The following is a 115343-nucleotide window of genomic DNA, read 5'->3' as shown; positions in this document are numbered from 1 at the left end:
TGTGTTAGCAATATTATTTAATGTTGTTTTAAATTTTTGGTTAATAAATGGTGGGTTAGGTGTTCCTGCTCTTGGAGTTGAAGGGGCAGCGTGGGCAACACTTTTATCGAGAATATTACACCTAAGTTTATTGATTGCTTTTCTCGTTAAAGTAAAACATATGCTTGCTCCAAAAGCAGGAGACTGGCAATTACTAAAAAATCGAAATGACTGGTCTCATCTGTTCAATCTAGTATGGCCTATGATGATTAGTTTTGGCATTTGGTCAGTTGGTACGTTTGTTTATCAGTTGATCTATGGTCAGCTCGGCACACAAGCTTTAGCTGTAATGAGCCTAATTTCACCGATTGAAGGCGTTTTCTTATCATTGTTTTTTGGCTTTGCATCGGCTTGTTCAATTATGGTTGGTCAAAGTTTAGGAGCTGAAAGTTATGAGAAAGCTTGGCAAATAGCAAAATCATTTTTATTGCTTAGTCCGATAGTTGCCATTGCATTAGGTGGTGTAATGATACTCTTAAAACCGATAATATTGAGTCCGTATCAAAGTATGCCTATTCAAACACTCGATCTCGCTGGACAGGTGTTTATGCTAATTGTATTTGGTGCTTGGTTGAAAGTCAGTAATATGACTTTAGCCATGGGAGTATTACGTGCAGGGGGAGACAACAAGTACTGTATGTATACGGATATATTTGGCATGTGGATAGTAAGTATCCCGCTAACCTATATTGCGGCGGTGATTTGGCAATTACCATTAATTTGGGTTGCTTTGGCTGCATACTCTGAAGAGCTTGTAAAGGTATTGTGCTTTGGTTATCGAGCTTACTCCAAAAAATGGATGAAAAATCTCGCCCAATAATATTATTTTTATTACGCACTAAAGCGTTCAAAAATTACGTAGGTCCAGCAAAAAACAAGTAAACCAAAGGCAATAAATACGCCAGCCGAGCCTAAATCTTTCGCTCTTCCAATTAATTCATCATGCTCTGTAGTTATTTTGTCGGCTAAAGCTTCAATTGCTGAATTGATAATTTCAGCAAACAAAACAAATGCTAAGGTCATTAATAGCACCATCAACTGCGTTGAACTGTTGGCAATAATAAATGATATTGGCGCCAAAATAATGCACATTAATAGCTCCTGCCGATAGGCCGCCTCATGCTCGTAAGCTGCTTTAAAACCTTTATATGAACAATATGCGGCTTTAAATATTCGATGTACGCCTGTGCCATTTGGCTTTTTTGAAAAATTAGAAGAATTATTCGGCATATTTAGTGGCTTAAATAGTGTGTTTTGAGCAATTTGCTGCCAAAGGTATCACATACCTTAACTATATTAAATTTTATCAAACTGTAATAGATGTTATAAATTCGTTAATCTACTTTTATGATTTCATCAAAAATCCTTACGGCTCTTGAATTGGTCCAATGAGTTGGGCAGAATGCGCGCCTTTGTCGGCAAGCTGCTTAAAAAAGCACTCGTGAAAAACCACAGAACTAACGCTTGATGTTAATAAGCAAAGGTGGCTGGGTTCCATTATTCGTATATTTAGACTGCTTGCCTTTTTCAACTCTCTTTACAGGTATTTATGAAGACTAACTCTCAATTTCATATTGAGAAGGAACTCTATGTCGATCACATCGACATCAAATTAACGGGTACGGCTAGTGCTAGACAAATTAAAGCTTTCTATCAAGATACTTTTAATGTTGCAGATGAAAAACAGGTTAATAAGCTGCTCGTTGATACATCAAGGTTAATTTTAGATTATGATTCGCTTGAAATATTACAAGTAATGAAGTCACTAAAAGAAAATTTGTCGCGTTTTAAGGTAGCGCGAGTAGTGCCTAGTATTGGGCACAAACAACTGCTTATTCAGCAAATTGCTGAAAACAAACAACTCGATGTTAGAAACTTCGCCGACAAGCAAACAGCAACTAACTGGCTATTTGACTAATAAATAGTGAAATAAGCTATTTTTTGAAAAAAGAAAATAATCAAAATCTCAATTGATTTTTTAAGTTGTTGAAAATTAACATTAATAAATGTTGGCACTGGTATTGTAATAGTAAATCTGAGAGTTAAATACTTAAGGATAAAATGATGAAAAAGATTTTGGCAGGCGCATTACTTTTAGCTTCAACACCAATTTTGGCACATGACGTAAATACAGATTCGTGTGATGTCGATTTAAATGCCGGTGTAAAAATTACGACCAATAGCATTGAGTTTTCAAAAAATGGTGAAAGTCTATATCAAATAGTTGGCAGAGACGGCTTAATTGTAGATGGTGAGGCTATTATGTTGTCATCCTCTCAAGCTGCATTAGTTCAGGATTATTCTAATAGCATTCGTGCTGTCGTACCGGAAGTGAAGTCTATTGCTATTGAAGGAATTGCACTGGCAACTGAAGGTGTTAATTTGGCATTTAATGAGTTACTAGGCGAAGGGAATGAAGTTGGCGCGGAATTAACGCATGAATTGGCCAATTTAAGTAACGAGATTGATAATAGATTATCGGTAGAAAATGGTATTGAAATTGGCGAAGACGGTGTAGTGGGTGAAGACTTTTTTGGCGAAGAATTCGAACAACGTATTGAAGAAAATATTGAGCGTGCCATTAAAAACTCAATGGGATCATTGCTTATTGCTGTAGGACAAGAAATGATGTTCTCTGGCGGCGATATGGAAGCATTTGAAACGCGAATGGAAGATTTTGGTCAGCGTATTGAACATCAAATGGAGACGCGAGGATTAGCGTTGGAGCAAAAGGCCGATGCAATTTGTGAATCAATTGTCGCTATTGATCAGTTAGAAACAGAGTTGCAAAATGAAATAGATGCATTGTCTGATATAAACATTATTGAAGTTAGCCATCATGGAAAAAACAAAGCTTAGTAGCTTTTTGCTTCAAGATTACTAATTTCTTTATAAAACTATGTCTAAAGCGCCGCGAGGCGCTTTTTTGTTGCACTAAATAAATATATCTGTATGTTGCTCATACAAAGCTCTCTGCTAATTTAATTATTGAAACTATGTCTCACGCTATTCGGCGGCTATACGAACATCGAAAAAGTATCAGTACTAAGCCATTTAATGCGCGAGGTAAAAAAGTTGTTCGTTGTGAAAACTGCCAAGTATCTATGCTTAACTGTATATGCCAATATAAAAGAAGCACCAGTTCACAAGCAGCATTTTTGATACTTATGCATGATGCTGAGGTCTTGAAACCAAGCAATACTGCACGTTTAATTGCTGACGTTGTACCTGATACATATGCTTATATATGGTCTAGAACAGAAGCGAATGCTAACTTACTAGCGTTGTTGTCTGACGATACTTTTGTGCCAGTTATCGTGTTTCCAAGTCAATATGCAGCAGAGCAACAATCTGTATATGAAAACGAATTGCCATTACCAATTCAACAAGGAAAAAAGCCTTTGTTTATATTGTTAGATGGAAGTTGGCGAGAAGCCAAAAAGATGTTTCGCAAAAGCCCTTACTTGGAAAAGTTTCCTGTCGTCAGTTTTAGTGAAACAGGAGAGAGTACGCGAGAAAATTACATTAGGGAGGCGGTGCTTGAAAATCAGTTGGCAACTGCTCAAGTAGCTTCACGTATGTTAGCACTACTAGGTGAACAAATTAGTGCTCAGCATTTATCTTTATGGTTTGATTTATTTAATTATCAATATCAAAAAAGTGTTTGTCAGCCGAATTTAGGGCGTGGTGATGCCTTGAAAAGGTATCTATCTTTTATTGAAAAGGTGTATTAATTTATGATCAAAACTAAAAGACTAACTATTCGGCCATTTAGGCTTGATGATTGGCGTTTTATTGTTGAGCTACTCAATCAGCCAGAGTTTATTGCCAACATTGGTGATAAAAAAGTGAGCAATAAAGTTGAAGCGCATGAATATTTAGAAACAGGTCCGTTACTTTGTCAAAAAGAGCATGGTTATAGCTTAATGGCCGTGCAATTGCATAACGGAGAGTTAGTCGGTATGTGTGGTTTACTTAAACGAGATTATTTGGATTCTCCTGATTTGGGATACGCTATTTCAGATAATCACTATCGGCAAGGGTATGCTTTTGAAGCATGCCAGGCTGTGCTTGAATACTATGGGAATCATCGACCAATATTAGCAATAACCTCACTAGCTAATCAGGCTTCACAGTCCTTGCTAGAAAAACTCGGCTTTATCAGGCAAGGCATCGTTAAATATAACGATACTGAAGAAAATATGCTGTTTGACTTTAATTGTTAGCTTTAGTTGTTAGTTTTAATTCGGCATTAATTGTGACTGTTTATTCTTGGCAAGTTGCTTTAAGAATTCCCATACCAATGCAACGCGTGGCAGGCGTTTACTTTCAGGATGTGTGATTAGATAAAAACTGCGCTTTATGTTTATTTCATTAGCACATAACTTGATTAAGCTAGGGTCTTGGTCCGCTAAAAAGCAAGGTAAAATGCCTATTCCTACGCCACTTTTAATCGCTGAATGTTGACTGACTACACTATTACTTCTATATACAGGCGTAATTTCAGTGGCGATTTCTTTCAAGTAGCTTAATTGTTCGGTAAACATTAGTTCATCTACATAACTCACCCAGCGTTGATTAGACAGGTTTGCGCTATTTACGGTAAGTGCCTGTTCATGTAAATATCGTTGATGACCATATAATTGTAAACGGTAGTCACATAGTTTCGTTCCTATGACAGAACTTGATTTAGGCATCTCTAGCGCAATGGCAATATCAGCTTCATTACGCGTTATTTTTACATCTCTGGTAAAATTAATTAAGTCGATAGCTAGGTTGGGATGTTGATTTTGCAACGAGTGAATATTGGGGGCGATGAAGAAGTTACCAAAGGCCTCCGTTAACCCTATTCGTACCAACCCTGAATTATCTGCGTTGTTATCTTTGATTTGAGATAGCGCTTGATTAGCATTAATTTCCATGTGCTGGGCATGGCAGAGCAAAGCTTTACCGTCGTCAGTTAATCGGTGGCCATCAGTTGTTCGTTCAAACAGTTGAGTACTTAAGCTTTCTTCAAGTTTATGTAGGCGCCGAGAAACCGTCGAAACATCTTTACTTAAGCGCTTGGATGCCTCGGTTAATTTTTCAGTACGAGCAACTTCCAAAAAAATCTTAATATCGTCCCAATTCATCAACTTATCACTTTAAAAATTAGCTGGTTTGTATATATGCAATGTATTTTGCACTTATGCATATTGTTGTTCAAGTGAAATAGGCATAACGTAGTCAGCAATTTTACTTCGTCCTGAAAACTTACAAAGGGGCTTTTATGTCTATTAAAGAAATTCCACTGATTATTAACGGTGAGAAAGTACAATCGAAATCAAATGACTGGTTAGATGTCTTAAACCCTGCAACACAAGAAGTAGTTGCTCGTGTGCCTATGGCAACGCCGGAAGAAGTACAGGCAGCAGTATCTGCAGCCCATGACGCATTTAAAACTTGGTCAAAGGTTTCATTAACTAATCGCATGCGCATTATGCTTAAGTTCCAAGAACTAGTACGTAATAACGTAGAAGAAATTGGTGCGTTAATTACTGAAGAACATGGTAAGACCTTACCAGACGCTGAAGGTGAAGTGGGTCGTGCATTAGAAGCAATTGAAAATGCATGTTCTATTACTCGTTTACAACTTGGTGAAATGGCGAATAACGCTGCAACAGGCGTAGATACTTATACATTAAACAAACCACTAGGTGTTGGTGTTGGTATTACTGCGTTTAACTTCCCTGTGATGTTAGCGGCATTTATGTTTCCTCCTGCAATTGCTTGTGGTAACACATTTGTTTTAAAACCATCAGAGCAAGACCCGTCGTCTACTATTCGTTTTGTTGAGTTAGCGATTGAAGCTGGTTTACCTGCTGGTGTTATTAATGTTGTTCATGGTGGTCCAGATACAGTTAATCAATTAATTGAAGCTGATGAAGTAAAAGCGGTTTCATTTATCGGCTCAACTCATGTTGGAACACATGTTTATAATCATGCAAGTAAACATGGTAAACGCTGTCAATCGATGATGGGCGCAAAGAACCATATGGTTATCATGCCTGACGCTAATAAAGATCGCGCGATTAACGATTTACTTGGTAGTGCCTTTGGTGCCGCAGGCCAGCGTTGTATGGCAAACCCAGTGACTATTTTAGTTGGTGAAGCACGTAACTGGTTGCCTGAAATTGCTGAGCGTGCCAAGTTAATGAAAGTTGGCCCAGGAACACAGCGTGATGCTGATCTTGGCCCTGTAGTATCGCCGCAAGCTAAAGAGCGCATAATCCGCATTCTTAATTCTGGCGTAGAACAAGGTGCTAAATTGCTAGTAGATGGTCGCGATTGTGTGGTTGAAGGTTATGAGAAAGGTAACTTTGTTGGTCCTACAATGTTCTCTAACGTAACGACTGATATGGATATTTATACGCAAGAAATTTTTGGCCCAGCGTTATGTGTACTGGAAGCTGATACATTAGAAGAAGCGATTGAAATTATTAATGCTAACCCTAATGGTAACGGTACTTCATTATTTACATCGAGTGGTTGGAATGCTCGTAAATTTGAAAATGATATTGATGTAGGTCAAGTAGGTATTAATGTACCGATCCCTGTACCTGTAGCTTACTTCAGCTTTACTGGTTCTCGTGCGTCAAAATTAGGTGATTTAGGGCCAAATGGTAAGCAAACCATTAGTTTCTGGACACAAACTAAGTCTGTTACAGCTCGTTGGTTTGAACCTGATCATCAAGATGGCTCAGAAGTGCACACGACAATCAGCCTTAAATAACGGTTAAATTGCTGTAAAACATAAAACACAAATAAAAAGCCAAATGTCATTACATTTGGCTTTTTTTATGGAGTAAACATTAAGACTATATCTTGTAAGCAGGTAGATCGATATGATTAAGCCTTAATCCATTAAGATGGATAATTCCTATAGCACTAGATTCCCCGTCACCACTAAATTCAAATTCGAAACAGCTTTTAATATAAATACCTTCTCTTTTTCCAAAGCTTGGTTTGGCACTTTGTCTGGCAATTGAAATAAATTGCAATCCTTGTTGTTTACAGTAACGAACGGCATGCACTCGTGCCATTTCCGCAACCTTTCTTAAATACCAAAAATACCAACCGATCAAGAAAATACCGAGTAGTAGGTAAATATCACCCATAAACTTTACTCTTTCAATTAAATAGTTGCCCAATAGCTTTTGCTAGAGCATCGCTGCGTGTATCACTGCGCATTAATGCAAATACATGAGGCCTTAGTAAAGGAATTGCAACTAGATCTTTAAAAATAGCACTGAATAGCGCTAAATCTTTCTGTTTGGCTAACCCCGAGAGTAGTTGTTCAAGACCTTGTGCTGATATAGCTTGCCAGCAACGACCAGCAATTGTGATATAGATATCGTCGGTTTGCGGTTCGTTTAACAATGATGCGATAAACTGCTGAACATGCGGATGCTCTGTGGTGCTAGAAAATGCTCGGATGACATGTACGGTAATTGCATGTTCATTTCTGTTTTTCTCGAGTTCGAGAAGGGCGTCGATAATAGACAGTGGTAACTCGTGATTTTCAAGTGCCTGACACAATGGGAAGAATACCTGCTCAGGAAATTGCTTTACATTCGCCGCAACAGCTTGAGCTATTTCTGGCTGCGATAATTCGCAAGCTAAATCGTTGATTCCCTGAATACCTATGTTTTTCCAGTCATCCCATGCCATTTGGCCGTTGATATAGGTTTGAAAATGCTCAAAGTGAATACTGGCACTTTGCTTGAGTTCTTTTCGCACTAAGCTATTAATTGCAGCAAGTTTATATTCTGCAGGTTGTACATGGTACGGGTTACTATTTAGCAGTTCTTGCTGTTTTTCAGAAGGATCGACAGTAAGATCTGAACCAAGTGCTTCAACAATAATCGCAATAAAATGATTCCTTGCGCCTTGGTTTAATAAACCTCTCTCATCAAGTGGTAGTTTAATAAACCACAAATATGGCGTTTTAGCTTTTACTTGCCAAAATGCAACTGCAAAAATAGCATGCCCCTGAATTGGGTATGGATAGGGCATTTGATTTTGCTCTAGGCGATTAAAGTCTTCTTTTGAAATTTTGGTTATTTTTCTACCTATATCGTAGATGCGATATTGGGAGCCAGAGCACAACAAAAGCTCTGAAATAGTATCTATGCGATCCATAACTTAATTACTAGTCGAATTTGTCGGGAATTTTACCGATAATATGCCGATAACACTATGAGAAATTCCGATGACTCGAGATATTCAACAACTACGTGCACTAAAAGCACTATTAAGTGCGATGTTAAGTTCATTATCAACAAAATTTTTTTGTGGCGATACGTTACGTAGTAGACAGTGTGGACTAATTGATGATCATGACTGAACAATTAAATGAATGCGAACTGGATGAAAAACCGGTATTAAATATTCTCTATCAAGATGATTATATGGTAGCGGTGGATAAGCCTGCTGGACTATTCGTTCATCGTAGTTTTTTAGACCGCCATGAAAAATATTTCGCTTTGCAGCTAGTGCGTGATCAAGTGGGTAAATATGTTTACCCAATTCATCGACTCGACAAACCAACAAGCGGTGTGCTGTTGTTTGCACTTGACGAGAAAACAGCAAAAGCACTTAACGAACTGTTTGATCAAAGGGCAATTGAAAAAACTTACTTCGCGTTGGTGCGAGGCTTTTTGAATGAATGTGGTGTAGTAGATTACCCACTCAAACCTAAGCTAGATAAAATAGGTGATAAATTTGCGAGTCAAGACAAGGAAGCTCAGCTGGCGATTACCGAATACCAGACCTTGCAACAAGGGGTAATTAATAAACCAGTTGGGCGTTATGATAGCGTTCGCTATTCGTTGGTAAGGCTTAAACCTAAAACAGGAAGGCGACATCAAATAAGGCGGCATCTAGCGCACCTTAGGTTTCCTATTATCGGTGATGTAAATTATGGTGATAACAAGCAAAACCCATTTTTTCACCAAGAGTTTGGCTTTAAACGCTTGATGTTGTTCGCACAGAGTTTGCAATTTGATCATCCAGTAACAAAAAAGCCGATAATGATATCGGCTTCATTTGACCAACAGTGGCAGCAGTTATTTGACCAGCTGGAATGGCAAGTAGAGCTAGCCTAGTAAGGTGCAGAAACCTGCGCTAGGTTCGCTTCAATATTGCTATATAAAATATCTAAGTGATGTTGAGGTTGACTATTGTCGCTTTCAATACTGTTAGACTGCTTATTGCCTCTAATTCTGACGTAGCTCACTTGTGGCAAATTAAAATATTGTGATTGTGTTGCGGCAAATTGTGCCATCATTATTTGATCTGCAGTAGTAGGGCGCTTTAGTAAGTTAACGAGCAATTCGGTATCGTTAGTTAACGATTTTTTCTCTATTGGATAATCTTGATAACTATACTCTTGAGTACTAGAGCATGCGCTGATCAAGGTGATTAATATTAAGCTAAATAAAGTTTTAAATGTCATCATGGTTAACTGCTTAGTTACTGCCTTTAACCCAATAGAGCAAGGGCTATACCAAACGTATTTTTGACGGAAAGATTTAGCTTTGTTTTGTTACTAAGTCCCTCTAGTTAAAACAATTAATTTGTTTATTTATTTTTCAATTGAGCATAAAAAAACGCCAAATTAAGCCACTTTTCTTAGTGTCAAAAATTTAGCGTTTATTGGTTTTTGTTTAAATATTACTCGTCAGTAACTGAACGAAGTAGTGCATTGATGCCCACTTTAGCACGTGTTTTAGCATCTACTTTTTTCACAATTATCGCAGCGTATAAGCTATAAGTCCCACATTTAGACGGTAAGTTTCCTGGCACCACAACCGAGCCTGCCGGAACGCGACCATAATGTACCTCACCCGTTTCACGATCAAAAATACGTGTACTTTGACCAATATAGACACCCATTGATATTACAGCACCTTCTTCAACAACAACGCCTTCAACAATTTCAGAACGAGCGCCGATAAAGCAGTTGTCTTCAATGATAGTTGGCCCTGCTTGCAGTGGCTCTAATACGCCACCAATGCCGACACCACCAGATAAATGGACATTTTTACCAATTTGAGCACATGAGCCAACTGTGGCCCAAGTATCAACCATAGTGCCTTCGTCAACAAAAGCGCCAATGTTTATATAGCTTGGCATAACAACAACATTTTTACCGACAAAGCTACCCGTTCTAACGGCTGCAGGCGGTACAACGCGAACACCATCAGCTTCAAACATTTCTTGTGTGTAATTGCTGTATTTTAATGGAACTTTATCGAAAAATTTACTTTCAGCACCGTCAATCACAGTGTTGTCCCAAATGCGAAAACTAAGTAATACGGCTTTTTTAAGCCATTGGTGTACTACCCATTCGCCAGCAACTTTTTCTGCAACACGTGCACTACCATTGTTGAGGGCGGCAAGTGCAGAAAGCACTGCATCTTTTACTTCTGGCGTGACAGTACTTGGTGTAATAGACATTCTATTTTCGAATGCTTGTTCAATTGTAGCTTGTAAGTTGCTCATGATAATTCCTGTGAGTTCAATTTAAGTGATATCACCACGAAGGCGTTCACTTAGTAGAGTTTTTTCTTGTTCGGTTAACTGCTGGCCATCAGCATTAGATACGGTAAATACATCTTCTGCTTTTTCACCAAACGTGGTGATTTTTGCGGTATGAATATGTAATTTCAGATCTTGGAAAACTTGCGCAAAGCTGGCGAGCAAACCTGGTCGATCGGCAGCCAAAATCTCTAACATAGTGGATTTTTTATCTTCGGTATCGATAAAGCTTACTTGAGTTTTGACTTTAAATGTCTTGAATCTTTTCGATACGGGTTGAACTTCAATCGTGTTTAATGTGTCTTGATTTAAGCGCTTGACTAATGATTGTGAAATTTCAACCATACGATACTCATCATCAATCGGTTTTGATTGATGATCAAGCACCACAAAAGTATTGAGTGTATACCCGGTTTTACTGGTAATGATTTTGGCATCGTGAATAGATAGGCGTTTATTACCTAATATCGCAACAGTATTGGCGAAAATATTGGCTTGATCTTGCGTGAATACAAATACTTCTGTGCCGCCACGGTATGGCTTAGGGCTAATTAATACCATAGGCTCACTTCTATCATGAGCCAAAATATGACGTGTATGCCAACATATTTGGTCAGGCGAGTAGCGCAAGAAGTAATCTGCTTTAAATTCTTGCCATAGTGTTTCTATCTCGTCTTTGTCGGTATTTCTTTCAAACAACAATTCTAATGCTTGATCTTGGTTTTCTCTTATTTTTGAACGCAAATCAACCGGCTTTTCTAAACCGCGTCTAAAGGCGCGTTTGGTTGCATTGTATAACTCTTCTAGCAGATTTGCTTTCCAGCTATTCCAAAGGCTCTCGTTCGTTGCTCGCATATCGGCAACGGTTAAACAGTATAGATAGTCTAAATGAGCTTCATCTCGGACGATGTCTCCAAATTCCTTGATGACATCGGGATCTGAAATGTCTCGTCGTTGAGCAGTTACTGACATGGTTAAATGCTCTTTTACTAGCCAAGAGATCATGCGACCATCGTGATCATTGATATTGTGCATTTTGGCAAAGTTAAGAGCGTCAATCGCGCCAAGTTCGGCATGGTCGCCGCCTCGGCCTTTTGCGATATCGTGGAAGATACCTGCGAAATATAGCACTTCTGGTTTACGAATGCGTTGAACTATTTTGCTACAAAGTGGAAACTCATGATTGTGTTCAGGTTGGCTAAAACGATATAAATTTTTAATTAAGCGAAAACTGTGTTCGTCTACTGAATATGCATGGAATAAATCAAATTGCATTTGCCCGACAATAGAGCGCCACTCAGGTAGATAAGCCGACAAAATACTGTGTCGGTGCATTAAGTTAAATGCCAACCCAAGGCCACGAGGGTGCTTAATAATTTTGACAAAAAGCTGACGGCTTTCCTCATAATCATTTAGGCGAGAAATTAAGCGGCGACGTGTATTACGTAATAAACGCAAAGTATCAGGGTGAAGACCTTTAATCGCTGGGTTTTCTGCAATGACTAAAAACATTTCCATGATTTTAACCGAGCGCATAAATATTCGATTACTATAAACTTTGATTAGACCATCTTCGATATAGAAATCATTATTTATTTCAATTATTTCAGGCGTTTTACCTTTATTTAAGATTTCTTTTTCAAAATGTTGAAGTAACATTTTATTAAGCTCTTCAACGCGGCCGATAATGCGGAAAAACCGTTTCATCATGCGTTCAACAGCTGGCTTTCCAGCATCACCAAACCCCAACATTTTTGCAACGTCTGCTTGGTAGTCGAATAGCAATCTATTTTCGCTGCGGCCAGCGACGTGGTGGAGGGCAAAACGCATACGCCATAAATAGTCTTGACACTCAATTAGCTCGTTATGCTCGTTTAATGTTAGATAGTTATGATTAATTAACTCTTCTAGCGAATTTGCCATAAAGTGTCGCTTTGCAACCCAAGCGATGGTTTGAATATCCCGTAAACCGCCAGGGTTAGCTTTTAAATTTGGCTCTAACGTGTATGAGGCACCATGATATTGTTGGTGGCGTGCTTCTTGTTCATCACGTTTGGCAATAAAGAATTTTTGCGAAGTCCAAAAAACGTCTTCTTGTAACAATGGCTGTAGTTGATCGGATAGAATTTTATTCCCACAAACCAACCTCATTTCCATCAGGTTAGTAGCAACGGTTACGTCATTAACTGCTTGTTTTAAGCATTCTTGAATATCACGTACGCTGTGACCAATATCGAGTTTTACATCCCATAGTTGTGTGATGAATGCGCCAATCTTTTCTTCTAACTCTGTTGTTGTTTGTTTTTGAGTAAGTAGCAAAATATCAACGTCTGATTGTGGATGCAGTTCACCACGGCCATAACCACCAACAGCAAGCAGACTCACTTGGTACTCATCAAGCTGATGTTGAGTCCAAAGTTTTGAAAGTAATAAATCGACATAATATGCGCGAGCCTGAATAATTAGTTCCATATCTATATTGTTAAATATAGATAATAACCATTGGTTAAACTCTTGACTGAGCGCGCAAATATCAGCGCTCGACAAATTGGGAGCGCTTACACAAAAAGGGGTTTGAAATTGACTGGGTATGGTATTGTTATTTTCCACAGCGTTTTTGGTCTTTTAGTTAATTGTTTAAATGACGAGGAATAGTATCATCGCCTCTAAGGGTCAATATTTCACAACCAGTTTTGGTTACTAGTATCGTGTGTTCCCACTGAGCCGATTTCTTACCGTCTACCGTGTAAACTGTCCAGTTATCTTCTTTATCTAAAATGGTGCCAGCTTTGCCCATATTAATCATAGGTTCAACGGTGAAACACATACCTTCTTGAATTTTGGTTTTTTCGTTGTTTTTGTAATGAACAATTTGTGGCTCTTCGTGGAATTCTTTACCGATACCGTGTCCACAATATTCTTTTACAATGCCAAAGCGACCAGACTTTTTGATGAACTTTTGAATTGCATTGCCAATTTCACCAAAGGCAACGCCAGGTTTTACTTTCTTCAATCCCGTATAAAGTGCTTCTTGAGTGATACGACATAAACGTCTGTCTTCAGCACTAACATCACCTATTAAAAACATCTTGCTGGTATCGCCATGGTAACCGTCTTTAATTACCGTGATATCAATATTGACAATGTCGCCATCTTTAAGCGGAGAGTCATTTGGTATGCCGTGACAAACAACGTGGTTGACTGAAGTACAAATTGATTTAGGGAAACCATGATAGTTCAAAGGTGCAGAAATTGCGTTTTGTACTTTGTCTGTATATTCAGCGCATAGCGTATTTAATTCGTCGGTTGTAACACCTGCTTTAACATGAGGTTCGATCATCTCTAAAACTTCAGCAGCAAGCTTACCTGCAATACGCATTTTCTCTATTTCTTGTTGATCTTTAATCGGTATGGTCATCTATTATTCAATTTGCCTAAAATAAAATTGTTAATATTCTACATGTTTTTATAATCGATCCCAATGATAGAGTCTTTAATTGTTTTGGTAAAAACTACTTATTTATCCATAATGTAGATAAGAGGTAATCGATTGTATTTAATTTGAGGTAGTAACATTGACGGATAAAGTACTCGATTCGATAGTAGAAATTACCAGCCAGCGTGACTCCAGTGCTCTAGGGATTAGTATATTGGCGACTATTGCGGAGTTTTCTCCGACCTGCTTTATTACGTTATATCAAGGAGTAGAATTTCCAACTCGTCAACTAAATCCTATCCATACCTTAACAGGGAAGGAAGATGAAAACGGCATTAAACAATACTTATGGGAAAAACCAATTCCACAAGCATATAAAAAATATGTTGATGATAACTTACTCGTTTTGACCAAGCTTTCTGTTTATCAAACGGAAGATGATATTCATCATGTTTTTATTCCAATTATCAATGAAAACAAAGTGGTGTACGCAATAGATGTTTCTTCCGAGCATCGTTTGTCTAAATATTTAGATACCTTAGTTGCAGTTGCCAAAGTGTGTGAGAATTTTTATACGGTTTTGGCAACCAGTGAACGCGACACTTTAACGGGGCTTTTGAACAGAAGAACCTATGAAAGTAAGTTAACCAGTTTGTTATCAAATCAATACACAAGGCAACGAGTCGGTATTCAACGCCCAGGCAATGTTAGACACCCGTTAGATCTAGATTACACGTGGCTTGCCGTGGTTGATATTGATCACTTTAAACAAGTAAACGATAAATTTGGTCACATTTATGGTGACGAGGTTTTACTCGTACTGTCGCAACTAATGCGGCAAGTATTTCGCGAAAATGACTTATTATTCCGATTTGGCGGTGAGGAGTTTGTCATTATTTTTGAACCAATAACAAAAGAACAAGCAGAAACCGCACTAAATAAGTTCATAAATGTGGTTCGTAATCATAAATTCCCTATGGTTGGGAAGGTAACGGTCAGCATTGGCTTTGCAAAGATTATGAGTACAGACCATCCAACGACAATTTTAGACAATGCAGACAAAGCTTTGTATTACGCAAAAGAGAACGGCCGTGATTGTCTTTATAGTTTTGAAAACTTGATAGAGCAAGGCTTAGTTAAGGCAGTAAATATTGAAGGGGATATTGAACTTTTTTAAAGGTGCGTGAAATGTTTAAAGGGGCATGCAAGCCCCTTTCATCAATTACGCTATTTCTTGCTTGATAGCATCAACTATTGCTGCGGGTTCTAACAAATATAAATTATGGTTTAGTAAAACTAATTCATCTTCATGGGCTAGCAAAAGTGCCGGAATTGCTTGAGTGCCAATAATTTCTTGAATCTCTTCTATATCAGCCATGCAAAACTCTGCATCTTTAGTTAATTTCTCTGATTGCAAAGACTTTGATGGCGCAGAAAGTTTCAATCGTTCAACTATTTCTGCAACATCACTTGCTATAAGCTCTGGGTTACCCTCAATAAAGTGGGCGTGCTGTAATGCTTTTAATATTTTCAACGATTTCTCTGGGCATTTGTTTTGAGACCAGCCCATCAAATTTGCTGCAAGTGTGCTGTCTTTTGCTTCATTTAGTTTTGCTAAGTATGGCTTGCCAAATTTTGCATTGGTAATTTCTGTAACGGTATCAATGGCTTTTTTAGTTACTTTATCTTCACCATCGTATAAACCACAGTGTAAAAAGTGAATGTTAATTTGCGGTAGCTTTTGAGCAACTTCATCAATCAAGTCAGTTGCTGCATAACACCACGGACAATGTGAATCGTAGATAAAATATAATTGTGTAGACATAAAATAACAAATTCCAAAAAAAGAGCGTTGATAGCGTAGGGTATTTTACGCTTGATTATGCGATAAACCTAGACAAAATTGTGGTTATTTATTCTTCATTGTGGTATAAAGTGCGCCGCTAAATATTGGTGATGAAATTCATCATCAAGTTTTTAGCGAAACTATTAGCCGTGTAATTGATTGTACAATTACACATTTATATATAATCACATACATCTTGCAAAGATATACCGGGGTGCTCCAAGTACAATTTTGTGCTGATATGAGTCGTGTGTATTGGATGTATGGACGCTTAACCCCAAGAGGAAAAATTATGCCAAACGTTTCTATGCGTGACATGCTTAAAGCGGGTGTTCACTTCGGACACAAAACTCGTTACTGGAATCCAAAAATGAAGCCATTCATCTTTGGTGCACGCGATAAAGTTCATATCATCAACTTGGAACAAACTGTTCCTATGTTCAACGACGCTTTAGCTTTCTTATCAGGTATTTCTGCTAAGAAAGGTAAAATCTTATTTGTTGGTACTAAGCGTGCAGCTAGCGAATCAGTTCGTGAAGCAGCAATCAAAGCTGACCAATTCTACGTTGATCACCGTTGGTTAGGTGGTATGTTGACTAACTGGAAAACAGTTCGTCAATCAATCAAACGTTTAAAAGACCTAGAAGCTCAAAGCACTGACGGTACATTCGACGCTCTTACTAAGAAAGAAGCGTTAATGCGTACTCGTGAAATGGACAAGCTTGAAAAAAGTTTAGGTGGTATTAAAAACATGGGTGGTTTACCTGATGCTTTATTTATCATCGATGCTGATCACGAGCACATTGCTATTAAAGAAGCTAACAACCTAGGTATCCCAGTAGTAGCTGTAGTTGATACAAACTCAAACCCAGACGGTGTTGATTACATCGTACCTGGTAACGACGATGCTATCCGCGCAATCACGTTATACACAGATTCAGCAGCTAACGCTGTTGTTGAAGGTCGTGAGCAGAACATCGCTGTTGCTGCTGAAAAAGACGGTTTCGTTGAAGCTGAATAATAGCTTTAACCCATAACCTTTAATCTATCTGCAATGTGAAGCTTCCATACTTTGCATTGCAGAATTTAAAATCTTTTTATATTGAGGAATTAACTCATGGCAATTACTGCTGCAATGGTTAAAGAATTACGCGAGCGTACTGGCGCTGGCATGATGGATTGTAAAAAAGCTTTACAAGAAGTTGATGGTGACATGGAACTTGCGATTGAAAATATGCGTAAGTCTGGCCAAGCAAAAGCTGCTAAAAAAGCAGGTAATATCGCTGCTGAAGGTCAAATCATCATTAAAGATGGCGCTTTAGTTGAAGTTAACTGTCAAACAGACTTCGTTGCTAAAGACGACAACTTCTTAGCTTTCGCGAACAAAGTAGCAGACGCTGCTGCAAGTTCAAAAGCGACAATCGAAGAGTTACAAGCACAGTTTGAAGAAGAGCGTGTTGCTTTAGTTGCTAAAATTGGTGAAAACATCAATGTACGTCGCGTAGCATACGTTGAAGGTACAGCATTAGCTTCATACAAGCACGGTGCTAAAATTGGTGTTGTAGTTGCTGGTGAAGGCGATGCTGAAACACTTAAGCACATGGCAATGCACGTAGCTGCTTCTAAGCCAGAATTTGTTAACCCTGAAGATGTTCCAGCTGAATTAGTTGAGAAAGAAAAAGCTATCCAAATCGATATCGCGATGAACGAAGGCAAGCCTGCTGAAATCGCTGAGAAAATGGTTACTGGTCGTATGAAGAAATTCACTGGTGAAATTTCTTTAACTGGTCAAGCTTTCATCATGGAACCTAAGAGCACTGTTGGTCAGGTTCTTAAAGAGAAAGGTGTTACTGTTTCTTCATTCGTTCGCTTAGAAGTAGGCGAAGGTATTGAGAAGAAAGAAGAAGATTTTGCAGCAGAAGTAGAAGCGCAAATCGCAGCTGCTAAAGGCTAATAAATTTATTCTTTGAATAAAACCTTATTGCAAAAAAACCGCTCAAATGAGCGGTTTTTTTATGTCTGAAATATATATTAATACAAAGAAAACAAAGAGCGTACATTTAAACCAGTCAGCTTACTTTGTACAAATTTAACAGCGTCTTGGTATTTGGTGGTATTCAATACTAAATAGAATGCACCTTTGACTATTAATATGTAAGGCGGTGAGCAGAGTAATTAGTCTAAATCAATCAATAAATAGCCAATAAAACTGCTTTTTTCATATTAAGCTTTCGATACCGATAAAAAACGATTAAAATAGCCGCGGTCAATTTCGACTGCGACAGTTTTATCTACAGGAATCTTGAGCTTATGAGCACCAACCCTAAACCAACATATCGTCGTATCCTTTTAAAACTCAGTGGCGAAGCCCTGATGGGTGATGAGGGTTTTGGCATTGATCCAAAAATTCTTGATCGCATGGCGCAAGAAATTAAAGAGCTGGTTGAAATGGGAATTCAAGTAGGCTTAGTTATTGGTGGTGGTAACTTGTTCCGTGGTGCTGGTCTTGCTGAAGCAGGTATGAACCGCGTTGTAGGCGACCAAATGGGTATGCTAGCTACAGTGATGAATGGCTTAGCGATGCGTGACGCATTACATAGAGCTTTTGTTAATGCTCGCCTTATGTCTGCTATTGACTTAGCTGGTGTCTGTGATACCTATAACTGGGCAGATGCAATTGGTATGTTGAAGTCTGGTCGAGTGGTTATTTTCAGTGCTGGTACTGGAAACCCATTCTTCACTACAGATTCTGCAGCGTGTTTACGTGGTATCGAAATTGAAGCTGATGCAGTACTTAAAGCTACGAAAGTTGATGGTATTTATTCAGATGACCCTGTTAAAAATCCAGAAGCAACACTTTATAGTCATTTAACTTATCAAGAAGTGTTGGAAAAAGAATTAAAAGTAATGGATTTAGCTGCCTTTACTTTAGCGCGTGATCATAATATGCCTATTCGTGTATTTAACATGAACAAACCCGGCGCATTGAAAAATGTAATAATGGGTGAGCCAGAAGGCACTACAATAGATCATGCCGAAAATTTAGATTAATTGTTCAGTATTAAGGAATATCCAAGTGATTGAAGATATTAAAAAAGACGCAGAAACTCGCATGAGTAAGAGTATCGAGTCGTTAAAAACTAACTTAAATAAAATCAGAACTGGTCGTGCGCATCCTTCTTTATTGGACAACATTTCAGTTGATTATTACGGTGCTGACACTCCGTTAAATCAAGTGGGTAATGTATCTGTACCTGACGCTCGTACGTTAGCGATTACAGTGTTTGATAAGTCTATGATTGGCGCTGTTGAAAAAGCAATTCTAGCTTCAGATCTAGGTTTAAATCCTTCTTCACAAGGTACATTAATTCGTATCCCTTTACCGCCGCTAACAGAAGAGCGTCGTAAAGAGCTTGTGAAAGTAGTAAAAGGTGAAAGTGAAAACGGAAAAATTGCTATTCGTAATATTCGACGTGATGCTAACTCTGATGTTAAAACATTGAATAAAGAGAAAGAAATTAGTGATGATGAAATGCATCAGTCTGAAGACGAAATTCAAGTGATTACGGATAAGTACATTAAGCAAGTCGATCAGATACTGGTTGAGAAAGAAGCGGAATTAATGGAAATATAATTTTCCATCGTAAGGATAGTACGCCGTGGCGATAAGCTACGGCGTTTTTATATAGCGAGATTTAAGTGTCAAATAGCTCAGAACCCAATACGTCGGACCTTAAAATACCGCAGCATATTGCGATCATTATGGATGGTAATGGCCGCTGGGCACAGCAAAAAGGTAAAAAACGTGTTTTTGGTCACAAGTCTGGAGTTGAGTCTGTTCGCTCTACGGTGACTAGTGCGCGAAAGTTAGGAGTTAAGGCGTTAACCTTATTCGCTTTTAGTAGCGAAAATTGGCTACGCCCAGAAGAAGAAGTTTCCGTTTTAATGGAATTATTTATGCTGGTGCTAAACCGAGAAGTGAAGCGCTTGCATAAAAATGATATAAGGTTTCAAGTAATAGGTGATGTTTCTCGTTTTTCTGACAAACTACAAGAAAAAATCAGAGCAGCTGAAACATTAACTAAAGAAAACCAAGGTATGGTGTTATCTATAGCTGCAAATTATGGTGGACGATGGGATATTGCCCATGCTGCTAAGCAGTTAGCTGAGAAAGCTTTGAAAAATGAAATATCGATAGAAGATATCGATGAAACTTCATTGGATAGCTTTACAAGCCTAGCAGATATGCCTGATTTAGATTTAATGATCCGTACAGGTGGCGATCATCGCATCAGTAATTTTTTACTGTGGCAATCTGCCTATGCGGAGTTTTACTTCACCGATGTACTTTGGCCAGACTTTGATGAAGGCCAACTTAACCAAGCAATTGAGGTGTTCACACAACGAGAACGTCGCTTTGGTAAAACTGGTGAACAAGTAAAACAAAAATAAAAAGGAATATCGTTTGTTAAAACAACGAATATTGACGGCTATTATATTGGCGCCATTAGCTATTGGCGCTATCTTTTATTTGCCGTTGCCATTTTTTGGTGCTTTCTTGTTGTCTGTTATGGCGATAGGCGCGTGGGAGTGGGGACCATTAATGGGGTTCGCGACTAAGGCTCGCCGTTGGTTTTTTGTCTTTGCTAGTACCAGCTTAATTGGCGCTATTTGGACATTTTTACCTCCAGACACGTTATGGATCGAGAAAGGCGAGTTGCAGCAAAACGCCATCTATATTTTGTGGTTGGCCGTCGGCTGGTGGCTAGTCTCAGCGTTTTTGACTTTTGTATATCCTCGCTGTAGCTCTTTTTGGTCAAGCCACCGTTCTATTCGTGGCATTTTTGGTTGGCTAACGTTAATTCCAACTTGGTTGGCATTTATGGTTATTCGTAGTAGCGAATACCAAACAGACCCACATCACGGCGCTCAACTTATCATGTTTTTATTTATGATGGTTTGGAGTGCTGATATCGGTGCTTATTTCGTTGGAAAATCTATTGGTAAACATAAGTTGATGCCAAATGTAAGCCCAGGTAAAACGTTAGAAGGCTTCTTTGGAGGCATTGCTGTAGCTTGTGTCTTGATTGCAACAGCAGGGAAGGTTATTGGCTGGAGCGCCGAGCAGTTTGCGATTGTCTTATTTGTTACTGTTATTATTACGACTATTTCTGTATTAGGTGACTTAAACGAAAGTATGTTTAAGCGCCAAGCAGGAATAAAAGATAGCGGTACGATACTACCTGGTCATGGTGGTGTATTAGATCGCATAGATAGCTTAACAGCAACAGCGCCAATTTATGCGCTTTGTTATGTACTAATCGGCTGGTAACAATGCAACAACACCAATTATGTGTTTTAGGATCTACCGGCTCAATAGGTGAAAGCACTTTAGATGTCGTAAAGCGCCACCCTGAACGTTTTTCTATCATATCAATGTCAGCTAATAGCAGTGTTGATAAAATGTTGGCTCAGTGTCTGGAATTTCTACCTAAACAAGTGGTGATGGCAAAAGAAGCTGCAGCAATTGAACTTAAAGATAAGCTCGCTCAACAGGGCATTCAGGGCATAGATGTGTCCTATGGTGAAAAAGCGTTATGTGAAATTGCTAGCAGCAAAAATGTTGATACCGTGATGGCTGCTATTGTTGGCTCGTCTGGATTAATGCCAACACTTTCAGCTGTTAAGTCAGGTAAGCGAGTACTGCTTGCCAATAAAGAGTCTTTAGTTACTTCAGGTCAAATATTTATAGACGCAGTAAAAGCGTCTGGCGCTAAGCTGTTACCAATTGATAGTGAGCATAATGCGATTTATCAATGTTTACCTGAACTTGAACAAAATAGGCCTGGCGAATGCCAACTTAAAGACAATGGGATTACCAAAATATTATTAACAGGCAGCGGTGGTCCTTTTAGAACCAAGCCTGTGGTAGAGTTACCAAATGTTACACCGGAACAAGCTTGTGCCCATCCAAACTGGGATATGGGCAGAAAGATATCGGTAGATTCAGCGACCATGATGAATAAAGGCTTAGAATTTATTGAAGCTAAATGGTTGTTCAATGTCGAGCCACAACAAATTCAAGTGGTTTTGCATCCGCAAAGCACTATTCATTCTATGGTGCAATATAAAGATGGTTCTGTGATTGCCCAAATGGGTAACCCTGATATGCGAACACCCATAGCTCATGCGCTTGCTTATCCAGAGCGAATCGATGCAGGTGTTGAACCTTTGGATTTCTTTAATACTAAAGCGTTTGAGTTTGAAGCGGTAGATTTTGAACGATACCCAAACCTTAAATTGGCAATAAAGGCTTGTTCTCTTGGTCAAGCAGCATGTACGGCACTAAATGCCGCAAATGAAGTCGCTGTAGAAGCATTTTTAGATAACCGTATTAAATTCACCGATATTTTTACCTTAAATGAAACTTCTGTTCAAAAATTTGTCTCAGAGAAAGTAACTAATATAAGTGATGTTATTAGCTTAGATGCACGAGCCAGAACTTATGCTAGTGAGCAATTAACTTCTTTGGAGATAAATAGTTAATGTTAGATGTTATCTGGAACTTAGCTTCGTTTATTATTGCCTTGGGTATTTTAGTTACCGTACACGAATATGGTCACTTTTGGGTAGCTAGAAAAAACGGTGTTAAAGTTGAGCGTTTTTCTGTCGGCTTTGGTAAAGCCATTTGGCGAAAAACCGATAAGCTAGGTACTGAATATGTCATAGCGCTTATTCCACTAGGTGGCTACGTTAAAATGCTTGATGAGCGTGTTGATGAAGTCTCAGAGCAAGACAAACATTTGGCCTTTAATGGCAAAACGGTATATCAACGCATAGCCATTATTGCTGCAGGACCATTGGCAAACTTCTTATTTGCAATTTTTGCCTTTTATTTAATGTTTTTAATTGGTGTACCAAGCATTAAGCCGGTTATTGGCGAGATTGAAGCTCAATCTATTGCGTATCAAGCAGGGCTTCCTGCTCAAGGCGAAATCGTTGAAGTGGCAGGCATTGAAGTAAAAGACTGGCAAGATATTAATATGGCGTTAGTTGGGGAGATTGGTCAGCCGTCAATTGAAATTAAAGTCCAACAGCCAGATAGCCAGTATGTAAAAAGCTATCAGCTCAACACACAAGATTGGAAGTTCACACCAGAAAACACATCGTCTATTGGTAGTTTAGGCATAGTGCCATTTTCACCCAAAGTACACACTGTTGTCGCTCAAGTTATGCCAAATGGTGCAGCAGCTAAAGCTGGTTTGCAGGCCAATGATAAATTACTTTCAATTAACCAGAAATTAGTGAATGATGACTGGCGCTTTTTTGCGAGCGAAATAAAGTCGCTTGCAAGCCAAGAGGTGGCGCTTTCTGTCGACAGAAATGGTGAAGTAATAGAATTAATTGTGATTCCTGATGTGCGTGAAGTTAATGGACAGAAAGAAGGTTACTTGGGCATTAGGCCGACATTTGACGGGTGGCCCGAAGGACATCAAATTAATTTGGCTTATGGCGTAATTGGTAGTTTTACAGAAAGTATTGAACGTACCTGGAATTTAGTGGTCTTAAGTTTCGAAATGATTGGTAAGTTAATTACTGGTGATGTATCTGTAAAGAATTTAAGTGGTCCAATTGCTATAGCACAAGGTGCAGGTAATAGCGCAGGCTATGGATTCGTATATTTTTTAGGCTTTTTGGCATTAATTAGCATTAATTTGGGAATAATTAACCTTTTACCGCTTCCAGTACTTGATGGCGGGCATTTACTTTATTACCTTATAGAGCTTTTTACAGGAAAGCCTGTACCAGAAAAAATTCAAGAGTTGGGATTTCGATTTGGAGCCATAGCATTGCTCATGTTAATGAGCATTGCCATATTTAACGATATTTCACGACTTTAATAACAAGAAGTAGACAAAGTTATATTTATGATGATTAGAAAAATTGCCTTCGCGGTGTTATTAGGCACCTTAGGCACGTCAGTGCAGGCTTCAAGTGATTTTCAAGTTGAAGATATCCAAATTAAAGGTTTGCAAAGAGTAGCTCTAGGAGCTGCATTAACGCATATACCTTTTAATGTAGGGGACTCGTTAAATGAATTTCGTATTTCACAGTCAATAAAGGCCTTATATAAATCAGGGCACTTTAATGATATTCGCGTTTTTCGTGATGGTGATCGCGTTATCTATCGTGTAAAAGAGCGAGAAACCATTAGTGAAATTACATTTGAAGGTAATGACGATTTAAAAGATGAACAGCTTACGCAAAGCCTTGATGATAGTAATATTAGGGTAGGTGAAACGCTAGACCGAACCGTAATTTCTGGCATAGAAATGGGGTTAGAGGATTTCTATCACAGCGTTGGTAAATATAACGCGAATGTTGAAGCTGAAGTTACCCATTTACCTCGTAACCGAGTAAATTTAAAATTTGTATTTGAAGAAGGTGATGCTGCAGCAATCGAGCAAATCAACCTTGTTGGTAATGAAATTTTTTCTGATGAAGAGGTTCTTGAAAGAATAGAACTTACTTATGACTCTCCTTGGTGGGACTTTATGGCGCAAGACCGCTATCAAAAGCAAACTCTACAAGGTGATATGGAAACTATTGAAAGCTTTTATTTAGATCGCGGTTATTTGCGCTTCAAAGTTGATTCAACACAAGTGTCTATGACACCAGATAAAGAAGCTGTTTATATTGCGTTAAATATTACTGAAGGTGAGCAATACACAGTAAGCGAAGTAGATTTTGTTGGTGATATGGCTGGATTTGAAAGCACTATTCGTGCAATTAATCCGCTAAAGGCTGACAAGCTTTATAATGGTGCTGAAGTGACTTATACCGAAGAAACGATAAGCCGTTTCCTTGGCCGTTTCGGTTATGCTTATCCAAAAGTAACTACTATTCCTGAAATTAACGATGAAGATAAAACAGTAAAGTTATCAATATCGGTTGATCCTGGTAAACGTATTTACGTAAACCGCGTAAACTTTAAAGGTAATCATGTAACAGCAGATCGCGTTCTTCGTCGTGAAATGAGACAAATGGAAGGTGCTTGGTTATCAAATAGCTTAGTGGAAGCGTCAAAGGCTCGGCTATCTCGTTTACCTTATCTAGAAACTGTAGAATTTGAGACTAATCAATTACCGGGTGAAGAAGATCTGGTTGATGTAGATTTCGAAGTTAAAGAACAGCCGTCAGGATCATTTACTGCGGGTGTTGGTTATGGTTCTCAAACAAAACTGAGTTTAAATGCTGGTGTTCAACAGAATAACTTCTTAGGAACCGGTAATCGACTAGCGTTCAATATCAATACTGTAAGTTATTCTCGAGCTGTTAGTGTGTCTTATACTGACCCTTACTTTACCGTGGATGGCGTTTCATTGGGTGGCTCGATCTATTACAACGAATTTGATGCTGGTAGCGCGAACCTTGTTGAGTACGAAAACAAGACTTATGGCTTAGGACTTAATTTAGGTTTTCCTATTAATGAGTATGTTCGAGTCAACTTCGGTTTAGGTTATAAGAATAACGGAATTACTCGTTTACAAACTTACGAGCAAATTCAAAAATTCTATGATTTATACTCAGATCCAGATGATCCAGATGCTAAGCTAGAATTTGAAACATTTGACTTATCAATGGGTATTTCTCGAGTCACACTTAACCGAGGTACATTCCCAACAGCGGGTTCTCAACAGTCTTTGTCGGCCAAGGTTACGTCGCCTAATTCCGATGTTAACTATTTTAAAATTAATTTAGATACTAAATGGTACTTCCCATTAACACGTGATCAAAAGTGGTCTGTATTAACTCGCTTCGAGGCTGGTTATGCAAACGGTTATGATTCAATCAATGGTAATGATCAAATATTACCGTTTTGGGAGAACTTTAGGGCGGGGGGGTCCGACACATTACGTGGATTTGAAACCAATATCGTTGGCCCTAGAGCGATCTTTAGACAGCCGACAACAATTGGTGGTACGCCAGATCCTGTAGGCGATAGTAGTGGTTGTTGTTTAGGTCCTGATCATGACTATATCGATATTTCTCAACGTTCTGTTGGTGGTAACGCTCTGGCAGTGGGTGGTGTAGAGTTAATATTCCCACTACCGTTCCTTGATGAAGGCTACTCAAATAGTATGCGTAGTAGTTTGTTCGTCGATGTTGGTAATGTTTGGGATACAGAATTTGATATTGATGATTATCGCGATTTAGCGCCAATCGAATTCGAAAAGTTAGATGACTATTCAGATGTCGGTCGTTACCGAAGTTCTGCTGGTCTTTCAATTCAGTGGTTATCACCAATGGGACCAATGATTTTTAGCTTCGCTAAAGCGTTGAAAAAAGAAGAAGGGGATGATACAAGTTTCTTCAGCTTCAATATTGGTAAAACATTCTAAGCATAATTACGTATAACAAGATTTAAATTTTAGGAGAATAAGTTGAAAAAATTTATCAAAACATTGGCAGTAACAACTGCAGCATCAAGCATGTTATTGGCAAGTTCTGCGATGGCGCAAAAAATTGGCGTGGTTAACTTTCAAGAAGTTATGGGTAAGATTCCTCAGTCTGCTGCAGTAATGCAAAAATTAGAAGCAGAATTCAAAGATGACAAAGCGTTCATTACAGAATTAGAAAAAGAAATTAAGTACCTTCAAGAGAAGAAAAAACGTGATTCTTCTTTAATGACAGAGAAAGAAAAAGAAGATTTAGACAAGCAAATCGCACTGAAATATCAAGAGTACCAAGTTAAAGGTAAAGAATTTCAACAAAAAATTCAGCAGCGTCAAAACGAAGAAACATCAAAAATTCTAGCGTTAGTACGCCAAGCAATTGACAATATTGCTGCGAAAGATAAGTACGACATGGTAATTGAACAAAAAGCCGTAGTATTTTCTAAACCAGAGTCTAGCATTACTGATAAAGTAGTAGAGCAAGTTAGCAAATTAAACTAAGAATACTGCAATGAGTTATACGTTAACTGATATTGCAAAGCATATTGGCGCGACTGTTAAGGGAGATGGCAACATCACCGTTAGCAGTCTTGCTACATTAGCGGCAGCAAAAAATACGCAAATCGCATTCCTTGCTAATAGCAAATATCAAAATCAACTTAAAGATACGCTGGCTGGTGCAGTTATTGTGTCACCAGATATGGTAGAGCATTGTCCTACTAACGCCCTTGTCATGGATAATCCTTATATGGGCTATGCGATGACAGCGCAATTACTCGATTCAACCCCTTTACCTGCTGTTAATATACACCCAAGTGCAATTGTTGATGAAACAGCACAACTTGGTAACAACGTAGCCATTGGTGCTAATGCTGTTATCGAAGCTGGCGCTATTCTCGCAGATGATGTCGTTATTGGTGCTGGCTGCTTCATCGGAAAAAACGCTCAAATAGGGGCTCATACTAAGTTATGGGCTAATATTAGTGTATATCACGAATGTATTATTGGTGAGCGCTGTCTAATACAAGCTAATACTGTTATTGGTTCTGATGGGTTCGGCTATGCACCACACGATGGTAGGTGGCATAAAATCCCTCAACTTGGTCGAGTTATTATAGGCGAACGTGTTGAAATTGGTGCGAGTACCACTATAGATAGAGGTGCACTTGAAGATACCATCATAGGCGATGGCTGTATTTTAGATAACCAAATACAAATTGCACACAATGTGGTTATTGGAGAAAACACCGCAATGGCGGCATGCAGTGTGATTGCTGGAAGTTCCCGTGTTGGGAAAAACTGTACAATTGCCGGTCTGGTCGGAGTTAACGGACACATCGAAATAGCGGATAATGTCGTGCTTACGGGTATGACTATGGTAACTAAAGCACTCGACAAGCCAGGGGTTTATTCTTCAGGCATACCAGCGCAACCAAACAAGGATTGGAATCGTATGAATGCGCGGTTGAGAAAGCTTGATGATACAACCAAAAAAGTCAGCCAAATCGAAAAAGCGCTAAACGAAGCGAAAAAGGAATATTAAGTTGGAAAGAGAAAAGAATGTAATTGATGTGGAAGAAATACAGACGTTGATTCCACACCGTTATCCAATGCTATTGGTTGACCGCGTATTGGATTATGAGCCAGGCAAGTGGCTTCATGCGATTAAAAATGTCACGTTTAATGAGCCTGTATTTACTGGTCACTTTCCCGGTAACGCAATATTTCCAGGTGTTATGATCCTAGAAGCTTTAGCGCAAGCTACTGGCGTTTTAGGTTTTAAAACGAACGAAGATAAGGCGGGTAAAGAACTTTACTTGTTTGCGTCGATTGATAATGCTCGATTTAAAAGACCTGTTACTCCAGGTGATACAATGCACTTACACGTTGATTTTATAAAAGAACGTCGCGGCATGTGGAAGTTTCATGGTGAAGCAAAAGTTGACGGTAAAGTGGTCTGCAGTGCAGATCTAATGTGTGCGAGACGAGAGTTATAAATTAGTGATTCACGAACAAGCGATAATTGAGCCAGGTGCTCAAATTGGTGATAATGTTTCCATAGGACCTTGGACATATGTTGGCAAGGATGTTGTTATTGGTGATAACTGCGATATCCGTTCAAATGTTGTAATTAAAGGCCCTACCAAGATTGGCAAAGGTAATGTAATTTTCCAATTCGCTAGTATTGGTGAAGATTGCCAAGACTTGAAGTATGCTGGCGAGCCAACTGAGTTGGTTATTGGCGACAATAATACATTTCGGGAATGTTGTACCATTCATAGAGGTACAATCCAGGACAATAGTTTAACTAAGATTGGCAGTAATAATTTATTTATGGCTTACACTCATGTCGCTCATGACTGTGTTGTAGGCGATCACTGTATTTTAGCTAACAACGCATCCATCGCAGGGCATGTACATGTTGGCGACTGGGCTATCCTAGGTGGCATGTCTGGTGTTCATCAGTTTTGTCATATTGGTGCACATAGCTTTATTGCGGCCAACTCGCTTGTACTTAAAGACGTGCCACCCTATGTAATGGCATCTGGTCATGGTGCGTCACCTTTTGGGTTGAACTCAGAGGGACTTAAACGCAGAGGCTTTACAAAGGAAGCTATCCTCGCTATTCGACGTACATACAAGGCAGTATATCGTAAAGGTTTGAGCGTAGAAGAAGCGCTTGAAAGTATCCATGAAATGGCTGAGCAATACGAAGAAGTTGCCGTTTTTGCGGAATTTATTAAATCTTCTAATCGCGGTATTATCCGCTAACAGCTAACCTGAGGTTAGTGACATTCATGTCAGAATTATCAAATCAATCTCCAGTGTTTGCCATTGTTGTCGGTGAGCACTCAGGAGACACCCTTGGAGAGGGCTTAATAAAAGCCCTACAATCAAAGTACCCTAATGCCAAATTTATTGGTATTGGTGGCCCTAAAATGAATGCTCTAGGCTTTGAAAGCCTGTTTGCCATGGATGAGCTAGCGGTTATGGGCTTATTTGAAGTGCTAGGTCGAATTCGCCGACTACTCCACATTCGTAAAACGTTAACCGAATACTTTATTAACAATAAGCCAGATGTATTTATTGGTATAGATGCGCCAGATTTTAATTTAACTTTGGAAGAAAAGTTAAAGGGTCAGGGCATTAAAACCGTACATTATGTGAGCCCATCTGTTTGGGCTTGGCGTGAAAAGCGCGTATTCAAAGTACAACGCGCGACTAATTTGGTTTTGGCTTTGTTGCCGTTTGAGAAGGCTTTTTATGATAGGTATCAAGTGCCTTGTCAGTTTGTTGGTCATTCACTTGCAGATGACATTCCATTGGTATCTGACAAGAAAGTCGCTAGAGAAATACTAGGACTAGACCCGAAAGGTAAAGTGTTGGCTTTGATGCCTGGTAGCCGGGGCAGTGAACTGAGTAAATTGGTGCCTGTATTTTTGCAAACGGCTAAAGCATTGCTAGCGGAAGATCCTGAACTGACTTTCGTGGTACCTATGATCAGTGATAAGCGTGCTCAACAATTTAATGAGCTGCGTCAAGCTGTAGCTCCCGAATTAGACTTAACGGTGATTGTTGGCAAAACACAAGATGTAATGGCGGCAAGTGACTGCTTATTGACGGCTTCTGGTACCGTGACACTTGAAGCGGCATTGATAAAAAGACCTATGGTCATCACATATCGGTTTAATTGGTTTACTTACCAATTAGGCAAATTTTTAGTAAAGTTAAAGTATTTCTCTTTACCGAATTTACTAGCAAACAAGGCGCTTGTTCCTGAACTTTTACAATACGAAGTGACCGTAGAAAATTTAGTACCGCTTATCAAGGAACGTTTATATAAGGATCAATCCTCGTTAGATAAAGCGTATACCGAGATTCATTTGTCGCTAAAACAAGATGCTAGTTTACAAGCTGCCAATGCCGTTTCGGAGTTGCTCAAAGATGACTAATACTACTAAAGCAACGACCGCTAAAAAGGCCAAGCTAAAAAAAGAACTACCACCGTTTGAATATCCAGTTGCCTATTGTATCGCAGGCGTCGACGAAGTGGGTCGAGGGCCGTTAGTCGGGGATGTCGTTACAGCTGCAGTGATTCTTGATATGGATAATCCTATCGAAGGGCTGATGGATTCCAAAAAGTTATCGGAAAAGAAACGTACATTACTATCAGAAGAAATAAAACAAAAAGCAGTAGCATGGGCTATTGGCCGAGCGAGCCCTGAAGAAATTGACACCATCAATATATTGCATGCCACAATGCTCGCAATGCAACGCGCTGTCGCTGGCTTAGATGTTACACCTGACTATGTGTTAATCGATGGCAATCGTTGTCCAGAAATGGGCATACCGTCTCAAGCGGTTGTCAAAGGAGACGCTCGTGTTGCAGAGATAAGTGCTGCCTCTATCTTGGCAAAAGTGGAACGAGACAATGATATGATTGAACTCGATGCCAAATATCCCGAGTTTGGCTTTGCAAACCATAAAGGCTACCCGACCAAAGCGCATTTTGAAAAAATTGCTGAACTTGGCGTACTAGATTGTTATCGTAAGAGCTTTAAGCCTGTAGCTGCAGTCTTAGCGAAGTAACTATAAAATTAATTATTATAAAGTGAACATTCATGTCTGAGCTCGAAGTTGTTGCCCATCCCCAATTTATTCATTTAAGAGTTCATAGTGACTTTTCAATGTGTGATGGGTTGAGCAAAATGAAACCTATCGTAGCCAGAGCTGAAGAGCTAAATATGCCTGCTATTGGTATGGCAGATCAGACTAACCTTTGCGGTCTGGTTAAGTTCTACCATGCCTGTCATGGCGCAGGTATTAAGCCCATTATTGGTTGTGATTTTTGGGTACAAAGTGAAGAATTGGAAGGTGAGCTTTTTCGACTGGTAGTTATTTGTTCTGACAATGCCGGTTATAAAAATATAACAGAGCTAATCTCAAAAGCTTACCTAAGAGGCCATGTTCAGGGCAAAGCTATTATTGATAAAGATTGGTTAGTTGAACATGCACAAGGGCTTATATTGCTCTCGGGCGGACGAGAAGGGGATATCGGTAAGGCGTTGCTGAAAGGCAATCATGAACAAGTAACGCAAATGGTCGCGTTTTATCAAAAGTATTTTCCTGAACGCTTTTATTTGGAGCTTATTCGAACAGGAAGGCAAGACGAAGAAAATTACTTACATCAAGCGGTAGCGCTTGCCGGCGAATATAGTTTGCCAGTGGTTGCAACTAATGAAGTGGTATTTCTTAATCAAGAAGATTTTGATGCTCACGAAATACGTGTAGCGATTCATGATGGTTTTACACTAGATGATAAACGCCGACCAAAACGTTACTCCAACCAACAATATATGCGAACAGAGCAAGAAATGCTTGAGCTATTCGCGGATATTCCAGAAGCATTAGCTAATTCTGTCGAAATTGCCAAACGTTGTAATGTTACGGTTACCTTAGGTGAGTATGTGCTACCTGACTTTCCAACCGAAGGCTTACCAATTGAAGATTATCTGGTCAAAGTATCCGAAGAAGGTTTGCAAGAGCGTTTAGAGTTTTTATTTGATAAAGACGCACCCGATTTTGAAGAAAAACGGAAACCTTATGATGAGCGTTTAAAAATAGAACTTGATGTAATCAATACCATGGGTTTCCCAGGTTATTTCTTGATCGTTATGGAGTTCATCCAGTGGAGTAAGGATAACAATATACCAGTAGGCCCAGGTCGAGGTTCAGGTGCGGGATCACTTGTCGCTTATGCCCAGAAAATTACCGACTTGGATCCGCTAGAGTATGATTTGCTATTCGAGCGTTTCTTAAACCCTGAACGTGTCTCTATGCCTGATTTCGATGTCGATTTCTGTATGGATAGACGCGATGAGGTTATCGATCATACAGCCGAGCTTTACGGGCGAGATGCGGTATCACAAATCATCACCTTTGGTACGATGGCCGCAAAAGCGGTAATTCGCGATGTAGGCCGTGTACTTGGTCACCCGTATGGCTTTGTCGATCGTATCTCCAAGTTAATTCCAGGTGATCCTGGTATGACACTCGCGAAAGCGTTTGATGTTGAGCCTAAATTGCCAGAGATTTATGCGCAAGACAGTGACGTTAAAGACCTCATCGATATGTGTCGTATATTGGAAGGAACCACGCGTAATGCCGGTAAACATGCCGGTGGCGTAGTTATATCGCCAACGACAATTACAGACTTTGCACCACTATATTGTGATGAAGAAGGTAAAAACCCTGTTACCCAATTTGATAAAAATGACGTTGAAGATGCAGGTCTTGTTAAATTTGATTTCTTAGGGTTGAGAACGCTTACCATTTTACAATGGGCCATAGAAATGGCCGATGAAAAGCTACTCAGAGCTGGTAAAGAACCGATAGATATAGCCGCTATTCCTTTAGAAGACAAAGACTCTTTTAAACTCTTACTGGCGTCGCAAACTACTGCTGTATTCCAGCTTGAATCGTCCGGCATGAAAGCGTTAATAGAAAAGTTAAAGCCTGATTGCTTCGAAGATATTATCGCTCTTGTTGCATTGTTTCGACCTGGCCCTCTTGATTCAGGCATGGTTGATAACTTCATTGAACGTAAACACGGTCGTGAAGCGGTTTCTTATCCGGATGAAAAGTGGCAACACGAATCGCTAAAAGAAATTCTTGAACCTACCTACGGTATTATTCTCTATCAAGAGCAAGTAATGCAAATTGCTCAGGTACTAGCTGGTTATACGCTAGGTGGTGCAGATATGCTTCGCCGCGCTATGGGTAAGAAAAAGCCTGAAGAAATGGCCAAGCAGCGTTCAACCTTTGAAAAAGGGGCAATTGAAAATGGCGTAGATGGCGAACTCGCCATGAAAATCTTTGATTTGGTAGAAAAATTTGCTGGTTATGGTTTTAACAAGTCACACTCGGCAGCATATGCGCTGGTTTCATATCAAACCTTATGGATGAAAGCGCATTACCCTGAACCATTTATGGCTGCCGTAATGTCAGCAGATATGGACAACACGGATAAAATAGTAACCCTAGTTGATGAATGTAAGAACATGGGGCTTACTCTTTTGCCACCAGATGTTAATTCTGGACAGTATAAATTTACTGTAAACGATGATTACGAAATTGTTTATGGTATTGGGGCGGTAAAAGGGGTTGGTGAAGGACCTATCGAAGCCATCATTGCGGCAAGAGAAGAAGGTGGCCCATTTGCTGATTTATTCGACTTTTGTGCACGAGTAGATATTAAGAAAACTAATAAACGTGTGCTTGAGCGATTAATTAAATCAGGAGCTATGGACGCATTAGGTCCTAAAACCGATGGTGGAGGACCACATCGAGCTGCCTTGTTTGAAACTTTGCCGGAAGCGATTAAAGCTTCAGAGCAACATCATAAAGCTCAAGCGTTGGGTCAAAATGATCTGTTTGGCTTAATTAACGAAGAACCAGAAGATACTCGTCAAACGTTTAAAGACGTACCAGAATGGCCTGAGCCTCAATGGCTTGACGGTGAAAAAGAAACATTAGGCTTGTATTTAACAGGCCACCCGATAAATCGTTATTTGAGTGAAATTAAAAACTACGCCAGCAGTCGCTTAGTAAGCGTGCAACCGACAGGAAAAGAGAAGTCAGCAACCTTAGTAGGCTTGGTAATTGGTGTGCGAGTACTGGTTAATAAACGAGGCAAACGTTGGGCTTTGGTCACCTTAGATGACAAGAGTGCACGTATTGATGTTAGACTCTTTCCTGATGATTACGAAACCTTTCAAGATCTACTTGTTAATGATGCTATATTAGTCTGTAGCGGACAGGTCAGCTTTGATGATTATTCAGGTGGATATACAATGACCGCCCGAGATATAATGACCATTGCTGATGCCAGAGAAAATAACGTTAAATCTCTGGATCTTAAAGTGGATAATGCGCTAATCAGCGCTAATTTTATCGAACAATTTACGCAAGTATTGTCACCATATAAAGACGGTACTTGCCCAGTTCGTGTGTTTTATCAGCGAGAAGAAGCTGAAGCAATGCTTGAACTAGGCGTGCAATGGCGGGTTACGCCTGCTGATATGTTATTGCACGAATTTAAGATTCTGTTGGGCGAGGATAATCTTGCCTTACAATTTAAATAACAAAAATTAGTGGAATACACTGATTTACGGACAGGTTAGGTAGACAAACAAATATGTCATTAAACTTTTTAGACTTCGAACAGCCAATTGCTGAGTTAGAAGCCAAAATTGAAGAATTACAGCTGGTTAACAATGGCCAGGAGCTTAACTTAGATTTGGAAGAGCAAATCGGGCAATTGCGTGAAAAAAATAAAGAATTAACGCAAAAAATTTATGCCGATTTGGATCCATGGCAAACAGCTCGCGTTGCTCGCCACCCTCAACGCCCATACACTCACGATTACCTTAGCCGGATCTTTACTGAGTTTGATGAGTTGGCAGGTGACAGAGCTTACGCTGATGATAAAGCTATTGTAGGCGGTACAGCTCGTTTAGATGGTAAGCCAGTGATGATCATTGGTCACCAAAAAGGTCGCTCAACGTCAGAAAAGGTTAAGCGTAATTTTGGTATGCCACGTCCAGAAGGTTACCGTAAAGCGTTACGCTTAATGGAAATGGCTGAGCGTTTCAAAATGCCAATTATTACATTTATTGATACTCCAGGTGCATACCCTGGTGTAGGTGCTGAAGAGCGTGGTCAAAGTGAGGCGATAGCACGTAACTTAAAAGTTATGTCACGTTTAACTGTACCAATTGTTTGTACAGTAATTGGTGAAGGTGGCTCAGGTGGTGCATTAGCTATTGGTGTTGGCGATCGCGTTAACATGCTTAAGTACTCAACTTATTCAGTAATTTCTCCTGAAGGTTGTGCATCAATTTTATGGAAAACTGCAGAAAAAGCGTCGACAGCTGCCGAAGCTATGGGTATTACGGCAAACCGTATTAAAGAGCTTGAGTTAATTGATAATATTATCGAAGAGCCTTTAGGTGGTGCGCATCGCGATATGGATGAAATGTCTGCCTTGCTTAAGCAAGCAATAAAATCTGATTTAGCGTCTTTAGAAGGCTTATCAAAAGAGGAATTAATTGAAAAACGTTACGATCGTTTAATGTCGTACGGTTACTGTTAATTTACTCAATAAGGGCGGCCTAAAGGCCGCTTTTTTATGAAACTTGCTCAGCAATATCTTACAAACCTTCTTAACTCACACATAACTACACCCCTTGTTGTGGCTTATAGCGGTGGCGTAGATTCACAAGTATTATTGCATCTGCTCTATCAATTGAAATCGCAGCTAACACCTTTTCCTCAAATAAAAGTTTGTCATGTAAATCACGGATTAAGTGAAAATGCCGAACAGTGGCAAGAATTCGCAAAGCAACAATGTTCTCAATTTGGATTTGAGATAGAAGTAGTAGCTGTTGAGCTCGATACTAATAATTCAGAGAGTATTGAAGCACTAGCTAGGGATGCGCGTTACAACGTGTTGACGTCTTTATTTAGTGAGCCTGCTATTATTCTTACTGGGCATCATTTAGACGATCAAACAGAAACTTTTTTACTGGCTTTAAAACGCGGCGCGGGCGTTAAAGGCTTGTCTGCTATGGCACAAGAAGCAAATTTAGGTAAGCACCAACTAATTCGCCCTTTATTATCAAATTCTCGCAAAGAAATTGAAAGCTATGCAACTAATCACCAGCTTGCATGGATTGAAGACGAGTCAAATAGTGATAGTCGTTATGATAGAAACTTTCTACGCATTGACGTTTTACCTTTATTAAATAAGCGCTGGCAGGGCTTTAACCAAACAGTCGTGCGTAGTGCTGCACATTGCCGAGAAAACCAGCAACTAGCTGATGAAATTGCTTCACTAGATTTTGAAAAAGTTGCTCAGTCATCACAAATACTTTGTTTAGAAGAGTTGTTATCGTTAAGCCGTGCACGTTTTAACAATGTCATTCGATATGCGATAGGGCAGTTGAATAAGTTGATGCCATCACAAGCACAATTAGATGAACTATTTAGCCAATTAGCCGCACAACATGACAAAACACCAGAAATTAAACTCGGGCAATTAGTCGCAAGACGCTATAACGGCAATATATTTTTAACGCCAGATTATAAAGACTTGAAAGATTATGAAGTTACGATAGATTGTCAGAGATTATCAATAAACGACTTTTCTGTGTTGTTGCCTGACAATCTCGGCTCCCTTATCTTTTCTGCTGAGTGTATGCAGCAAAACGAAAAGGACGTGACGGTAATTTCACTTGGTGCTGATGTGAGTAACTTAAGCTTGCGCTTTTCTCATAGTAACCCAATTGTTGAACCTGACTATCGCCAACACTCACGTCCGTTAAAGAAAGTATTACAAGAATTAAAACTACCACCTTGGCAAAGAAAAAGGATCCCGTTTTTGTATCAAAATGAATGTCTTGTAACAGCACTAGGGCAATTTGTCTGTAAAGGCTTTTTGGCAGGTGAACGGAGTAATCAAATTTATGTACGCTGGCTAGCACCGCAATAATCGCGTTAGAATAGCGAACAACACGACACACAATAATAATAACGAAAATTCACACAGTGGAGCATTCATGAATCTAGTTCTTAAACTTATCGCCGGTATTGTTGCTGGTATGGTGTTGGGCCTTTATGCGCCTGACTTTCTTATCCAGCTTTTATTTACAATACAGACTTTAGTGGGACAACTCATTAAGTTTACCATCCCATTAATTATTTTGTTCTATATTGCTAGCGGTATAGCCTCGTTGCCTCAAGGCTCGGGCTCTTTGTTAGGCAAAACTGTAGGGCTTGCATATGGTTCGACAATAGTGGCTGGTACGCTAGCGTTTATAGTTGCAAGTAATGTACTGCCAAGCTTAGTTGGTGGCAATGTACTTGAAGCGGCTGTTGAAGGAGAGAAACTAAAAGGTTTTATCGATATTTCAATTCCTCCAATGTTTGAAGTAATGACCGCTTTAGCATTAGCCTTTATTTTAGGTATCGGTATAAGTGCTATTAATGCAGAAGGCTTGCGCAAAGGCGTAAACGAAGCTCGTGACATTATTGAAGTGCTATTAAGTAAAGTGATTATTCCAGCGTTACCGTTTTATATCGCAGGTGTTTTTGCAGAAATGACGGTAGATGGCACAGTCTTCTCAACATTAAAAACCTTTGGCGTGGTCTTAGTATTGGCTATTATTATGCATTGGGTGTGGATCACCGTATTGTATGTTGGCAGTGCAGCCGCAATGGGTAAATCACCAGCCGCTTTACTTAAAAATATGTTACCTGCTTACTTTACTGCGTTAGGTACCATGTCGAGTGCCGCGACAATCCCTGTATCTTTACGTGCAACTAAAGAAAATAAAGTGAGCGATTCTATTGCTAACTTTACCGTACCTTTGTGTGCATCAATCCACCTGAGTGGTTCGACAATTACTATTGTTACTTGTGCTAGCGCGGTAATGTTACTAACCCCAGAATTAGCGCTACCAGGTTTAGGTGGCATGATTGGTTTTATCTTGATGTTAGGCGTTACAATGATTGCTGCACCTGGTGCCCCTGGTGGCGCAGTAATGTCTGCATTAGGTTTACTTGCCAGTATGTTAGGCTTTACCGATGCAGCATTAGCACTAATGATCGCTTTATACCTAGCTCAAGATAGTTTTGGTACAGCATGTAATGTGACTGGTGATGGCGCTATCGCATTATGGGTTGATAAGTTTGCTGATGAGCAAGAAGCTCCAGAAACTAAACAAGCGGCAGAAAGCTAGCGTGTTACTCTAATAGTTAAAAGGCGGTTTTCAACCGCCTTTTTTGATCAAACTGTTTCGATATAACTACAATTGATTACAAAGTAGTCAGGAGTTTAACATTACACTAACAGCATCTAATTAGGAGGCTGTTATGACAAATATAAACCCTACACAATCAGGTTACTCTTCACTTTACTATAGAAGTGAGCGACCTAGCATTCAGTCAGTACCAGAACTTCCAGACCATAAAGAGCTTTATGAAAACTTAACACCAGAACAGCAACGCTCATTTATAATTGGTGTCGAAGACGGTGTTAACGCAAAGCAAGAAGAGTTTAAGCAACAGTTAGACAAAGCTTGGCAGCTTGATCTGACGATGGCGAAAAATCAACACCAGAAAGCTATGTTTGAGGCATATGTTGGAGATGTAGATAATGGACATGAACAATTCACTTCGGATAAACACGAGACCGCCACATTAGCTTACCTTGATATTCAGCAAGAAGCTTTGTCATTTAAAAGTGATGTACTTAAGCTTAAATATAAAGGTAAAGCACCTTTGGATATTCAAGAGTTATTACTTCATGAACGCGAACAGTCAAAACAAATGCAAGCCTATCACGAAAAGTACTACCAAAAAGGTGACGTATTAAATATATCGGCCTAATTGCCTCGTCTGAAGTATTGCTGGTTTTAAGTTATACCTAGCGTAATTTAACTGAGTTTAAACCTGTCGACGACATTACTCATCTCGTCGCTACTTTGCTTTAACTCTACGCTTGCCAGTGACAGGCTTTCGGTCATTGCTAATGCTTCTCCTGTCATATCTGCAAGCTCAGATATTCTTAAGTTTACTTCACTTGCTGCTTGAGTTTGTTGCTCAGTCGCCCGGGCTATTTGTGAATTCATATTAGAGATTTCCATCACTAAATCATTAATTGTCGTTAGTGAAGCATTGGCACTCGCGGCAATTTCAACAGTTTTACGTGAGGTTTCTTGACTGTTGCTAACTGCATCAACTGCTTGTTTAGTGCCGTGTTGGAGCTTTTGAATCATAGCTTGAATCTCATCTGTACTTTGACCAGTTCTGCTTGCTAGTGTTCTAACTTCATCTGCAACTACAGCAAACCCGCGACCTTGTTCACCGGCTCGAGCAGCCTCAATAGCTGCATTTAAAGCCAAAAGGTTAGTTTGATCTGCAATACTGCGAATAACGTCTAATACTGCCCCAATATTTTGAGACTCATTAGCTAATTCAGTAATTGTGTCACTTACGGTATCTATATCTTGTGATAACCCTTCTATTTGCTCTATGGTTTCGTGAACGACTTTTTTACCTGATGTTGTGTGCTGTTGTGCGTCTATTGCTGCTTGCTCGGCCGCTTCGGCGTGATTGCTGACTTCTTTTATGTTTGTCGTCATTTGTTCCATGGCGGCTGCTACTTGCGTGGTATTGTCACTTTGGTTTTGGATAAAATGTTTGTTTGATTCGCTTGTCTCGGCCAACAGTTCTGCATTGTCTCGAGTTTGTTGGGCGCTAATTGATACTTCCGATAACGAGCTTCGCATTTTATCAACAAATAAGTTAAATGAGCGCCCTAAACGAGCTATGGCGTCTTTGCCATGAGCTGAGAGATGCTTAGTTAAATCACCTTCACCTTCGGCAATATCCGTCATAAGACCATAAGCTTGACGAGCAGGGTTGATGATACTTTTACTAATGATATTTATGGCAAATATTAGTATGGCGAGAATTACTGCGGAAATTAGCAACATAAAGTTGCGTTGACGAGCGAAAATCTCATCAACATTATCTACATATGCGCCTGTACCTATTATCCATTGCCATGGCGAGAATAATTCCACATATGAAACTTTATCTACTGGATCTTCAGCTCCTGGTTTTGGCCATTTATAAGCAACAAAGCCTTTGCTACTTTTCTTAACTACATTGACCATTTCAACAAATAATGGAACACCGTCAGGGTCTTTTACTTGGCCTATTGGCTTGCCGTTTAGAGCAGGTTTAAATGGGTGCATAATCATATTGGGTACACTATCGTTTATCCAAACATAATTTTTCCCGTCATAACGATAATTTTCTAGTATGGCAATGGCTCGATTTTTCGCTTCTTGGTCAGTTATCTGGCCTGATTGCGCTAAGCTGTAATAGTAGCTAACTATGCTTTTAGCTCCTTCGACAATTTTTTGAACTTTCTCTTGCTGCTGCTCATACAGAGCTTGCTTCTCATTCATTAGAGAAAAGGAGGTTAGCAATAACAACCCGATAAATACGATGGTAATTATGAACATCATTCTTGTTTTTATCGTGATAGCTCTTAGTGAAAACATGTCTATTACCTCACCTTTAATCAAAATAGAAATCGCTAGTGCACAATTAATTATAGTTGACCGAGATTATTTCAAAGGTAAATTAAAGAATTGATTGGCTATAAATTGCTGTGAACCACCAAAGCTTTTTCTACACGTTGAGGTTAAAAGCGGGCATAATGGCGCCAATTTTATCTTGAGTAGTGTTTGAAGCATGTCTGTTGAGCAAGTGTTAAGAGAGCGCAGCAATAATAGCTGTGAGCTGTGTGGTACATCTGAAGGGTTAACTATATATCCATTACCGCCAGAAAATGATGGAAGTGCGAATAAAGCCATTCTTATTTGTTCAACGTGTCACAATCAAATTGAAAAAGAAGTTGGTATGGATGTTAACCACTGGCGCTGCTTAAATGACAGCATGTGGAATCAAGAACCAGCAGTGCAAGTTATTTCATATGTGATGCTTGAACGTTTATCAAGTGAAAGCTGGGCACAAGATGCCTTAGATATGATTTATTTAGAAGACGACGTTAAATCATGGGCCGAACGAGTTATTGCAATGACACAAGATGCAGAACCAACATTAGACTTTAATGGCAATCAGTTACAAGCAGGTGATAATGTTTCTTTAGCGAAGGATCTTGTGGTGAAAGGGGCAAACTTTACCGCAAAACAGGGGACAATGGTTAGAGGAATATCGTTAACTGAAAATCCGCTTCATATTGAAGGCAAAGTCAACGGCACACGAATTGTTATCATTGCTGCGTACTGTAAAAAGTCAAATTAGAATCAGTTCAAGATTGCAGAATTAAATTCAAGCGCTAATCGAGTTCGATTAGCGCTTTTTTTGTGACTTTGTTTAGCACCGGAGGTAGGTGTGCTGAATGATTACTAGCGTTATAATTTACATGAATTCCACCAACATCGAACTTATTGTTTTCTGCGGCGTACTTAAAACTCTCTTTCGTTAGTGGTTTTTTAGCCTTATGCAATACTTGAGTGAAAAGCGCTGCATTTATGTAACCTTCTAACGACTCATGGCTTAGTGCTTTACCCGCCATGTCTCGCCTATATTGTTGAATAATGCTAATTTGAGATCGCTCAGGATTAGGCATTACTGTAGAAATATAGACATTCTCGAAGTTAGTTAAACTCGCCTTAAGCGCCTTTGCCCCGGCAAAAGAGACCATGGCTACAGGTGTCTGAATGCCTTGCTCTCGAAGCTGATTAATTAATGAAGAAATCGGTTTATACGTGCCGACACTTAGAATAACGTCAGGCTTTTCCTTTATAATGCTTTTAATTGCATTATGTACGTTAGAAGAATTTCTTTTATAACGAACTTGGACGATATCGGTTATCCAACGGCGTTGTAATGAATTGATGTAGCCTTTACTTGCTGCTATACCAAACGCATCTGCTTGTATAAACAATACAACCTTTTTAATAGCATGTTCTTTAACAAAGTGATTAACGATTAATTCAGCTTCTTGATAGTAACTCCCCCTAATATTGTAAATTTGAGGAACTAACGGCGTCCTAAGAAATTCTGCGCCGGTAAACGGAGAAAAGTACAGCATATTGTGGCGTTGCAACATTGGCATTATAGCTTCAGTTGTAGGCGTGCCGACATAGCTAAACAAACTAAAAACTTTATCTTGGTTTATAAATTGGCGAGTGTTGGTGATTGTTCTGCTTGGTTCGTAACCATCATCTAAACTTAATAATTGAATTGGCAATCGCATGCCGTGCTCAGATTTGTTATAGCGTTGAAAGTAAGCGTTTGCACCTTGCCTTATCTGTTTTCCCAATTCCTGAGTAGGTCCGGAGAAAGGAGCTGACATACCAATTTTAACGACATTGTCTTGTGCGCAGACACTAAAGACGATGAAATTTATCATTAAAATTTTAACGAAATGCCTAATCGCTACCACGTAACGCCCTTTAAATTTAACAGAGTTCGAAGTGTTTATAACCAGCTTTTGATTTTACAAAAGCGTTAAGAATTTATAATTAAATCCTAGTCCACTCAGACGAGAAATTACAATTTTTTTATTAAAAATTATAATTAATTTAGTGGTTTACGATTTTTTAACATTTGAATATGGAAAATTTATTGATTAGAGCTATGAAATTAACGTCAATTGTCATTAATCGACTAACTAGATTTGATAGACTAGCAGTATGATTTTACTAGGTAATTAAAATGAAAAGTACAGAAGTTAATTTTGATGGATTAGTTGGCCCAACTCATAACTATGCAGGTTTATCTGAAGGGAATGTTGCTTCGCTCAATAACGCGAATGATGTTTCAAATCCGAAACAAGCAGCTAAACAAGGTTTAGCCAAAATGAAAGCGCTACATGATATGGGTATGACACAAGGGGTTTTAGCTCCTCAGGAAAGACCTGATATGGCTGCGCTACGTCGACTTGGATTCTCAGGAACCGATGCCAATGTACTGGAAACTGCATTTAAACAAGCGCCAACGTTATTGTCTGCCTGTTGTTCGGCATCGAGTATGTGGACTGCAAATGCAGCAACAGTATCGCCTTCTGCAGATACTAGCGACCAAAAGGTTCATTTTACCCCAGCTAATTTGACTAATAAGTTTCACCGTTCACTAGAGCCTGAGACGACAGGCAATATTTTAAAAGCGACCTTTAATAACGAAGCACATTTCGTTCATCACCAGCATTTACCTGATAACGAGCACTTTGGTGACGAAGGTGCCGCAAATCATACGCGTTTATGTAACCGCTACGGTGAACAGGGGATTGAGATCTTTACTTATGGCCGTTATGCATTTAATCGAAATATGCCAATGCCAGCAAAATTTCCTGCCAGACAAACTATTGAAGCGAGCAGGGCAGTAGCACGTTTACATGGCCTCGAGAATTCGCAAACAATTTATGTGCAGCAAAACCCTGATGTTATTGATCAAGGTGTATTTCATAACGATGTAATTGCGGTAGGTAACCAGAACGTATTGTTCTTTCACGAACAAGCGTTTTTAAATACCGAGACCTTCCTTGCTGATGTGAGCGATAAAATGAGCTGTGATGTACATTTTGTCGAAGTGAAAACCTCGCAAGTTTCAGTAGAAGATTGCGTAAACACCTATTTGTTTAATACGCAAATTATCACACTCCCTAACGGAGAAATGGCAATTATTGCGCCGATGCATTGTTATGAAAACGCTTCAGTGAAAGCATATTTAGATGAGCTTGTGACCCTAAATACACCGATTAAACATGTGAAGTATTATGACGTAAATGAAAGCATGAAAAATGGTGGCGGGCCCGCTTGCTTACGTTTGCGTGTAGCAGTAAATGAAACAGAGTTGAATGCGGTAAATCAACATTGTTTGTTAGATGATAATAAATTTTCTGTGCTTAATAACTGGGTTGACAAACATTATCGTGAACAATTAACACTGAATGATTTACGTGATCCTAATTTAGTTAGCGAATCCCGCACCGCGTTAGATGAACTAACTCAAATATTAAACTTAGGCTCAGTTTACCGATTCCAACAAAACTAATTGTTTAAACGGCTTCAAATAAAAAGAGTGAGCTAAGCTCACTCTTTTTTCTTTGCATCTGTTGACTCAACAACCGTTGTTACCTGTTGAACTAATTTAATTCTGCCTTCTTTTAGCAACGCTTGGCGAAGTAAATATTCAATTTGAGCATTAACGCTGCGCAGTTCATCATCAGCCCAACGTTGTGTTGCTGCCAATATGTCAGGATTAATTCGTAGCGGAAAGCTTTTCTTAGCCGCCATATTTTCTCCTAATTACTTTTAGTAAAGACTGCCGGCGTTTATTACTGGCTGCGTACTGTGATCGCCACATAATACCACTAGTAAATTACTGACCATGGCTGCTTTGCGTTCTTCATCTAATTCAACAATTTCATGCTCTGATAGTTTAGCTAACGCTGTTTCTACCATGCCTACTGCGCCTTCAACAATTTTACTACGAGCGGCGATAATTGCCGAAGCTTGTTGGCGTTGGAGCATGGCACTAGCAATTTCGGGAGCATAAGCTAAGTGGCTGATCCTTGCTTCAAGTACGTTTACACCTGCCTTCTCTAATCGTTGTTGGATTTCTTGTTTCAAAGACTCAGACACTTCTTTAGGGTGGCTGCGCAGTGCAACTTTATCACCTTCATGAAGATCATATGGGTAGGTAGTTGCCATGTTTCTTAGTGCAGCTTCGCTTTGAATACTGACATAGCTTTCATAGTCATCAACTTCGAACATGGCTTCAGCGGTATCATTTACAGCCCAAACAACTACTGCAGCAATTTCAATGGGATTACCGTGGTTATCATTTACTTTTAATTGGCCGCTTTCGAAATTTCTAATACGTAGCGATATATTTTTTCTAAAAAAGAAAGGAATTGTCCAGCGTAAACCGTTTTCCTTTGCCGTACCAACATAGCTGCCAAAGAAGGTCATTACCTTAGCTTGATTTGGTTGGATCATGAAAAATCCTCCCCAACAAATAGCTACTAGCACAACTAAAGCGAGTTCTAAAAATGGCGTACCAGTATGATTTGCCAATAACCAAATAGAGAAAGGCTGTAAAAATAACAATATTAATATGGCTAAATAGCCATTTAACGAAAACCCTTTTTTCTCTTTCATAAACACCTCAATGTGATATCAATTTGATATCACTATAGCTTCTGGCTCTTCATAAGTAAAGTTATTCAAAATAAACAGAATAAGCTTTTTTAAAACGGTTAAGTGATTTGTTTCTTAAGTCGTTGTTTTAAAAGTGTGAATGTAAATGTGGAGGGTATGTTGCTTTTGGGAAAATCACTGAACGTGAATCTAGCTATAAATCACGGCTTTCGCTATTAATATTAAGTTCAACTTTTTCGTATCAAAAATTTTAAAATGAGTTAGGGTTGTTAAAGTAATTAAAAGGCTCGTTTATTAGTTTAATTAAAATAAAGTCAATTCACGAAAAGCTTAATAAGCCAAGTTATCTTGATGGAGCTACTTCAGTTAGTCGCAATCTATTTGTGCGCTATCTAAAAACTCTTTTGCAAATGATAAGTACACTTTCTGATTGATAAATACATCGTAAAGATCAGGATCTAAATGATCATTAGCCTTCATTCTGTCCATAATCGTTATAGTTTCCGTTAGTGTTTTTGGGGGCTTATAAGGCCTATCATTTGCTGTAAGCGCTTCAAAGACATCAGCTATTGCCATAATACGCGCAGGAATAGACATTTCATCACGCTTTAAACCTTTTGGATAACCTGTCCCATCCATTTTTTCGTGATGACCACAGGCGTATTCGGGGACATTTTTTAAGTGCTTTGGAAATGGAAGGGTTTCCAACATATTAACTGTTACGTCCATGTGACCATTAATTATTCGACGTTCTCGCTCGTTTAATGTGCCGCGTTTGGTAATTAAGTTATACACTTCATCTTCGTTAATAACCGATTGAGTAATGCCGTTTATCGTAACTTGGTAGTCCTTAGCAATTTGGTAAACCCGATTTATTTTGTCGTCGTCAAAGAATTCTCCACCTTTGTTGGCGTTAATTAGAAATTCCCTATCTGAAGCCAATTGTTTTAACTTCAGTGCTTTTTCTTTTACCGACAAAGACTTGTGGTGAGTAATATGTTGTGAAGCAACTTCTAAACGTGCAACAATTAATTCGATGCGATCAAAAACCGTTTCAAGTTTAGTTGCCTTATCCATTACATATTCAGGTGTGGCGACCTTTCCACAGTCATGTAGCCAAGCGGCAACACTTAATTCATGGAAGTCTGCATCAGACAATTCAAATTCGGTTAGTGGCCCGTCAGTGACTTCGTGACAAGCCCTGGCGAGTAACATCGTTATTTCTGGAACTCTACGGCAATGGCCTCCGGTGTAAGGAGATTTTTGATCGATAGCGTAGGCAATCAGTCGAGAAAATGAGCCAAACAGCTCTTCCATCTGATCAATTAGCTGCTTGTTGGTTAAGATAACCGCGGCAAGAGAACTTAGCGCCAATATAGTGCGCTCGACGTCTTTGTTAAAAGCAACTATGTTATTGTGTTCGTCTTTGGCATTTAAAAGCTGAACAACCCCTGTTATTTCACCTTCATGATTTTTCATTGGCAAGGTTAAAACTGAATGAGTTCGGTACCCAGTTTTAGCGTCCATCTCTTTTGCAGCGGTAACATCATATTCTTCTACATGGTAAGCATCTTCTATATTGATAACTTCGCCTGAGGTCGCAGCAATCGAAACTAATGCGCTTTTATTAGGTTGTTGGTAGATATAGAGCGGAATGCTTGGGATATTAATGTCTTTTTTTGTTGTACCGCCCCAGTGCAGGTTTAAGCTTTTATTGATTAATGTATCGAAAACTAGCTGCTGGTTTTCGTCGATGGAATAAATAGTGCCTCCATCAGCATTCGAAATGTCCATGGCACTGCATAATATTTTCTCCACCAACACGTTATGATCTTTTTCAGTGGAAAGCGCTATGCCAATTTCGATAAAACGTTCAATGTTATTCACGAAAGCCTCAATAGTTAATTAAAAAAGGCGCGATATAGATTTAAGTATAGATACTTTGTGTTTTTTTTCTTAATTGTTGGTTAGTTAGCTGATGTGTGAATTAGCATATTGGCAATAAGTGATTAAGCTTAAAAAGGTACGCAGTTGATGAAAGGCCTGAATAGTTGGTTAAGCAACGAAGTAAGTTAATCATAGTTATTTTCTCGATGTTAGCGCTGATATGCTTATTGGCGCTAAATCAGCAATGGTTTTTAAGAGCCGATTATTATCTATTTGATATGCAAATAAAGCGCATAGCTAAACAACAGGTCGCAGATAAAGATATCGTTGTTATTGCTATTGACGACTATAGCCTAACAGCAATGAATAAAATTGCGGGTCGCTGGGTTTGGCCACGTAGTGTGCATGCTGAATTAATCGAGGGATTAAATCAATATCAGCCCAACATCATCGCTTTCGATATTCTATTCTCGGAAAAAGACATCTATCGACCAGATGCCGATAATTACTTTAATGAAGTGATTGCAGAGTCCAAAAATACATATTTTTCTATGTTAGTACTTGAAACCGAAGGTGGCCAGGGGCAAGCATTTAGCCAATATCAGTCATTCTTACCATTAGTTAATCAGCAACTAAATTCCAATGCTAGGGCAATGCTATTATTACCTTTTGCTATTAATCCTGAATATTGGCGTCTTGGTACGATTAATTACCAAGCCGAGGTTGACGGTGTTGGTCGGTATTATTCGCTATTTCAAGAAGGCGAGGGTTGGCAATTGTATTCCTTAGCTTCTACATTATTGAAAGCCTTGGGGAAAGAGCTGCCTGATAAAAATAAATTCTTGCTTAACTGGCGTGGCGATAATCATCAACCTTATAAAACATATTCATATGTAGACGTGTATCAAGCAGTTATTAATAATGACCATGAATTTTTACAACAGTTTCAACAAAAAACAATCCTTGTAGGTACAACTTCTGCAGGCTTGTATGATGCGCGAACAACGCCGGTAAATCATAATTTTCCTGGCGTGTATGTGTTAGCTACCGCACTTGATAACTTGAAACACGATCAGCATCTTAGTCAGTTTGAATTCCCTGTTTTAACGGCTATTTCGATAGCTTTATTGTTAATCACGGCTAGTTGTTTTTATCTATTGTCTACCTACTCTTTTCAATTGTTAGCCGCAACGGGATGTTGGCTAGTAAGCTGTTTGGCGTTATATGGTATTAACGGATGGTTTATCAGCCAAAACATAGTGATATTTATTGCAGCGCCAATATTAATATGCACCGCTGGCGTTTTGTCATATTCATTTGCTTTTGGTTATCTCGAGTTTTTAAATCGACGAAAAGCATTAACCATGTTCGGCCGATTTTTGGACCCCAATGTAGTGTTAAATTTACTCGGTAAAGGGCATCTTTCAGCGGAACACTTGAATCAAAAAACACAAATAACAGTGTTGTTTTCTGATATTAGAGGTTTTACCCAATTGTCTGAACAACATGCAGCAAACGAAATGTTAACTTTATTAAATCAATACTTTGAAAAGCAAGTGTCGGTTATTTTTGATACCAAAGGTACATTGGACAAGTTTATAGGCGATTGCATTATGGCGTTTTGGGGAGCGCCTATTTCAACAGCATATCATGCAGAGCAAGCTATAGAGGCTGCACTTATCATGCAAGACAATTTAGCAAACTTTAAACAAACATTACCGGCGCATTTACGAGCATTTGATGTGGGCATTGGCATTCATTCAGGTGAAGCGATAGCGGGGTTAGTAGGTACCGCTCAGAGAGTTGACTATACTGTCATTGGTGATGTTGTAAATTTGGCGAGTAGAATTGAAGGGTTAACTAAAGATCACAGTCGAATTTTAGTCTCAGAACAAACCATGTTGTTAGCCAAGGAAAAGTATAGCTTTGAATATCAAGGTGAGTTTAGCGTAAAAGGACGTAAAGCTCAGGTAAAACTTTATCAGCCATTAAGGAGATAATATGAAATTAAGGATATTGCTTCTCGCTATATTTGCTTTGCCGATTTACGTTGAAGCATCAACCAATGAACAGTCTGCCAAGCTAGGTAAGGTCATTCACTCTTCTGCTTTACATGCACTCCCTAAAAACGATAGCCAAGTTATCACTAATTTAAAGCCAGAGCAGTCAGTTAATGTATTTGAACGGAAACGAGCATGGTATCAAGTCTTAAGCGATGCTAAGCAAAGTGGTTGGATCAAAATGTTAAATGTTCGTTTTTTAAGTGGCCCCAAAAGAACAGGTGAGTTAGGTGTAAAAAACTTATTTGATAGTGTAGTCACTAAAAAAGTAAAGCCAACAGCATCGACGGGTATCAGAGGGTTTGATGAGCAAGACTTAAAAAAAGCAAAGGCCAACATTAAACAACTTAAATTGTTGGCTAGCTATCAAACAACAACCAGCTCAGCTAATACGTTTGCTAAAAAAGCCAATTTAACCCCTGATAGTTCAATCGCCCTTATTAAAGATGATGGAGGCAGCGAATGAACTATCTAAAAGTAATACTGGCAATTTTATTGCTGACTAGTTGCCAAACAACAGGTCTTAAAATAGGTAATGTTGATGTTGGTAAGCTGGTTAATCAAGGCGTTAAAGTTTGGGATGCAAGCATGATAGATGAAACGCAGGAATCCCAGCTTGGTGAAAATATATCGGCAGTACTGCTAGGTGTTCGACCTTTGCATCAAAATGTCGAAGTCAATCAATACGTAAATCACGTAGGGCGTTGGTTAGCGCAAAATTCTACACGGCCTGAATTGCCTTGGCATTTTGGGGTAATAGACAGTGATGCAATTAATGCTTTCGCCGCGCCAGGCGGCTATGTATTTATAACGTCAGGCATGCTTATGCAGTTGAATAGTGAGGCCGAACTTGCCGCAGTGTTAGCACATGAAATTAGCCACGTTACACTTGCTCATCATTTAAATGCCCTTAAAAGCGGTGCACTAAGAGGTGCTGTAACAGAAGCTTTATTTGTTTCTGCAGATGCATACCAAGCAAATACCGGGGCCGATAGAGAGCAAAGACAATATGCTGCTTGGGCAAAAACCGTAACAAGTGCCGCTCAAGATCTCTATAGTAAAGGGCTAGATAGAACTGATGAAATGAAAGCCGATGAAAGAGGATTAAGGCTAATGGCACGAGCAGGTTATGATCCTTATGCCTATATTAGCAGTTTACAAGTAATAGAGGCTATTTCTCCGGATGACTCAAGTTTAGCGCTTCTTTATAAAACGCATCCAACTGCTACGGAGCGAATCACACATATACAACAGACATTAGTTGAAGTGCAGCATGTAAAGGGCAAAACCCTGATAAAGCGGTTTCAGCAAACACTAAGTGGTCAAAGAAACTCTAGTTAAAAGCAGTGCTAGTGTTTCCCGTTTTTTCTTGATAATGCGTTTGTCTGATACGTTTAAAATCGCCTTTTTCAACACCATTTCTGATAATTGATGAAAGTTCTGCGCTTTTATTTTTTAGTGGTGAATGAGCACTGACTACAACAAAGTGTTTTCTAATTGAAAAAGGTGGGAGGTTAGCCAACACAATCTCATTTTCTAAGCCCATGGCTTTTATCGTGCTAAGCGCACTTTGCTTAAAATGTACTAAACCATCAACACGCCCTTTTCGTAATAACTCAATTTTCTGCTTTAAAAACTCGGCGGGCATAATGTTTATCCCCAACGCTTCAATGTGTTGTTTTGTAGTTTCGTTATCTGGAGTAAAAGCGATGGATGTATTTTTTAGATCACTGAGTATTTCATATTTATTTAAGTTTTTCTTAAGTACAAAAATACTATTCGTTAACTGATCATAACTTGGCTTTATGTAGAGTAGGCTTTGATCACCAGCATACTGATCTTTAACTCCAACCATTAAATCGATTTTCCCTGCTTTTAATAACTTAATGCGTTGTGAATAGGTGATAGGGTAAATCGATAATTCAAGATCCATTCTCTCGGCAATATAATGCAAAAATTTTTCTTGTAAACCGCCCCTAAATTCAGGCGACACTGAGGAGTGCAAAATATCTTGCGCAGAAATAGAACTTGGCAATACCAGTATGAGCCAAAAGATAATTTTTCTTTTAACACGATTCATGAACATTTAAATTAACGGCAAATATTAATAATAATTACCTTAGTCTAACAGCTTTAGTTTAATGACTCTTTATAGTAAATGACATTTGTTCTTTAGTGGTAAAGGTCATTTCTATTTTTGTGCGTGCATATATTTTCATGCTGCAGTTTTTATCAAGCTAGTTAGAATGACTTTTAGTCCAAAATGTTAAAGAATTTGCCTAAATAATTGACTGAGAGAAAGGTCAAATATTGAAAGTAGTTTTCCAATAAATTGAAAAGGGTTAACAAATTCGTTAACCCCTCTAATGCTGTAGTGTCTTATTTTACGCTTTGTTGCAAGCGCTTAATTAGAAGCTATAACCAATCTCAACCCAACCACTTAGCCCTTCGCCAGGTAATCGTTCCATATGGTTAATTTCACTACCTTTTACACGGTTATAGCCGCCAAGGTGATCGGTATAGCGTTTGTCTAGTAGGTTATCGATACCAGCTTTAATACTAAAATCTGCATTAACAAAGTATTGACCCTCTAGGTTTACAGTAGCGTAGCCAGACGTCTTTTGTTCATCGTTTGTCATAGATACATCACCTTGAGCATCTACTGCCGTTACATTCAGTTGAGCAATATAGTTTTCACTGCCATATATCAGGTTGATTTTGGCATTAAGCGGGGCGATTCGATACAAATTATCATCAATATCTTTGCGCTCGCCTTTCACATAACTGACAATACCTGACAAGCTAAATGACGAAGACAATTGATAAGCAAAGTTAACGTCTGCCCCATAAAGTTTGGCATCAACATTACCAAATTTTAATGGGTTATCATCACCAGCCATCATTTGTGCCATCATTCGAGCTGTCATATCCTCCATACCTAGCGGAATACCTTGGATATAATCATCGATATTTTGATAGTAAACATGACCAGAAATCATCGTGCTATCTTGGCTATAAGTTAAACCTAAGTCAGATTGATAAGCCGTTTCTGTTTCTATGTTAATATCACCAATATAGGTATTGCCATCGGCTAACCCTCCCGTCGCTTCCATTGGTGTCCAAAGGTAGCGTTCTTGGTATGAAGGCGCTCTATTTTTTATCCCTAATCCAATGTAAGCCGTTAACGACTTGCCAATAGGCTTTTGCATGCTGATGGCTAGATCGATATTGTTTTCTTCAATGCTGCGATCGGCATTATTAAAATCATCACGCAACGACGAAGCCATCATACCCATGTTGCCCATCATCATAGCCATAGAAGTACTGACTTCTCCAGCATCGGCTTTCGCTTGTTTAGCACGTATACCTGAGTGCAGGTTCCAGCCAGAAAAGTCTTGTTGCCATTCTATGAATAGGCCGAAGCGATCATCCTTAACATTGTTAAAGTTAACCACATTAAACATCATATTATTAGGGTTGGTGATGACTGAATCATGATCTGCTTGGTAACCATCTAAGCCAATAGTAAGTTCTCCAGCAGCAAATGCTTGTGACATGGTAAATTTAAAATCTAGCGTATCTGATGTGGCAGTATTACGACGGTATTTAGCAGGATCATTATTTTGACGCATTTCGAAATTAGTCATCTCATGCTCTGCATCTAAATAACCAATTTGCCAATTATATTGCCATGTTTCTGTCGCATAATTGCCATCAAAGCTCACGCGATTTGAGTAGATTGACTCAATATCCATCGGCAGGGCAGGTGTGCCAGAATTGGTAGTATCGGTGTAATGGTAACCTAGACCGCTAGTGAAGTTACCTTCGTTGTAGCGTAAATCCATACCGTATTGTTGTTTAGAGAATTCAGTTGGTGAAACTTCATTGCCATCACCATCTTCATAGTTGTCGCCTTCTTGTGCATTACCATAAACCATCACGCCATAGCTGCCTTGAGTAATATTCGCAACACCTGCTAAGGTTTTGGTGTTATTACCTGCACGATAACCGGCTTGCAAATCACCTGATGAATGCCATGTATTTTGATTATCAATCTCCGCTTTGCGCATTTTTACATCAATAGCGCCCCCAAGCGTGTTGATGCCGGCAGATACTGGTGCTATACCGCGAAAAGCTGTCATCGAGTCAACCATCAGGGGAGTAGAATAGCTTAGCGGCGTATCCATAGCGTTTGGGCCTGCACCAATTATGATCTGTCCATCAATGGTTGTTGCCACTCTATCCCCGTATAATCCGCGAAATTGAGCGATACCTGTAACAGGACCATTGCGGTTTACATTGGCACCGGGTACTGAATTTAACCAACCAGCAAGGTCTGGGGTGGTTGTTTTACCTTGAGCGTAACTTTCATCAATGGTTGGTTTTTCAAAACCACGATTAGTAATGGTGATAACTTCCATCGCTTGTTCGATGGCATCGTCAGCAACATCGGCATATACATTTGCTGTAAAACCTAGCGTGGGAATTAGTGAAAGTGTAATGACTTTCGATAATCTATTTAGCGTAAATGAAGTCAATGTTATGTCTCTATAATTATTAGAAAAAATGTAATTGACTGTAATTTAAAGACTGTCGTTTGTTGCGCAATAGCAATTAGAAAAGGTGCGACAAAATGTCGCACCCTAAATGTTAGTTTTTTGATCTGAAGTAATTTCTCATTTTGGGAATTTTTTTTGAAGGCCACTTGGAATTCATTAGTTGCGTGTTGCCAACGTATGCGGTGAAGGAGATAAATGGAAATAAAGATGCTAAATATCTATAGAAAAGATTTATTGCTGACAACTAATCTCTCATAGCATGCTAAATGGAAATATTGTTTAACGTGCTATATCAGTTAAGATTAACTTCTTGTATGAAGCGTAATTTGTGTATCTGAAATATATTCTTGTACTTTATTCCTTCCAGCAGATTTAGCTTGGTACAAGGCTAAGTCTGATTGCTTATATAAGTCGTCATAGTTAGCACTTGTCATATTACCAATTGAAACGCCAATACTTGCTGTTATGGAAAAATCAAATGTTGAACGCATTTGTTCTATTTTTTGTCGTACTCTATTGGCAAAAGCCAGTGAAGATTTTTTATCTGAATTTAGCTGCAAAATAGCAAACTCTTCACCACCGATTCGCGCAAATATGTCTTCTTTACGGCAAAGGTCCTTTATTGTGCTTGCAATTCCGGTTAACACTTCATCACCAACATCATGTCCAAGGTTATCGTTAATTTCTTTAAAATAGTCTACGTCTATTAGTAAAAATGCGATTTCAATAGATTTCCCTTGATACACGGCTAACTTGCGATCTAAATATCGCCTGTTGCCAATACCTGTTAATGGATCCGTTTCAGAGGCAATTTTTAGCGCGTGATTCTTTGCTTCTAGTCTAAGCATGGCTTGTTTTCTAAGTCTAAGAGTTAAGAATAACACTAAGCAAACTAATGAAATGACTATAGCGACAAATAAGTATAAAGATGAGTGTCTAGATTCACGTTCTTTTTGCAGTAAATCTTCTTGAAGCTTTATTACATCTCTTTCAACTTGAAGTTGGCTTTCTAGCTTTTTAATTATTCCTTCTTGTGTGAATGGCTGAATGGTATTTCGTCGCGAAATATACTCGGCTTGTACTTTAGCTGCTGCTTCATATTGACCAAGTTTAAGTTCGAGTTTGGCTAAGTTTTCATACAATGCCATTTCACTTTCTACCGAGGTTTTATTTTTTACCGCAATTATACCGTTACGAAAAACTTCTAACGCTTCATCATAGCGTTTTAATTTTGATAAGAGTTCCGCCAACCCTAAATAAGAAGCTGCAACTGCCTGTGGGTAGGCGCTTCCTCTAGGGTCACTTATTACAAATTTGTATAGTTCAATGGCTGGCTGATGCAAATCGAGCATTTGGTATACATGAGCTAAATTTACGTTGGCTTCACTAAAAGTAAAGTCACTAATTTTTGCTTCGTTACTCAGTACTGATTCAAGGGTGATTTTGGCTAGGTTAATTTGTTGGCTTTTTAAATATGATACTCCCAAACCAGTAGTGGCATTCATCGCCATTTCTAAATCATTTATTGCATTATTTATCTCAATAGACTGCTTAAAATAGTTCGCTGCTTCGAGAAAATCGCCTTGAGCGTTTAAAACATTGCCTAGGTTGTTGTAAACCATGGCTAAATCAGCGGGCTGCTTACTGAGTTTGGCAAATTTTAATGCTTCAATGTAATACTTCATCGCGTTGTCATAATCGATTATCAATTCATAAAACACACCCATTGCACGATTGGAAACTGATATTAAATGTGAACTATTAACAATGTTGGCGACATTAATAGCTTGCGTTAAATGGGTGAAAGCTTTTTCATTAAGGCCTTGATACATTTGGGCTTGACCTAATAGACGCAGCGCTACGGCACGGCTTCCATCATTTTCTTGGCTAGTAGCTAATGGAACTGCTTGCTCTGCATAGTGAACGGCTAATTTGGGGTCTTTGTATAGGTAATGTAATGCGAGCTCGTTTAATAGCTCAGTTCGGCGCTTGTCTTGCTGGGGAAGGTCTATTAATTGAAGTTTTAACGATTCAACACTTTCTGCTTTGATAAGTGTTATTTGGCTAACCATTCCGAACAAAATATAGAAAAATACTCGAATAAACATTTATATAACTAAGTTATTCATGATGCATAATACTTGATAGTAAAGTAATGCTGGTTACTTTACTAACGAATATTGTTCTTTTTTTGAACGCAATGCATGGTGTATATGTTCGTATTTATTTGTGGAAATTAACAGCAACAAGAAAACTGTTGTTCTGCTTAGCTTGTAGAAGCTGAAGCGAATTATTTTGCTAATAGCCTAAGTTCATACAACTAAAGAATGTGAAACGCTATTCAACCTAATAGATATTATGATAGTAGGTGGCATTCATCGGCAAATACTAGTCTATTTCTGCCAGTTTCTTTTGCTTTATACAAGTGGCTATCTGCTTCACCAATAAGCGTCTGTAATGATTTATTTGACGAACTGAACGCAACCCCAGCGCTAAAAGTAATATGTTTTTCTGCAGGGTAGCCTTTAATATTGGTCAAATTAAAGGTTTTATGGATACGCTCAAAAATCGTGGTAATGTCGTTTGGCGCTAAATTATTGAATGCAAACAACCATTCTTCGCCACCATATCGACCGTAGTTGTCTTCTTTTCTAAGTGTCTCCTTACACGCAGAGGCGAAGCTCTTTAACACTTCGTCACCTACATCGTGACCATAAATATCATTAACTTTTTTAAACTTATCTAAGTCAACTAAGGCAATTGAGAAAGAGGAGCCTTCTGACTTGGCTTGGCTGAAGAGTATTTCGGCGTTGTGCAAGATAGCACGCCTATTTGGCGCTTGAGTGAGCGTATCTCGCAACGCCATACTTTTATAATGTAGCTTACTTTGGTTTTGTCGAACGAGGAGAAATACAATACTGACAATAATCACCATAGACATGCAGCTGATCACTAACCATAGAGTTCGTTCATTACTTTGCTGTTCAAATTTTAATTGTTGAAGCTCATTTTCTTTTTGTAGCGCTTTGCTTTTTTGTTCGGCTATTTCAGTGTCGAAACTCACTTTTAATTTTTGAATGTTTTGACGTTTTTCTTTGGCATATTGCCTTTCACTTTCGTCGCTGTAAGAAAGCAAGGCTTGATAAGCGCTTTTGAAGTCACCTTTTAAATAATTAATTTGTGAAATTCGTTTGTCCAGCTCTAATCTATAACTGTCGTTTTTTAATTTTTTTAACAATGATTCTAAAAGTGGAATTTGCGCTTGGGCGTTATCTAGTTCGTTGATTAAAACATAACAATCGAACATTCCTATTCGACTGTTAAATAACTCTCGGTTCTCTCCTGTTTCTTCAAAGGTAACAACAACTTGTTGAAATAATGCTAACGCTTCTCTAGGAAGTTTCCGTTTTACATATAGCTCAGCTAATGCATGTTTAGCCCAAACAACACCAATATCATCTTCAATTGCTAGCGCTAATTTAAGTGATTCGTCTAAATAACTTTTCGCTTGTTCAAAGTTGCTTATTTTGGTGTAGGTAGTACCTAAGTTATGGGCAATAATTGATGAACTAAGTTTGTCTTTCATTGCTTTATTAATTTCTAGTGACTCGTGCAGGTACTTTATTGAAGTTTCATAATCTTCCAAATCAGCATAAAGATTTGCCATTGAGTTTAGTGCGTAGCTTAGGTTGGCTTGGTCGTTATGAGTAACAAATATCTCGTAAGCTTTTTTTAAATAAATTAACGACTTATCAAGTAAACCATGCATTAAGTAACTATGGCCTACAGCACTATAAATGCTGCCTGCTTCAAGGTTAGTTCCCCATTGCTTCGCTGAATCTAATAGTTGGGATATATGTAGTTCAACAGACTCATTAAAACCTTTAGAGTCGTAAATGCTAAGGCGTACGAGCTGAAGTCTAACGGTTAATCTAGTAAATTTCTGTTGTTGAGCTATTGGTAAGTATTTATCGACAATTGTTGAAGCTGTTGGTAATTTTTCAAGAAAGGCGAGCCATTCCGCTTTTAAGGTTTGCGCTTTAATCTCATTTTCTAGCCAGTTATTTTGCTTTGAAACTATAATTAATTGATCTAGTTCTGCAATCATGTCTTTTGGCAACATGACATTATCTTCGGTCAAAATATCGATATGAGCTGACATTTTTTCTTTTGTAGAAATGTCTTGTGCATTGGCTGATAAGAAACAGCAAATGAAAATCAATATCGCGTAAATGACTTGAATATGCATAGTTAAATCGTACTAGGGCACCTTTTTTCAGTATAAATAGATATATGATATTTAAGTAGCTAAAAATAGCGATTAGTTTAAATATAAGTTATTGTTAACATTGAATTAACAAAACTAGGTGATGTTAACATTTTGTCGTTTGCAATTTTAAGTAAGCGAGCATTTTGAATATAGCCTTTTACCATAGCCTTAGAGAGTTAAATACACTAGAGTTATTATAGTAAGGCTAATGAAATTCAATTGATTTAGGTAATCCGTGAAGTCATATGGTAGTTAGATTGTTACGTTTTTTCCGTTTTTACTTTGCAATAATAATGCTTATTGCAACCATTACTCCTGCCTATAGTTATGTTGAATCAGCTAAACAGATAAATGATTACTCAGTTAAAAAACTTACCGCTGAAGATGGGTTTGTTTCTTCAGAAATTTATTCAATTATCCAAGACCGTCAAGGGCTACTTTGGTTTGGAACCGCTGAAAACGGCGTTATGCGCTATGACGGGCGTAAAGTAACTTTATTCGAATTTGATAGTATGAATGCTAACGGCTTATCGCATAATGATGCCGGTAATCTCATGTTAGATAACGGCGGAAATATTTGGATAGGTACCTGGGGTGGTGGTGCCAATTTATATGACCCCAAAACAGGAGTATTTGAAAATTTTATTCACGATCCTAAGCGGACAGACACTATATCTTCAAATAGAATTCAATCATTATTTCATGATAAAGAAGGAATAATTTGGCTTGGTTCCTATGATCAAGGGTTAAATCGTTATCTAGGCGATAATCGCTTTGAGCGGATCACTAAAACAGGAGACGGGCTCGGCAGCCTATCTCATAATAGAATTTGGGATATAGAAGATAACGATGATAACAGTTTATGGGTGGCTACGAGCTATGGCTTAAATCTTTTTGATAAGAGAACACAAAATTTTACCCATTTCTTTCCTGACCCAAGCAACAAAACACCCACTGGAGCGAATGAAATTCGAAGCCTATTAAAAACTGCTTCCGGTAAATTTTTCATTGCCACGCAGCATGGTCCTTTCATTTTCGAGCAAGATACTGGTGAATTCTTCCCTGTTCAGAGCAAAACAGAACAAAATTTGGGGCAAGTTAATTCGATGATTGAAGACCAAAATGGCGCTGTATGGTTTGTAACCAGTAAAGGTGTATATCGTCAGGCTTCTCCTGCAGGTGAGCTGGAAAAACTAGAACTGGAACAAAATAATGGTTTTCGAATTATTTTTGAAGACAATACAAAAACCAAATGGATTACAAGTGAAGTCCATGGCATTTATAAACTGGTACCGCATCGTCGCTTCAAATCAATAAATAATCCAGCTTTGGTTGCCCCAAATGGAATAGCTACCGACAGCAATGGTGATGTTTTGATTGTGTCGTCAGCATCAGAAGTTTTTAAGTGGCAGGTTGTAAATGAAAAACTAGAAAAACTATCAGCCCCCATTTTTAGTAAAGATAATGGCTTTACTGGTAATGGCGTGATTGAGCGTCCAATTATTTTACCTGATGGAAAAAACACATTATGGATTGCACAAGACGAAGGGCTCGCAAAGTTTAATTTAGCCACAAACACTGTTGAAGCAATAAATTTTCCAAAGTCAGATCAAAACTATAAAAAGTTTAGAGAGTTTCGTACATTAAACATAGATAACAAGGGTAACCTTTGGATTGGTACCTATAAAAATGGCCTTTACTTATACAACACTACGACAAAAAATTTTAAACACATTTCTGAAAGTTCAGGGTTGTCTCACCCGGAAGTATTAGAAATATTTAAAGATGTTAATGGTGATATGTGGGTTGGTACAGGAGATGGTGTTAATTTATGGCAGGAAGAATTTCAGCATTTTGTTTCGTTTAAAGCGGATAAAAATAACTCTGAAAGCTTATTGGGTAATATTGTCCAAGATGTGTATCAATCAAGAAGTGGTCAAATTTGGGTAGCGACTCAAAAAGGACTAAATCAGTACCTTCCTGAAACTCAATCATTCAAACATTACAGTGTAGAAAGTGGCCTTCCAACCTCATTAATTCGTGCTATCTCAGATGATGAAGCCGGTAACTTGTGGTTAACGACAAATAAAGGCATATCGCGCTTAAATCCGTTAACGGATGAAGTGATTAATTATGACAACCATAACGGTTTGTTAGGATTAAACTACTATGCAAATAGTTTAGTTAGAGGCGCAAATGAAATACTGTTTAGCAGTAGCCAGCGAGGGGTCGAATTTTTTAGCACTGCGTCAGAGGAGTCGACAGAGACGGACTTTAATTTAGTGTTAACTGGTTTCAATAAAATGGGGCAGCCGGTAACGCTTGATGTGCCATATTCATATGTGAAGGATATTCACTTATCTTATTTGGATTACTTTTTTTCTTTTGAATTTTCTGTATTAGATTTTATCTCACCAAATAAAAATCAGTATGCATATAAGCTTCAAGGTTATGATGATAACTGGATCGAAATAGGCAATCGAAATACAGCTTCGTTTACCAATTTAGATGGTGGCTCTTATAAATTTTTAGTAAAAGCGACCAATAGCAATGGCAACTGGGGGGAAAAAGTTTTAGCTATTAATTTGCATGTTTCTCCGCCACCTTGGAAAACTTGGTGGGCTTATAGTTTATATTCAATATTGATTGTCTTAACAATTTTCATATTCATTTATTTGAGAACTCGGCTACAACAAACAGAAATAATTAAACAAAAAAAGTTTGTTGTCGCGCTTGAGGAACAAGTAAATGAAAAAACCGCTTCACTAAAAGCGCAAGCAAATGACTTGAAAGAAGCGCTTAAAAAAGCCGAAGAAGCAACACAATTGAAGTCAGAGTTTCTTGCAAATATGAGCCATGAAATTAGAACGCCAATGAATGGTGTGCTGGGGATGCTCAATTTGCTTAAAAACAGTGAGTTAACCAACGAACAAGCTCAACGCGTTAAAATTGCTAACTCTAGCGCAGACTCTTTATTAACACTGATAAACGATATTCTCGATTTTTCAAAAATTGAAGCTGATAAATTAGAATTGGAATTGATAGATTTTGATTTGCGAAGTCTACTTGAAGAACTCGCAAAATCAATTGCTCTATCAGCACAGCAAAAAAATGTAGAAATCATTCTCGATATAACGGGGATCCATACTAGTTTCGTTAACTCTGATCCGGGAAGAATTAGACAAATACTTCTGAATATTTTAAGCAATGCGATTAAGTTTACAGAACGTGGTGAGATATCGATAACAGCAACACTTTCAACTACTAATAGTGGCGGAAGCTATGAGTTTAGTTGTGTAGTTACTGATACAGGAATCGGTATTCATGAAGACAAAATTCCGACACTTTTTGACGCGTTTAGTCAGGTTGATGCATCAACGACAAGAAAATATGGCGGAACTGGCTTAGGGTTAAGTATAACCAAACGTTTGTGTAACTTACTTGGCGGTGATGTCAATGTTTCTAGTGAATTAGACGTTGGAAGTCGTTTTGAAATTTCTTGTGTAGTAAAAGCGGCTTCAAATAAGGTTGATGTGATAGCGCCACCTGAACATTCTCAGTTAAACGTATTAGTGGTCGATAATAATGAAACAAACCGAGAATTGCTGGCTAAACAACTCGCAAGCTGGAGTGTTAATATAAAGTCTGCACAAAGTGGTGCGCAGGCGTTAACGGTGTGTGAAGGGGCTTTTTCGCCTGAAAGTCAAGGTCGATTTGATTTAGCGCTGATCGATATGGATATGCCCATTATGCATGGCCAAGTATTGGCTACTTTGATCAGAGAGAATGCACAATACGATTCCATGGCAATAGTGATGATGACATTGATGGATGAACAGATTGATGAACAATTATTTGCACAAATAGGTATTGATTCATCTTTTCCTAAACCAGCAACACCTTCTGACTTGGAAAATGCAATAAATATAGCAGTCAGTAGGAAAAACAATGTTAGCTCGAGCGCTGGTACTCTGGCTAATCCACTTATTGAAGAAAATCCTGACAATGAGCAAGAAACTATTGATTGGCCTGAACATACAAAAATACTGTTGGTTGAAGATAACAGAGTAAACCAAATGGTTGCTTTAAGCGTGTTAAAAAATATTGGCTTAACAGCAGATGTTGCAGCAAATGGTGTAGAAGCCTTATCAGCATTGAATAATGCAAATGATGAAAACCCATACACGATAATCATTATGGACTGCCAAATGCCCCAAATGGATGGCTATGAAGCGACGGGAAGAATAAGAGCAGGAGATGCCGGAAAGAATAATACTTCAGTACCAATTATCGCCATGACGGCTAATGCAATGCAAGGTGACAAAGAGAAGTGCCTTAATGCTGGAATGGATGACTATCTTACTAAGCCTATTGAGCCAAAGAGTGTTCAAGAAAAGTTAGTTTATTGGTTAAATCAATCTATATGATGAAGGTTTGTGTACCGATTTATAGAGGCTAAATAAAAGTAAAAATTGCCGTTGCAAAGTGTTTTTTGTTAGTGACCGGACAGAAAAAAGCCCACATTATGCGGGCTCTTTATAAGCATCCTAGAAACTTAGGTTATAGCTTCTTAAATCTTCGTGATGCTAAGCCCATAAAGCCTAGAGCAAATATTGCTAATGTTGAAGGCTCTGGTACATCTACACAAGGAATACCAGGAGTCGGTACACAGCCACTGCCGCTACCTCCACCACCTAAGCCATCATCTACTGATAGTACTGACTTACCTAATGTTACTAACCATCCAGAACCGGTAGTGTCAATGTCCATTCTTACTTGCAAACCAGCATTTACTTGCGCATTTGCCCAAGCAAAACCAGATAAATCAAACTGAGTGAATGTCCATGTGCTATCTGTTCCTGTCAAATTGCCAAGATCAACCCATGAAGCACCATCAAAAACTGATATCTGATCGAATTCACCTTGAGCAAAGTCGATATCGTAGCCGGAAACATCAAGTATAATAGATGTGAACGTACCTGCTATCGCGTCGTGAACCCAACCCCAATCCTGGTTTGAGCCTCTATAATATGGGGTGTTAGTTTTGTTACCGTCAACATCAACAAAATATTCAGTTGCTGTATTGTTACTAAAGTCTTGTACGTCAACTATTAACCCGGCTGATGCAAAGCTACTTAGAGATAAAAATAAACCAGCGACTGCTGCTTTAAAGACTGCTAATTTCATATTATTTTCCTTGATAATACATTATTCGAATTCGGAGAATATTGTTAACTATATCAGCTATTTATATTCGGATGTTACTATGCATAAAATAGGCCAGCATGGTAACTGTATATTTATCAATGGCTTATGGGTTTTTTGGGGATTTTTATTTGTTAGTTGTAAAGGAATAAGACACTGAATTCATTGAATTATTTAATATGGTTTAGGCTTTGATAGACGGGTATATGGCTGCTTAGTGAGCTGTAAATTTTAGCACAAGCACAAAATCTACGGGGTGAAAAATAATCATAAAAAAACAATATTTGATAGGGGGCTTTCGCTTATTCCTGTATACTGCGCGGCCTTAATATTTTGAGTTATATTGTTCGCTAACAATTCGCCTCTAAAAGCTACTAGCAGAATCTAGGATACTCCTTTTGATCACTACATCGAATATTACAATGCAATTTGGCGCTGAGCCTTTGTTTGAAAACATCTCCGCTAAATTTGGCAACGGTAACCGCTATGGCTTGATTGGTGCTAATGGCTGTGGCAAGTCTACTTTTATGAAAATACTCAGTGGAGAGTTAGCGCCAAGTTCAGGTAATGTCTCGATAACCGCAGGGAACAAAGTCGGTACGCTAAGCCAAGATCAGTTTGCGTTTGAACAGTATAGCGTAATTGATACAGTGATTATGGGTGATGTTGCGCTATGGAAAGTAAAACAAGAAAGAGACAGTATCTACGCACAGGCAGAAATGAGTGAGGCCGATGGAATGCGGGTTGGTGACCTTGAAAGTCAATTTGCTGAAATGGACGGTTACAGTGCGGAAAGTCGTGCTGGTGAAATTCTACTTGAAGCGGGCATCGAAGAGTCACTGCATTATGGTTTGATGCAACAAGTTGCTCCCGGTTGGAAATTACGGGTGTTGTTAGCACAGGCGCTATTTGCTAATCCAGATATTTTACTACTTGATGAGCCTACCAATAACTTGGACATTCATACGATAAGTTGGCTGGAAAAAGAGTTAAACAAACGTAAATGCACCATGATTATCATTTCTCATGACCGGCACTTCCTTAATGCTGTGTGCACACATATGGCAGATATCGATTATGGGGAATTACGTATTTATCCGGGCAACTATGAATTCTTCCTAGCGCAATCAAGCTTACTGCGAGAACAATTACTTGCTGGCAATGCTAAAAAAGCAGCTGAAATTGAAGAATTACAAGATTTCGTTAATCGTTTTGGCGCTAATGCTTCTAAAGCGAAACAAGCCAGCTCTCGCGCGAAGAAAATGGATAAAATTAAACTTGATGAAGTTAAATCTTCCAGTCGAATAACACCGAATATCGCATTTTCTTCAGGTAAAAAAATGTACCGGCAAGCCTTAGAACTTGAAAAATTAAGTCACGGGTTTGACGGTGAAGTGTTATTTGAACAAGGTGACTTGCTATTAGAAGCAGGTAGTAAACTTGCCATAATTGGTGAAAACGGCGTAGGAAAAACTACTTTTTTACGTTGTTTAATGAATGAATTACAACAATCATCTGGTGTAGTGAAATGGTCTGAAAATGCTTCAGTTGGCTATTGCCCGCAAGATAGCAGTCACTTTTTTGATAATGAGCTAACACTGATGGAGTGGATGTCGCAATGGCGCAGACCTTGCCATAATGACTTAATGGTTCGAGGCATGTTGGGCCGATTACTCTTTACTGAAGATGATGCCAATAAAAAAGCGCGTAATTGTTCGGGTGGAGAAAAAAATCGCTTATTGTTTGGTATGTTGATGATGCAAGACATTAATGTGTTGATTATGGACGAGCCGACCAACCACATGGACATTGAAGCTATAGACGCGCTTAATAATGCACTTAAAGACTTTGAAGGTACACTGATTTTTGTGAGCCACGATCGTGAATTTGTTTCAAGTTTGGCTACACGTATTGTCGACATTAAGGATAAAAAATTAGTTAACTTCGATGGCTCGTTAGATGAATACTTAGCGACAGAAATTGTACAACAACAAGTAGCGTAATCGAGTTAATTCAATTAAATCTATTTATGACAAGTAAGGTAATGTTATGCCATTTTCTAAGCTAGGGTTGTCAGAGCCTGTTTTAAAAGCCATTGCTGAATTGGGCTATAGTGAGCCTACAACAATTCAAAAGCAAGCGATTCCCGTTGCACTAAACGGTAAAGATTTAATTGCTGCAGCCCAAACAGGAACCGGTAAAACCGCCAGTTTCGTATTGCCAATTCTTGAACGACTAAACAATGGTAACAAATTGCGCGGCAAACGCATTCAAGCGCTTGTCTTAACACCTACTCGAGAACTCGCTGTTCAAGTAGAGCAAAACATTGCGAACTATGGAAAATATTTAGAACTTAGCTCTATGGCTATGTATGGTGGTGTCGATTCTACACCACAAAAACAAGCGTTAATTTGGGGCGTTAATATTCTTGTCGCCACACCTGGGCGGTTGTTAGATATGGTGCATCAGCGGGCTTTGCACTTTGATGAATTAAAAGTATTAGTGTTAGATGAAGCAGACAGAATGCTTGATATGGGCTTTATTGACGATATCAATAAAATTATTAAGCGTCTTCCAATACAGCGCCAAAATTTACTGTTTTCTGCAACCATTTCTCCTGCTGTTCGCGCGTTAGCTAAACGAACGATTAATGATGCAGTTGAAATTGCAACTTCACAAGACAAAGCATCAAAACCTCAAATTAACCAGTGGTTAGTAACGGTAGATAAAAGCAATAAATCCGCGTTGCTTAGTCATTTAATTAAAGAACAGCAGTGGCAGCAGGCACTTATATTTATTGAAACAAAGCATGGTGCTGCGAAACTGGTTAGTCAGTTAGAAAAACGCGGCATAAAAGCAGAGTCTATTCATGGTGGCAGAACGCAAGCGAACCGAGAGCAAATTTTAGCGGATTTTAAATCGGGTAAAATTACCATGCTGGTCTCAACAGGCATAGCCGCACGCGGCATTGATATAGGTGAACTAACTAGGGTGGTTAACTATGACTTACCTGCCCAAGCCGATGAATACATCCACCGCATTGGTCGAACGGGCCGAGCGGGGGCAACCGGTGAAGCAATCTCTTTAGTATCAAAAGATAATTTTAGAGAGCTTTGTGCGATAGAAAGCCGCTTAGGGCATATAATCGAAAGAAAAGAATTTGAAGGGTTCCCAGTCAAAAAAGTCGTACCAATTTCTATTTTAGATTATGTGCCTAAGCATAAAAGGCAGTAATTAATTTAGTATTACAGAATTAAGCTCTCCTCAATTCTGCTTGAATATTTACTAAATGACGCCCTTGCTGTTACTTATATTCAATAGTTAACTAACGAGAGTTTTTTGGCTTCCTTGGTGTTTTGTACAAGGGCCAAATAAGTTGTTCTTTCCAGTCTGCTCGAAACATTCCAGAAACACCATAACGCGTAGGGTATTTTCGGGTAATTTTGGCAGTACCAAACAAAACATCCCAAAAGAAAAGTAAATTACCGTAATTACCTTTATAGTTTGTTACGCCATCGTTGGGATCTAACCCATGATGTGCTGAGTGCGTTGACGGCGTTGAAATTGTTCGTTCAATAAGCCAAGTGACAGGGTTTAACCATTGGCGTTTGTATAATATGGAATCCCACTTCCACTCTGCATGTGCACCTATGATTACCGCCAACTTAACAATCAGGTAAGCGGCATAAACCCAACCAAAGCCTAGATAAACCAATACACCAGAAAACCAAATTGACGGCATCATTAAGTAATAGAAGATGTTATTACGATAAACAATGCGAACGCTCATGTACTTGCCATTGTGGTGAGCTCGGTGAAGGTTATAAAGTGGCCTAAAGGTATGTGAAGCGCGATGCCACCAGTACTGCGCCATATCATCAAATATTAAGAAACAAAGAATTTGGATAATGACAGGTGTTGCTTCATAGGCTCCTTTTAATTCTAGCGCTACCGACGACAGCAGTGCGTCAACGCTCCATAGAATTACTGGTTGTGAAATCGCAAATAAAGTGACGGTGCTAATAAGTTCAACCTTTAGATCATCACGTACTTCCGTCGATTTATTAAGCAGCTGCCCTTTTATCGCTTCGATGAATGCAAAACAAAGAAATATACCGGTTATCACTATTTGTTCGTTCATAATTCACCTTGTTTAATTTGTCATTGCCAATGACTTTAACAAGTGATGAAATGTTCAAATATATACTTTTATATATTTGGCTAAGATATGAGTACTGATAATTTACATAAACTACCTGATGAAATGGTTTTACTACTTTGTGAGTTTGGTCAAACAGTGTTTTATTCAAGCGATAAACTGATTCATGCAAGAGGGGATGTTAAACCAGGACTCTCTGTCGTCATTAGCGGCTTGGTTAAGGTCGGTAATTATGGCTTGGATGGTAAGTATTGCCTTACACGAGTGCTGGAGCCTGGTGAAACGTTTGGTGAGTTTACGTTATTTGGAAACTTACCTAGAACCCACAATGCAGAATCTTTGGGCGATACCGAGGTACTCCAGCTGAACGCTTCCGAATTCGATTTAGCCTGCCAGCGTATCCCACAGCTAAAAGACACCTTACTCGCATCTTTAGCAACAAAGCTACATGACTGCTTAGAAATTCTCGATGATGTACGTCGACTACCGTTAACTGTTCGTCTTGCAAAAACACTAGTAACGATTGCAAAAACAAGAGGTACAAATGATGTCGTCATTCGACAGTCAGATCTGGCTGATGTCACAGGTGTAACGGTGCTGTCTTGCCATAAAGCATTGAATGTACTCACTGAGCAAGGGCTAATAAAATTAGCTTATGGACGCATAATAATAAATGACCGGTCAGCTTTTACTCGGTGGATAGAACAAAAATCAGAACTTACCTCGCTTTAGTGTAACAACTGAAAAAGGCTCAATTGTTGTTAAACATTTAATGTTTTCATTGATAGCCTAGCTTGTTTTAAGTTTATTGAGCAGCTCAACTAGTTCATGCGCTGACTGGTGTATTGTAGTTGCACTTAACTCTGAAGCTTCTGAAAGGTTTGCGACTTCATTGGTGGCATCACCGATAACAACCATGTTTTTGTTTAGCTCTTCGGATACTTGGCTTTGCTCTTCAGCAGCGGCTGCGATTTGAATAATATGCTGATTTATCTCTTCAATTTGCGATACTGTTTCTTGCATTTTTTCAAATGCATCTGTTGCACATGTAGCGGCATTATCAGCTTTTACACTGCCTTGCTCGATGATATTCACGGTATGTGAAACTTCTTGTTGAAGGGCGGTGATCACTTGAGATATTTCATCAACTGACTCGGCGGTTTTAGACGCTAGTGCCCTTACTTCATCTGCAACAACACTAAAGCCTCGACCATGATCGCCGGCTCGAGCGGCCTCAATCGCAGCGTTAAGCGCAAGTAAATTTGTCTGCTCAGCAATTGAACCAATAACATCGAGTATTTTCCTAATATCATCGCTGCGAATTGATACCGCTTTTACCGCATCAGAGGCTGAACTTATCTCTTGTGAAAGCTCAGATGCTTGTTGAGAGGCAATAGAGACCTCACTTTCAGTATCTTTAACTGACTGAGTGGCCGCATTGGCATTATCTGCCGCTGAAGAGGCTGTATTTGCTACCTCTTGCGCGGTGGCAGACATTTCGGTGATAGCAGTGACAATTGTATTGACCTCGGTTTGCTGTGTCGAAATATGTTGATGCGTTTTCTGGGCGTTATCTTTACTTTCCTCACTCATGTCCATCACGCGAAAGCCAGACTGTTTGGCAAGTTCTAGTAGTTCTCTTACCTTTTCTCTAAACCGGTTAAATCCATTACTCAGGTTTATTAGCTCTGCATGTGAATGCATGTCAATTGCTTGGGTTAAATCACCCCCTTGGCCAGCAAGTTCAGCCATTCTGTCGGCAACTAATTCTACGGGCTTAACAATGCTTCGGGTAAAGATTTTTATTAGCACTAAGGCGATTACAATTAATATTAATGCGACAATTAAGGTACTGGAAAGTATGCTAGCTACTTCGTCCGAGATCATATCGGATACTTCAGATACAGGTTTCATCGCTGTATTTACATTGATACCAACGACCAATTGCCAATCGACAGCCGCCGTGGCGATTTTAATCGGTTGAACGACATATAAAAAATTATCAATGGTCGTTGTTTTATTTTGCCCTGAAGTTGCTAGCAGGGCGGTACTGTTTTTGAAAACACCTTTAAACGGTTTTGCCAAGCTCTCTTCATTTTCCGTTGCTGCGGCGAGAAAACCTTTATGGCTAACGATAAAAACTTTAGCATTCCCGTTATAGAGAGAGGCTTTTAACTCCTTCGCGAGTTGCTGCAAAATAGGTAAATTAAGGTCGGCGCCTACAACGCCCCTAAATGTACCATCGGCGATAACCGGTACGACTAGACTTGTCATTAATTCATTGTAACCAGGGCGAATTTCATAGTTGTATGGATTGGAAGCGCAAGCCTTCAAACTGTCCATTGAGCAAAGGTACCACTCGGCAGCCCTAAAGTTGTATTCATCTAGCGTTGCATCATGTTTTTCGTTAGCGTCATCAACGACTTCCTGAGTAATATTGCCGCTGTCTTCCTTAACAAAGTAGACTTCAAAACTGCCATTGCCGACAACCGAGTGTTTATAACCTTGCGTATATTCGCTGTCTTTGCCGTCGAATTGGTTATCTTCAAATTGTGCATATAACGATGAGGTATTGCCTGACTTTAAGGTACTTTTTACTAATGCTTCTACTTGGTCCCGATTAAGTGGCTGAGGAATTTCACCCTCGATATTGCTCTTTATTTGGCTTGCTAACCTAGCTGGCACTGAAAAAGACTGCTCAAATAAATTGGCAATTTGCCCCGCTATAGCATCTGTTTTTGAACGTACCGTACCTTCTATTTGGCGGGAAACCTCTTCACCCACTTGGTCGACAATGACTTTTTCGGTATTGCCGAGTGAATAGGCGGTAACAGCCATATAACAAACAGACATGATAATAAACAAGGCACCAACGACAGATAGTAACTTAACGGAAAGGCTTTTTTCTTCAAATATCATAGGACTAACCTGAATTTATTTAACTCTTCATCGATAAACAAGTGCTAAAGACCAAAGGTGTAGCTCACTGTACCTAACAGCTTTACGTCATCGTCGTAATCGAGATCTGTCTTTTCAACACCAATAGTAAAATCTAATCGTTGCCAACTGAACGCGGCTTCTGCTTTGGCATGCATGTAACTGTCATCATTTGTGTCCCAACTGAACTTGTCGTCATCCAAACTCGTAGAGCGGTCAATTTGAACGGTAAGCGTAGCGGTTTCGGTAAGTTGAAATGTATGAGACAAAGCGATGATGTAGTGCCCAGCATCTGTACCTGCGTAATCGTTGGCATACCAAGCTTTGATTTCAGTTGATTGGTAGCCAATCGCTAGATAAACCTCGGTATAGTTAATGTCGCTACTATCACCGCCACCAATATAGGTGTAGTGAGCTAAGCCTACGTCATAATAAACATCGTCATTAATGCTGTTAGAGAAACCACCGTAGTAGTCTATCTCAGCGTCAGTCTCGTCACCAAAATCAACATTTGATGCCCAGCTTCCCACGTACCAACCTTGAGCGTTTGCCCAATCAATACTGCCCTGAATTGCCGGGTTTTCATCGGTTTGAGAAATACCATTAAATAAGTAATCTGAAGCAGCAGTTAAAGTAACCGAAACTTCAGCCGTACTTTGGCTTGAAAACAATACGCATGATGTGAAGGCGATGGGTAACCAGTTGGCACGCTTCAGCATAGTATCCCCTTAGTAGGTAATATTCTTTTAATAAATATAGTTTGAAAATTCGAAAGTTGGAGTAATAAGCTATTAATTTATAAATAAGTTGTAGTTTTGCATTTAGCTTTAACCTTTAACCTTGCTTACTACGTAATACAGTTATGTAATTGATTTGTTTGCAGAGCAATAATTAATATGTATATCTACTCGGTATCTAATTTACTATGGTAAAACCTGATTATTGACTCAAGTAAGCATATAGGGTGGTTTCTATAAACTTTCTTTTAGCCTTAATTACGCTTTACTAAAATAGAATATAAGATAATTAATGTTGCTTGTGAAAAGGCTAGTGTTAAGTAGCTTACAGGAAATATAGTAATACTTTCTTCAAAGCAAAACTTCGTTGGCACACCCAAAGCGTAGCCAAAGCCACACTCGGAAGATTGCCAACTAAAAATTACTAGATAAAAAGCAGTAGTGATTAATCCACTAACAAATAGATAACCATTTGCTTTTATAAGCGAAGCAAATTTAAGGTGAATAAAGGGCGAGTTATTGATTGCTAATTTAATAGTGTTGCAAACCCACAGCAGTGCATAGGCAATGAGTAATGCACTTGATAGTAAAATGTTTAAAAACAACGCGTAATCGGCAATGTATAACCCGCTAGGGTCAATTATTCTTGATAACATAAAATCTTATAGTGCTTATTAGTACTGATTATTGTAAACAAAAGCTTTCTCCATTGTTAGGATGCGAACGCTCCTTTGTCGTGTTTAGGGGAAAAGCTGAATTAGTTTGAGTCTTCCTGTATAATCCGCGCACTTTAAATACCTAACCAAGCATTCGACGCATAAAGGGCACACTATGACTGTTGAACAATTCGACCCAAACAATCCTGTAACAACGGTTCAATCTGATGTTAAGCAAACCACAACATTAGAAAATCCAGCCAAAGTGATTGCTGAGCAAAATGAAAATGCCAAGCATGTTGATAATGCGGCGCGTATCGGTTTTGTAAGCCTTGGTTGTCCAAAGAATTTAGTTGATTCTGAACGCATTCTTACCCAGCTTCGTACTGAAGGGTATGATGTGGTGCCAAGTTATAACGATGCAGATATGGTGATTGTGAATACCTGTGGCTTTATTGATGCGGCAGTGCAAGAGTCGTTAGATACCATTGGTGAAGCACTTAAAGAAAACGGTAAAGTATTAGTTACTGGCTGTTTAGGCGCTAAGAAAGATGAAATTATTGAACTTCACCCGAATGTATTAGGTGTAACTGGCCCACATGCCTATGATGAAGTATTGGCACAAGTGCATGAACATGTTGAAAAACCAAAGCACAATCCATTTGTAGATTTAATTCCTGATCAAGGTGTAAAGCTTACGCCGAAGCATTTTGCGTACTTAAAAATATCTGAAGGGTGTAATCACCGTTGTACGTTCTGCATTATCCCGTCAATGCGTGGTGATTTAGATTCACGTCCTGTAGGTGACGTATTAGGTGAAGCCAAACGCTTAGCCAATGCGGGTGTGAAAGAATTGTTGGTGATCTCACAAGACACATCTGCCTATGGTGTAGATGTGAAACACAAAATGGATTTTTACGAAGGTATGCCAGTAAAAACCCATATGAAAGCATTATGTGAAGAGCTCGCAAAACAAGGCATTTGGATACGCTTACACTATGTTTATCCGTACCCGCATGTTGATGACATTATTCCGTTAATGGCAGAAGGTAAAATTCTTCCGTATTTAGATATTCCGTTCCAGCATGCGAACAAACGTATTCTTAAGTTGATGAAGCGCCCAGGTAGTTCTGATCGCGTTCTAGAACGTATTAAGAATTGGCGAGAAATTTGCCCTGAACTCGTGATTCGTTCAACGTTTATTGTTGGCTTTCCTGGTGAAACGGAAGAAGAGTTTGAAGAGTTATTAGACTTTTTACGTGAAGCAAAACTAGATCGTGTTGGCTGCTTTAAATATTCACCTGTTGAAGGTGCAACGGCAAACGACTTACCTGATCATGTACCAGAAGATGTGATGGAAGATCGCTTGCAACGTTTTATGTCAGTTCAAGCGGAAATTAGCGCGCAGAAACTTCAAGACAGAATAGGCCAAGAATATCTTGTTTTAGTAGATGAAGTGAATGATTTAGGCATAGTAGGGCGTTCGTATATGGATGCTCCAGAGGTAGATGGTAAGGTGTATCTATCGGATGACTATGACGCCGAGCCGGGCGATATGATTTGGGTGCAAATTATTCATGCTGACGAACATGATGTGTGGGGCGTGCGCGTCGAAGACTAATGCGTCTCGATACCTTGTTTGGCAAGCTTGGCTTGCAGCTGCTGGTATAGTTGATATTCCTTTAAATCAAAGTCATATGAAAGAGCTGTTTGTTTTAGTTGAGGCAGCAGCTCTTTTACCCTGATTGAGTTATTCTCCCTCAAAGCAATTTCTATCAGGCGTATCTTAGCATCAATTTGTGTGGCGAAATCTTTTGCTAACGTTGCTTGAAGCAATGCATGCATAAAATTCTCGCGCGCTTTCGCTAAGCTACCATTTATCATAGCCGCCCGAGCAAAGTTATAGTGGGCGACAGAAATTTGCTGTTTGTTATCTGTTTTAAGCGCATAGAAAAGCGACTTTTCGGTATAAACAAAATAATCAACTAACTTATCTAGCCTCGCTGCTATATGGCCTAAGTTGGCGTATAACTCTTGATTAAATAGCGGCAAAGCATCTTGAGCATACCTTTTTTCTAACAACAATAATGTTTGCTCTGCTTGGTTGTATTGTTTGTTGAGTATTTGTAGGTTGGCAATTTCTATCAATCGCATTGGCCGAGGCAAGTGCTCTTGGATTTCATGTAATAAATTCAGCGCCTGTGCTAAATCTTGTTGTGCAGCCTGTGAGTCACCAAGTTGGTTCATTACCTTAGCATGATAAATTTTTACATAAACCAAGAAGCTCATAGGCAGGTCTTCGTTATCGAGAAAGGGCATTAACGCTTTGTTCAATTGCGCTATATTTCCCAATAAAAAATGAGCTTCTAATTGCAGTAGTTTGAGCTTGTACCAGGTGCGGCTAGGGTAGCTAGTTTTATTTAATTTCGTATCAATAATCTCTAGGCACTTGGCAGAAGACTGTTGGCAAATCGTCTCAATATTGAGCGTACTTGCTAATAATTGGGAAGGATAACCAAGGAGCAGCATTAGCCACAAATACAATGGCTTTAACAGTTGCACACCAACAGAATAATCAAACTTCATATATCACTTCTTTATGAACGCTAATGCTTATTATGCGCTAATTCAATGAATTTTGCCTAGTGCCTGTAATGAAAATAACTTTAAACGTGTAGCGAAAAGCCGTTAAAGTAGATAAATTTCTTCGATATCGCTGTGTTTATACTATTTATTCGAAAATAGTAAATCTATTTCGACCACCGTTCTTGGACTGGTAAAGTGCAATATCTGCGTCAGAAGTTAACTTTGCAACGTCATAACCTGATAAATCAGAAGAAGTGACACCAAAGCTGGCTGTAATCGTGAACTTATAGCCAGAGTCTTGAGTATCTATTTGTTGAAGTTTATCTATACACTTTTCTGCGATGTTTGCAGCTGCATAGACATCGCAGCTTGGCAACAAAATTAAAAACTCTTCACCGCCTAAGCGAGCAAAAATATCATTGGCGCGAATACATTCCTTAATCGCTTTCGCTGTTGCTTTAAGCGCCCAGTCTCCGGCGTCATGGCCATATGTGTCATTAACGAGCTTAAATTTGTCGAGGTCAAAGATAATACATCCGACGGGTTTGTTGGATGTTTTGGCTAGAAACAAAGTTTCTTCAGCCAATGTCATAAAGTGACCACGATTGTAGGTGTTGGTTAAATAATCGTATTCAGCTAATATTTTTAATCGGCGCTGGGTTCGCCACGAACGATAACCAAGTAAGGCGAGTAGTCCTGCAATAACAAAGGCTAATGTTGCAACCAGTTGGCTGTTGTTTGCTTCTGTTTGAGCTAGTGACTGTTCCACCTTTAACAGTTCATTTTCTTTGTTTAGCAAGTTGATAGTAATTTGTTTTTCTTGGGTTTGCTGTTGAACCAATTGATAAGCAATGGCTTTAGCGTTAACCGAACTTAAGTACGCCTTATCGGCTTGATGATATTTTTCAAAATATGAAAGGGCACTTACGGGTGCTTCTTCAATTTTTGCCACTTCATAAAGTACTTTGTATGCCGTCACTACTGGCTCAGTAAATTTAATCGAAAGTGGTGTTTCGGTGGCTTTTTTTGCGTAAAGCTTAGCTTGTTGGTAGTTTCCAATCTGAAAGTAGGCTTCTGCTAATTCGGCGTAAACACCCATAATGACTCTTGGGTATTTAGTGTTTTCTATGCCTTCAATATGTTCTTTTAGGTACGTTACAACTTCTTGAAAGCGCTGCTGCCTATTTAGCGCTTTGGCTACGTACATCCGAGTTACATGTGCCCAAAGGTGCTCATTGATTGATTCACAGGCTTTAATTGCATTGTCTATTTCTGAGCTAAAAACGTCTATCCGATTCGTGTATAGGCTCGACTCAATATAGGACTGCTGAGCAACGCAATAATGCCTTTCGTTGACTTCTAAGTCTAAAAGTTTCTTAGCAAATGCATACGCGAGATCGTGCTGATACATTAGGTTGAAGGTGATAGCTGCAATAATGTAACTTGAAGCCAGCATATCAGCAGAGCCTTCTAGTTCTGAAAGCTTTACTCCTTGATTAAGGTTTTTCAAGGATAGCTCCCAATCCTCTTTAATGCCGGCAATATTAGCGATGAAAAGGTGAACCCTTGCTTGAAATGCTGTTGGCTCTTTGGATAATGAAATACTCTCTGCAATTTCGATTGCGGTATCGATCTCACCAATGAAAGACTTTTTATACGCTGTTAAATATAGATATTTTGCAAGTTGATGCTTGTTAAAGCTTTGTTCATAAGTGCTAAGTTCATTCAGCACGGTAGAGAGTTGATTCGGGTCACTGCTTCGAACTTTCTCTGCTTTTGCAATGAGTTCGTCAACTAACGATGAATCTGCTGCAAAACAACTTGTGGGAGAAAAATACAAAAAAGCCACTAAAAAAAGTAGTGGCTTGATTAGGAAGCGTTTTGTCATTCGAATTTAATAATTCTTAAATCAAGACCTTATAACTATTAAACGTTAAAAATGACTATTTTTCAAAGATCGTCAATTGATTACGGCCATTATCTTTAGATTTATAAAGCGCTGCATCCGCATCTGTGCTCAGTGCGCTAATGTTATACCCAGAAATCTTTGATGTGGTTATACCAAAGCTTGCGGTAATGGTAAAGTCATGTCCTGATTCAGTTGTATCTATTTTTTGTAACTTGTGAATACACTTCTCTGCCACATAGGTTGCTGCTTGAATGTCACAACTTGGTAATAAAATAATAAACTCTTCACCACCTAAGCGAGCGAAAATATCATTCTCGCGAATACAGTCTTTTACCGCGGCTACCGTCGCTTTTAACGCCCAATCACCCGCGCTATGGCCGTAGGTGTCATTCACTGACTTAAATTTGTCTAAATCAAAAATTATACATGTGACGTTTTGTTTCGCTTTTTGAGCAAGCGCCAAAGTGTCTTCAGCAATAGTCATAAAGTGACCGCGGTTATATACCTTGGTTAAATAATCGTACTCAGCAAGGGTCTTTAAGCGACGCTGTGTGCGCCATGAGCGATAACCGAAGAAGGTGAGCAGTGTTACAATCGCCATTAGTAGTGCGGCAACTAAGCGAGTGTTTTCGGCTTCTGATTGAGCTAAAGACTGTTCGGCTTTTAGCAATTCGTTGCGACTATTGAGTAGTTCGTTTTGTTTGTTAAGCAGATTAATTTCAGACTTTTGTAAAATTGAGTTTTGCTTTGCTTTTTGAAATGCTAGCGCCTTTGCCTCAATCTCGTCTAAGTATGCTCTATCGGTTGAGGTGTATTTTTCATAATAAGCGAGAGCATTTTCATGATCCTGTTGAGATTTTGCTAACTTGTAAAGAACTTCATAGGCGATCCTAGCGGGCTCTGTAGTCTCTAAGCCACTAATGTTTTCAATAACTTTGTTTGCGAATTCTTTTGCTCGCTCTAAGTTTTCTTTAGCTAGATAAGCGTTTGCAAAAGTAGCGTGTACTTCAGTTATAAGACGTCGATAATTGGCTTTTACTACATCATCTTGTGCCATCAATAAAATCATCAGCGCTTGATCAGTATCTTCTTTGGTTAGGTATAATTGTGCTTCTCTAAGTCTTACTATATTAGTTACGAGAGGCTCGTTGGCCAAACTACATAGGCTTTCTACTTTATCAAATTCAGGAGAATTGACCTTAATGTTGCCCGATTGAATTTTTGCATCTAACGTAAACCAATTGACCAAACAATTATTTCTTGGTGATGGATTCGCGCTCAAACTATTTCTATTGAAATTGATAACTTCATCATATTGCCCGTAGAGGACATAAGTTTGCAGTATAACTGCTATCCCTGTATCTCGTAATTCTACGCTAGTAAGGTTTGGTAGTGAGTCAATTATTAAGGTCAGGTATGCCATACCCTCTTGCCAATTTTTAGAAACAGCCAATGTATTTAGCAGTAAAAGGCTACTTCTAAATCTAAACTCTTCGTTTGTTTCTGGGCCCGTAAGTTCTTTACTTAGTTTTACTGCTTCTTCTAAGTTGCCGCTAAAGGTTGCTTTGTATGCTTGTAAATACTTTAAATGTTGTTGTTGATATGGACTAAGAGATTTTTCTGTTGCTTCAAATTCTGCTAATTGTTCTATGAACTTTTTATTATCGCTGCTACGAATACTGTCTAACGCCTTTAATTTGGCGTCATAATCGGTATTTGCATATATAGGGAAAACAAAAAAGCTAATAATCCCTACGATTATTAGCTTAGAGAAAAAATGGTTAGCCATTTGATACTAACTTACTTTCTTCAGATTTATCTTTTTCTTCTTCATCTGATTCCTTAGCTGGCTCGTCATCTTCTGCAGGAACGATAAAGCAAACAATATCTTTTTTAACGTCTAATTTAGCTGCAATTGCGTCACTATCTTGTTTAAGGATTATTGCTTTCTCTTGCTCTGAAAGATCTGCTTGCTCAACAAATGCTGCTAATGCCTCTGCCGATTGCAATGAAGCGTCTTGCGCTATTTTTTCTAGAGTTGTAAGTAATTTTGTCATACTTATTGCTTCCTTTGGTTTATAAATTATTATTTGATAACTTTTAAATGCGGGGCATAATTATTCTGTTCTTCAAGTCTTTCTAATTCTGCCAATATCTTATTGTTTGGTTTCATTTTTTCACTTGGCGGAATTACTAATGTAGTATGCATAAATAAATCGGCAGATACTATATCCTTAAGTAAAATTTCATCACTTCTTATTTTATCGGTTGGTAGTACTTTCGCCTGATATAGTATGACTTTGTGATCTGCAGGATATGTATTTAAAAGCAACTCTACTAAGATTTGGCGATGGGCTGAACCTGTATTATGTTTCTCTAAAGAGCGATCGCCAGCTACTCCAACTTGCCAAAGTACAAGGTAGGCAGAGGGATCAATCAATCTTTGGTAAAACATAAATTGACTCGTTTCATACTGTTGATAGCCGTATTTTCCTGGATCAATGGCTAAATCAGCAAATAGGCAATCTTCAGCTGAAATTCCCGGCTCCATATAAGCATTAAAGCCTTCGTTTTGTGCTATCTCTATTGCCTTATGAGGGACAAATGCAAACACTCCAGGGTGACCATAAAAAGCGCCAACCACTTTTTTTCCTGCTTTAACTTCCTGCAAAATGGCGTCAATCATCTCTTTGTAGGTAATGTTTCGAGATTTACCTTCTTGATAATATGGCTGAAGACTGATTACGTTTGGGTTCATTTCATCAACCCATTGCTCAATTACACCGTTTGACGCAAGTGAGAACACTACGTCGGCTTGCTCGATATGACTTTTGGAAATAGGGGAAATATGTGCGCCTAACTTCATTCCTAGGCCGACACAAACTAAACTACCAGACATAAACTATTTATTGTTTTCGTTTAACGTATTTATACCTTATTTATTAATTTGATTCAGCAAATTTATCTGACAAATGGTTTAAAGGTAGTGGGCGTAATATATTGATAGGTTGTGTTAGCCTTAAATGGTGAAAGTACTTCGCTAAATTCAAAACCTAATTTCTTTACAAACCTACGTACAGCAATGTTTTTTTGCTGATAAAACGTGTGAAATTTAGGTATTTTTAATTGCGAAAAACCGAATGAAAGTAGGCCAGTTATGGCCTCTTCAGCTAACTGCTTGCCGTGTGCTTGTCTAGATAAAATAATGCCTATTTCTGGCTCGTTATCATTTGGTGCAATTACATGCTTTTCTTTATCTTTTTCCTGAAATTCAATTGCCAACCAATTTAAAGAAACAATCCCTAATGGGGAACTACTTTCTTTACATTTGGCAACCCACACTTTCATGTGTGATTTCTCTCCGAAAGGTTTTTTATTTGCCTTTAAGGTGGCTGTAAACGCTTTGTTAGCAGTAGTTGAGGACAGTGGAGAGCCAATTAAGCGCATTATTTTTGGATCGCAATAGAGGGAAACATAAAATGCGCTTTCATCTTCTGATAACAACTCAAATTTAACTCTACGTGTCTCGAATTCCAGACTTGGAGGAGTGAAATGGCTAACGTTGCTTGGCAAAACTAATCACTCCTGTATCTGCTACTGTACGATCAAACACTGTGTAGTAATTCGTAATCAGCGGTAGGCCAACTAGCGTTTGATTAGGCCAGTTTGGCAACTGGCTTAACAGTTTAAAACAAGCTTTGCCTTGTTCTGGCGTATTGGTTTGCCAGTAGTGTGTTGGTGGGCAGGTGAGGGAGACAGGCTCGCCATTTTCACCAGTAAAGCTAAAGGTAATATCTGGCCATTGGCTTAAGTCGAGTTGGCTGGCATCTATACCTTTATATTGCGCTTTTACATCAGTAAACGAGGCGAGCAATTTTGAGTATTCAGGATTAACCTTGGAAAGTTGCTCGATAACTTGTTCATATAGCTCGTGTGTTAATACAGTAAGACTGGCACCTGTATCAACTATGGCATTGGTAAAGTAGTTGTGTATGTCTTTTTCCGCCAACGGCGCAGCGGTAATCGGAGGGTTGTCGCCTACTTGTAGTGATAGCAACTCAACATTGTAATAAACGTCGTGCAGTACTTTAATGTATTGAAATTCGCCTTGGTAAAGGTGCGTTTGTGCTTCACCTCCGCCTAAAATAAGCTGCCCTTGATTAAGTGGATCTTGCTGTAATGTCGTAAGTTCTTCGGGCTTGTTGGTAATGGCGTTTATACCTGGTGCTTCTACATTTACGCTTGAACGTTTGCCATAAAAACTAAAGCGATTTTCAACGATATGTTGCTCTGCGATTTGCGTAAACAAGGGCTTAATATCATGTTCAGGGTATTTCCAGAGAAATGATTTAAACGCTCGCAAATCAACAAAATTGGGTGGGTTTTCAGGAGTTACATCGCTGCTGATATTAAATGGCCAAGGGTAGCTATTATCTGATGACAAGTCCGCATTGTGGAAGTAGTCACTTAGATCAAAGCTTTTGTTCAGGTGATGATAAGCCATACCTAAAATGCCGTCTGCCTGGCCAAATGTGCTGCTTGGTTCTGCCTCTACAATTGCAATGGACGTATCGGCTACTTTGGTTTGCTCATTTGGGTCGTGGTTGTGATCTAAAAAATGCAATTGGCTATGAATTACTGCACCTGCCCAGCCGCCAATACCATAATTAACCTCTTGCACAGCTGGTGTTGCCACTAATGTTTTATCTTTATCTGGCTGATAAGCAGAAGGTTCAACCACTAGCGTGCTACTGCCGGTATCTATAATTAAATTAACAGGAGATTGTTCGCTACCTAGATAAAGGCAAGCGGTATAGTCTCCTTTGGCATATACATTGGTTAAAGCTAAAGGTATGGCGTTCATTGACGATTTTGTTTCTTTACTGAGTTTGTTATAGACATTGCTAATGTGATTTTTATGTTTCATTGGAAAATAGAGTGACTTGGTTACGGCCATGCTCTTTTGATTGATACATGGCGGTGTCAGAATCGGCAATCATTCTATTAATATCATAACCTGACAAATAACTGGTAGTTACTCCAAAACTAGCCGTAAAGCTAAATTGCTGTTCATCAGTTTGGCAAATTTGTTGCGCTATTTCATCTCGGCATTTTTCTGCAATCATCATAGCTGCTTGGCTGTTACATTGCGGTAAGATAATGCAAAACTCTTCACCTCCTAATCGAGCGAATATATCTGCTTTTCTTAAAATGGTACTTATAATCTGCGCCGTTTGTTGTAACGCTTTATCACCAGCTAAATGGCCATATTGGTCGTTGATTGACTTAAATAAATCTAGGTCAAACATAATACAGCTTACTGGCTGTTTGGTGTTGAGCGAGTATTTAAGTAATTCTTCTGCGGATATAACTAACTTTCCGCGGTTAAATATACCGGTTAACGCATCTTTTTCAGCTAAGGCTTTTAATCGCTTTTTAGATTTTAATGTGAAAAATACCCAAGAAATTGCGGCAATGGAGATAACAACTAATAGAGTTACCAATAAAGTTGAATTTTCTGCTTTAGCTCTCGCTAGTTGTTTTTGAGTATTTAGTTCGATGTTTTGCTGATTGAGGCGCTTTATTTCGGCTTCTTTTTGGGCTGTTTTTTCGGTAACAATTTGAATGGCTTGAGCCTTGGCAGTAGCTTCGGTTAAGTAAGCTTTGTCGGCTTTAATATATTCTTCTAAATAGTTAAGTGCTGAAGCGCTATTACCTTTTAATTTCTCTAATTGATAAAGTAGTTTTAGGGTGTCGACCATTGGATGGCTTGTAATAATGTCCCTACCTACTTGGTAGGCTTTTCGCGCAAATTGCTCGCTTTTTTTGTATTGCTTATTTGACCAATAGGCTTTCGCTAGCATGTAGTTGTATTCAGAAATAAGCCTCGGATATAAAGTTTGCTCTACAATTTGCTCGTAGGGCAATAAAAAGCTAATTGCTTCAGTCGCTTCTCCATTTTCTATATATTTATTCGCCACTTTGGTTCGAACTAAGCCAGATACTATATGCTCTTTAATACTATCGCAAAGTGAAGTGACTTCTTGAATTGCAATGTCGAGAGTTGATATTTTATTAAGTGCTAACAATGAGTTAACAATATCACTTGTTAAAAAGCATTTATCTCGCAACGTTATCGTATGTTTTAATCCTTCGCTCGCTAAATCAAGCGCTATTTCATACTGTCCGATTGCCCTGTAAAACATGACAGACAAGGATGTATATCGCTCTAATGTTTCTTTATTAGATGTGCGGGACGAAATATCTTTTAAAATAGCTAGGTGTTTAAACCCTAACAGCCAATTTTTATTTATTAATGAAACGTTTACCAATAAACCGTGTGAACGAGCTAACGTATGTTCTTTAGGTTTTTCTGCAATTAGTTTTTCTAGAGCTTTTATCGCTTCATTGTATTTCCCGTCATAAGTGTGTTTATAGGCTATTAACAAACGTAACAAATGCTGTTGCGCTTGGTTCATCATTGATTTGCTAGCAATAAGCTTGGCTAATAGCGCATTATGCGCTTGTGGCGAACTTGTTCTAATTGAGTTGGCGTAAATGAGCTGTTGCTCTACATTGTCTCGAGTAATATCAATACTTGATTCAGTTTCATTGTCTTGAGCATTATTAATTTCGGTCGAAATTTCTTGGGCATGAGCATATGTAAAGGTGAATATTACCACTAACATATATTCAAAAAACTTAATAATGAAGCGTGAAAGAATGGAACTACTTATCAAATTTAAATCGCTTAAAGTTGGTTTGAGTCTACAAATTTACTAATCATAAACATATGAGTAGACTTTATTTTTAATCGATTACCCTAGTCTAGTCGGTGGTTAATTTCAATGGCAGAAAGTAGTGCTTTTTCAATAATGACTGTCCCGAGTCGCTAAGCAAGTAGTTAATATACTGCTGTGCGTTGACTGAAACTCGCGATGCAATAATGATATTTAATGGTCGTTTAAATTGGTATTTGGGGTTTAGTTTGTCATTAATGATCGGAAGTTGCCCGTCGAGGCTTAACACTTTCACATTGTCGACATTACCCGTTTGACTATATATTTTAAAAGCACCTAATGATTCGAAAGTCTTACTATTAGGTGTACGAGAAATATTAGCTACCGCTTGGTTTATCTTGTTGTACATTTTGGCTTTTACTTGGCCATATAATTGATTAATACCGCGCTTTTTAAAAACCAGTTTATTATTGTTTAGTGGGGCTGGCATACTTTCTAATTCAAAAAAATCTAAAAATGATTGATGTGTGCCATGTCTTTTTCCTTTGCTAAATAAACTGATATCTCCTTGGCGTTGATTAGTATACATATTAACGACTTGTGTCGAGCTAAGGTTAGTAAGTTCACTTGCTTTATTAGCGAGGAATACAATGGCGTCTTGACCAAATGTGATTTGCGATAATTCTGGCCATTTGTTTACCTCTTTAGGGGTTAAATAACGTGAAACAATACCTAAATCTGATACGCCTTCTGCAATAGAAACTACGCCTTTGTCTGAACCAATAGGGCGCACAAGTAACTTAATACCTGATTGTGCTAAAAAAGGTGCTTGCGTTACTTCAACTAGCTTACCTATTGATGTTGAGCCAACAATGAATAAGGTATTGTTTTCTTTTTCGTTAGCGATAGCTGGGGTATGAACAAGTAGAATTAGCAGCAACGCATAGAGTGACTTCATTCCTTTGCTCATAGTTTATTTTACAATAGATGCCGTTACCAATAATTATAGAATGTGGATAAAAAAACGCCCCATTAATGGAGCGTTTTTTTATTATAAAAATTGATGGTTAGAAACCACATTGGCGATCTTTATTTTTCTCTTTTAACCAAGTGTGAAGTGGTGCAAAGTAATCTAGGATAGCTGTTGCGTCCATTTGTTCGTTGCCTGTTACCACTTTATAAGCTTGTTGCCATGGTTGGCTTGAGCCCATTTCAAGCATTTGGTTTAATTTAGCACCAGCATCTTTGTTGTTGTAGATAGAGCAACGGTGAATCGCTTCAGTATTGCCCGCAATTTCACAAAGTGCACGATGGAATTCAAATTGCTGAATATGAGCTAAGAAGTAGCGTGAATAAGGTGTATTTGCCGGTACGTGATATTTGGCACCTGGATCAAATGCGTCTGCTGCGCGATCAACTGGCGCTGCAACACCTTGGTATTTTTCACGTAATTCCCACCACGCTGTGTTGTAGTTCTCTGGCGTTACTTCGCCCGAGAATACTTTCCAACGCCATTGGTCTACTAATAAACCGAATGGAATAAAGGCAACTTTATCTAATGCCATTTTCATTAATAAGCCAATATCCTTTGACTCGTCAGGAATAGTGTCGATTAAGCCAATTTCTTTTAAGTATTTTGGTGTTACTGATAACGCTATGGTGTCACCAATCGCTTCATGGAAGCCATCGTTTGCAGAGTTTTGATAAAACACAGGTTGGTTTTTGTAGGCACGTTGATAGAAATTGTGACCTAATTCGTGGTGAATAGTAGCGAATTCTTCACCTGTTTTTTGAATACACATTTTTATTCGGATATCGTCTGCACCATCTAAGCTCCATGCTGATGCGTGACATACCACGTCGCGATCTTCAGGCTTAACAAATAATGAGCGTGTCCAGAATGTCTCTGGCAGTGCTTCAAACCCTAACGAGGTAAAGAAAGTTTCAGCACCTTTAACCATTTTAATTTCATCATAGTTATGTGCGGCTAATTGTTCAGTAACATCGTAGCCAGGATCAGCATTTTCTGGTGCAACTAGATCATAAATATTACCCCATTGTTGAGCCCACATATTACCTAACAAGTGAGCTGGAATTGGCCCGTCTTGTGGTACTTTGTCTGTGCCGTATTTCTCACCTAATTCACCACGAACATAACAATGCAAGTCGTCGTATAATGGTTTTACTTGGCCCCATAAGCGATCTAACTCTTTGGCAAACTCGTCAGCAGGCATATCGTAGTTTGAACGCCACATTGCACCTAAATCTTTATAGCCAAGGCCTTGTGCACCTTCATTCGCAAGTTCAACTTGACGCTCGTACATTGGTTTCATATCTGGACTTACGGTGCGCCATCCTTGCCATAACTCAAGTAATTCGTCGTAGTCGCGCGAGCTAGCCATTTTGGCTGACATTGCAACCAAACTTAACTTTTCGCCCGCTTTAGTGGTGTATGTGCCTTTACCGTACATACCGCCCATATCAGCACCAAGCTTGGCAAGTTCCGCCGATTTTTCGCTATCTTGCGGTGCAGGAATGACTAAGCTCTGTTTAAGAATGTTGAGTTTTCTGCGTTGATCTTCAGTTACTTCAACGTCATCAAACTTAGCCGCTTCCATAGCGAATGTTACGCCTGCTTCAGTAGACTTTTGCGCAGCTTCAGATGATAACTTTGCAGTATCTTCTGTGATGAAGTTTTGGTAGATCCATTCAGCACGAGCGCCGTCTATGTTAAGTGCCTTCATTTCATTTTCAACGTTTGTTAAAAAAGTTTCTGCATCTTGGCTAGTCAGTGGTGCTTGCACCTGTGGTTGATCTTTTGTTGTTGTTTCAGCTTGTTGATTACAACCGCTCAAGCCTAGTGCAAGGGCACCTGCAATAGCGGTAACTTTAAAAATATTGGACATATAAATTAACTATTATTATTTGGAGGAATAGCCAGTATAAAGCAGGGAATATTTTTTTAAAGTCTAGAAAGGGTTCGGCCGCATAGCGTCACTGCTATGCGGCCGATATTTCATGAAACAAGGAAGTTTTACATTACGCTTACAACAGGCTTCAATGCCAAGCACTATTAAGTGTAGACCTATATTTCAAAGTTAGCAGGATTATTTAATGATTTTTTATTAACTTATTAATTTTAAAGGTAAAAAAAGCCCAATCGAATAGATTGGGCAAAGTTATAAGGGAGAGTATAACAAAGTTACTTAACAAGCTTCTACCTTGGAAAGTTGAATTAATCTTAACGCTGAGCAGTGTTTTTTACTGTTGATAAAGTGTTTTAATATGTAATGGTGAAAAGGGCGGTATTTAGCGAAAAAGCTAGGAAAAAAAAGCCCAACTAAAATGTTGGGCAAAATTCATGAAACAAAGAAAAATCACTTCACAGCGGTTATCTGGAAAGCTGTACACACTGTAGCCAATTTTTGTGTTTTTTGATGTTGAATTTTTGTGCAAATTTGTAACTGGTGGTGTTACACAATTTTATTGTTAAATATGAGCATAAAAAAAGCCCAATCGAATGGATTGGGCGAAGTTATAAGGGAGAGTATAACAAAGTCACTTAACAAGCTTCTACCTTGGAAAGTTGAATTAATCTTAACGTTGAGCAGTGTTTTTTACTGTTGGTAAAATGTTTAAATATGTAATGGTGAATTAGGGCAGTATGTGGCAAAAAAGTTGGAAAAAAAAGCCCAACTAAAAAGTTGGGCAAAATCATAAGGGAGAGTATAACAAAGTCACTTCACGAGATAATTGTCTCGAAAAACTGGAACTATCATATAAAACTAACAGGTATTTTACTGTTGTATCTTTGTTTAAAAATGTAATTTACACCTCTAAACGTGTTCTTTTATTTAGTTAAAAGAATTTAATATTTCTTCGTCTAAATAACTTCCAAAAAAAGACTCAGTGCCGATTGACAGATCAGGTCGCTGAGCCAGGGAGAAACGCTTAATGAATACTTTGAGGGGGCAATTTTAGAAAAGTTCCATAAATTTTAAAAAATAATAAAACTTTCGTAGTTAAATGGGTTTTTAGTGTTCTTCTAGCGAAAGAAAAAGTGTTTTAGCATTTGAGTACTTACCTTATATATTGACGTGCTAGTGATTTCTAAGCTATTTTAAACGCACGTTTAAACTGAACGTTTAAATTTGATGGATTTTGGCAGTTGGCGCGTTAAAGATGAGTACAAAAGATAAAATATTAGATGCGGCAGAAGAACTTTTTGCGGTAAAAGGTTTTAACGGAACATCCCTTAGGGAAATTACCAGTCAGGCAGAAGTAAATTTGGCCGCGGTAAATTATCACTTTGGTTCTAAGAAAGAACTAATCAAAGCGGTTATGTCTCGTTATATGAACGAGCTTGCTCCTAATTTGGAAAAAGCTTTGTTGGCAGTATATGAAAAAGAGCAAATTGATTTAAAAGAAGTATTTACAGCTTTTGTACAACCCTTACTTTCGCTTAATCAATTTAGAGAAAACGGCACAAGTAATTTTCTTCAATTATTAGGTCGTGGCTATACGGATAGCCAAGGTTTCCTTCGCTGGTTTCTAACGACTCAGTACCCGAATGTTATCGCTTACTTTGTTCAAGCAGTTCAAAAGGCTTATCCTGAGCTTACTCCTGAAGATATGTTTTGGCGTTTACATTTTACGATGGGAACTATCGTATTTACTATGTCATCGAGTGATGCATTATTGGATATCGCTGAAAGTGACTTTGAGAAGCAATTAGAAATAGAGCATTTAATAGAACAAGTTATACCGTATATAGCAGCAGGAGTCGCTGCACCTTTGTCATAGTAAACTTAAAACAAATTGTTTTATCATTAAAGCGATATATTTTAATATCGCTTTTTTAATACCCCAAATTTAGTATTCAATTAAAAGAAAGGGAAAAAATGGGACCAATAATGTTAGATGTCGATGGGACATCGTTAACTAGTGAAGATAAGGAGCTTTTGGGTCATCCATTAGTTGGAGGTTTAATTTTATTTGCCCGTAACTATCAATCACCTGAGCAAGTGAACGAGTTAACTCGCCAAATAAAAGCAAGCGCTAATGGTGACATTTTGATTGCTGTTGATCATGAAGGCGGTAGAGTTCAGCGTTTTCGCGAACAGTTTTCTGCAATTCCTGCGATGGGCCAATTATGGCAAATGGCAAATGGCTCGCTTGAGGAAGCGAAATTGCTTGCGAAAAGTGCAGGACAGCTTGTTGCACTAGAAGTCATGTCGGTAGGTGTTGATATCAGCTTTGCACCGGTTGTTGACATTAATGATATTTCTGAAGTTATAGGTGATAGAGCTTTTCACCAAAAGCCAGAAGTTGTTGAACCACTTGCGAAGGCCTTTATTCAAGGTATGCATTCTATTGGCATGAAGTGTACCGCTAAGCACTTTCCTGGTCATGGTAGTGTTAAAGAAGATTCTCATATTGCCATGCCGTTGGATGGGCGAAATAAGCAGGAAATATTCGGCATTGATATGCAGCCTTTTAAAGGTCTAATGCAGGATAACTTGGTGAACGCTGTGATGCCTGCTCATGTTATTTATCCTGATATTGACGACAAGTCAGTTGGCTTTTCACCACTTTGGCTACAAGAAATTTTACGCGGTCACCTAGGGTTTGATGGCGTTATTTTTAGTGATGATTTAACAATGGAAGGCGCGGCTTCCATTGGTGGCTATATCGAACGAAGTGAAGCCGCCCAGCAAGCTGGCTGTGATATGTTATTAATCTGCAATAATCGAAGTGCGGCAGTAGAGGTTATTGACAACGCTAATCTAATCGCTGATCCGATAAGCCAGAGTCGGTTACAAAAAATGCTTCCTAAAACTTCAATTAATTATTCGCAATTACCACAATTGGCAGAGTGGCAACAGGCGAGAACAATATTAGGAATTAGCTAACCTAATATTAAACTAAAGGGGGCTACTTGCCCCCTTAGAAAGAGTTATTTTTATTTATTATTAGCTTTATGCAAATTAGTTAAGTAATAAATAACAAATAATCCCGACAGATAAAGATACACCAAAGCTTAAGATTGCGCCTTCTTTTACCATTTCTCTGATCTCTATTTCACCTGTACCGTATGCAATAGCGTTGGGGGCAGTGGCAACAGGTAGCATAAACGCACAACTAGCGGCCATCGCTGCAGGTATCATTAACATTTCTGGTTTAATACCGGTCGATAAAGCGGCAACTGCTAAAATGGGCATTAAAAGCGTTGCTGTCGCGGTATTGCTGGTAATTTCGGTAAGGTAGGTTACCACTAAACAAATTGTTAATATCATCAATAGTGGCTCGAGATCCGACAATGAAGTTAGCCATTCGCCTAGCATTGCACTTAGCCCAGAGGCACTAAAACCTTTAGCAATACAAATGCCTCCGGCAAACAATAAAAGCATACCCCAAGGAATTTTATTGGCCGTTTCCCAATCTAATAATTTGCTACCTTTGCCATTAGGCACGATAAACATAACGACAGCGGCAAATAACGCAATAGTGCTATCACCAACGCCTTTTAAACCTAATAGTCCTGTCCAACCGCCGAAAGGCTCTGCCTTAGTTATCCAAGCTAGTGCTGTTAAACCAAAAACAATAAGGGTTCTGATTTCTTCGATACGCCACTTGCCAAGTTTATCTAACTCAATTTCTTGTTCTAATTTTAGCCCTCTTGTTAACCAAAGTGCCATTAAGGGAATGACTACTAATACAATGGGAACACCAATTTTCATCCATTCGACAAAACTAAATGTGTTGCCAGTATGTTCTTCATAAATAGCGGCAAATATGACATTAGGTGGCGTACCAATCAATGTACCTAAACCACCGACACTACTTGCATATGCGATACCTAATATTAGGGCGACTTTTAAGCGTTGATTGTCGACGTGGCTTAATATGGCTAGTGCCATCGGTAACATGATTAATACTGTAGCAGTATTACTTATCCACATGCTTAGTAGGCCTGCTGCTAACATAAAGCCTAAAACAAGCCTTTTAGCACTACTAGTGCCGACAAGATGAACCATACCTACAGCCAATCGCTCATGTGCACCAGACTTTTCTAAAGCCTTACTTAACATAAAGGCGCCCATCAATAGCAGAATGACATGGCTCCCCATAGCGCTTGCTGCGCTTTTATGATCGATAATGCCAAATAACGGCAGCAGCGCAAAAGGAACTAATGACGTTGCTGGTATAGGGATAGCTTCACTTACCCACCATATAACGGTTAATAAGGTAATTGCAGCAGTTATTGATGCTTTTGCATCGACACCTAAACTAATAAGAAAAAAATGGAATATAGCGGCGGCGAGTGGGCCGATGAAGATAAAGTGACTACGTTTCACTAGGTTAACCAACATTTATTATTATTGCTGGCTAACCTAACATTAATTAACTTATATGCAAAATAAGAAGTGAGTTATAAATTTTTTGCTGCTGCTATTCTAGAGGCTAGTACAGCCGCTAGTACTGCGGTGTATGCGCCGTATATGACTACCATCCATTGTGGCATGCTATAACCTAAAAATTGCCAGCTAATTTCACCACAGTCGCCTGTGGCTTCAAATAAAAACGGTAACCACTCATGTAATGGTGCCCAAGAAGGAAAGTTAGGAGTAAAGTCACATGTAAAAAATAAAGACAAGGTCGCACTTTGCATTTCTACATGCTCTAAGGCGATGATTAACCCCCAAATGGCACCTGTTCCCCAAAGTCCATAGCCAAGCAATCTCATGATTAACTGGTTTGGCGCCATATAAGTAATAACGCCACCAAAGAATATAGCCCAAATAGCTACGCGCTGGTAAATACACATGATGCAGGGCGCCAAGCCCATACCGTATTGAAAAAATAATGCACATAGCTCAAATACAAACGCTGATATAGCAAGTAGCGCCCAAGCTTGCTTTTTGGTTGCAAGATTACTGATAAAATTCACGTGGTTTCCTTATTTACTATTCTGTAGGCATTTTAGCTAATTCGAAGACAAAAAAAAGCGCCCATTAGGCGCTTTTTGTTAATAAATTTATCAGCTAGCTTAAATACGGTTAGTGATGTCCAGTAGCAGGCTCTTCTGCTTCACTAACTGTATGGTGGTGAATTAACCCGGACTCATAATAACTTTCTGTTTGTGATTCTAAGAAACCACTTTGAATGGTAATTAGTCCGACAGTAGTAAGCACTATGGTATATGGGAACGCCATAATTACCATGCGACCGTACGATAATCGAATTAACGGTGCTAAGGCAGACGTTAATAAGAATAAGAATGCTGCTTGACCATTTGGCGTTGCTACACTTGGTAAGTTGGTACCTGTATTAATTGCTACTGCAAGCATATCAAATTGGTCACGAGTAATTTGACCTGAAATCAATGCTTTCTTAACTTCGGTGATGTATACCGTACCAACGAAGACATTGTCAGAAACCATAGAAAGGAAACCGTTGGCAAGATAGAACATCACCAGCTGCATATTGCCTTCAAAAGTTAATACCCAGTTGATTACTGGCGTGAATAGCTTTTGATCGATGATTACGGCAACTATTGCAAAGAATACTGCCAATAGGGCAGTGAAAGGTAGAGCTTCTTCAAACGCATGGCCAATTTGGTGCTCTTCATTAACGCCAGTGAATACCGTAGCGAAGATGATAACACTCAGACCGATAAGGCCAACTGCTGCTAAATGCAAAGCTAATGCTACGATTAACCAAATACCAACAACGCCTTGCATGATTAATTTTACTTTATCACGCTTAGTTCGTTGTTGTGATTCTTGCGCATCAAAGTCATTTAATATAGTGCGTACATTGTCTGGCAAGTGTGCGCCGTAACCAAACCACTTTAATTTTTCTAATAAGAAACAAGTGATTAGGCCGGCAATTAGCACAGGCCCAGTCACTGGCGACATACGAATAGCAAACTCCACAAACTCCCAATTTGCTTGTTGGCCGATAATTAAGTTTTGAGGCTCACCTACAATAGTACAAACACCACCTAGGGCCGTACCTACACCAGCGTGCATTAGTAGGTTTCTTAGGTAAGCTCTAAAGTCTTGTAAGTCATTACGAGAGAACTCAGGTAATTCGTGATCTGATGTGTGGTCGTGCTCGTGTGTAATTTCTTTTCCTGAAGCGACTTTATGGTAAACCGAGTAAAAGCCGACACCGACACTAATAATAACGGCAATAACGGTAAGTGCGTCTAGGAATGCTGATAAGAAAGCACTCGCAAAACAGAATAATAACGATACAGCGGTTTTAGACTGAACTTTGGTAATTATTTTAGTAAATAAGAACAGGAGCAAGTTTTTCATGAAATAGATACCTGCCACCATAAAGATAAGCAGTAGTAATACTTCAATATTAAGTATTATTTCATGTAGAACCTGATCAGGCGATGTCATGCCGATGACTACAGCTTCAAATGCTAGTAATCCGCCCGGTTGCAATGGATAACACTTTAAGGCCATTGCCAAAGTGAAAATGAATTCTAACACTAATGCCCAACCTGCTACATAAGGGTTGACAAAAAAGAATAGAATCGGGTTGATAACTAAGAAAGCTATAATTGCGTATTTATACCACTCTGGCGAGTTGCCAAGAAAGTTTTTAAAAAACGCACTCATAAATGATTGCTGCATAACTTACCTTTTTATAATTGTAATGTTTATAGCACCAAAATCTTGGCACATACAAACGAAGTGTTTTTTGAATATATCACAATAATTTATTAGGTATTAATAGCCTAGCGTAAATTTTTTGTTTTGGATTCCAATTTTTATTACTTTTTTATTTTCATCTTTAAATTTAATGCTAAGTGTTTTATAAAAGCCGGTTTTCATTTGCTTATGGCAATTTAACTGGTTGTACAAGTTATATGTTCTGGTACAATCAGTTAAGTTTGTATATGTGTAGGTAACTGAGGCCGCGAAAAATATGGTTATAAAAGCACAGAGTCCGGCAGGATTTGCAGAGCAGTATATCGTCGAATCTATCTGGAACGGTGGTTTTCCTCCTGGTTCTATTTTACCAGCGGAGCGTGAGCTTTCAGAATTAATTGGGGTTACTAGAACTACCCTTAGAGAAGTATTGCAGCGTCTAGCGCGTGATGGCTGGCTCACAATTAAACATGGTAAGCCAACGAAAGTGAATAACTTTTGGGAAACTTCAAGTTTAAATATTTTAGAAACATTAGCGCAATTAGATCAGGAAGGTATTCCAGAATTAGTGGATAACTTAATGTCTGCTCGTACGAATATCAGTGCTATTTATGTACGTGGTGCGATAAGAAATAACCCTGAGAAAACGATTGAGTTATTAGAAGCGTATGCTGAAGTGGAAGATACTGGTGAAGCATTTGCTGAATTTGATTACCGCTTAAATAAAGAGCTTGTAATGGCTTCAGGTAATTCGATTTACTTACTTATTCTAAATGGCTTTAGAGGGTTATATTCTCGTTTAGGTGGCTTGTACTTTAAACACCCTAAAGGCCGTGAAATATCGCGTACTTATTATCAGAAGCTAATCGAGTTAGCTAAAGCGGGTAAATATGATGAATCAGTTTTAGCAGTACGTAAATATGGTGTTGAGTCTGGTAAGTTATGGTTAGAGCTTAAAGATGAAGTGCTAAAAGAGTTAGTTGAATAGTAAAATATAGCTAGCTAAGAAAGAGTAAAAGTTCACTTTTACTCTTTTTTTTGTGCTTGAAAAAGGTGTTCTTAACAATTCTTGTGATTAACGGTTGGAATTGAGTGATAAACGGGCTGTTATTGTCGGTTTTATGCCTTTATTTTTATAAAGCCCATGTTACAAGGGGTCAATTTAAAGGATCTAAATATGAACATAACAAGAACAAAGTTGATGTTAACAGCCATAATTTTTTCATTGTTAAGTATGACAGCAAGCGGGGCTACTGAAAAAATTGGCAAGTGTGAAGCAGACTCGTGTGTGAACTACTTTAAACAATACAAAAAAGCGGCAAAACGTGGACACTCTTTAGCGATGTTAACACTCGGACAATTTTATCATCATGGTTACGGAACTAAAGTTAACGAAAAGTTAGCGCTTAAATATTTTAAAAAGGCAGCAAGAGCAGGGTATACCGCGGCCCAATTTAAAGCCGGTTATATCTATATGAGCAACAAGGAATTGCGAGACATTGATGAAAGTATTGAGTATTTAGAAACAGCTGCAAAATATGAATATAAGGGTGCTGACTTTTTACTTGGTATGATCTATTTAGATGACGAGTATGGTGTAAAAAACTTAGCAAAAGCTGATAAGCACTTTACAAAATCGTATAAACGTAAATATAAACAAATGCCCAAAGTGGTTGAGTATGTTGAAGCGCAAAAATTGATGAATGAAAAGTCTTTTCCTTCATTTTATGCTGAGGTAAATAAAAAGCCATTAGTAAAAACCAAAGATGGTAGCTTGTCTTATCATGATGATAACGTAGAAGTGATTACGATTACCTCGCCTCCCCTTGAAACGACATTTAATAAACAAATTATGGACTTTAGAAAGGCGATTAAAGCAACGGGTACTCGATTTCATGGTAAATCCTGTGCACAACGCTTAACGTGTATGCAACGAGCTGATATCGCTGACGTAACTGACTTTCATTTATTATTCTTACAAGGCTTTGCAGGGAAAGATATCTATTCAGGCAAGCTTTAAATCTTATCAATAGTTATTTGATTTTCCTTTAGTGTGTTTGGGCGACGTTAAGTCGCCTTTTTTTTGCTTATAATTTAAGGGCTTAATGGCGGCTGTTGTTTCACTAAAAAATTTTTTTGATAAGTAATTGTGATGAACGGCATGATTTTGAATGTAAACGGTATTTAATATGTGGCGAGATCTCGATAATGTAAGTCTACGTTGTACTGTTTAATGCAACACATGAATCTATAAGGAATTCAAATGAATAAACATTTAAAACAGGTGTTAATTGGTCTAGCTGGGGTTTTTGTTTTTACTTCAACTGCTTCAGCAGAAAAGTTAACTGCTTGCCAAACGAGTGAATGCGTTGATTACTTTAGTCAATTTAAAAAAGCCGCTAAACGAGGACACCCTCAGGCAATGTTAACGTTAGGCCAGTTTTATTTCAGTGGCTATGGCACTGAAAAGAACGACAAAATGGCGCTTAAGTACTTTAAGAAAGCGTCCAGACATGGCTATATTGCCGCAGCATTTAAAGCTGGTTTTATCTATCTAACAAATGAAGATTTAAAAGATGTAGACGACGGGATTGAATACCTAGAAAAAGCAGCTAAGAATGGTTACGAACAAGCCGATTTGCTGTTGGGAATGGTGCATTATGACGATAAATATCAAAACAAAGATATGGCAGCGTCAGATAAGTACTTTGCTAAAGCATATGAAAGCAAAATGAAGCAAATTCCAAATACAATTGCTTATATCGATTCAAAAACACCGATAAATGCCCAGTCATTTCCAAAGCTTAATGCGGCAATGCAGGAAAGGCCACTAGAAAAGCACAAGGATGGTTCACTATCTTGGCATAGCGAAAATGTTGAAGTGATTACTGTAACTTCGCCGCCGCTACAAGATACTTTTAGACGACAATTAGTGACATTTAGAAAAGCGATAAAATCAACGGGAACACGTTTTCAAGGAAAAACATGTACTGAACGTTTAACGTGTATGCAACGAGCAGATATTGCCGACGCCACTGATTTTAACTATTTGTTCTTAGATGGATTCGCAGGCGCAAATAATAGTAACTAGCGTTTCTTAGGCAGATGAGTTGTTATTTCGTCTGCCTATTTTTTCCAATAAAGTTATTCAAACGAGCGAAAAAACCTTATAAATTGCTTCCGCTACCCATTTTTCATGTAGTAGTAAAACAGAAAACCTCTTAAAAAAAACATATCGCGAACTCTTCATTGACCCTTTGTTTTTGGACATGTTAGACAATATTAGACGACATTAGATAAGATTAGCTGCTAGCCTATCTCATCGTATTTATAGTTTCCGTTGTCAGATAAAAAGAAAGGAAACTGTACAATGAAAATGTTTAATCACGTTATATTATTAATAGGCGTACTGCTGCTTTCTACACTGGTTTTTCCAAGTGCAGCGGCTACGTTACCCTCAAATTGCCAATCCGAACTCTGTAAAAACTACTTTAATGACTTTCGCATCGCTGCTAAACGGGGGCACCCTCAAGCGATGTCTACGTTAGGCCAATTTTATTATCATGCCTATGGTACTGAGAAAAATATTAACGAGGCTTTAAAGTACTTTAAAAGAGCGTCAAGACTTGGTGGCGATTCTGCTGCACAATTAAAAGCTGGTATCATTTATATCAGCGAAGAGAGCCATAAAGATATTGAACAAGGTATTAAGTATTTGAAAAAAGCTGCTAAGAAAGACTATAAAGCGGCGAACTTTGTACTAGGGATGATTTATTTTGATGAATCTTTTGGCAAGCAAGAGTTTCAGCTTGCTGACAAATACTTAGCCGCTGCCTATAAACAGCGATATAAAGAAGTGGCGAAAATCGCATTATTTATTAAACAGGATGATGAAATACCTGCAAAATTTTTTCCAAAATTGCTAGCTGCAATGAACGCTGTGCCGCTATTGGAGTCTGCAAACGGCAACATTACTTGGCCTCAAGATGAAGTTGAAGTTATTACTGTTACATCTCCGCCGCTCGAAACCGTGCTGCGAGAGCAGCTAGTGACTTATAGGCGACCAATAAAAACGACGGGAACCCGTTTCACTGGTAAGTCATGTGCTGAGCGCACTAGCTGTTATGCGTCAGACGGAGTTGAAGGTATGGCTGACTATTCTTTTTTAACTATAAGCTATAATCGCGCGGCTTCTGGTCAATAGTCTGTCTATTTAGTAGGTGCCTAGCTACTTTGCTTGTGTCTGCACAATGCTACCAGCTAGGCGACTCTTCAAGAACGTAGCTGCTTGTTGCTGTGATCTTGCAAACTACATTTTTATTTCGCGGAAGCGATATCTTTTTCTTTGGACGGACAGCTTGCCAGCAATACATCTTTCCCATGCTTATCTTCTTCATATAGGTTGACGTCAAACTGCCATAAATAATGCAAATGCTTTAGCACTTCGCTTTTGGAATCAGCTAGCGGAATGTCACTATAAGGGATGTGCTTTAAAGTGAGAGAACGATCGCCATTGATATCTGCTTCGGTAATTTGAATGTTAGCTTCCAAATTACTCAAGTTATACTGATTAGAGAGCACATTACGTATTTGTTGGTAGCCATTATCATTATGAATTGCAGACACCTCAACAAAATTATTTTTTACATCGTCATGAATGTGAAATAACTTAAAGTCTCGAATCATTTTTGGCGACAAAAACTGGCTAATAAAGCTTTCGTCTTTAAAATTTTCCATTGCAAAGTGCAAAGTATCTAGCCAATTGCTACCGGCAATTTCAGGGAACCACTTTTTGTCTTCATCCGTTGGCTGTTCACATATACGTCTGATATCAATAAACATATTAAAGCCAAGCGCGTATGGGTTTATTCCTGAGTAATAAGGGCTATTGTAATCTGGCTGAGCGACAACATTTGTGTGGCTATGAAGGAATTCCAGCATAAATTTGTCGGTAACGAGTCCTTCATCATATAGGTGGTTGAGAATGGTGTAATGCCAAAAACAAGCCCAGCCTTCGTTCATTACTTGTGTTTGTTTTTGCGGATAGAAGTATTGAGATACTTTGCGTACAATTCTTACGACCTCACGTTGCCATGGCTTAAGTAGCGGGGCATTTTTTTCTATGAAATATAATAAGTTTTCTTGCGGTTCACTTGGGAAGCGCTGTCTAATCTTTTCTGCTGAAACTTCTTGTGTAGGTAGTGTTCTCCACAAAGAGTTTACCTGTGACTGTAAATATTCTTCTCGTTCTTTTTGGCGCTTTAATTCTTCATCGAGCGATATTTTTTGTGGGCGTTTATACCTATCAACTCCGTGATTCATCAGCGCATGACAGGCATCTAAGGTTGCTTCAACATCGTCTATGCCATATTTGTGCTCACATTCGGCGATATAGTTTTTGGCAAACAGTAAATAATCTATAATTGAACCAGCATCAGTCCAAGATTTAAATAAGTAATTTCCTTTAAAAAATGAATTGTGACCATAGCAAGCATGTGCCATAACTAAGGCCTGCATTGTCATCGTGTTTTCTTCCATTAAATATGAGATGCAGGGTTCTGAATTTATAACGATTTCATATGCTAACCCCATCTGACCGCGCTTATAGGTTTGTTCAGTTTGTATGAACTTTTTCCCGTAAGTCCAGTGGTTATAGCCAATAGGCATGCCGACGCTAGCGTAAGCATCCATCATTTGCTCTGCGGTAATTACTTCAATTTGGTTAGGGTAGGTATCAAGCCTGTAGTGCTCGGCAACGCGAGCAATTTCAGCTTGATATTGCTCGAGCTTGTCAAAAGTCCAATCTGGGCTATCATCTAACGGTTTTCTCTTTGCCATACCTATCTCCTAAACCTTATGGGTAAACCTAAAACTTAGGCCGCAGATTTTTCTTCTTTTTTAAATAATTCTCTAAAGACAGGGTAAATATCATCGACACCCTTTATATGACGCATTGCAAAATAACCACATTGCTTAGCTACTTCTTGATATTGGTGCCAAAGCGTTTGATGTGCTCGTTGCGTGATTTCGATGTAGCTAAAATAACGCGCCTTAGGAAGAATCTTTTCCAATAAAAGTTTTTTACATAGTGGTGAGTCGTCTGCCCAGTTATCACCATCTGAAGCTTGAGCACCATAGATATTCCAATCACTACTGCTGTATCGCTCGTCGATCACCTTAACCATTAGTTCAAGTGCACTTGACGCAATAGTACCGCCAGTTTCTTGAGAATAGAAAAATTCTTGTTCATCAACCTCTTTCGCTTGTGTATGGTGGCGAATATATACCACATCAATTTCTTTATATGTGCGGGTAAGGAAAAGGTATAAAAGTATATAGAAGCGTTTCGCAATATCTTTGGTTGCTTGATCCATTGAGCCAGATACATCCATTAAACAGAACATAACAGCTTTGGATGTTGGTACTGCTTCTCGCGCGTAGTTTCTGTAACGTAAATCGAAGGTATCAATAAATGGCACTTTGTTGATACGTGCTTTTAAGTCTTTGATGGTTGCTTTTAGCGCTTTAATTTCGCTTAGATGATCGAGTTTATCGCTTTCAAGAGCCGTAAGTGCTTTTTCTGCTTCTTTAAGCTCTCGGCGTTTACTTGATGTCATAGCGATACGGCGAGCAATTGAGCCTTGAAGTGATTTGACGATATCAATATTGGCAGGCACACCTTCAGCACAAAACCCGCTGCGTACTGTTTTATATTCAACTAGTTTATCGAGCTGAGATTTTTCTAAATTGGGCAAGGCTAAATCTTCGAATAGTAAATCAAGATATTCGTCTTTTGATATTGAGAATACAAAATCATCTTCGCCTTCTCCGCTATCACTTGCATCACCTTGACCACTGCCTTGCCCACCACCTTGAGGTGGCCGGCTTATTCTATCGCCAGGAGCGAATTGGTCATTGCCAGGGTGAACTTTTTCACGCACACCTCCGCTACCTTGATGAAAAATAGGCTCACTTAAATCCTTTTTAGGGATTGTAATGTTTTCACCGCTTTCGATATCAGTGACGCCACGCTTATTAATCGCGTCTGATACTGATTTTTTTATCTGGCTCTTATAGCGACGAATAAAGCGTTGGCGATTGACCGTACTTTTATTCTTACTATTTAGCCTTCTATCGATAAAGTTTGCCATACTACTTCTCCTTTACCTTAGCCTAGGTTAAGAAGATTTTCTTACGCGAAGGTACCACTCTGATAGCAGCCTGACTTGCTTTTTCGTGTAGCCTTTACTCATCATTCGCTCAACAAAGTCGTCATGTTTTTGCTGATCGTCATTCGACGTTTTGGTGTTAAATGATATAACAGGCAATAAGTCTTCAGTATTTGAGAACATTTTCTTTTCGATTACGGTGCGTAGTTTCTCATAGCTTGTCCAGTTCGGGTTTTTTCCATTATTATTGGCTTTTGCCCGCAGTACAAAATTGACGATTTCATTGCGGAAGTCTTTTGGGTTGCTAATTCCCGCAGGTTTTTCTATTTTTTCAAGTTCGTTATTCAACGCCTCACGGTCGAACAACTGCCCAGTTTCCGCATCTCGGTATTCTTGATCTTGGATCCAAAAGTCAGCATAGGTAACATAGCGATCAAAGATATTCTGCCCGTACTCGGAATAAGACTCTAAATACGCTGTTTGAATTTCTTTTCCAATGAACTCGATATATTGCGGCGTTAAATAGCCTTTAATAAATTCTAAATAGCGCTCTTGAGTTTCTTTCGGTAGTTGTTCTCGCTCTACTTGCTGCTCTAGAACATAAAATAAGTGAACTGGGTTGGCTGCAACTTCAAGGTGATCGAAGTTAAATACGCGAGATAAAATTTTAAAAGCAAAACGTGTCGAAAGCCCTGACATACCTTCATCTATGCCAGCGTAGTCTCTATATTCTTGATATGACTTAGCTTTAGGATCTGTATCTTTAAGGCTTTCACCATCATAGACTCGCATTTTTGAGTAAATGCTAGAGTTTTCAGGATCTTTCAATCGAGAAAGTACTGAGAATTGTGCCAGTGTTTCTAGGGTGTCAGGTGCACATTGCGCTTCTTTTAATTCGCTATGCTCTAACAGTTTTCTATAAATTCTCACTTCTTCCGAGACACGCATACAATAGGGCACTTTTACGATGTAAACGCGATCTAAAAATGCTTCATTATTCTTGTTGTTCCTAAAGGTTTGCCATTCTGATTCATTAGAGTGCGCGAGTATCATGCCATTAAAAGGTAAGGCTGATAAGCCTTCAGTAGGGTTGTAGTTTCCTTCTTGGGTGGCAGTAAGTAATGGATGAAGCACCTTGATTGGCGCTTTAAACATTTCTACAAACTCCATCACCCCTTGGTTTGCCCGACAAAGCGCGCCAGAGTAACTATAGGCGTCAGGATCGTTTTGAGCAAAATGCTCAAGTTGGCGTATATCGACTTTGCCAACAAGCGCTGATATATCTTGATTGTTATCGTCTCCAGGCTCTGTTTTGGCAATAGCGACTTGATCAAGAATTGATGGATAAATCTTAACAACTTTGAATTTAGCAATATCACCCTTGTATTCGTGCAACCTTTTAGCAGCCCATGGCGATATGATGGGATTAAGGTAACGACCAGGGATTCCATATTCATCTTGTAATATCTTGCCATCTGAATCTGGGCTAAATAAGCAAAATGGATGATCGTTGACTGGGCTACGCTCACCGTCAGCACTTAACACGTAAATAGGCTCTTTTTGCATCAATGATTTGAGCTTCTCTGCAAGTGATGACTTCCCGCCGCCTACTGGACCAAGAAGGTAGAGAATTTGTTTCTGCTCCTCCAACCCTTGAGCGGCATGTTTGAGATAGGAAACAATTTGCTCGATGGCGTCTTCCATACCGTAAAAGTCTTTAAAGGCTGGATATCTCGCAATCACTCTATTGGAAAATATTCGACTTAAGGTTGGCTCCGCAGAAGTGTCAATCATTTCTGGTTCACCAATTGCTCGTAGTAATCTTTCTGCACTACTGGCGTAAGCCATTTTGTCTTCTCGACAAATATCGAGGAATTCTTGCAAGGTAAACTCTTCTTGCTGCGCTTGCTCGTAGCGAGATTGATAGTGCTTAAAAATGCTCATAACCGCCTCCCGAAAACAGAAAAGGGTGTAATTAAATAGACCGAGAAAATGCAATATCTATTTATAAGCTTAGTTGTTTATTTAGCTAACGGTGACAAAATTGGAGAGTTTTTTGTAAATGAATTTATGATGTAGTGAGATAATGGCAATAAAAAAGCCGGCAATATGCCGGCTTCTAAGTATTTGAATGGCTTGATTATGCGAAGTTTGCTGAAGCAAATTCCCAATTAATTAATGCCCAGAATGCTTCCATGTAGCTTGGACGCAAGTTACGGTAATCAATGTAGTAAGCATGTTCCCATAAATCTACTGTCATTAATGGTGTTAAGCTGTCATCTGTTAATGGTGTTGCTGCGTTTGAAGTGTTTACGATATCAACACCGCCATCAGCAGTTTTTACAAGCCATGTCCAACTTGAACCAAAGTTGTTTACTGCTTTGTCGTTAAATGCTGCTTTGAATTCTGCAAAAGAACCAAATTTAGCATTGATTGCATCAGCCAATGCACCAGTTGGCTCGCCGCCACCATTTGGGCTTAAGCTGTTCCAGTAGAATGTGTGATTCCAGATTTGTGCAGCATTGTTAAATACGCCACCGTCTGAAGATTTTACGATGTCTTCTAAAGACTTACCTTCAAACTCAGTGCCGCCAATTAAGCCGTTAAGTTTTACAACATAAGTGTTGTGATGCTTACCATAGTGAAACTCTAATGTTTCTTGTGAAATATGTGGTGCAAGTGCATCCATCGCATATGGTAGAGCTGGTAATTCAATAGCCATTTTAATCTCCAGAATTTGTATTGATTAGAAAATTTTATAGTTAAGCGTTTATTTGACTCACAAACTTAACTTTGTCTTTGTTTTTTTGAAAAACCGAGTAAAATACTCAAGTTTTTTGAAGCCAAGCATAGTGTACCGAAATTTATAGGTATTACTAGCCTATTTATCAAGGCAAAAAGTGATAAATTATAATTTTTATTTTTAATTCTGCTTGGTGTTGAATTTTATTAAACTTGCCCATATTCAACTTTCAATAAGTTGTGATCACTAGAGGTTATTATGGAAACAATTGAACGCATTAAAGAGCAAATTGCTGAAAACCCAATTCTTTTATATATGAAAGGCTCACCTAAATTACCAAATTGTGGTTTTTCTGCACAAGCCTCTCAGGCATTAATGTCGTGTGGTGAGAAGTTTGCGTTTGTTGATATTTTGCAAAACCCAGATATCCGAGCCGAGTTACCAGCTTATGCTGATTGGCCTACCTTCCCACAGTTATGGGTTGAAGGGGAATTAATTGGCGGTTGTGACATTATTTTAGAAATGTTCCAACAAGGCGAGTTGCAAACCTTGATCAAAGAAACTGCTGAAAAAACACAAACGGAAGAAAATTCTTAAAAATTTGTGACTCAGCATTGAAAAATATTTTTACAGCACAATACTTGTGATGTGATTTTAAATTTAGTGAGTGAAAACTTACTAACACTTAATACTATAATTGGAGAATAAAATGAGTGTATTAGTTGGTCGTCCTGCACCAGACTTTACTGCCGCAGCTGTTCTAGGTAGTGGTGAAATCGTAGATAGCTTCACTTTATCAGAAGCTATTAAAGGTAAAAAAGCGGTTGTATTTTTCTATCCATTAGACTTTACATTTGTTTGCCCATCAGAGTTATTAGCTTTTGATCACCGCATGGAAGAGTTCAAGAGTCGTGGTGTTGAAGTAATTGGTGTATCAATTGATTCACAGTTCAGCCACAACGCATGGCGTAACACGCCAGTTAACGAAGGTGGTATTGGCCCTGTTCAATACACGTTAGTTGCTGACGTTAAACATGAAATCTGTCAAGCATACGACGTTGAGCACCCAGAAGCTGGCGTTGCATTCCGTGGTTCATTCTTAATTGATGAAGAAGGTAACGTTCGTCATCAAGTAGTTAACGATTTACCACTTGGTCGTAACGTTGATGAAATGTTACGTATGGTAGATGCACTACAATTCCACCAAGAGCATGGCGAAGTATGTCCAGCTGGTTGGAATAAAGGTGATAAAGGTATGACTGCTTCTCCAGATGGCGTAGCGTCTTACCTTTCTGATAATGCTGATAACTTATAATTTAAGTTAAACGTAATTCATAAAAAAGCCCGCTACCGCGGGCTTTTTTATGAACTCAATAAATATTACTTGTCGTTATGTGGTAATGTTAGGGGCATTGGCAAACGATATCTCTTCAATGCTAGCTAAGTGGCCAACCACCTAAGTTCTTCCATTTATTGACAATTTTACAAAATAACTCCGCAGTTTTTTCTGTATCGTATAGTGCTGAGTGGGCTTCGTTGTTATCAAATTCTAATTCTGCGGCTTCACATGCCTTAGCCAAAACCGTTTGACCGTATGCAAGGCCAGATAATGTCGTAGTATCGAAGCTTACGAATGGGTGAAATGGACTACGTTTAATATTACAACGTTCAATTGCCGCGTTTAAAAAACCTAAATCAAATGCTGCATTGTGAGCAACCATTACAGCTCGTTGACAACCAGCAGCTTTCATTTTCTTTCGAATTAACTTAAACATTTCTTTTAGTGCATGTGCTTCTTGGACATTGCCGCGTAACGGATGGGTCGGATCGATACCCGTAAATGCTAAAGCTGAAGGCTCTAGGTTTGCACCTTCAAATGGTTCAATATTAAAGTAAATGCTTTCGTCGATTGAAAATTCACCGGTTTGCTCATTAAGCGTTAACATGCTCGCCGCTATTTCTAGCAAAGCATCTGTTTGGGCGTTAAATCCTGCGGTTTCTACATCGACAACTACAGGAAAGTAGCCACGAAATCGTTGTGCAAAAAGAGATTTTTCTGAAATGGTACTTTCAGTTGACGTAACTTCGTCTGCCATGCGTTAATATTTGATAGTTAAAAGAGGCGGCATTATCGCAAACTTTTTTTATAAACTGTACTGGCAGGCTCGAAATTACTGAAAAAATCTGAGAATAGTATTAAAGTTAGTAATGTCATGGTCGATATAAAGTATGTTCATTTTTCCATTTTAAGCGCTGAGTTATGAAAAAAATATTATCAGTTGTAATAAGTGCCGTTATTGCGAGTCAGTCTAACGCTGGTATTAGACAATATAGTGCCGACTTGGAAAACTCTCATTGGCAGGTTTCTGATAACTCTCGGCTTAATTGTACGCTAACTCATATGATCCCTAATTATGGAGAAGCGAAATTTACTAGTAAGGCCAATAGAAATAACAATATGTTGTTTGAGTTGGATATGTTGCGTTTACCGGATAATTACTCACTTGCCGAAGTACGTTCAGTGGCACCTAACTTTAGACCTGGAATTGGTGATTATACAATTGCAGACATGAAGTTACATAAGCAGTTTTCACCTAGTTTAGATAAGAAAATTGCTTGGACCATGCTCAACGAGTTAGAGCAGGGCATGAACCCTACCTTTTATTATAATGATTGGTACAGTGATAACGACAAAGTCGCAGTAGGCCTTTCAACAGCACGCTTTACAAGAGCCTATAAAGAATTTATTGGCTGCGTGGGTAATTTGTTGAATTACAGTTTTGATGATATTGCATATACAGTGCTCAATTATCAGTCAAATAGTGATAAATTTACCAAAGCTTCTGAGCGCCGTATGGCAATGATTTCAGAGTATTTGAAATTAGATACGGAGCTAGAACTAGTTTTAATTGATGCTTATTCTGATAGCTATGGTGGTCGCTGGAATAACTTGAAGTTGTCAGAAAAACGCGCCAATAAAATTCGTGAATATTTTGAAAAAAATGGTATCGATGCTGCCCGCATTGAAGCGAGAGGGTTTGGCGAAAAACGCCACATAGCTTCAAATGAAACAACGCTTGGCCGTGGCCAGAACAGGCGCGTGGTAATTCATATGGAAAAACCTCAAGAGTTTTAAATAAAATTTCTGTAAATCCAGTTGAATATGGCTGTAGGTTAGGTTTAATCTACAGCCATATTTTTTATATAAGAGCTAATAATGAAAAAGTTTATTGTCACCTTGTTATTGTGTGTCGGTGTTGTTGGAGCTGCGCAGGCTAAGACAAATGATGCATATACTTATGCGAATTACGATCAAGTCGTTACAACTCACACCTACTTAGACCTAGATGTCGATTTTGAAAATAAATCACTAAAGGGCTTTGCTGAGTTGGATTTAAAATGGCTAGTAAAGGGCAACCATCCAATTTATTTAGATACTAGGGATTTAATTGTTCACCGAGTGATGGCGAAACGTACGGGTGGGAGTTGGCAGAAAGCAAACTTTACTTTAGCTAAACGTGATGATGTTTTAGGTAGTAAGCTAACAATTCATACCGCTATAAAAGCGGATAAGTTGCGAGTTTATTATCAATCAACAGAAAAAGCGTCTGGCTTACAATGGCTAACACCTGAGCAAACAGCAGGTAAGAAGCTGCCGTTTATGTTTAGCCAAAACCAAGCAATCCATGCTCGCTCTTGGATACCAGTTCAAGATACGCCAAGCGTGCGTATGACTTATAGTGCACGCATTACAACGCCAGAAAATGTATTAGCTGTGATGAGTGCTAACAATGCTCCGGATACGAAACGTGATGGCGACTATTTGTTTGAAATGCCGCAACCAGTGCCTCCGTACTTAATTGCCATTGCTGCCGGTGACATAGTGTTTAAGCCAATGAGTGACATTACAGGTATTTATGCCGAGCCAAGTTTAGTTGATTCTGCGGTTGCTGAATTTAATGACACGCAAGCTATGATAGATGCTACCGAAGCGATGTATGGTGAATATCGTTGGGGACGTTACGATTTATTGATTCTGCCACCTAGCTTCCCATTTGGTGGTATGGAAAATCCTCGTTTGTCTTTTATTACGCCAACTGTTATTGCTGGCGATAAAAGCTTAGTAAACCTGATTGCCCATGAACTGGCTCACTCTTGGTCAGGTAACTTAGTTACTAATGAGACTTGGCGTGATTTATGGTTAAACGAAGGTTTTACTAGCTACGTTGAAAACCGCATTATGGAAAAGGTGTTTGGTACTAAGCGTGCCATTATGGAGCAATCATTAGATTCTCAGGGACTTAGCTATGAAATCGCAGAATTAGCACCTGGCGACACACAACTTTATATTGACCTTGAAGGCCGAGATCCTGACGATGCATTTTCAGGTGTACCTTATACTAAAGGGCAGTTGTTCCTTATTTACTTAGAGCAAAAGTTTGGTAGAGATACCTTTGACCAATTCGTACGTAAGCATTTTGATGATCATGCATTTTTGTCGCTTGGTACTCACGAATTTGTTAAGTATTTAAAAGCAGAGTTAATTGATAAGCATCCCAATATTGTTTCAATGGATGAAGTGAATGAATGGATTTTTGAGCAAGGCTTACCGAGTTATGTACCTAAGCCTAAATCGGATGCATTCACTACTTTGGACCAACAAATAAGCGATTACATTGGTGATTCATTGGTGCTTGAACAATTACCGACAGCTACATGGACGGTTCATCAGTGGCTACATTTTATTAATAACTTGCCGTTGAATATTTCGCAAAGCAAAATGTTAGAGCTTGACCAAACGTATGGTTTAACGACTAGTAAAAACGCTGAAATCGCTCATGCTTGGTACTTATTGTCATTGCGAGTTGGCTACAATGCCGTATACCCAGCAATGGAAGAGTACCTAATTAGCATAGGTCGAAGAAAGCTAATTGTTCCGCTTTATAAAGCATTAGCGGATTCGCCAAAAGGCAAAGCTTGGGCAATAAAAGTGTATAAAGAGGCTCGTCCAGGTTATCACCCGCTAGCACAGGGTACCGTTGACAATATCCTAAAGTAGCTAAATGATTGATAAAAAACCGCCAACTTTGGCGGTTTTTTTATTTGTATTCTACACTGAGCATTGCGCAAGGAGCGCTAATTACTAAAAGGAATTTATGATGAATAACATCTTACGGTTATTCGTTATGCTTGTTTGCATAACGTCCACTTCAATCAATGCCACTGTTATCGCTAGAGACTTATCTCACGCACCAACATTTGGGTTACTTGATTATAGTAATAACTATCGTGACGCCTTTAGTTCATCTAGCGATAGTGCACAAATCTATCAAAAAGGTATTGATGCGATACCAGCGGCGTTGATAGATGATACATTATCGAATCCGTTAGATGATCTGGGAATTATTACGTCAAGCAATACTGTGCCATTTTTTGGCATCGTTGATACGACAAACCCGAATAACCCATCAGGGGACATAGAGGCTAGTTGGCTTTTTAATATAGACGGATTTAAACAACTGCTATTTTCAATTGATATTGCTGCAATGGGAGACTTTGAGTCTAGCGATTTTTTTAGTTGGCACTATCAAATAGACAACCTTGGCTGGCAGTCACTGATGACTAGTAGTACAGATGAGCAATCATCTAATAGCTACCAATTAGAAAGTAATAAGGTAATCAATTTAAACGACCCGTTGTCAACCAATGGTCGATTACTTTCAAATAATTTTTCAGCGTTTACTAAGAGTATTTCAGGTACAGGTTCAATATTAGCGCTTAAGCTAAACGCAGTGACAAATGGGGGGAGTGAGGCCATTGCATTTCAGCAGTTACTAATTTCCGGGGAATCAATCACTGATATTTCAGAGCCTAATCAATGGCCAATTATCATGTTGGCGTTAGGGCTTTTGGCCTACCGACAGAAGTTACGTTAAAAGTGATGTTAATAAAAAAGCGCCTATAAGGCGCTTCTAAAAGTTTGAAAAAAAACGTTAATTAACACTCGATAATATTAACGGCTAAACCGCCACGAGACGTTTCTTTATATTTAGTTTTCATATCATTACCGGTATCCCACATGGTTTTGATTACTTTATCTAAAGAAACTTTTTGAGTGCCAGTGCCACGTAAGGCAAGACGTGAAGCATTAATCGCTTTTACAGAGCCCATGGCATTTCGCTCAATACAAGGTACTTGTACTAAGCCACCAACAGGATCACAAGTTAATCCTAGGTTGTGCTCCATGCCTATTTCTGCTGCATTCTCTACTTGTTTAGGTGAGCCGCCCATTATTTCAGTAAGTGCGCCCGCTGCCATTGAGCATGCTACGCCAACTTCTGCTTGGCATCCGCCCTCTGCACCAGATATCGTCGCATTAGTTTTATAAAGTACACCAATGGCTGCAGCAGTAAGTAAATAACGAATGCAGTCGTCATCGGTTACAGGCTTGATGAATTTATTGTAGTAGCAAAGTACTGCTGGAATAATGCCGGCAGCACCGTTAGTTGGCGCTGTCACTACCCGACTACCAGCGGCATTTTCTTCATTAACCGCTAAGGCAAATAAGTTAACCCAATCCATGGCGCTAAGCGGGTCATTATTATTTTCAACAGATAATGAACGGTGAAGTGCAGGGGCTCTTCGGTTTACTTTTAAACCACCAGGTAATATGCCTTCGGTTTTCATGCCGCGCTCGACACTTTCCTTCATGGCATGCCATATATCGATTAAGCCCTTGCGTATCGAAGCCTCATCAGATAAACATTTTTCATTGTTCATCATAATTGTACTAATACTTAACCCTTTCTCTGTTGCTTCACTAATCAGTTCATCGGCAGTAGAAAAAACATGTGGACGTTTTATATTGGCGTGTAAAGATAGCGCTTTATCTTTTTCGTTCTCAAAATCGCAGTCTTGAACGATAAAGCCACCACCAATACTGTAATAGGTTTCTTCGAAGATTACTTTGTCTTCGCAAAAAGCATAAAGCGTCATGGCATTAGCATGAGCCGGAAGTGTTTTTCTTCGGTGATAAATTATGGCGTTAGATTTTGGGAAAGCTTTCTTATATTGACCTAATAAATTAATTTCTTGGCTTTCTACAGTCTCTGCCAAAATTGCTTCAATTGATTCAACTGCAATGTCTTCTGGACTTTCACCTGTTAGCCCAAGAATCACCGCTTTACCCGTTCCGTGACCAATACCGGTTTGCCCTAAGGAACCAAAAAGCTCACAACTAAGACGAGTTGTTTGCTCGATCAAACCTTTTTCACCGAGGTGTTCGGCAAATAATTTTGCTGCTCGCATTGGGCCAACCGTATGAGAACTGGATGGGCCAATACCTATTGAAAACATATCAAATACACTTATCATGCGATAACCTGAACAAATAATTGCTTAATGTAACTATTGTGAAATTTTATTCGGTAATTCTACCTGAAAGTCTACAATATAAAAGTCATAATGAATTAATTATAGAAGAAGAGTGTAAGTACTAGTTAGTTTTAGTCAATATGAGCGACTAAATCAGCGAGCATAGCAGCAGTTGCACCCCAAATATTATGGTTTTGGTATGGCATAAAGTAAACGTGGTGTTTATTGCCTTTGTGATAGGTAGCTACCTTGGTATGATTGTCTTTGTCGATAAAGTGGCTAAGCGGTACGGTAAACATTTCAGCCACTTCATTTTCGTCTATGTTAAATGATGTTTGATTGTCGACTAAACCAACAATAGGGATAACGTTATAGCCGGTAATGGTATGGTAAGGTTTTAATTGGCCTAATGTTTGGACATGGGCTTGTACTAAACCTATTTCTTCTTCAGCTTCTCTTAATGCGGTATCTGTAGCGGATAGATCAGATGGTTCAACCTTACCACCAGGAAAGCTTATTTGCCCAGCATGATGTTTCAAGTGAGTAGCGCGCCGAGTCAAAATTACTGATAATTGACGATTAACTTCGATTAAAGGAATTAGGACTGCAGCTTCTTTGACTGATCTTGGGTAGCGAAATTCATGTAAAGAAGCTTCTAAAGTATGTAGTTTAAACTTTCTTACAAAGGTTCCTTTATCCATAGTGTTATTCAGCCAAAATCGGTAGTATTTTTCCTACTTTATCAAAAGTTTCTTGGTATTCACTATCAACTTTTGAATCTGCGACTAATCCGCCTCCAGCCCAACAATAAATATTGTCATTCTGGCAAACCAATGTGCGTATGGTAATGCTGCTGTCCATGTTGCCACAGGCAGAGATATAACCAATAGAGCCGCAATATACATTTCGCTTGTGTGGCTCTAGTTCTTCTATTATCTCCATTGCACGAATTTTAGGTGCACCAGTAATCGAACCTCCAGGAAATGCCGCGCGTAGTAGATCGGTGCCATCGTATTGTTTGTTCAAGTCACCTACTACTGTGCTAACTAAATGATGGACGGCAGGGAAGCTTTCAACATCGAAAAGTTTAGGTACCTTAACTGAACCAGGTTGGCATACTCGACTAATATCATTACGCAGTAGGTCGACGATCATTAGATTTTCTGCTTTGTCTTTACTTGATTGTTCAAGTAGCGAAATATTTTCTTTATCTTTTATCGGGTCATTATGTCTAGGCATAGTGCCTTTAATTGGCTTGGTTTGAACTTTACTTTGTGTAAGCTTTAAAAATCGCTCAGGCGAAATACTTAAAATACTGTATTCACTGAATCGCATAAAAGCAGAAAAAGGGGCTTGATTGGCTTGTCTTAATTTAAGGTAGGCTTGGAATTCATCGCCTTGATATTTCGCGTCAAAGCGTTGAGCTAAGTTTATTTGGTAGCAATCGCCAGAGACTAGGTAGCGTTGTACTTGTTCAAACTTACGTTTATAAGCGGCCTTGCTCATGTTTGACTGCCAATTGGAATCAAGTTTGAAACGCTTTTTGCTTGGCTTTATAAATGAGGTGAGTTCTTCAGATAGTGTTTGCCAACAATTTTCTGGAGCGATTAACGTTACCTCCTGATTAGCACGATCATAGACAACGGCCTGCATGTATATACCTACCGCCATATGAGGCAAGTTGATATCATCTTTTGAGTCATCAGGCAGCTTTTCGAAGTGTTGACCTAAATCATAACTAAAATAGCCAACCGCACCTGTTTTAAACGGTAATGAAGTTTTAGGCAGAGAAACTTTTTCAAAAACCTGTTGGTTAACTTCTTTAATAAGCGTTAATGGATCTTTTTGATAGCAACCTTCAAGGGCTTGATATTCTTTATCGTTGACTAATACTTTAGTCTGCTGTGAGTCAGTTTCTATTGTAACTGCCGGCTGCCACACGATAATATCAAACTGGCTATCAACATGTTTGCTTTCGTTAGAGTCAAGCCAAAAGCTCCAAGGCTGGTCGGCAATAGAAGCAAAAACATCTTGAATATTTAAACCTGAAGGCAAGGGTAATGGTTTTGCGACGAGAGGTATTGGAGCGTTTAAAGTGGGCAAAATGGCACCTTTAAATGAAAAATATTGATAGCTAATTTCGAATACCGTAATCGCTATAATTGACTAGCGACACTGTAATAAGCAGGGTATCATATCGGCAAAAATTTAACTTTCAATACTAGAGAATCAATCAGCGTTAGAAAGTTAGTCAAATAACATCTCACCGAGGGCAAGAGAATTAGTATGGCTATTATTAAACAACAAGATTTTATCGAATCGATTGCAGACTCGCTGCAATATATATCTTATTATCACCCGCTTGATTTTGTGCAAGCACTAGAGAAAGCTTATCACAAAGAAGAAAGCCAAGCTGCCAAAGACGCTATTGCACAAATACTGATTAATTCTCGTATGTCAGCAACGGGCAAACGCCCAATTTGTCAGGATACTGGTATTGTTACTTGTTTCGTTAAAGTCGGCATGGCAGTTCAGTGGGACAAAACAGACATGACGGTTCAACAAATGGTTGATGAAGGTACACGTCGTGCATATATGAACCCAGATAACCCACTACGTGCCTCTATCGTTTCAGATCCAGCAGGCACGCGAAAAAACACTAAAGATAATACGCCATCAGTAGTGCATATTGATATGGTAGAAGGTAATGAAGTTGAAGTAATGATTGCCGCTAAAGGTGGCGGTAGTGAAAACAAAACAAAAATGGTGATGTTAAACCCTTCAGATTCTGTTGCTGATTGGGTGGTTGAGACATTACCTAAGATGGGAGCTGGTTGGTGCCCACCTGGAATGCTAGGCATAGGTATTGGTGGAACCGCTGAGAAAGCTGGTGTACTTGCCAAAGAAAGCTTAATGGATCCTGTAGATATTCAAGAATTACTAGATCGTGGTCCACAAAATGCCGAAGAAGAACTGCGTTTAGAGATTTACGAGCGCGTTAATAAGCTTGGTATTGGTGCGCAAGGGCTTGGTGGTTTAACAACAGTTGTCGATGTGAAAATTAATTCGGCGCCAACTCACGCAGCATCAAAGCCTGTGGTAATGATCCCTAACTGTGCGGCAACGCGTCACGTTCATTTTCATTTAGATGGAAGTGGTCCAGCTGATCTTCAGCCACCTAAATTGGAAGATTGGCCTGAAATTACTTGGGAAGTCGGTGAAAGTGTTCGTCGTGTTAACGTTGATGAACTTAAGAAAGCTGATGTTACAGAATGGAAAACTGGTGAAACGTTATTGTTAAGTGGCAAGATATATACAGGTCGCGACGCAGCTCATAAACGAATGCAAGAAATGATGGCTAACGGTGAAGAGCTACCAGTAGATTTAACTGACAAGTTCATATACTACGTAGGCCCTGTAGATGCTATCGGCGATGAGGCTGTAGGCCCTGCTGGCCCTACAACGGCTACTCGTATGGATAAGTTCACCGAATTAATGCTATCAAAAACAGGTTTAATAGGTTCAATTGGTAAAGCAGAGCGTGGCGCCGCTACATGTGAGTCAATTAAGAATAATAAGTCAGTTTATTTAATGGCGGTCGGTGGCGCAGCATACTTAGTATCAAAGGCAATTAAGAAAGCTAAAGTCGTAGCTTTTGAAGATTTAGGTATGGAAGCTATCTACGAATTTGAAGTAGAAGATATGCCGGTTACCGTTGCTGTAGATAGTACAGGTGAGTCAGCTCACGTTACTGGCCCTGCGATTTGGCAAGCTAAAATAGAAGAACTTGATGAAAAGTTGAATGCTTAATAGCAGTTAAGTTTATTTAGAATATAGAAAAAGCCAGTGTTTAAATACACTGGCTTTTTATTAATACATCAAATATCTGTAATCGCGCGTTTAGAAATAAAACAATTAGGAAAACTATTCGTTTCCAAACTCTTCACATGCAATTAAGGTATTTTCAATTAAACTTGCTACTGTCATTGGTCCAACGCCACCAGGTACAGGCGTTATAAAATCAGCTCTATTTTTAGCTATACCAAATTCAACATCACCAACTAACTTGCCTGTCTCTAAGCGGTTGATGCCTACATCAATTACAATTGCACCCTCTTTAATCCAGTCGCCAGGAATGAATTCTGGTTTACCAACAGCAACAACTAACAAATCGGCTTGACGAACTTTACCTTCTAAATCTTTAGTGAATCTGTGGGTAGTCGTGGTTGTACAACCTGCTAGCAACAGCTCTAATGTCATTGGGCGACCAACAATATTCGATGCGCCAACAACTACGGCATCTAAGCCATGAGTTCTAACGCCCGTTGACTCAATTAGTTCCATAATACCTTTAGGTGTACATGGACGAAGACCTGGTTGACGCAAAGCAAGCTTACCGACGTTTGATGGGTGAAAGCCGTCAACATCTTTCTTCGGATTAATGTGTTCTATGACCAAATTAGGATCTAAGCCTTCTGGAAGTGGTAACTGTACTAATATGCCGTCAACAGAGTTGTCATTATTCAGCTCATCTATTAAAGCTAATAGCTCTTTCTCAGATGTAGTTGCGGGTAAGTCATATGATTTAGAAACAAAGCCAACCTCTTCACATGCTCTACGTTTACTACCTACATATACTTCTGAAGCTGGATCACTACCAACTAAGATAACAGCGAGGCCTGGCGCGCGTTTACCATGTTGAATACGTGCCGCCACTTTCTCTTTTACAGAAGTGCGAATATTTTGTGCGATTGCTTTACCGTCAATTAATTGTGCCGTCATAATCTCAGAATGTTGTGATATAAATGATAAATAACTCTTTTATTTTCTCATAAAAGCGTTGCTTGGTGTAGTTTTAGCTGCGATATAAATTAAATATTAGGCAAAAAGTTTATTGTTGTTGTGTATATTCTATTTAGTTAGCATTTATAAATATTCATCAATTTAATGCTTTTTTATCCAAGGTGCTGTAAAAGTGAGCGAACGGGTAAAAATTTAAAAAAAGTGTTTGACGAGTAGGGGGCAACTCGGTAATATCCGCACCCGTTGAAAGCGACACAGTTTTTAACAACAGAGTCGGTGATTAGCGCAGCTTGGTAGCGCACTTGGTTTGGGTCCAAGGGGTCGCAAGTTCGAATCTTGCATCACCGACCACTTTCTTTTTTAGGAAGTGATGCCTAGTAGGTAATGTGCGCCCTTAGCTCAGCTGGATAGAGCAACGCCCTTCTAAGGCGTGGGTCAAAGGTTCGAATCCTTTAGGGCGTGCCATATACTACAGGCGTGCCAAACAATGGTGGCTATAGCTCAGTTGGTAGAGCCCCGGATTGTGATTCCGGTTGTCGTGGGTTCAAGTCCCATTAGCCACCCCATTTTTTCTACAGTCCTGTAGTCAAATGAAAGATATATCGGTGATTAGCGCAGCTTGGTAGCGCACTTGGTTTGGGTCCAAGGGGTCGCAAGTTCGAATCTTGCATCACCGACCACTTTCTTTTTATTTCTTGAATTATGCTCCACTAAACCCAATTGGTTTGGGTACTTATTGTGGCTAACGCAGT

At 38.9% G+C, this 115343-nt stretch carries 96 protein-coding genes and 4 tRNA genes (1 of these 100 running past the window's edge); 55 read left to right on the top strand and 45 right to left on the bottom strand.

Going from position 1 to position 115343, the window contains the following annotated elements; translation table 11 throughout:
- A protein-coding gene (locus tag HII17_RS17145; RefSeq protein WP_169076599.1) for an MATE family efflux transporter crosses the window boundary here: on the top strand, window positions 1–859 show its 3' portion. 503 nt of this gene lie to the left of the window's left edge; the window shows 859 of its 1362 coding nt (coding positions 504–1362); the start codon falls outside the window, past its left edge; its stop codon occupies window positions 857–859.
- Between the two features lie 11 nt (window positions 860–870).
- Here HII17_RS17145 and HII17_RS17140 read toward each other — a convergent pair whose 3' ends face one another.
- The gene (locus tag HII17_RS17140) at window positions 871–1269 is read right to left on the bottom strand and encodes a diacylglycerol kinase (RefSeq protein ID WP_169076598.1); all 399 of its coding nucleotides are present in this window, start codon (window positions 1267–1269) and stop codon (window positions 871–873) included.
- Window positions 1270–1588: 319 nt separating this feature from the next.
- Between HII17_RS17140 and HII17_RS17135 the strand changes: the two genes are divergently transcribed.
- The 4 genes from HII17_RS17135 (at window position 1589) to HII17_RS17120 (ending at window position 4265) form a co-directional block, all read left to right on the top strand.
- A complete protein-coding gene (locus HII17_RS17135) occupies window positions 1589–1957 on the top strand; it encodes a hypothetical protein (protein WP_169076597.1) in 369 nt (122 codons plus the stop codon).
- Window positions 1958–2100: 143 nt separating this feature from the next.
- Window positions 2101–2898: a DUF2884 family protein gene (locus tag HII17_RS17130; RefSeq protein ID WP_169076596.1), complete on the top strand. Its 798-nt coding sequence runs from the start codon at window positions 2101–2103 to the stop codon at window positions 2896–2898.
- A 137-nt stretch (window positions 2899–3035) separates the two neighbouring features.
- Window positions 3036–3773: a tRNA-uridine aminocarboxypropyltransferase gene (locus HII17_RS17125; RefSeq protein WP_169076595.1), complete on the top strand. Its 738-nt coding sequence runs from the start codon at window positions 3036–3038 to the stop codon at window positions 3771–3773.
- A gap of 3 nt (window positions 3774–3776) precedes the next feature.
- Window positions 3777–4265 carry a GNAT family N-acetyltransferase gene (locus HII17_RS17120; RefSeq protein ID WP_169076594.1) on the top strand — a complete coding sequence of 163 codons (489 nt, stop codon included), beginning with the start codon at window positions 3777–3779 and terminating at the stop codon, window positions 4263–4265.
- 15 nt (window positions 4266–4280) lie between these two features.
- On the opposite strand, the gene HII17_RS17115 is transcribed toward HII17_RS17120, so the two are convergent.
- Entirely contained in the window at window positions 4281–5171 is an 891-nt protein-coding gene (locus HII17_RS17115; RefSeq protein ID WP_169076593.1) for a LysR family transcriptional regulator, read from the bottom strand.
- A 137-nt stretch (window positions 5172–5308) separates the two neighbouring features.
- On the opposite strand from HII17_RS17115, the gene HII17_RS17110 reads away from it, so the two are divergent.
- Window positions 5309–6811, top strand: coding sequence for a CoA-acylating methylmalonate-semialdehyde dehydrogenase (locus HII17_RS17110; RefSeq protein ID WP_169076592.1), 1503 nt, complete (start codon window positions 5309–5311; stop codon window positions 6809–6811).
- 85 nt (window positions 6812–6896) lie between these two features.
- Here the strand turns inward: HII17_RS17110 and HII17_RS17105 are convergent, their stop codons facing one another.
- Window positions 6897–7196, bottom strand: a complete 300-nt coding sequence (locus HII17_RS17105; protein ID WP_169076591.1) for a DUF3301 domain-containing protein — start codon at window positions 7194–7196, stop codon at window positions 6897–6899.
- A gap of 13 nt (window positions 7197–7209) precedes the next feature.
- Complete coding sequence (locus tag HII17_RS17100; RefSeq protein WP_169076590.1) at window positions 7210–8220, bottom strand: DUF3549 family protein; 1011 nt, start codon at window positions 8218–8220, stop codon at window positions 7210–7212.
- Between the two features lie 70 nt (window positions 8221–8290).
- Between HII17_RS17100 and HII17_RS19250 the strand changes: the two genes are divergently transcribed.
- Window positions 8291–8425, top strand: a complete 135-nt coding sequence (locus HII17_RS19250) for a hypothetical protein (protein WP_268969175.1) — start codon at window positions 8291–8293, stop codon at window positions 8423–8425.
- A complete protein-coding gene (gene truC, locus HII17_RS17095; RefSeq protein ID WP_169076589.1) occupies window positions 8418–9185 on the top strand; it encodes a tRNA pseudouridine(65) synthase TruC in 768 nt (255 codons plus the stop codon). The genes HII17_RS19250 and truC overlap by 8 nt, the downstream gene beginning before the upstream one ends.
- Here truC and HII17_RS17090 read toward each other — a convergent pair.
- From HII17_RS17090 to map, 4 genes are all read right to left on the bottom strand, one after another.
- A complete protein-coding gene (locus HII17_RS17090; protein ID WP_169076588.1) occupies window positions 9182–9538 on the bottom strand; it encodes a hypothetical protein in 357 nt (118 codons plus the stop codon). The genes truC and HII17_RS17090 overlap by 4 nt on opposite strands.
- 215 nt (window positions 9539–9753) lie before the next feature.
- Complete coding sequence (gene dapD / locus HII17_RS17085; protein WP_169076587.1) at window positions 9754–10584, bottom strand: 2,3,4,5-tetrahydropyridine-2,6-dicarboxylate N-succinyltransferase; 831 nt, start codon at window positions 10582–10584, stop codon at window positions 9754–9756.
- Between the two features lie 21 nt (window positions 10585–10605).
- Window positions 10606–13230 carry a [protein-PII] uridylyltransferase gene (glnD, locus tag HII17_RS17080; RefSeq protein WP_328824564.1) on the bottom strand — a complete coding sequence of 875 codons (2625 nt, stop codon included), beginning with the start codon at window positions 13228–13230 and terminating at the stop codon, window positions 10606–10608.
- A 19-nt stretch (window positions 13231–13249) separates the two neighbouring features.
- A complete protein-coding gene (gene map, locus HII17_RS17075) occupies window positions 13250–14038 on the bottom strand; it encodes a type I methionyl aminopeptidase (RefSeq protein WP_169076586.1) in 789 nt (262 codons plus the stop codon).
- A gap of 157 nt (window positions 14039–14195) precedes the next feature.
- Between map and HII17_RS17070 the strand changes: the two genes are divergently transcribed.
- Entirely contained in the window at window positions 14196–15233 is a 1038-nt protein-coding gene (locus tag HII17_RS17070; protein WP_169076585.1) for a GGDEF domain-containing protein, read from the top strand.
- Window positions 15234–15278: 45 nt separating this feature from the next.
- Here HII17_RS17070 and HII17_RS17065 read toward each other — a convergent pair whose 3' ends face one another.
- Window positions 15279–15881 carry a hypothetical protein gene (locus tag HII17_RS17065; protein ID WP_169076584.1) on the bottom strand — a complete coding sequence of 201 codons (603 nt, stop codon included), beginning with the start codon at window positions 15879–15881 and terminating at the stop codon, window positions 15279–15281.
- A gap of 313 nt (window positions 15882–16194) precedes the next feature.
- Here HII17_RS17065 and rpsB point away from each other — a divergent pair, with 313 nt between their 5' ends.
- The 20 genes from rpsB to HII17_RS16965 all read left to right on the top strand — a co-directional run bounded on the left by rpsB (window position 16195) and on the right by HII17_RS16965 (window position 38809).
- Entirely contained in the window at window positions 16195–16923 is a 729-nt protein-coding gene (rpsB, locus tag HII17_RS17060) for a 30S ribosomal protein S2 (RefSeq protein WP_169076583.1), read from the top strand.
- A 96-nt stretch (window positions 16924–17019) separates the two neighbouring features.
- Window positions 17020–17856, top strand: a complete 837-nt coding sequence (tsf, locus tag HII17_RS17055; RefSeq protein WP_169076582.1) for a translation elongation factor Ts — start codon at window positions 17020–17022, stop codon at window positions 17854–17856.
- Between the two features lie 356 nt (window positions 17857–18212).
- A complete protein-coding gene (pyrH, locus tag HII17_RS17050; protein WP_169076581.1) occupies window positions 18213–18953 on the top strand; it encodes a UMP kinase in 741 nt (246 codons plus the stop codon).
- A gap of 61 nt (window positions 18954–19014) precedes the next feature.
- Window positions 19015–19536, top strand: coding sequence for a ribosome recycling factor (gene frr, locus HII17_RS17045; RefSeq protein WP_211185406.1), 522 nt, complete (start codon window positions 19015–19017; stop codon window positions 19534–19536).
- A gap of 128 nt (window positions 19537–19664) precedes the next feature.
- Complete coding sequence (gene uppS, locus HII17_RS17040) at window positions 19665–20354, top strand: polyprenyl diphosphate synthase (RefSeq protein WP_169076655.1); 690 nt, start codon at window positions 19665–19667, stop codon at window positions 20352–20354.
- 13 nt (window positions 20355–20367) lie between these two features.
- A complete protein-coding gene (locus HII17_RS17035; RefSeq protein WP_169076579.1) occupies window positions 20368–21234 on the top strand; it encodes a phosphatidate cytidylyltransferase in 867 nt (288 codons plus the stop codon).
- Window positions 21235–21236: 2 nt separating this feature from the next.
- Window positions 21237–22448: a 1-deoxy-D-xylulose-5-phosphate reductoisomerase gene (gene ispC / locus HII17_RS17030; protein WP_169076578.1), complete on the top strand. Its 1212-nt coding sequence runs from the start codon at window positions 21237–21239 to the stop codon at window positions 22446–22448.
- A complete protein-coding gene (gene rseP, locus HII17_RS17025) occupies window positions 22448–23803 on the top strand; it encodes a sigma E protease regulator RseP (RefSeq protein ID WP_169076577.1) in 1356 nt (451 codons plus the stop codon). The genes ispC and rseP overlap by 1 nt, the downstream gene beginning before the upstream one ends.
- 27 nt (window positions 23804–23830) lie before the next feature.
- Window positions 23831–26305 carry an outer membrane protein assembly factor BamA gene (bamA, locus tag HII17_RS17020; RefSeq protein WP_169076576.1) on the top strand — a complete coding sequence of 825 codons (2475 nt, stop codon included), beginning with the start codon at window positions 23831–23833 and terminating at the stop codon, window positions 26303–26305.
- A 42-nt stretch (window positions 26306–26347) separates the two neighbouring features.
- Window positions 26348–26860, top strand: coding sequence for an OmpH family outer membrane protein (locus HII17_RS17015; RefSeq protein ID WP_169076575.1), 513 nt, complete (start codon window positions 26348–26350; stop codon window positions 26858–26860).
- A gap of 10 nt (window positions 26861–26870) precedes the next feature.
- Window positions 26871–27902: a UDP-3-O-(3-hydroxymyristoyl)glucosamine N-acyltransferase gene (gene lpxD, locus HII17_RS17010; protein ID WP_169076574.1), complete on the top strand. Its 1032-nt coding sequence runs from the start codon at window positions 26871–26873 to the stop codon at window positions 27900–27902.
- Window position 27903: 1 nt separating this feature from the next.
- Complete coding sequence (fabZ, locus tag HII17_RS17005) at window positions 27904–28356, top strand: 3-hydroxyacyl-ACP dehydratase FabZ (RefSeq protein WP_169076573.1); 453 nt, start codon at window positions 27904–27906, stop codon at window positions 28354–28356.
- A 4-nt stretch (window positions 28357–28360) separates the two neighbouring features.
- Window positions 28361–29131, top strand: coding sequence for an acyl-ACP--UDP-N-acetylglucosamine O-acyltransferase (gene lpxA / locus HII17_RS17000; RefSeq protein ID WP_169076572.1), 771 nt, complete (start codon window positions 28361–28363; stop codon window positions 29129–29131).
- Window positions 29132–29157: 26 nt separating this feature from the next.
- A complete protein-coding gene (lpxB, locus tag HII17_RS16995; RefSeq protein ID WP_169076571.1) occupies window positions 29158–30312 on the top strand; it encodes a lipid-A-disaccharide synthase in 1155 nt (384 codons plus the stop codon).
- A complete protein-coding gene (gene rnhB, locus HII17_RS16990) occupies window positions 30305–30949 on the top strand; it encodes a ribonuclease HII (RefSeq protein ID WP_169076570.1) in 645 nt (214 codons plus the stop codon). The genes lpxB and rnhB overlap by 8 nt, the downstream gene beginning before the upstream one ends.
- 32 nt (window positions 30950–30981) lie before the next feature.
- Window positions 30982–34503 carry a DNA polymerase III subunit alpha gene (gene dnaE / locus HII17_RS16985; protein WP_169076569.1) on the top strand — a complete coding sequence of 1174 codons (3522 nt, stop codon included), beginning with the start codon at window positions 30982–30984 and terminating at the stop codon, window positions 34501–34503.
- Window positions 34504–34556: 53 nt separating this feature from the next.
- Window positions 34557–35513, top strand: a complete 957-nt coding sequence (gene accA / locus HII17_RS16980; RefSeq protein WP_169076568.1) for an acetyl-CoA carboxylase carboxyl transferase subunit alpha — start codon at window positions 34557–34559, stop codon at window positions 35511–35513.
- Window positions 35514–35549: 36 nt separating this feature from the next.
- Entirely contained in the window at window positions 35550–36911 is a 1362-nt protein-coding gene (gene tilS / locus HII17_RS16975; protein ID WP_169076567.1) for a tRNA lysidine(34) synthetase TilS, read from the top strand.
- A gap of 67 nt (window positions 36912–36978) precedes the next feature.
- Window positions 36979–38160, top strand: a complete 1182-nt coding sequence (locus tag HII17_RS16970) for a dicarboxylate/amino acid:cation symporter (protein WP_169076566.1) — start codon at window positions 36979–36981, stop codon at window positions 38158–38160.
- A gap of 133 nt (window positions 38161–38293) precedes the next feature.
- The gene (locus HII17_RS16965) at window positions 38294–38809 is read left to right on the top strand and encodes a hypothetical protein (RefSeq protein ID WP_169076565.1); all 516 of its coding nucleotides are present in this window, start codon (window positions 38294–38296) and stop codon (window positions 38807–38809) included.
- 47 nt (window positions 38810–38856) lie between these two features.
- Here the strand turns inward: HII17_RS16965 and HII17_RS16960 are convergent, their stop codons facing one another.
- On the bottom strand, window positions 38857–40494 hold the full coding sequence (locus HII17_RS16960) for a methyl-accepting chemotaxis protein (RefSeq protein WP_169076564.1): 1638 nt from the start codon (window positions 40492–40494) through the stop codon (window positions 38857–38859).
- Between the two features lie 193 nt (window positions 40495–40687).
- Here HII17_RS16960 and HII17_RS16955 point away from each other — a divergent pair, with 193 nt between their 5' ends.
- On the top strand, window positions 40688–41260 hold the full coding sequence (locus HII17_RS16955) for a PhnA domain-containing protein (RefSeq protein WP_169076563.1): 573 nt from the start codon (window positions 40688–40690) through the stop codon (window positions 41258–41260).
- A gap of 34 nt (window positions 41261–41294) precedes the next feature.
- Here the strand turns inward: HII17_RS16955 and HII17_RS16950 are convergent, their stop codons facing one another.
- On the bottom strand, window positions 41295–42374 hold the full coding sequence (locus HII17_RS16950) for an ABC transporter substrate-binding protein (protein WP_169076562.1): 1080 nt from the start codon (window positions 42372–42374) through the stop codon (window positions 41295–41297).
- A 305-nt stretch (window positions 42375–42679) separates the two neighbouring features.
- On the opposite strand from HII17_RS16950, the gene astB reads away from it, so the two are divergent.
- Window positions 42680–44017, top strand: a complete 1338-nt coding sequence (gene astB, locus HII17_RS16945) for an N-succinylarginine dihydrolase (protein ID WP_169076561.1) — start codon at window positions 42680–42682, stop codon at window positions 44015–44017.
- A gap of 38 nt (window positions 44018–44055) precedes the next feature.
- Here the strand turns inward: astB and HII17_RS16940 are convergent, their stop codons facing one another.
- The 3 genes from HII17_RS16940 to HII17_RS16930 all read right to left on the bottom strand — a co-directional run bounded on the left by HII17_RS16940 (window position 44056) and on the right by HII17_RS16930 (window position 47013).
- A complete protein-coding gene (locus HII17_RS16940; RefSeq protein WP_169076560.1) occupies window positions 44056–44259 on the bottom strand; it encodes an Arc family DNA-binding protein in 204 nt (67 codons plus the stop codon).
- Between the two features lie 18 nt (window positions 44260–44277).
- Window positions 44278–45126 (bottom strand): SPFH domain-containing protein, encoded by an 849-nt coding sequence (locus HII17_RS16935; RefSeq protein WP_169076559.1) that lies wholly within the window; start codon window positions 45124–45126, stop codon window positions 44278–44280.
- A 366-nt stretch (window positions 45127–45492) separates the two neighbouring features.
- On the bottom strand, window positions 45493–47013 hold the full coding sequence (locus HII17_RS16930; protein WP_169076558.1) for an HD domain-containing phosphohydrolase: 1521 nt from the start codon (window positions 47011–47013) through the stop codon (window positions 45493–45495).
- 164 nt (window positions 47014–47177) lie between these two features.
- On the opposite strand from HII17_RS16930, the gene HII17_RS16925 reads away from it, so the two are divergent.
- Genes HII17_RS16925 through HII17_RS16915 form a run of 3 tightly spaced genes read left to right on the top strand, consistent with a single transcriptional unit; the run spans window position 47178 to window position 50414 of the window.
- The gene (locus HII17_RS16925; protein WP_169076557.1) at window positions 47178–49013 is read left to right on the top strand and encodes a CHASE2 domain-containing protein; all 1836 of its coding nucleotides are present in this window, start codon (window positions 47178–47180) and stop codon (window positions 49011–49013) included.
- Between the two features lies 1 nt (window position 49014).
- Window positions 49015–49539, top strand: coding sequence for an SH3 domain-containing protein (locus HII17_RS16920; RefSeq protein ID WP_169076556.1), 525 nt, complete (start codon window positions 49015–49017; stop codon window positions 49537–49539).
- Window positions 49536–50414, top strand: a complete 879-nt coding sequence (locus tag HII17_RS16915; RefSeq protein ID WP_169076555.1) for a M48 family metalloprotease — start codon at window positions 49536–49538, stop codon at window positions 50412–50414. The genes HII17_RS16920 and HII17_RS16915 overlap by 4 nt, the downstream gene beginning before the upstream one ends.
- On the opposite strand, the gene HII17_RS16910 is transcribed toward HII17_RS16915, so the two are convergent.
- From HII17_RS16910 to HII17_RS16895, 4 genes are all read right to left on the bottom strand, one after another.
- Complete coding sequence (locus HII17_RS16910; protein WP_169076554.1) at window positions 50407–51153, bottom strand: substrate-binding periplasmic protein; 747 nt, start codon at window positions 51151–51153, stop codon at window positions 50407–50409. The two genes, HII17_RS16915 and HII17_RS16910, sit on opposite strands and share 8 nt — an antisense overlap.
- A 328-nt stretch (window positions 51154–51481) precedes the next feature.
- Entirely contained in the window at window positions 51482–53611 is a 2130-nt protein-coding gene (locus HII17_RS16905) for a TonB-dependent receptor (RefSeq protein ID WP_169076553.1), read from the bottom strand.
- Window positions 53612–53934: 323 nt separating this feature from the next.
- The gene (locus HII17_RS16900; protein ID WP_169076552.1) at window positions 53935–55740 is read right to left on the bottom strand and encodes a diguanylate cyclase; all 1806 of its coding nucleotides are present in this window, start codon (window positions 55738–55740) and stop codon (window positions 53935–53937) included.
- Between the two features lie 248 nt (window positions 55741–55988).
- Window positions 55989–57881: a tetratricopeptide repeat-containing diguanylate cyclase gene (locus tag HII17_RS16895; RefSeq protein WP_169076551.1), complete on the bottom strand. Its 1893-nt coding sequence runs from the start codon at window positions 57879–57881 to the stop codon at window positions 55989–55991.
- A gap of 314 nt (window positions 57882–58195) precedes the next feature.
- Between HII17_RS16895 and HII17_RS16890 the strand changes: the two genes are divergently transcribed.
- Window positions 58196–62329: a hybrid sensor histidine kinase/response regulator gene (locus HII17_RS16890; RefSeq protein ID WP_235938916.1), complete on the top strand. Its 4134-nt coding sequence runs from the start codon at window positions 58196–58198 to the stop codon at window positions 62327–62329.
- Window positions 62330–62462: 133 nt separating this feature from the next.
- On the opposite strand, the gene HII17_RS19155 is transcribed toward HII17_RS16890, so the two are convergent.
- Window positions 62463–63089: a PEP-CTERM sorting domain-containing protein gene (locus HII17_RS19155; protein ID WP_235938914.1), complete on the bottom strand. Its 627-nt coding sequence runs from the start codon at window positions 63087–63089 to the stop codon at window positions 62463–62465.
- Window positions 63090–63505: 416 nt separating this feature from the next.
- Between HII17_RS19155 and HII17_RS16880 the strand changes: the two genes are divergently transcribed.
- Both HII17_RS16880 and HII17_RS16875 read left to right on the top strand, forming a co-directional pair.
- On the top strand, window positions 63506–65110 hold the full coding sequence (locus HII17_RS16880) for an ABC-F family ATPase (protein ID WP_169076550.1): 1605 nt from the start codon (window positions 63506–63508) through the stop codon (window positions 65108–65110).
- Window positions 65111–65156: 46 nt separating this feature from the next.
- Window positions 65157–66341 (top strand): DEAD/DEAH box helicase, encoded by a 1185-nt coding sequence (locus tag HII17_RS16875; protein ID WP_169076549.1) that lies wholly within the window; start codon window positions 65157–65159, stop codon window positions 66339–66341.
- Between the two features lie 91 nt (window positions 66342–66432).
- Here HII17_RS16875 and HII17_RS16870 read toward each other — a convergent pair whose 3' ends face one another.
- Window positions 66433–67248, bottom strand: a complete 816-nt coding sequence (locus tag HII17_RS16870; RefSeq protein WP_169076548.1) for a sterol desaturase family protein — start codon at window positions 67246–67248, stop codon at window positions 66433–66435.
- Window positions 67249–67335: 87 nt separating this feature from the next.
- On the opposite strand from HII17_RS16870, the gene HII17_RS16865 reads away from it, so the two are divergent.
- The gene (locus HII17_RS16865) at window positions 67336–67998 is read left to right on the top strand and encodes a Crp/Fnr family transcriptional regulator (RefSeq protein ID WP_169076547.1); all 663 of its coding nucleotides are present in this window, start codon (window positions 67336–67338) and stop codon (window positions 67996–67998) included.
- A gap of 57 nt (window positions 67999–68055) precedes the next feature.
- Here the strand turns inward: HII17_RS16865 and HII17_RS16860 are convergent, their stop codons facing one another.
- The 3 genes from HII17_RS16860 to HII17_RS16850 all read right to left on the bottom strand — a co-directional run bounded on the left by HII17_RS16860 (window position 68056) and on the right by HII17_RS16850 (window position 71596).
- The gene (locus HII17_RS16860) at window positions 68056–70185 is read right to left on the bottom strand and encodes a methyl-accepting chemotaxis protein (RefSeq protein ID WP_211185401.1); all 2130 of its coding nucleotides are present in this window, start codon (window positions 70183–70185) and stop codon (window positions 68056–68058) included.
- Between the two features lie 44 nt (window positions 70186–70229).
- A complete protein-coding gene (locus HII17_RS16855; RefSeq protein ID WP_169076546.1) occupies window positions 70230–70922 on the bottom strand; it encodes a TorF family putative porin in 693 nt (230 codons plus the stop codon).
- A gap of 272 nt (window positions 70923–71194) precedes the next feature.
- Complete coding sequence (locus HII17_RS16850) at window positions 71195–71596, bottom strand: hypothetical protein (protein WP_169076545.1); 402 nt, start codon at window positions 71594–71596, stop codon at window positions 71195–71197.
- A gap of 175 nt (window positions 71597–71771) precedes the next feature.
- On the opposite strand from HII17_RS16850, the gene rimO reads away from it, so the two are divergent.
- Window positions 71772–73217 carry a 30S ribosomal protein S12 methylthiotransferase RimO gene (gene rimO / locus HII17_RS16845; RefSeq protein WP_169076544.1) on the top strand — a complete coding sequence of 482 codons (1446 nt, stop codon included), beginning with the start codon at window positions 71772–71774 and terminating at the stop codon, window positions 73215–73217.
- On the opposite strand, the gene HII17_RS16840 is transcribed toward rimO, so the two are convergent.
- The 10 genes from HII17_RS16840 to HII17_RS16795 all read right to left on the bottom strand — a co-directional run bounded on the left by HII17_RS16840 (window position 73214) and on the right by HII17_RS16795 (window position 85737).
- Entirely contained in the window at window positions 73214–74182 is a 969-nt protein-coding gene (locus HII17_RS16840; RefSeq protein ID WP_169076543.1) for a hypothetical protein, read from the bottom strand. The genes rimO and HII17_RS16840 overlap by 4 nt on opposite strands.
- Window positions 74183–74327: 145 nt before the next feature.
- Window positions 74328–76022: a GGDEF domain-containing protein gene (locus HII17_RS16835; RefSeq protein WP_169076542.1), complete on the bottom strand. Its 1695-nt coding sequence runs from the start codon at window positions 76020–76022 to the stop codon at window positions 74328–74330.
- Window positions 76023–76125: 103 nt separating this feature from the next.
- A complete protein-coding gene (locus tag HII17_RS16830) occupies window positions 76126–77880 on the bottom strand; it encodes a tetratricopeptide repeat-containing diguanylate cyclase (RefSeq protein WP_169076541.1) in 1755 nt (584 codons plus the stop codon).
- On the bottom strand, window positions 77873–78148 hold the full coding sequence (locus tag HII17_RS16825; protein WP_169076540.1) for a hypothetical protein: 276 nt from the start codon (window positions 78146–78148) through the stop codon (window positions 77873–77875). Before HII17_RS16825 ends, HII17_RS16830 begins: the two co-directional genes overlap by 8 nt.
- Before the next feature lie 29 nt (window positions 78149–78177).
- Window positions 78178–78990 carry an SAM-dependent methyltransferase gene (locus tag HII17_RS16820; RefSeq protein ID WP_169076539.1) on the bottom strand — a complete coding sequence of 271 codons (813 nt, stop codon included), beginning with the start codon at window positions 78988–78990 and terminating at the stop codon, window positions 78178–78180.
- A gap of 62 nt (window positions 78991–79052) precedes the next feature.
- Window positions 79053–79664, bottom strand: a complete 612-nt coding sequence (locus HII17_RS16815) for a GNAT family N-acetyltransferase (RefSeq protein ID WP_169076538.1) — start codon at window positions 79662–79664, stop codon at window positions 79053–79055.
- Window positions 79648–81018, bottom strand: coding sequence for a pepsin-like aspartic protease (locus HII17_RS16810; RefSeq protein WP_211185400.1), 1371 nt, complete (start codon window positions 81016–81018; stop codon window positions 79648–79650). The genes HII17_RS16815 and HII17_RS16810 overlap by 17 nt, the downstream gene beginning before the upstream one ends.
- Window positions 81008–82831, bottom strand: a complete 1824-nt coding sequence (locus tag HII17_RS16805; RefSeq protein WP_211185399.1) for a tetratricopeptide repeat-containing diguanylate cyclase — start codon at window positions 82829–82831, stop codon at window positions 81008–81010. The genes HII17_RS16810 and HII17_RS16805 overlap by 11 nt, the downstream gene beginning before the upstream one ends.
- Before the next feature lie 88 nt (window positions 82832–82919).
- On the bottom strand, window positions 82920–83789 hold the full coding sequence (locus tag HII17_RS16800) for a substrate-binding domain-containing protein (protein WP_169076535.1): 870 nt from the start codon (window positions 83787–83789) through the stop codon (window positions 82920–82922).
- Window positions 83790–83898: 109 nt separating this feature from the next.
- A complete protein-coding gene (locus HII17_RS16795; protein ID WP_169076534.1) occupies window positions 83899–85737 on the bottom strand; it encodes a M2 family metallopeptidase in 1839 nt (612 codons plus the stop codon).
- Between the two features lie 1276 nt (window positions 85738–87013).
- Between HII17_RS16795 and HII17_RS16790 the strand changes: the two genes are divergently transcribed.
- Window positions 87014–87634 (top strand): TetR/AcrR family transcriptional regulator, encoded by a 621-nt coding sequence (locus tag HII17_RS16790; RefSeq protein ID WP_169076533.1) that lies wholly within the window; start codon window positions 87014–87016, stop codon window positions 87632–87634.
- Between the two features lie 98 nt (window positions 87635–87732).
- Window positions 87733–88743, top strand: coding sequence for a beta-N-acetylhexosaminidase (gene nagZ / locus HII17_RS16785; protein ID WP_235938912.1), 1011 nt, complete (start codon window positions 87733–87735; stop codon window positions 88741–88743).
- 75 nt (window positions 88744–88818) lie between these two features.
- On the opposite strand, the gene HII17_RS16780 is transcribed toward nagZ, so the two are convergent.
- The 3 genes from HII17_RS16780 to nhaB form a co-directional block, all read right to left on the bottom strand.
- The gene (locus tag HII17_RS16780) at window positions 88819–90204 is read right to left on the bottom strand and encodes an SLC13 family permease (protein WP_169076531.1); all 1386 of its coding nucleotides are present in this window, start codon (window positions 90202–90204) and stop codon (window positions 88819–88821) included.
- Window positions 90205–90263: 59 nt separating this feature from the next.
- Window positions 90264–90782, bottom strand: coding sequence for a disulfide bond formation protein DsbB (dsbB, locus tag HII17_RS16775; RefSeq protein ID WP_169076530.1), 519 nt, complete (start codon window positions 90780–90782; stop codon window positions 90264–90266).
- A gap of 109 nt (window positions 90783–90891) precedes the next feature.
- Window positions 90892–92484 (bottom strand): sodium/proton antiporter NhaB, encoded by a 1593-nt coding sequence (gene nhaB, locus HII17_RS16770; protein WP_169076529.1) that lies wholly within the window; start codon window positions 92482–92484, stop codon window positions 90892–90894.
- 295 nt (window positions 92485–92779) lie between these two features.
- Between nhaB and fadR the strand changes: the two genes are divergently transcribed.
- From fadR to HII17_RS16750, 4 genes are all read left to right on the top strand, one after another.
- Entirely contained in the window at window positions 92780–93490 is a 711-nt protein-coding gene (fadR, locus tag HII17_RS16765) for a fatty acid metabolism transcriptional regulator FadR (protein WP_169076528.1), read from the top strand.
- A gap of 189 nt (window positions 93491–93679) precedes the next feature.
- Window positions 93680–94522, top strand: coding sequence for a tetratricopeptide repeat protein (locus HII17_RS16760; protein WP_169076527.1), 843 nt, complete (start codon window positions 93680–93682; stop codon window positions 94520–94522).
- 243 nt (window positions 94523–94765) lie between these two features.
- Complete coding sequence (locus HII17_RS16755; protein ID WP_169076526.1) at window positions 94766–95593, top strand: tetratricopeptide repeat protein; 828 nt, start codon at window positions 94766–94768, stop codon at window positions 95591–95593.
- Window positions 95594–95872: 279 nt separating this feature from the next.
- Entirely contained in the window at window positions 95873–96706 is an 834-nt protein-coding gene (locus tag HII17_RS16750) for a tetratricopeptide repeat protein (RefSeq protein WP_169076525.1), read from the top strand.
- 113 nt (window positions 96707–96819) lie between these two features.
- Here the strand turns inward: HII17_RS16750 and HII17_RS16745 are convergent, their stop codons facing one another.
- From HII17_RS16745 to sodB, 4 genes are all read right to left on the bottom strand, one after another.
- Window positions 96820–98340, bottom strand: a complete 1521-nt coding sequence (locus HII17_RS16745; RefSeq protein ID WP_169076524.1) for a SpoVR family protein — start codon at window positions 98338–98340, stop codon at window positions 96820–96822.
- Window positions 98341–98375: 35 nt separating this feature from the next.
- A complete protein-coding gene (locus HII17_RS16740) occupies window positions 98376–99653 on the bottom strand; it encodes a YeaH/YhbH family protein (protein WP_169076523.1) in 1278 nt (425 codons plus the stop codon).
- 27 nt (window positions 99654–99680) lie between these two features.
- Entirely contained in the window at window positions 99681–101615 is a 1935-nt protein-coding gene (locus HII17_RS16735) for a PrkA family serine protein kinase (protein WP_169076522.1), read from the bottom strand.
- A 196-nt stretch (window positions 101616–101811) separates the two neighbouring features.
- Complete coding sequence (sodB, locus tag HII17_RS16730) at window positions 101812–102393, bottom strand: superoxide dismutase [Fe] (RefSeq protein WP_169076521.1); 582 nt, start codon at window positions 102391–102393, stop codon at window positions 101812–101814.
- Between the two features lie 279 nt (window positions 102394–102672).
- Here sodB and HII17_RS16725 point away from each other — a divergent pair, with 279 nt between their 5' ends.
- Together HII17_RS16725 and HII17_RS16720 are read left to right on the top strand one after the other, a co-directional pair.
- A complete protein-coding gene (locus HII17_RS16725) occupies window positions 102673–103011 on the top strand; it encodes a Grx4 family monothiol glutaredoxin (protein ID WP_169076520.1) in 339 nt (112 codons plus the stop codon).
- A 112-nt stretch (window positions 103012–103123) separates the two neighbouring features.
- Window positions 103124–103729 carry a peroxiredoxin gene (locus HII17_RS16720; RefSeq protein WP_169076519.1) on the top strand — a complete coding sequence of 202 codons (606 nt, stop codon included), beginning with the start codon at window positions 103124–103126 and terminating at the stop codon, window positions 103727–103729.
- Window positions 103730–103850: 121 nt separating this feature from the next.
- On the opposite strand, the gene rnt is transcribed toward HII17_RS16720, so the two are convergent.
- Entirely contained in the window at window positions 103851–104510 is a 660-nt protein-coding gene (rnt, locus tag HII17_RS16715; protein ID WP_169076518.1) for a ribonuclease T, read from the bottom strand.
- A 164-nt stretch (window positions 104511–104674) separates the two neighbouring features.
- Between rnt and HII17_RS16710 the strand changes: the two genes are divergently transcribed.
- The 3 genes from HII17_RS16710 to HII17_RS16700 all read left to right on the top strand — a co-directional run bounded on the left by HII17_RS16710 (window position 104675) and on the right by HII17_RS16700 (window position 108350).
- Window positions 104675–105550: a flagellar protein MotY gene (locus HII17_RS16710; RefSeq protein ID WP_169076517.1), complete on the top strand. Its 876-nt coding sequence runs from the start codon at window positions 104675–104677 to the stop codon at window positions 105548–105550.
- Window positions 105551–105631: 81 nt separating this feature from the next.
- Window positions 105632–107473, top strand: coding sequence for a M1 family metallopeptidase (locus tag HII17_RS16705; RefSeq protein ID WP_169076516.1), 1842 nt, complete (start codon window positions 105632–105634; stop codon window positions 107471–107473).
- A gap of 97 nt (window positions 107474–107570) precedes the next feature.
- A complete protein-coding gene (locus HII17_RS16700) occupies window positions 107571–108350 on the top strand; it encodes a hypothetical protein (RefSeq protein ID WP_169076515.1) in 780 nt (259 codons plus the stop codon).
- Between the two features lie 61 nt (window positions 108351–108411).
- On the opposite strand, the gene HII17_RS16695 is transcribed toward HII17_RS16700, so the two are convergent.
- The 3 genes from HII17_RS16695 to pabB all read right to left on the bottom strand — a co-directional run bounded on the left by HII17_RS16695 (window position 108412) and on the right by pabB (window position 111891).
- Window positions 108412–109788, bottom strand: coding sequence for an L-serine ammonia-lyase (locus HII17_RS16695; protein WP_169076514.1), 1377 nt, complete (start codon window positions 109786–109788; stop codon window positions 108412–108414).
- 131 nt (window positions 109789–109919) lie between these two features.
- Window positions 109920–110489, bottom strand: coding sequence for a CoA pyrophosphatase (locus tag HII17_RS16690; RefSeq protein WP_169076513.1), 570 nt, complete (start codon window positions 110487–110489; stop codon window positions 109920–109922).
- A gap of 4 nt (window positions 110490–110493) precedes the next feature.
- Window positions 110494–111891, bottom strand: coding sequence for an aminodeoxychorismate synthase component I (gene pabB / locus HII17_RS16685; RefSeq protein ID WP_211185398.1), 1398 nt, complete (start codon window positions 111889–111891; stop codon window positions 110494–110496).
- A gap of 183 nt (window positions 111892–112074) precedes the next feature.
- Here pabB and HII17_RS16680 point away from each other — a divergent pair, with 183 nt between their 5' ends.
- Window positions 112075–113598 carry a fumarate hydratase gene (locus HII17_RS16680; protein WP_169076512.1) on the top strand — a complete coding sequence of 508 codons (1524 nt, stop codon included), beginning with the start codon at window positions 112075–112077 and terminating at the stop codon, window positions 113596–113598.
- Between the two features lie 114 nt (window positions 113599–113712).
- Here the strand turns inward: HII17_RS16680 and folD are convergent, their stop codons facing one another.
- Complete coding sequence (gene folD / locus HII17_RS16675) at window positions 113713–114570, bottom strand: bifunctional methylenetetrahydrofolate dehydrogenase/methenyltetrahydrofolate cyclohydrolase FolD (protein WP_169076511.1); 858 nt, start codon at window positions 114568–114570, stop codon at window positions 113713–113715.
- A gap of 295 nt (window positions 114571–114865) precedes the next feature.
- Here folD and HII17_RS16670 point away from each other — a divergent pair.
- The 4 genes from HII17_RS16670 (at window position 114866) to HII17_RS16655 (ending at window position 115271) form a co-directional block, all read left to right on the top strand.
- A tRNA-Pro gene (locus tag HII17_RS16670) sits at window positions 114866–114942 on the top strand.
- A gap of 37 nt (window positions 114943–114979) precedes the next feature.
- Window positions 114980–115056: transfer RNA gene (locus HII17_RS16665), tRNA-Arg, on the top strand.
- A 25-nt stretch (window positions 115057–115081) separates the two neighbouring features.
- A tRNA-His gene (locus tag HII17_RS16660) sits at window positions 115082–115157 on the top strand.
- A gap of 37 nt (window positions 115158–115194) precedes the next feature.
- Window positions 115195–115271: transfer RNA gene (locus HII17_RS16655), tRNA-Pro, on the top strand.
- Window positions 115272–115343 lie beyond the last annotated feature (72 nt).

Source organism: Thalassotalea algicola, assembly GCF_012932965.1.
Lineage (GTDB): Bacteria > Pseudomonadota > Gammaproteobacteria > Enterobacterales > Alteromonadaceae > Thalassotalea_F > Thalassotalea_F algicola.
This window is presented reverse-complemented; position numbering and strand designations above follow the sequence as displayed.

What these genes read in the sequence shown, in the direction of transcription:
- HII17_RS17140 (WP_169076598.1), bottom strand. Translation starts at nt 1,269, where the DNA reads ATGCCGAATAATTCTTCTAATTTTTCAAAAAAGCCAAATGGCACAGGC.
- HII17_RS17135 (WP_169076597.1), top strand. Translation starts at nt 1,589, where the DNA reads ATGAAGACTAACTCTCAATTTCATATTGAGAAGGAACTCTATGTCGAT.
- HII17_RS17130 (WP_169076596.1), top strand. Translation starts at nt 2,101, where the DNA reads ATGATGAAAAAGATTTTGGCAGGCGCATTACTTTTAGCTTCAACACCA.
- HII17_RS17125 (WP_169076595.1), top strand. Translation starts at nt 3,036, where the DNA reads ATGTCTCACGCTATTCGGCGGCTATACGAACATCGAAAAAGTATCAGT.
- HII17_RS17120 (WP_169076594.1), top strand. Translation starts at nt 3,777, where the DNA reads ATGATCAAAACTAAAAGACTAACTATTCGGCCATTTAGGCTTGATGAT.
- HII17_RS17115 (WP_169076593.1), bottom strand. Translation starts at nt 5,171, where the DNA reads ATGAATTGGGACGATATTAAGATTTTTTTGGAAGTTGCTCGTACTGAA.
- HII17_RS17110 (WP_169076592.1), top strand. Translation starts at nt 5,309, where the DNA reads ATGTCTATTAAAGAAATTCCACTGATTATTAACGGTGAGAAAGTACAA.
- HII17_RS17105 (WP_169076591.1), bottom strand. Translation starts at nt 7,196, where the DNA reads ATGGGTGATATTTACCTACTACTCGGTATTTTCTTGATCGGTTGGTAT.
- HII17_RS17100 (WP_169076590.1), bottom strand. Translation starts at nt 8,220, where the DNA reads ATGGATCGCATAGATACTATTTCAGAGCTTTTGTTGTGCTCTGGCTCC.
- HII17_RS19250 (WP_268969175.1), top strand. Translation starts at nt 8,291, where the DNA reads ATGACTCGAGATATTCAACAACTACGTGCACTAAAAGCACTATTAAGT.
- truC (WP_169076589.1), top strand. Translation starts at nt 8,418, where the DNA reads ATGACTGAACAATTAAATGAATGCGAACTGGATGAAAAACCGGTATTA.
- HII17_RS17090 (WP_169076588.1), bottom strand. Translation starts at nt 9,538, where the DNA reads ATGATGACATTTAAAACTTTATTTAGCTTAATATTAATCACCTTGATC.
- dapD (WP_169076587.1), bottom strand. Translation starts at nt 10,584, where the DNA reads ATGAGCAACTTACAAGCTACAATTGAACAAGCATTCGAAAATAGAATG.
- map (WP_169076586.1), bottom strand. Translation starts at nt 14,038, where the DNA reads ATGACCATACCGATTAAAGATCAACAAGAAATAGAGAAAATGCGTATT.
- HII17_RS17065 (WP_169076584.1), bottom strand. Translation starts at nt 15,881, where the DNA reads ATGTCTACACAATTATATTTTATCTACGATTCACATTGTCCGTGGTGT.
- rpsB (WP_169076583.1), top strand. Translation starts at nt 16,195, where the DNA reads ATGCCAAACGTTTCTATGCGTGACATGCTTAAAGCGGGTGTTCACTTC.
- tsf (WP_169076582.1), top strand. Translation starts at nt 17,020, where the DNA reads ATGGCAATTACTGCTGCAATGGTTAAAGAATTACGCGAGCGTACTGGC.
- pyrH (WP_169076581.1), top strand. Translation starts at nt 18,213, where the DNA reads ATGAGCACCAACCCTAAACCAACATATCGTCGTATCCTTTTAAAACTC.
- frr (WP_211185406.1), top strand. Translation starts at nt 19,015, where the DNA reads ATGAGTAAGAGTATCGAGTCGTTAAAAACTAACTTAAATAAAATCAGA.
- uppS (WP_169076655.1), top strand. Translation starts at nt 19,665, where the DNA reads ATGGATGGTAATGGCCGCTGGGCACAGCAAAAAGGTAAAAAACGTGTT.
- ispC (WP_169076578.1), top strand. Translation starts at nt 21,237, where the DNA reads ATGCAACAACACCAATTATGTGTTTTAGGATCTACCGGCTCAATAGGT.
- rseP (WP_169076577.1), top strand. Translation starts at nt 22,448, where the DNA reads ATGTTAGATGTTATCTGGAACTTAGCTTCGTTTATTATTGCCTTGGGT.
- bamA (WP_169076576.1), top strand. Translation starts at nt 23,831, where the DNA reads ATGATGATTAGAAAAATTGCCTTCGCGGTGTTATTAGGCACCTTAGGC.
- lpxD (WP_169076574.1), top strand. Translation starts at nt 26,871, where the DNA reads ATGAGTTATACGTTAACTGATATTGCAAAGCATATTGGCGCGACTGTT.
- lpxB (WP_169076571.1), top strand. Translation starts at nt 29,158, where the DNA reads ATGTCAGAATTATCAAATCAATCTCCAGTGTTTGCCATTGTTGTCGGT.
- rnhB (WP_169076570.1), top strand. Translation starts at nt 30,305, where the DNA reads ATGACTAATACTACTAAAGCAACGACCGCTAAAAAGGCCAAGCTAAAA.
- dnaE (WP_169076569.1), top strand. Translation starts at nt 30,982, where the DNA reads ATGTCTGAGCTCGAAGTTGTTGCCCATCCCCAATTTATTCATTTAAGA.
- accA (WP_169076568.1), top strand. Translation starts at nt 34,557, where the DNA reads ATGTCATTAAACTTTTTAGACTTCGAACAGCCAATTGCTGAGTTAGAA.
- tilS (WP_169076567.1), top strand. Translation starts at nt 35,550, where the DNA reads ATGAAACTTGCTCAGCAATATCTTACAAACCTTCTTAACTCACACATA.
- HII17_RS16970 (WP_169076566.1), top strand. Translation starts at nt 36,979, where the DNA reads ATGAATCTAGTTCTTAAACTTATCGCCGGTATTGTTGCTGGTATGGTG.
- HII17_RS16965 (WP_169076565.1), top strand. Translation starts at nt 38,294, where the DNA reads ATGACAAATATAAACCCTACACAATCAGGTTACTCTTCACTTTACTAT.
- HII17_RS16960 (WP_169076564.1), bottom strand. Translation starts at nt 40,494, where the DNA reads ATGTTTTCACTAAGAGCTATCACGATAAAAACAAGAATGATGTTCATA.
- HII17_RS16955 (WP_169076563.1), top strand. Translation starts at nt 40,688, where the DNA reads ATGTCTGTTGAGCAAGTGTTAAGAGAGCGCAGCAATAATAGCTGTGAG.
- HII17_RS16950 (WP_169076562.1), bottom strand. Translation starts at nt 42,374, where the DNA reads ATGATAAATTTCATCGTCTTTAGTGTCTGCGCACAAGACAATGTCGTT.
- astB (WP_169076561.1), top strand. Translation starts at nt 42,680, where the DNA reads ATGAAAAGTACAGAAGTTAATTTTGATGGATTAGTTGGCCCAACTCAT.
- HII17_RS16940 (WP_169076560.1), bottom strand. Translation starts at nt 44,259, where the DNA reads ATGGCGGCTAAGAAAAGCTTTCCGCTACGAATTAATCCTGACATATTG.
- HII17_RS16935 (WP_169076559.1), bottom strand. Translation starts at nt 45,126, where the DNA reads ATGAAAGAGAAAAAAGGGTTTTCGTTAAATGGCTATTTAGCCATATTA.
- HII17_RS16920 (WP_169076556.1), top strand. Translation starts at nt 49,015, where the DNA reads ATGAAATTAAGGATATTGCTTCTCGCTATATTTGCTTTGCCGATTTAC.
- HII17_RS16915 (WP_169076555.1), top strand. Translation starts at nt 49,536, where the DNA reads ATGAACTATCTAAAAGTAATACTGGCAATTTTATTGCTGACTAGTTGC.
- HII17_RS16910 (WP_169076554.1), bottom strand. Translation starts at nt 51,153, where the DNA reads ATGAATCGTGTTAAAAGAAAAATTATCTTTTGGCTCATACTGGTATTG.
- HII17_RS16900 (WP_169076552.1), bottom strand. Translation starts at nt 55,740, where the DNA reads ATGTTTATTCGAGTATTTTTCTATATTTTGTTCGGAATGGTTAGCCAA.
- HII17_RS16895 (WP_169076551.1), bottom strand. Translation starts at nt 57,881, where the DNA reads ATGCATATTCAAGTCATTTACGCGATATTGATTTTCATTTGCTGTTTC.
- HII17_RS16890 (WP_235938916.1), top strand. Translation starts at nt 58,196, where the DNA reads ATGCTTATTGCAACCATTACTCCTGCCTATAGTTATGTTGAATCAGCT.
- HII17_RS19155 (WP_235938914.1), bottom strand. Translation starts at nt 63,089, where the DNA reads ATGAAATTAGCAGTCTTTAAAGCAGCAGTCGCTGGTTTATTTTTATCT.
- HII17_RS16875 (WP_169076549.1), top strand. Translation starts at nt 65,157, where the DNA reads ATGCCATTTTCTAAGCTAGGGTTGTCAGAGCCTGTTTTAAAAGCCATT.
- HII17_RS16870 (WP_169076548.1), bottom strand. Translation starts at nt 67,248, where the DNA reads ATGAACGAACAAATAGTGATAACCGGTATATTTCTTTGTTTTGCATTC.
- HII17_RS16865 (WP_169076547.1), top strand. Translation starts at nt 67,336, where the DNA reads ATGAGTACTGATAATTTACATAAACTACCTGATGAAATGGTTTTACTA.
- HII17_RS16860 (WP_211185401.1), bottom strand. Translation starts at nt 70,185, where the DNA reads ATGATATTTGAAGAAAAAAGCCTTTCCGTTAAGTTACTATCTGTCGTT.
- HII17_RS16855 (WP_169076546.1), bottom strand. Translation starts at nt 70,922, where the DNA reads ATGCTGAAGCGTGCCAACTGGTTACCCATCGCCTTCACATCATGCGTA.
- HII17_RS16850 (WP_169076545.1), bottom strand. Translation starts at nt 71,596, where the DNA reads ATGTTATCAAGAATAATTGACCCTAGCGGGTTATACATTGCCGATTAC.
- rimO (WP_169076544.1), top strand. Translation starts at nt 71,772, where the DNA reads ATGACTGTTGAACAATTCGACCCAAACAATCCTGTAACAACGGTTCAA.
- HII17_RS16840 (WP_169076543.1), bottom strand. Translation starts at nt 74,182, where the DNA reads ATGAAGTTTGATTATTCTGTTGGTGTGCAACTGTTAAAGCCATTGTAT.
- HII17_RS16830 (WP_169076541.1), bottom strand. Translation starts at nt 77,880, where the DNA reads ATGGCTAACCATTTTTTCTCTAAGCTAATAATCGTAGGGATTATTAGC.
- HII17_RS16825 (WP_169076540.1), bottom strand. Translation starts at nt 78,148, where the DNA reads ATGACAAAATTACTTACAACTCTAGAAAAAATAGCGCAAGACGCTTCA.
- HII17_RS16820 (WP_169076539.1), bottom strand. Translation starts at nt 78,990, where the DNA reads ATGTCTGGTAGTTTAGTTTGTGTCGGCCTAGGAATGAAGTTAGGCGCA.
- HII17_RS16810 (WP_211185400.1), bottom strand. Translation starts at nt 81,018, where the DNA reads ATGAAACATAAAAATCACATTAGCAATGTCTATAACAAACTCAGTAAA.
- HII17_RS16800 (WP_169076535.1), bottom strand. Translation starts at nt 83,789, where the DNA reads ATGAAGTCACTCTATGCGTTGCTGCTAATTCTACTTGTTCATACCCCA.
- HII17_RS16795 (WP_169076534.1), bottom strand. Translation starts at nt 85,737, where the DNA reads ATGTCCAATATTTTTAAAGTTACCGCTATTGCAGGTGCCCTTGCACTA.
- HII17_RS16790 (WP_169076533.1), top strand. Translation starts at nt 87,014, where the DNA reads ATGAGTACAAAAGATAAAATATTAGATGCGGCAGAAGAACTTTTTGCG.
- nagZ (WP_235938912.1), top strand. Translation starts at nt 87,733, where the DNA reads ATGGGACCAATAATGTTAGATGTCGATGGGACATCGTTAACTAGTGAA.
- HII17_RS16780 (WP_169076531.1), bottom strand. Translation starts at nt 90,204, where the DNA reads ATGTTGGTTAACCTAGTGAAACGTAGTCACTTTATCTTCATCGGCCCA.
- nhaB (WP_169076529.1), bottom strand. Translation starts at nt 92,484, where the DNA reads ATGCAGCAATCATTTATGAGTGCGTTTTTTAAAAACTTTCTTGGCAAC.
- fadR (WP_169076528.1), top strand. Translation starts at nt 92,780, where the DNA reads ATGGTTATAAAAGCACAGAGTCCGGCAGGATTTGCAGAGCAGTATATC.
- HII17_RS16760 (WP_169076527.1), top strand. Translation starts at nt 93,680, where the DNA reads ATGAACATAACAAGAACAAAGTTGATGTTAACAGCCATAATTTTTTCA.
- HII17_RS16755 (WP_169076526.1), top strand. Translation starts at nt 94,766, where the DNA reads ATGAATAAACATTTAAAACAGGTGTTAATTGGTCTAGCTGGGGTTTTT.
- HII17_RS16750 (WP_169076525.1), top strand. Translation starts at nt 95,873, where the DNA reads ATGAAAATGTTTAATCACGTTATATTATTAATAGGCGTACTGCTGCTT.
- HII17_RS16745 (WP_169076524.1), bottom strand. Translation starts at nt 98,340, where the DNA reads ATGGCAAAGAGAAAACCGTTAGATGATAGCCCAGATTGGACTTTTGAC.
- HII17_RS16740 (WP_169076523.1), bottom strand. Translation starts at nt 99,653, where the DNA reads ATGGCAAACTTTATCGATAGAAGGCTAAATAGTAAGAATAAAAGTACG.
- HII17_RS16735 (WP_169076522.1), bottom strand. Translation starts at nt 101,615, where the DNA reads ATGAGCATTTTTAAGCACTATCAATCTCGCTACGAGCAAGCGCAGCAA.
- sodB (WP_169076521.1), bottom strand. Translation starts at nt 102,393, where the DNA reads ATGGCTATTGAATTACCAGCTCTACCATATGCGATGGATGCACTTGCA.
- HII17_RS16725 (WP_169076520.1), top strand. Translation starts at nt 102,673, where the DNA reads ATGGAAACAATTGAACGCATTAAAGAGCAAATTGCTGAAAACCCAATT.
- HII17_RS16720 (WP_169076519.1), top strand. Translation starts at nt 103,124, where the DNA reads ATGAGTGTATTAGTTGGTCGTCCTGCACCAGACTTTACTGCCGCAGCT.
- rnt (WP_169076518.1), bottom strand. Translation starts at nt 104,510, where the DNA reads ATGGCAGACGAAGTTACGTCAACTGAAAGTACCATTTCAGAAAAATCT.
- HII17_RS16710 (WP_169076517.1), top strand. Translation starts at nt 104,675, where the DNA reads ATGAAAAAAATATTATCAGTTGTAATAAGTGCCGTTATTGCGAGTCAG.
- HII17_RS16705 (WP_169076516.1), top strand. Translation starts at nt 105,632, where the DNA reads ATGAAAAAGTTTATTGTCACCTTGTTATTGTGTGTCGGTGTTGTTGGA.
- HII17_RS16700 (WP_169076515.1), top strand. Translation starts at nt 107,571, where the DNA reads ATGATGAATAACATCTTACGGTTATTCGTTATGCTTGTTTGCATAACG.
- HII17_RS16695 (WP_169076514.1), bottom strand. Translation starts at nt 109,788, where the DNA reads ATGATAAGTGTATTTGATATGTTTTCAATAGGTATTGGCCCATCCAGT.
- HII17_RS16690 (WP_169076513.1), bottom strand. Translation starts at nt 110,489, where the DNA reads ATGGATAAAGGAACCTTTGTAAGAAAGTTTAAACTACATACTTTAGAA.
- HII17_RS16680 (WP_169076512.1), top strand. Translation starts at nt 112,075, where the DNA reads ATGGCTATTATTAAACAACAAGATTTTATCGAATCGATTGCAGACTCG.
- folD (WP_169076511.1), bottom strand. Translation starts at nt 114,570, where the DNA reads ATGACGGCACAATTAATTGACGGTAAAGCAATCGCACAAAATATTCGC.